This is a genomic window from Streptomyces sp. NPDC048514, assembly GCF_043199955.1.
Taxonomy (GTDB): Bacteria; Actinomycetota; Actinomycetes; order Streptomycetales; family Streptomycetaceae; genus Streptomyces.
In genome coordinates, this window is sequence record NZ_JBICWT010000005.1 from 115,343 (window position 1) to 226,096 (window position 110,754).

108 protein-coding genes, 1 tRNA gene, 1 pseudogene and 1 riboswitch (2 of these 111 only partly in view) are annotated in these 110,754 nt (G+C 71.1%); of the genes and pseudogenes, 62 read left to right on the forward strand and 48 right to left on the reverse strand.

What is annotated here, in order from left to right; all coding sequences use genetic code 11:
* A protein-coding gene (locus tag ACGFT2_RS12210; protein ID WP_393276582.1) for an SsgA family sporulation/cell division regulator crosses the window boundary here: on the reverse strand, window position 1 shows a 1-nt sliver of it. It extends 413 nt beyond the left edge of the window; just 1 of its 414 coding nucleotides falls inside the window; its start codon straddles the left edge of the window (only 1 of its three bases is visible, at window position 1); its stop codon lies off the left edge, out of view.
* 246 nt (window positions 2–247) lie between these two features.
* Here ACGFT2_RS12210 and ACGFT2_RS12215 point away from each other — a divergent pair, with 246 nt between their 5' ends.
* Window positions 248–1,981, forward strand: a complete 1,734-nt coding sequence (locus tag ACGFT2_RS12215) for an RDD family protein (RefSeq protein WP_393276586.1) — start codon at window positions 248–250, stop codon at window positions 1,979–1,981.
* Between the two features lie 72 nt (window positions 1,982–2,053).
* A complete protein-coding gene (locus ACGFT2_RS12220; RefSeq protein WP_393276589.1) occupies window positions 2,054–2,806 on the forward strand; it encodes an RDD family protein in 753 nt (250 codons plus the stop codon).
* On the opposite strand, the gene ACGFT2_RS12225 is transcribed toward ACGFT2_RS12220, so the two are convergent.
* A complete protein-coding gene (locus ACGFT2_RS12225) occupies window positions 2,793–3,038 on the reverse strand; it encodes a hypothetical protein (RefSeq protein ID WP_393276591.1) in 246 nt (81 codons plus the stop codon). The two genes, ACGFT2_RS12220 and ACGFT2_RS12225, sit on opposite strands and share 14 nt — an antisense overlap.
* Before the next feature lie 389 nt (window positions 3,039–3,427).
* Here ACGFT2_RS12225 and ACGFT2_RS12230 point away from each other — a divergent pair, with 389 nt between their 5' ends.
* Both ACGFT2_RS12230 and ACGFT2_RS12235 read left to right on the forward strand, forming a co-directional pair.
* On the forward strand, window positions 3,428–5,785 hold the full coding sequence (locus ACGFT2_RS12230) for an immune inhibitor A domain-containing protein (protein ID WP_393276593.1): 2,358 nt from the start codon (window positions 3,428–3,430) through the stop codon (window positions 5,783–5,785).
* A 122-nt stretch (window positions 5,786–5,907) separates the two neighbouring features.
* Window positions 5,908–6,243 (forward strand): hypothetical protein, encoded by a 336-nt coding sequence (locus tag ACGFT2_RS12235; protein WP_393276596.1) that lies wholly within the window; start codon window positions 5,908–5,910, stop codon window positions 6,241–6,243.
* Between the two features lie 122 nt (window positions 6,244–6,365).
* On the opposite strand, the gene ACGFT2_RS12240 is transcribed toward ACGFT2_RS12235, so the two are convergent.
* Together ACGFT2_RS12240 and ACGFT2_RS12245 are read right to left on the reverse strand one after the other, a co-directional pair.
* Window positions 6,366–6,959: an isochorismatase family protein gene (locus ACGFT2_RS12240; RefSeq protein ID WP_393276598.1), complete on the reverse strand. Its 594-nt coding sequence runs from the start codon at window positions 6,957–6,959 to the stop codon at window positions 6,366–6,368.
* 95 nt (window positions 6,960–7,054) lie between these two features.
* A complete protein-coding gene (locus ACGFT2_RS12245; protein WP_393276601.1) occupies window positions 7,055–8,401 on the reverse strand; it encodes a nicotinate phosphoribosyltransferase in 1,347 nt (448 codons plus the stop codon).
* Between the two features lie 56 nt (window positions 8,402–8,457).
* Here ACGFT2_RS12245 and clpS point away from each other — a divergent pair, with 56 nt between their 5' ends.
* From clpS to ACGFT2_RS12285, 8 genes are all read left to right on the forward strand, one after another.
* Window positions 8,458–8,775: an ATP-dependent Clp protease adapter ClpS gene (clpS, locus tag ACGFT2_RS12250; RefSeq protein ID WP_393276603.1), complete on the forward strand. Its 318-nt coding sequence runs from the start codon at window positions 8,458–8,460 to the stop codon at window positions 8,773–8,775.
* Window positions 8,776–8,787: 12 nt separating this feature from the next.
* Window positions 8,788–9,393, forward strand: a complete 606-nt coding sequence (locus tag ACGFT2_RS12255; protein ID WP_393276606.1) for a DUF2017 domain-containing protein — start codon at window positions 8,788–8,790, stop codon at window positions 9,391–9,393.
* A gap of 350 nt (window positions 9,394–9,743) precedes the next feature.
* A complete protein-coding gene (locus ACGFT2_RS12260) occupies window positions 9,744–11,171 on the forward strand; it encodes an amino acid permease (protein ID WP_393276609.1) in 1,428 nt (475 codons plus the stop codon).
* Between the two features lie 145 nt (window positions 11,172–11,316).
* Window positions 11,317–11,739 carry a Mov34/MPN/PAD-1 family protein gene (locus tag ACGFT2_RS12265; protein WP_393276612.1) on the forward strand — a complete coding sequence of 141 codons (423 nt, stop codon included), beginning with the start codon at window positions 11,317–11,319 and terminating at the stop codon, window positions 11,737–11,739.
* Window positions 11,740–11,826: 87 nt separating this feature from the next.
* Window positions 11,827–11,922: a putative leader peptide gene (locus ACGFT2_RS12270; protein ID WP_345053128.1), complete on the forward strand. Its 96-nt coding sequence runs from the start codon at window positions 11,827–11,829 to the stop codon at window positions 11,920–11,922.
* A 115-nt stretch (window positions 11,923–12,037) separates the two neighbouring features.
* Window positions 12,038–12,316 carry a MoaD/ThiS family protein gene (locus ACGFT2_RS12275; protein ID WP_393276616.1) on the forward strand — a complete coding sequence of 93 codons (279 nt, stop codon included), beginning with the start codon at window positions 12,038–12,040 and terminating at the stop codon, window positions 12,314–12,316.
* A 17-nt stretch (window positions 12,317–12,333) separates the two neighbouring features.
* Complete coding sequence (locus ACGFT2_RS12280) at window positions 12,334–13,284, forward strand: PLP-dependent cysteine synthase family protein (protein ID WP_393276619.1); 951 nt, start codon at window positions 12,334–12,336, stop codon at window positions 13,282–13,284.
* A 137-nt stretch (window positions 13,285–13,421) separates the two neighbouring features.
* Window positions 13,422–13,904 carry a hypothetical protein gene (locus tag ACGFT2_RS12285; RefSeq protein ID WP_393276621.1) on the forward strand — a complete coding sequence of 161 codons (483 nt, stop codon included), beginning with the start codon at window positions 13,422–13,424 and terminating at the stop codon, window positions 13,902–13,904.
* Here ACGFT2_RS12285 and ACGFT2_RS12290 read toward each other — a convergent pair.
* Window positions 13,901–14,359 (reverse strand): type II toxin-antitoxin system PemK/MazF family toxin, encoded by a 459-nt coding sequence (locus tag ACGFT2_RS12290; RefSeq protein WP_393276624.1) that lies wholly within the window; start codon window positions 14,357–14,359, stop codon window positions 13,901–13,903. The genes ACGFT2_RS12285 and ACGFT2_RS12290 overlap by 4 nt on opposite strands.
* A 247-nt stretch (window positions 14,360–14,606) precedes the next feature.
* Here ACGFT2_RS12290 and ACGFT2_RS12295 point away from each other — a divergent pair, with 247 nt between their 5' ends.
* Complete coding sequence (locus ACGFT2_RS12295) at window positions 14,607–15,359, forward strand: MBL fold metallo-hydrolase (RefSeq protein ID WP_393276627.1); 753 nt, start codon at window positions 14,607–14,609, stop codon at window positions 15,357–15,359.
* A gap of 67 nt (window positions 15,360–15,426) precedes the next feature.
* Here ACGFT2_RS12295 and ACGFT2_RS12300 read toward each other — a convergent pair whose 3' ends face one another.
* Together ACGFT2_RS12300 and ACGFT2_RS12305 are read right to left on the reverse strand one after the other, a co-directional pair.
* Complete coding sequence (locus ACGFT2_RS12300) at window positions 15,427–16,695, reverse strand: PTS transporter subunit EIIC (protein WP_393276630.1); 1,269 nt, start codon at window positions 16,693–16,695, stop codon at window positions 15,427–15,429.
* 300 nt (window positions 16,696–16,995) lie between these two features.
* Window positions 16,996–18,303: a PTS transporter subunit EIIC gene (locus ACGFT2_RS12305; protein WP_393276632.1), complete on the reverse strand. Its 1,308-nt coding sequence runs from the start codon at window positions 18,301–18,303 to the stop codon at window positions 16,996–16,998.
* Between the two features lie 184 nt (window positions 18,304–18,487).
* On the opposite strand from ACGFT2_RS12305, the gene ACGFT2_RS12310 reads away from it, so the two are divergent.
* The 3 genes from ACGFT2_RS12310 to ACGFT2_RS12320 all read left to right on the forward strand — a co-directional run bounded on the left by ACGFT2_RS12310 (window position 18,488) and on the right by ACGFT2_RS12320 (window position 20,098).
* A complete protein-coding gene (locus ACGFT2_RS12310) occupies window positions 18,488–18,721 on the forward strand; it encodes a PTS glucose/sucrose transporter subunit IIB (protein ID WP_353602427.1) in 234 nt (77 codons plus the stop codon).
* Between the two features lie 100 nt (window positions 18,722–18,821).
* Window positions 18,822–19,559, forward strand: coding sequence for a ribonuclease PH (gene rph / locus ACGFT2_RS12315; protein WP_393276636.1), 738 nt, complete (start codon window positions 18,822–18,824; stop codon window positions 19,557–19,559).
* 137 nt (window positions 19,560–19,696) lie between these two features.
* Window positions 19,697–20,098 carry a hypothetical protein gene (locus tag ACGFT2_RS12320; protein WP_393276639.1) on the forward strand — a complete coding sequence of 134 codons (402 nt, stop codon included), beginning with the start codon at window positions 19,697–19,699 and terminating at the stop codon, window positions 20,096–20,098.
* 215 nt (window positions 20,099–20,313) lie between these two features.
* On the opposite strand, the gene ACGFT2_RS12325 is transcribed toward ACGFT2_RS12320, so the two are convergent.
* Genes ACGFT2_RS12325 through ACGFT2_RS12340 form a run of 4 tightly spaced genes read right to left on the reverse strand, consistent with a single transcriptional unit; the run spans window position 20,314 to window position 23,659 of the window.
* Window positions 20,314–21,066, reverse strand: a complete 753-nt coding sequence (locus tag ACGFT2_RS12325; protein WP_393276642.1) for a DUF1707 domain-containing protein — start codon at window positions 21,064–21,066, stop codon at window positions 20,314–20,316.
* Window positions 21,067–21,075: 9 nt separating this feature from the next.
* On the reverse strand, window positions 21,076–22,044 hold the full coding sequence (locus tag ACGFT2_RS12330) for an ATP-binding cassette domain-containing protein (RefSeq protein WP_393276645.1): 969 nt from the start codon (window positions 22,042–22,044) through the stop codon (window positions 21,076–21,078).
* Between the two features lie 3 nt (window positions 22,045–22,047).
* Window positions 22,048–22,866 (reverse strand): ABC transporter permease, encoded by an 819-nt coding sequence (locus tag ACGFT2_RS12335; protein WP_393276648.1) that lies wholly within the window; start codon window positions 22,864–22,866, stop codon window positions 22,048–22,050.
* Entirely contained in the window at window positions 22,859–23,659 is an 801-nt protein-coding gene (locus ACGFT2_RS12340) for an ABC transporter permease (RefSeq protein ID WP_393276650.1), read from the reverse strand. Before ACGFT2_RS12340 ends, ACGFT2_RS12335 begins: the two co-directional genes overlap by 8 nt.
* 670 nt (window positions 23,660–24,329) lie before the next feature.
* Here ACGFT2_RS12340 and ACGFT2_RS12345 point away from each other — a divergent pair.
* Window positions 24,330–27,137, forward strand: coding sequence for a transglycosylase domain-containing protein (locus ACGFT2_RS12345; protein ID WP_393276653.1), 2,808 nt, complete (start codon window positions 24,330–24,332; stop codon window positions 27,135–27,137).
* Between the two features lie 54 nt (window positions 27,138–27,191).
* Here ACGFT2_RS12345 and ACGFT2_RS12350 read toward each other — a convergent pair whose 3' ends face one another.
* The 3 genes from ACGFT2_RS12350 to ACGFT2_RS12360 all read right to left on the reverse strand — a co-directional run bounded on the left by ACGFT2_RS12350 (window position 27,192) and on the right by ACGFT2_RS12360 (window position 28,513).
* Complete coding sequence (locus ACGFT2_RS12350) at window positions 27,192–27,512, reverse strand: DMT family transporter (RefSeq protein ID WP_393276656.1); 321 nt, start codon at window positions 27,510–27,512, stop codon at window positions 27,192–27,194.
* Window positions 27,513–27,544: 32 nt separating this feature from the next.
* Window positions 27,545–27,617: riboswitch (guanidine-III (ykkC-III) riboswitch) on the reverse strand.
* Window positions 27,618–27,780: 163 nt separating this feature from the next.
* Entirely contained in the window at window positions 27,781–28,140 is a 360-nt protein-coding gene (locus ACGFT2_RS12355; RefSeq protein WP_393276659.1) for a GroES family chaperonin, read from the reverse strand.
* A gap of 43 nt (window positions 28,141–28,183) precedes the next feature.
* Complete coding sequence (locus ACGFT2_RS12360; RefSeq protein WP_393276662.1) at window positions 28,184–28,513, reverse strand: DUF3618 domain-containing protein; 330 nt, start codon at window positions 28,511–28,513, stop codon at window positions 28,184–28,186.
* Window positions 28,514–28,606: 93 nt separating this feature from the next.
* Between ACGFT2_RS12360 and bcp the strand changes: the two genes are divergently transcribed.
* Window positions 28,607–29,074: a thioredoxin-dependent thiol peroxidase gene (bcp, locus tag ACGFT2_RS12365; RefSeq protein WP_393276665.1), complete on the forward strand. Its 468-nt coding sequence runs from the start codon at window positions 28,607–28,609 to the stop codon at window positions 29,072–29,074.
* Window positions 29,075–29,113: 39 nt separating this feature from the next.
* Window positions 29,114–29,200: transfer RNA gene (locus ACGFT2_RS12370), tRNA-Leu, on the forward strand.
* A gap of 4 nt (window positions 29,201–29,204) precedes the next feature.
* Here ACGFT2_RS12370 and rdgB read toward each other — a convergent pair.
* Entirely contained in the window at window positions 29,205–29,807 is a 603-nt protein-coding gene (gene rdgB, locus ACGFT2_RS12375; RefSeq protein WP_393276667.1) for an RdgB/HAM1 family non-canonical purine NTP pyrophosphatase, read from the reverse strand.
* 116 nt (window positions 29,808–29,923) lie between these two features.
* Window positions 29,924–31,288: an SGNH/GDSL hydrolase family protein gene (locus tag ACGFT2_RS12380; protein ID WP_393276670.1), complete on the reverse strand. Its 1,365-nt coding sequence runs from the start codon at window positions 31,286–31,288 to the stop codon at window positions 29,924–29,926.
* Between the two features lie 578 nt (window positions 31,289–31,866).
* Here ACGFT2_RS12380 and ACGFT2_RS12385 point away from each other — a divergent pair.
* From ACGFT2_RS12385 to ACGFT2_RS12395, 3 genes and pseudogenes are all read left to right on the forward strand, one after another.
* On the forward strand, window positions 31,867–33,129 hold the full coding sequence (locus ACGFT2_RS12385) for a DUF445 domain-containing protein (protein WP_393276672.1): 1,263 nt from the start codon (window positions 31,867–31,869) through the stop codon (window positions 33,127–33,129).
* A 158-nt stretch (window positions 33,130–33,287) separates the two neighbouring features.
* Window positions 33,288–34,850: an MFS transporter gene (locus tag ACGFT2_RS12390; protein WP_393276675.1), complete on the forward strand. Its 1,563-nt coding sequence runs from the start codon at window positions 33,288–33,290 to the stop codon at window positions 34,848–34,850.
* 32 nt (window positions 34,851–34,882) lie between these two features.
* Window positions 34,883–35,014 (forward strand): annotated as a pseudogene (locus tag ACGFT2_RS12395) (AraC family transcriptional regulator); the annotation flags it as partial.
* Between the two features lie 136 nt (window positions 35,015–35,150).
* Here the strand turns inward: ACGFT2_RS12395 and ACGFT2_RS12400 are convergent.
* Window positions 35,151–35,453 (reverse strand): hypothetical protein, encoded by a 303-nt coding sequence (locus tag ACGFT2_RS12400; protein WP_393276678.1) that lies wholly within the window; start codon window positions 35,451–35,453, stop codon window positions 35,151–35,153.
* 301 nt (window positions 35,454–35,754) lie between these two features.
* Between ACGFT2_RS12400 and ACGFT2_RS12405 the strand changes: the two genes are divergently transcribed.
* Window positions 35,755–36,249, forward strand: a complete 495-nt coding sequence (locus ACGFT2_RS12405; protein ID WP_393276681.1) for a DUF2267 domain-containing protein — start codon at window positions 35,755–35,757, stop codon at window positions 36,247–36,249.
* 93 nt (window positions 36,250–36,342) lie between these two features.
* Here the strand turns inward: ACGFT2_RS12405 and ACGFT2_RS12410 are convergent, their stop codons facing one another.
* Together ACGFT2_RS12410 and ACGFT2_RS12415 are read right to left on the reverse strand one after the other, a co-directional pair.
* Window positions 36,343–39,489 (reverse strand): DUF3427 domain-containing protein, encoded by a 3,147-nt coding sequence (locus ACGFT2_RS12410; RefSeq protein ID WP_393276683.1) that lies wholly within the window; start codon window positions 39,487–39,489, stop codon window positions 36,343–36,345.
* Between the two features lie 96 nt (window positions 39,490–39,585).
* On the reverse strand, window positions 39,586–40,614 hold the full coding sequence (locus ACGFT2_RS12415) for a hypothetical protein (RefSeq protein ID WP_393276686.1): 1,029 nt from the start codon (window positions 40,612–40,614) through the stop codon (window positions 39,586–39,588).
* Between the two features lie 357 nt (window positions 40,615–40,971).
* Here ACGFT2_RS12415 and ACGFT2_RS12420 point away from each other — a divergent pair, with 357 nt between their 5' ends.
* Window positions 40,972–41,790: a class E sortase gene (locus ACGFT2_RS12420; RefSeq protein ID WP_393276689.1), complete on the forward strand. Its 819-nt coding sequence runs from the start codon at window positions 40,972–40,974 to the stop codon at window positions 41,788–41,790.
* Between the two features lie 11 nt (window positions 41,791–41,801).
* Here the strand turns inward: ACGFT2_RS12420 and ACGFT2_RS12425 are convergent, their stop codons facing one another.
* Together ACGFT2_RS12425 and ACGFT2_RS12430 are read right to left on the reverse strand one after the other, a co-directional pair.
* Complete coding sequence (locus ACGFT2_RS12425) at window positions 41,802–42,395, reverse strand: DUF4291 domain-containing protein (RefSeq protein WP_393276692.1); 594 nt, start codon at window positions 42,393–42,395, stop codon at window positions 41,802–41,804.
* A gap of 61 nt (window positions 42,396–42,456) precedes the next feature.
* On the reverse strand, window positions 42,457–43,575 hold the full coding sequence (locus tag ACGFT2_RS12430) for a hypothetical protein (protein ID WP_393276695.1): 1,119 nt from the start codon (window positions 43,573–43,575) through the stop codon (window positions 42,457–42,459).
* 369 nt (window positions 43,576–43,944) lie between these two features.
* Here ACGFT2_RS12430 and ACGFT2_RS12435 point away from each other — a divergent pair, with 369 nt between their 5' ends.
* Window positions 43,945–45,099, forward strand: a complete 1,155-nt coding sequence (locus ACGFT2_RS12435) for a cystathionine gamma-synthase (RefSeq protein WP_393276698.1) — start codon at window positions 43,945–43,947, stop codon at window positions 45,097–45,099.
* 179 nt (window positions 45,100–45,278) lie between these two features.
* On the opposite strand, the gene ACGFT2_RS12440 is transcribed toward ACGFT2_RS12435, so the two are convergent.
* The 3 genes from ACGFT2_RS12440 to ACGFT2_RS12450 all read right to left on the reverse strand — a co-directional run bounded on the left by ACGFT2_RS12440 (window position 45,279) and on the right by ACGFT2_RS12450 (window position 46,871).
* Window positions 45,279–45,527 (reverse strand): hypothetical protein, encoded by a 249-nt coding sequence (locus ACGFT2_RS12440; RefSeq protein ID WP_393277664.1) that lies wholly within the window; start codon window positions 45,525–45,527, stop codon window positions 45,279–45,281.
* 184 nt (window positions 45,528–45,711) lie between these two features.
* Window positions 45,712–46,218, reverse strand: a complete 507-nt coding sequence (locus ACGFT2_RS12445) for a sigma factor-like helix-turn-helix DNA-binding protein (protein ID WP_393277666.1) — start codon at window positions 46,216–46,218, stop codon at window positions 45,712–45,714.
* Window positions 46,219–46,364: 146 nt separating this feature from the next.
* Window positions 46,365–46,871, reverse strand: a complete 507-nt coding sequence (locus tag ACGFT2_RS12450) for a MarR family winged helix-turn-helix transcriptional regulator (RefSeq protein WP_393276701.1) — start codon at window positions 46,869–46,871, stop codon at window positions 46,365–46,367.
* 162 nt (window positions 46,872–47,033) lie between these two features.
* On the opposite strand from ACGFT2_RS12450, the gene ilvA reads away from it, so the two are divergent.
* From ilvA to ACGFT2_RS12465, 3 genes are all read left to right on the forward strand, one after another.
* Window positions 47,034–48,263, forward strand: coding sequence for a threonine ammonia-lyase (ilvA, locus tag ACGFT2_RS12455; RefSeq protein ID WP_393276704.1), 1,230 nt, complete (start codon window positions 47,034–47,036; stop codon window positions 48,261–48,263).
* A gap of 420 nt (window positions 48,264–48,683) precedes the next feature.
* On the forward strand, window positions 48,684–49,715 hold the full coding sequence (locus ACGFT2_RS12460; protein ID WP_393276707.1) for an ATP-binding cassette domain-containing protein: 1,032 nt from the start codon (window positions 48,684–48,686) through the stop codon (window positions 49,713–49,715).
* A complete protein-coding gene (locus tag ACGFT2_RS12465) occupies window positions 49,712–50,569 on the forward strand; it encodes an ABC transporter permease (protein WP_393276711.1) in 858 nt (285 codons plus the stop codon). Before ACGFT2_RS12460 ends, ACGFT2_RS12465 begins: the two co-directional genes overlap by 4 nt.
* A gap of 175 nt (window positions 50,570–50,744) precedes the next feature.
* Here ACGFT2_RS12465 and greA read toward each other — a convergent pair whose 3' ends face one another.
* Window positions 50,745–51,245, reverse strand: coding sequence for a transcription elongation factor GreA (greA, locus tag ACGFT2_RS12470; RefSeq protein ID WP_393276714.1), 501 nt, complete (start codon window positions 51,243–51,245; stop codon window positions 50,745–50,747).
* A 191-nt stretch (window positions 51,246–51,436) separates the two neighbouring features.
* The gene (locus ACGFT2_RS12475) at window positions 51,437–51,835 is read right to left on the reverse strand and encodes a DUF4307 domain-containing protein (RefSeq protein WP_393276717.1); all 399 of its coding nucleotides are present in this window, start codon (window positions 51,833–51,835) and stop codon (window positions 51,437–51,439) included.
* Between the two features lie 168 nt (window positions 51,836–52,003).
* On the opposite strand from ACGFT2_RS12475, the gene mca reads away from it, so the two are divergent.
* On the forward strand, window positions 52,004–52,864 hold the full coding sequence (gene mca / locus ACGFT2_RS12480; RefSeq protein ID WP_393277668.1) for a mycothiol conjugate amidase Mca: 861 nt from the start codon (window positions 52,004–52,006) through the stop codon (window positions 52,862–52,864).
* 1 nt (window position 52,865) lies between these two features.
* Window positions 52,866–53,117 (forward strand): hypothetical protein, encoded by a 252-nt coding sequence (locus ACGFT2_RS12485; RefSeq protein ID WP_393276720.1) that lies wholly within the window; start codon window positions 52,866–52,868, stop codon window positions 53,115–53,117.
* Window positions 53,118–53,424: 307 nt separating this feature from the next.
* On the opposite strand, the gene ACGFT2_RS12490 is transcribed toward ACGFT2_RS12485, so the two are convergent.
* Window positions 53,425–56,628, reverse strand: coding sequence for a tetratricopeptide repeat protein (locus ACGFT2_RS12490; RefSeq protein ID WP_393276723.1), 3,204 nt, complete (start codon window positions 56,626–56,628; stop codon window positions 53,425–53,427).
* A 547-nt stretch (window positions 56,629–57,175) separates the two neighbouring features.
* Between ACGFT2_RS12490 and ACGFT2_RS12495 the strand changes: the two genes are divergently transcribed.
* On the forward strand, window positions 57,176–59,206 hold the full coding sequence (locus tag ACGFT2_RS12495; RefSeq protein WP_393276726.1) for a thioredoxin domain-containing protein: 2,031 nt from the start codon (window positions 57,176–57,178) through the stop codon (window positions 59,204–59,206).
* A 283-nt stretch (window positions 59,207–59,489) separates the two neighbouring features.
* On the opposite strand, the gene ACGFT2_RS12500 is transcribed toward ACGFT2_RS12495, so the two are convergent.
* The 3 genes from ACGFT2_RS12500 to ACGFT2_RS12510 all read right to left on the reverse strand — a co-directional run bounded on the left by ACGFT2_RS12500 (window position 59,490) and on the right by ACGFT2_RS12510 (window position 61,843).
* Window positions 59,490–60,221, reverse strand: coding sequence for a Mut7-C RNAse domain-containing protein (locus ACGFT2_RS12500; protein WP_393276729.1), 732 nt, complete (start codon window positions 60,219–60,221; stop codon window positions 59,490–59,492).
* Between the two features lie 33 nt (window positions 60,222–60,254).
* Window positions 60,255–60,893, reverse strand: a complete 639-nt coding sequence (locus ACGFT2_RS12505) for a TetR/AcrR family transcriptional regulator (protein ID WP_393276732.1) — start codon at window positions 60,891–60,893, stop codon at window positions 60,255–60,257.
* Window positions 60,894–61,129: 236 nt separating this feature from the next.
* Window positions 61,130–61,843, reverse strand: a complete 714-nt coding sequence (locus tag ACGFT2_RS12510; protein ID WP_393276735.1) for a hemolysin III family protein — start codon at window positions 61,841–61,843, stop codon at window positions 61,130–61,132.
* A gap of 291 nt (window positions 61,844–62,134) precedes the next feature.
* On the opposite strand from ACGFT2_RS12510, the gene ACGFT2_RS12515 reads away from it, so the two are divergent.
* A complete protein-coding gene (locus ACGFT2_RS12515; RefSeq protein ID WP_393276738.1) occupies window positions 62,135–63,958 on the forward strand; it encodes a phosphoenolpyruvate carboxykinase (GTP) in 1,824 nt (607 codons plus the stop codon).
* Window positions 63,959–64,222: 264 nt separating this feature from the next.
* Here the strand turns inward: ACGFT2_RS12515 and ACGFT2_RS12520 are convergent, their stop codons facing one another.
* Together ACGFT2_RS12520 and ACGFT2_RS12525 are read right to left on the reverse strand one after the other, a co-directional pair.
* Complete coding sequence (locus tag ACGFT2_RS12520) at window positions 64,223–64,642, reverse strand: hypothetical protein (RefSeq protein ID WP_393276741.1); 420 nt, start codon at window positions 64,640–64,642, stop codon at window positions 64,223–64,225.
* 99 nt (window positions 64,643–64,741) lie between these two features.
* Window positions 64,742–65,953 carry a pyridoxal phosphate-dependent aminotransferase gene (locus tag ACGFT2_RS12525; RefSeq protein WP_393276744.1) on the reverse strand — a complete coding sequence of 404 codons (1,212 nt, stop codon included), beginning with the start codon at window positions 65,951–65,953 and terminating at the stop codon, window positions 64,742–64,744.
* 536 nt (window positions 65,954–66,489) lie between these two features.
* On the opposite strand from ACGFT2_RS12525, the gene ACGFT2_RS12530 reads away from it, so the two are divergent.
* A complete protein-coding gene (locus tag ACGFT2_RS12530; RefSeq protein ID WP_393276747.1) occupies window positions 66,490–67,338 on the forward strand; it encodes a trypsin-like peptidase domain-containing protein in 849 nt (282 codons plus the stop codon).
* A gap of 174 nt (window positions 67,339–67,512) precedes the next feature.
* On the opposite strand, the gene ACGFT2_RS12535 is transcribed toward ACGFT2_RS12530, so the two are convergent.
* A complete protein-coding gene (locus ACGFT2_RS12535; protein ID WP_393276750.1) occupies window positions 67,513–69,138 on the reverse strand; it encodes an amidohydrolase family protein in 1,626 nt (541 codons plus the stop codon).
* 10 nt (window positions 69,139–69,148) lie between these two features.
* Entirely contained in the window at window positions 69,149–70,426 is a 1,278-nt protein-coding gene (locus ACGFT2_RS12540) for an amino acid deaminase (RefSeq protein ID WP_393276753.1), read from the reverse strand.
* Between the two features lie 269 nt (window positions 70,427–70,695).
* Between ACGFT2_RS12540 and ACGFT2_RS12545 the strand changes: the two genes are divergently transcribed.
* The 5 genes from ACGFT2_RS12545 (at window position 70,696) to ACGFT2_RS12565 (ending at window position 75,313) form a co-directional block, all read left to right on the forward strand.
* On the forward strand, window positions 70,696–71,766 hold the full coding sequence (locus tag ACGFT2_RS12545; RefSeq protein WP_393276756.1) for a sugar kinase: 1,071 nt from the start codon (window positions 70,696–70,698) through the stop codon (window positions 71,764–71,766).
* Entirely contained in the window at window positions 71,763–72,524 is a 762-nt protein-coding gene (locus ACGFT2_RS12550; RefSeq protein WP_393276759.1) for an IclR family transcriptional regulator, read from the forward strand. The genes ACGFT2_RS12545 and ACGFT2_RS12550 overlap by 4 nt, the downstream gene beginning before the upstream one ends.
* Window positions 72,521–72,931 carry a RidA family protein gene (locus tag ACGFT2_RS12555; protein WP_393276762.1) on the forward strand — a complete coding sequence of 137 codons (411 nt, stop codon included), beginning with the start codon at window positions 72,521–72,523 and terminating at the stop codon, window positions 72,929–72,931. The genes ACGFT2_RS12550 and ACGFT2_RS12555 overlap by 4 nt, the downstream gene beginning before the upstream one ends.
* Window positions 72,932–73,045: 114 nt before the next feature.
* Window positions 73,046–74,521 carry a GntP family permease gene (locus ACGFT2_RS12560; protein ID WP_393276765.1) on the forward strand — a complete coding sequence of 492 codons (1,476 nt, stop codon included), beginning with the start codon at window positions 73,046–73,048 and terminating at the stop codon, window positions 74,519–74,521.
* A gap of 75 nt (window positions 74,522–74,596) precedes the next feature.
* Window positions 74,597–75,313 carry a hypothetical protein gene (locus tag ACGFT2_RS12565; protein ID WP_393276768.1) on the forward strand — a complete coding sequence of 239 codons (717 nt, stop codon included), beginning with the start codon at window positions 74,597–74,599 and terminating at the stop codon, window positions 75,311–75,313.
* A gap of 45 nt (window positions 75,314–75,358) precedes the next feature.
* Here the strand turns inward: ACGFT2_RS12565 and ACGFT2_RS12570 are convergent, their stop codons facing one another.
* Entirely contained in the window at window positions 75,359–75,796 is a 438-nt protein-coding gene (locus ACGFT2_RS12570; protein WP_393276771.1) for a hypothetical protein, read from the reverse strand.
* Window positions 75,797–75,894: 98 nt separating this feature from the next.
* Window positions 75,895–77,238, reverse strand: a complete 1,344-nt coding sequence (locus ACGFT2_RS12575) for a M14 family metallopeptidase (protein ID WP_393276774.1) — start codon at window positions 77,236–77,238, stop codon at window positions 75,895–75,897.
* 368 nt (window positions 77,239–77,606) lie between these two features.
* On the opposite strand from ACGFT2_RS12575, the gene ACGFT2_RS12580 reads away from it, so the two are divergent.
* Window positions 77,607–78,281 (forward strand): hypothetical protein, encoded by a 675-nt coding sequence (locus ACGFT2_RS12580; protein WP_393276777.1) that lies wholly within the window; start codon window positions 77,607–77,609, stop codon window positions 78,279–78,281.
* Between the two features lie 94 nt (window positions 78,282–78,375).
* Here the strand turns inward: ACGFT2_RS12580 and ACGFT2_RS12585 are convergent, their stop codons facing one another.
* Window positions 78,376–78,567, reverse strand: coding sequence for a DUF397 domain-containing protein (locus ACGFT2_RS12585; RefSeq protein ID WP_393276780.1), 192 nt, complete (start codon window positions 78,565–78,567; stop codon window positions 78,376–78,378).
* An 8-nt stretch (window positions 78,568–78,575) separates the two neighbouring features.
* Complete coding sequence (locus ACGFT2_RS12590; protein WP_393276782.1) at window positions 78,576–79,427, reverse strand: helix-turn-helix domain-containing protein; 852 nt, start codon at window positions 79,425–79,427, stop codon at window positions 78,576–78,578.
* A 202-nt stretch (window positions 79,428–79,629) separates the two neighbouring features.
* On the opposite strand from ACGFT2_RS12590, the gene ACGFT2_RS12595 reads away from it, so the two are divergent.
* Window positions 79,630–80,073: an ATP-binding protein gene (locus ACGFT2_RS12595; RefSeq protein ID WP_393276784.1), complete on the forward strand. Its 444-nt coding sequence runs from the start codon at window positions 79,630–79,632 to the stop codon at window positions 80,071–80,073.
* 57 nt (window positions 80,074–80,130) lie between these two features.
* On the opposite strand, the gene ACGFT2_RS12600 is transcribed toward ACGFT2_RS12595, so the two are convergent.
* Entirely contained in the window at window positions 80,131–80,814 is a 684-nt protein-coding gene (locus ACGFT2_RS12600) for an NADPH-dependent F420 reductase (protein WP_393276787.1), read from the reverse strand.
* A 74-nt stretch (window positions 80,815–80,888) separates the two neighbouring features.
* Between ACGFT2_RS12600 and ACGFT2_RS12605 the strand changes: the two genes are divergently transcribed.
* Complete coding sequence (locus ACGFT2_RS12605; protein ID WP_393276789.1) at window positions 80,889–81,269, forward strand: winged helix-turn-helix transcriptional regulator; 381 nt, start codon at window positions 80,889–80,891, stop codon at window positions 81,267–81,269.
* 5 nt (window positions 81,270–81,274) lie between these two features.
* Here the strand turns inward: ACGFT2_RS12605 and ACGFT2_RS12610 are convergent, their stop codons facing one another.
* Window positions 81,275–81,550, reverse strand: a complete 276-nt coding sequence (locus tag ACGFT2_RS12610) for a DUF1266 domain-containing protein (protein WP_393276792.1) — start codon at window positions 81,548–81,550, stop codon at window positions 81,275–81,277.
* A 594-nt stretch (window positions 81,551–82,144) separates the two neighbouring features.
* Window positions 82,145–83,857, reverse strand: a complete 1,713-nt coding sequence (locus tag ACGFT2_RS12615) for a chitinase (protein WP_393276795.1) — start codon at window positions 83,855–83,857, stop codon at window positions 82,145–82,147.
* Window positions 83,858–84,181: 324 nt separating this feature from the next.
* Between ACGFT2_RS12615 and ACGFT2_RS12620 the strand changes: the two genes are divergently transcribed.
* The 14 genes from ACGFT2_RS12620 (at window position 84,182) to ACGFT2_RS12685 (ending at window position 95,998) form a co-directional block, all read left to right on the forward strand.
* The gene (locus ACGFT2_RS12620; RefSeq protein WP_393277670.1) at window positions 84,182–85,024 is read left to right on the forward strand and encodes a hypothetical protein; all 843 of its coding nucleotides are present in this window, start codon (window positions 84,182–84,184) and stop codon (window positions 85,022–85,024) included.
* A gap of 144 nt (window positions 85,025–85,168) precedes the next feature.
* A complete protein-coding gene (gene cpaB, locus ACGFT2_RS12625) occupies window positions 85,169–85,876 on the forward strand; it encodes a Flp pilus assembly protein CpaB (protein WP_393276798.1) in 708 nt (235 codons plus the stop codon).
* A gap of 12 nt (window positions 85,877–85,888) precedes the next feature.
* Complete coding sequence (locus ACGFT2_RS12630; protein ID WP_393276799.1) at window positions 85,889–87,121, forward strand: CpaE family protein; 1,233 nt, start codon at window positions 85,889–85,891, stop codon at window positions 87,119–87,121.
* An 18-nt stretch (window positions 87,122–87,139) separates the two neighbouring features.
* Window positions 87,140–87,565, forward strand: a complete 426-nt coding sequence (locus ACGFT2_RS12635) for a TadE/TadG family type IV pilus assembly protein (protein WP_393277672.1) — start codon at window positions 87,140–87,142, stop codon at window positions 87,563–87,565.
* 253 nt (window positions 87,566–87,818) lie between these two features.
* A complete protein-coding gene (locus tag ACGFT2_RS12640; protein WP_393276802.1) occupies window positions 87,819–88,154 on the forward strand; it encodes a TadE/TadG family type IV pilus assembly protein in 336 nt (111 codons plus the stop codon).
* Complete coding sequence (locus ACGFT2_RS12645) at window positions 88,151–89,488, forward strand: CpaF family protein (protein ID WP_393276804.1); 1,338 nt, start codon at window positions 88,151–88,153, stop codon at window positions 89,486–89,488. Before ACGFT2_RS12640 ends, ACGFT2_RS12645 begins: the two co-directional genes overlap by 4 nt.
* A gap of 8 nt (window positions 89,489–89,496) precedes the next feature.
* Window positions 89,497–90,441 carry a type II secretion system F family protein gene (locus ACGFT2_RS12650; RefSeq protein WP_393276807.1) on the forward strand — a complete coding sequence of 315 codons (945 nt, stop codon included), beginning with the start codon at window positions 89,497–89,499 and terminating at the stop codon, window positions 90,439–90,441.
* Window positions 90,442–90,457: 16 nt separating this feature from the next.
* Complete coding sequence (locus ACGFT2_RS12655; protein WP_393276810.1) at window positions 90,458–91,351, forward strand: DUF5936 domain-containing protein; 894 nt, start codon at window positions 90,458–90,460, stop codon at window positions 91,349–91,351.
* Between the two features lie 235 nt (window positions 91,352–91,586).
* The gene (locus tag ACGFT2_RS12660) at window positions 91,587–93,080 is read left to right on the forward strand and encodes a histidine kinase (protein ID WP_393276812.1); all 1,494 of its coding nucleotides are present in this window, start codon (window positions 91,587–91,589) and stop codon (window positions 93,078–93,080) included.
* A 12-nt stretch (window positions 93,081–93,092) separates the two neighbouring features.
* Window positions 93,093–93,851, forward strand: a complete 759-nt coding sequence (locus tag ACGFT2_RS12665) for a response regulator (RefSeq protein ID WP_393276814.1) — start codon at window positions 93,093–93,095, stop codon at window positions 93,849–93,851.
* A 125-nt stretch (window positions 93,852–93,976) separates the two neighbouring features.
* The gene (locus ACGFT2_RS12670) at window positions 93,977–94,174 is read left to right on the forward strand and encodes a hypothetical protein (RefSeq protein ID WP_333764989.1); all 198 of its coding nucleotides are present in this window, start codon (window positions 93,977–93,979) and stop codon (window positions 94,172–94,174) included.
* On the forward strand, window positions 94,174–94,749 hold the full coding sequence (locus ACGFT2_RS12675; RefSeq protein WP_393277674.1) for a pilus assembly protein TadG-related protein: 576 nt from the start codon (window positions 94,174–94,176) through the stop codon (window positions 94,747–94,749). The genes ACGFT2_RS12670 and ACGFT2_RS12675 overlap by 1 nt, the downstream gene beginning before the upstream one ends.
* 33 nt (window positions 94,750–94,782) lie before the next feature.
* A complete protein-coding gene (locus ACGFT2_RS12680; RefSeq protein WP_393276817.1) occupies window positions 94,783–95,358 on the forward strand; it encodes a hypothetical protein in 576 nt (191 codons plus the stop codon).
* A gap of 7 nt (window positions 95,359–95,365) precedes the next feature.
* Entirely contained in the window at window positions 95,366–95,998 is a 633-nt protein-coding gene (locus ACGFT2_RS12685; RefSeq protein ID WP_393276820.1) for an OmpA family protein, read from the forward strand.
* A 264-nt stretch (window positions 95,999–96,262) separates the two neighbouring features.
* On the opposite strand, the gene ACGFT2_RS12690 is transcribed toward ACGFT2_RS12685, so the two are convergent.
* Complete coding sequence (locus ACGFT2_RS12690) at window positions 96,263–96,670, reverse strand: DUF192 domain-containing protein (RefSeq protein WP_393276822.1); 408 nt, start codon at window positions 96,668–96,670, stop codon at window positions 96,263–96,265.
* Between the two features lie 315 nt (window positions 96,671–96,985).
* On the opposite strand from ACGFT2_RS12690, the gene ACGFT2_RS12695 reads away from it, so the two are divergent.
* On the forward strand, window positions 96,986–97,489 hold the full coding sequence (locus tag ACGFT2_RS12695; RefSeq protein WP_393276824.1) for a GNAT family N-acetyltransferase: 504 nt from the start codon (window positions 96,986–96,988) through the stop codon (window positions 97,487–97,489).
* A gap of 157 nt (window positions 97,490–97,646) precedes the next feature.
* Here ACGFT2_RS12695 and ACGFT2_RS12700 read toward each other — a convergent pair whose 3' ends face one another.
* Window positions 97,647–98,171 (reverse strand): DinB family protein, encoded by a 525-nt coding sequence (locus tag ACGFT2_RS12700; protein WP_393276827.1) that lies wholly within the window; start codon window positions 98,169–98,171, stop codon window positions 97,647–97,649.
* 52 nt (window positions 98,172–98,223) lie between these two features.
* Here ACGFT2_RS12700 and ACGFT2_RS12705 point away from each other — a divergent pair, with 52 nt between their 5' ends.
* From ACGFT2_RS12705 to ACGFT2_RS12725, 5 genes are all read left to right on the forward strand, one after another.
* On the forward strand, window positions 98,224–99,009 hold the full coding sequence (locus ACGFT2_RS12705; RefSeq protein ID WP_393276830.1) for a class I SAM-dependent methyltransferase: 786 nt from the start codon (window positions 98,224–98,226) through the stop codon (window positions 99,007–99,009).
* A 909-nt stretch (window positions 99,010–99,918) separates the two neighbouring features.
* Window positions 99,919–100,692 (forward strand): isoprenyl transferase, encoded by a 774-nt coding sequence (locus ACGFT2_RS12710; RefSeq protein ID WP_393276833.1) that lies wholly within the window; start codon window positions 99,919–99,921, stop codon window positions 100,690–100,692.
* A 387-nt stretch (window positions 100,693–101,079) separates the two neighbouring features.
* Window positions 101,080–102,405: a PhoH family protein gene (locus ACGFT2_RS12715; RefSeq protein ID WP_393276836.1), complete on the forward strand. Its 1,326-nt coding sequence runs from the start codon at window positions 101,080–101,082 to the stop codon at window positions 102,403–102,405.
* Between the two features lie 464 nt (window positions 102,406–102,869).
* Window positions 102,870–103,568 (forward strand): transglycosylase SLT domain-containing protein, encoded by a 699-nt coding sequence (locus tag ACGFT2_RS12720; protein WP_393276839.1) that lies wholly within the window; start codon window positions 102,870–102,872, stop codon window positions 103,566–103,568.
* 158 nt (window positions 103,569–103,726) lie between these two features.
* Complete coding sequence (locus tag ACGFT2_RS12725; RefSeq protein ID WP_393277676.1) at window positions 103,727–105,055, forward strand: AI-2E family transporter; 1,329 nt, start codon at window positions 103,727–103,729, stop codon at window positions 105,053–105,055.
* A 95-nt stretch (window positions 105,056–105,150) separates the two neighbouring features.
* On the opposite strand, the gene ACGFT2_RS12730 is transcribed toward ACGFT2_RS12725, so the two are convergent.
* Complete coding sequence (locus tag ACGFT2_RS12730; protein ID WP_353605237.1) at window positions 105,151–105,693, reverse strand: alkyl hydroperoxide reductase; 543 nt, start codon at window positions 105,691–105,693, stop codon at window positions 105,151–105,153.
* Window positions 105,694–105,696: 3 nt separating this feature from the next.
* Window positions 105,697–106,251, reverse strand: coding sequence for a peroxiredoxin (locus tag ACGFT2_RS12735; protein ID WP_393276842.1), 555 nt, complete (start codon window positions 106,249–106,251; stop codon window positions 105,697–105,699).
* Window positions 106,252–106,384: 133 nt separating this feature from the next.
* Here ACGFT2_RS12735 and ACGFT2_RS12740 point away from each other — a divergent pair, with 133 nt between their 5' ends.
* Complete coding sequence (locus ACGFT2_RS12740; RefSeq protein WP_393276845.1) at window positions 106,385–107,338, forward strand: LysR substrate-binding domain-containing protein; 954 nt, start codon at window positions 106,385–106,387, stop codon at window positions 107,336–107,338.
* Between the two features lie 86 nt (window positions 107,339–107,424).
* Here the strand turns inward: ACGFT2_RS12740 and ACGFT2_RS12745 are convergent, their stop codons facing one another.
* The 3 genes in view from ACGFT2_RS12745 to ACGFT2_RS12755 are tightly spaced (each overlapping or abutting the next) and all read right to left on the reverse strand, a layout consistent with a single transcriptional unit that may run on beyond the window.
* Window positions 107,425–109,758 (reverse strand): ABC transporter permease, encoded by a 2,334-nt coding sequence (locus ACGFT2_RS12745; protein ID WP_393276848.1) that lies wholly within the window; start codon window positions 109,756–109,758, stop codon window positions 107,425–107,427.
* Window positions 109,755–110,444, reverse strand: a complete 690-nt coding sequence (locus ACGFT2_RS12750) for an ABC transporter ATP-binding protein (protein ID WP_393276850.1) — start codon at window positions 110,442–110,444, stop codon at window positions 109,755–109,757. The genes ACGFT2_RS12745 and ACGFT2_RS12750 overlap by 4 nt, the downstream gene beginning before the upstream one ends.
* Window positions 110,441–110,754: the 3' portion of a PadR family transcriptional regulator gene (locus ACGFT2_RS12755; protein WP_393276853.1), read on the reverse strand. It continues 211 nt past the right edge of the window; the window shows 314 of its 525 coding nt (coding positions 212–525); the start codon falls outside the window, past its right edge; it ends in the stop codon at window positions 110,441–110,443. Before ACGFT2_RS12755 ends, ACGFT2_RS12750 begins: the two co-directional genes overlap by 4 nt.

The following is a 110,754-nucleotide window of genomic DNA, read 5'->3' on the forward strand; positions in this document are numbered from 1 at the left end:
TGACCTGCGTTTCCTTTCCTCGTCGGGTTGTACCCCGGGCCGCCCGGCAGGGGCCCGTGCCAGGGGAGAGGAGGCGGGGGGCCGGCCGTTACGCGGGTTCGGAGAAGTTTTTTCCGTGGATGCGGTGAGCCTGCTACGGCGTTGCCCGGAAAGGAGTGGGTACGGCGGGACTGGCGGTGGGCGGTGCCCGCGTCTGATAGATGTGGGGGCTCCCAACCCACCCCCGAGCAGATACGGGACGACGGACATGAGCGCCCCAACCCCGGCCCCAGGTGACGACAGGCCCCGCGAGGGCTACTACCCGGACCCGTCCATCCCCGGCTACGTCCGGTACTGGAACGGCGCCTCCTGGGTGCCCGGCACCAGCCGGCCGGCGCCGAAGGACGGCGAGCCGCTCAGTCCGCCGCCCGGCGTCCGCCCGGCGGCTCCGGCCGTGGAGGAGACGGGCCCCCACTTCTTCGACGAGGACCCCCGACCGCACTCCGCGTCCCCGCACTCCGCGACCCCGGGTCACGCCGCCGCGGGCCACGCGGCCCCGGGTCACGCCGGTCCCGGTCACGCCGCTCCGGGCAACGCCGGCTCCGATGAGGCCGGTTGGCCCGCCGACCCGAGGATTCCCGCGGACCGCCCGGCCGACCCGGCCGGCCACGCCGGCCACGCCGCCCGCGCCGGCGGCACGGCCTCGGTCCCGCAGTCACGGGAGGAGACGCCCGACCCCGGCGGCACGTTCATCTTCCGCCGCCCGGTCCCCGGTCCCGCGGCCGTCCAGGACGACGGCACGATGACGTTCCGCCCGGTACCCGGGCAGGGCCGGCCGAGCGGTCAGGAGGACCCGCGGGCCCAGGGCGGCGCGGCCGGCGGGTTCGGACCGGCCGGCCACGGCGAGGGCGGGTTCGGACCCGCCGGCCACGGCGCTGCCGCGGCGGGCCCTGGAGCGGCGGCCGGCACGGGCCCGGCCGGCGGTCCCGGCTTCGGCACGCAGGGGCCGGTCGGCGCGCCCCCGTCCGCCGCGGCTCCGTCGTCCGCCGGCTCGCCCCCCGGCACTTCTTCCGCCGCCGGACCCGGTTTCGGCGCCGGAAAGGCCGCCGTGGCCCGCGCCGCCCAGACACCGCAACCGGCACCACCCGGCCAGGCACCCCAGGCCGCGGCACCCGGACAGGCGGCGCAGCCAGCGCAGCCCGGCCCCGCGGCGCAGCCCGGCCAGGCGTCGCACACCGCACCGCCCGGTCAGGCGTCGCCGGTGCCCCGGCAGGGGCAGCCGTCCCCCGGCTTCCCGGCGTCCGCGGCCCGGCAGGCGCCGGCCGCCCCCGCCGCCGCGGCGCCCTCGGTGCCGCAGCAGGGCGGGGCCGGCACCCCGCTGACCCCGGGCCCCGGCGGCGGGCAGGCCTCCTGGGCGCAGCAGGTGCACCAGCTGGCCGGTGGCGCGGACGAGCAGCCCGTGGCGCCGTGGAAGCCGCCGGTGGAGGACCTCTTCCAGGCGGCCGCGCGCCGCCAGGCCGCGGCCCGGCCCGCCGGACTCGGCAGGCGGCTCGCCGCCCGGCTGATCGACACTCTGGTCATCGGCGCCGCGACGGCCGCGGCGGCCGTTCCCCTCGGCCTCCGGGCCGCCGACCACATCCAGCAGAAGATCGACGAGGCCCGGCTCTCCGGCCGTACCGTCACCGTCTGGCTGCTCGACGGCACGACCGGCACCAGCCTCGGCGTCGTCCTCGGCGTCCTCCTCCTGTTCGGCGTGGCGTACGAGGTGCTGCCCACCACCAAGTGGGGCCGCACCCTCGGCAAGAAGCTGTGCCGGATCGAGGTGCGCGACATCGAGGCGCACGAGCCTCCGTCGTTCGGCGCGGCGCTGCGCCGCTGGCTGGTCTACAGCGTGCCCGGACTGCTCGGCATCGGGATCCTGGGTGTGCTGTGGTGCCTGTTCGACCGGCCCTGGCGCCAGTGCTGGCACGACAAGGCGGCCCACACCTTCGTCGCCGGCTGACCGCGGCGCCCGCCTACTCCGTACGGCCGCCCGCCGGATGCAGAGCCGCGATCTTCGGGTTCCACTCGGGCCATGAGCAGCGAACCGCCCCCCGGCTCCGGAGAGCAGCCCCCCGAGGACGACCCGTTCAGGAAGCGGCCCCCGTCGGACCAGGGTTCGGGCTCGCCGTACGACACCCCGTACGGCGGCGCCCGGCAGCCCCCGCCGCCGGGCGGCGGGCAGCCACCGCCGTACGGGGAAGGGGAACCACCCCCCTACGGCGGTGGGCAACCGCCTCCCTACGGCGGTCAGCAGCCACCCCCCTACACCGGCAGCCCCTACGGCGGCGACCCGTACGGAGCCGGTGCCGGCGGGTATCCGGCCGACCCGCTGGCCGGTATGCCCCCGCTCGCGGACAGCGGCAAGCGGACCCTCGCGAGGATCATCGACATGATCCTCGTCGGTATCGTCGTCTGGCTGCTCACCTGGGCGTTCGGCGTGCGCGAGTACTCGGTCGACGGAGACCGCATCGAGGTCGGCAGGTCGATCGCACAGTCGGTGATCGCGGCCGTCCTCTACGTCGCCTACGACACCTTCATGATGAGCCGGTCGGGGCAGACCCTCGGCAAGAAGTGGCTCGGCCTGCGGCTGGCCAACCTGGACAACGGAGCCACCCCCTCCGTGCAGACCTCGCTGATCCGAGCCCTGGTGCTGTGGGTGCCGTTCGCCTTCTGCTGCGCCTGCATCTGGACGGCGATCTGCGGTGGCTGGAGCTTCTTCGACAAGCCCTACAAGCAGGGCCTGCACGACAAGGCGGCCAAGACGGTGGTGGTCAGCGCCCGTTGAGCACAGGCTCTTCCTCGTGCGCCGGCTGAGCGGACTCGGCCGGCGCCGGGGCCGTACGCGTCCTGGGCAGCGGCACCGTCATCGCCACGAGCAGCCCGAGGGCCAGCGCGGCGAGCGCGATGACGGTGATCCCGAGGCCCGAACTCGTCTGCGACAGCAGCAGCATGGCGAGCGTGGACAGGATCAGGGTGCAGGAACCGTAGGCGAGCTGTGCGGCGGTCGGACGAGGCATGGCAATCGTGTCCTCGGCAGTCTTCGGGGCTTCGGGAGGGTGCCGTTCGACTCTCTTCGCCTGCATGCCCGAGTCGAACGCCCGGTAAGCGTGACCTAACCCACGGTACCGGTGCACAGGGGGCGCACGGAGTCATGGGCCCGGCAACCAGGCGGTCCTCCGCGCCCGTCGAGGGGACTCCCGTCCTTCACGGACCGGTCTCGGGACGTTCGCAAAACGAACGTCCACTCCGCATAGTGCACTTGTCCTGCTCAAGTCAAGGTCTGTCTTTTCTCCTAAACCTCTAGTCAAATGTCGTCACTTGATTACACGCGTTGATCGTGCGCACATGGAATCCTCCATGACTCGGGACCCCCTGTCCGTGTGCGCGGCGCGGGGGAGGAACTCAAGTGACCAGTAGATCCTGGACGTTCAGAGCTGCCGCGATCGGCGTGACGCTCGCGGCGGCGTCCGCCACGTTCGCGACGTTCGCCGTCGCCGAGGCGAGCACGACCGCCCGGCCGGCCACCGCGAACCGCCATGACCCGGCCCCGGTGAAGCAGAAGTCGCACGACCTCGACGGCCCGATGAGCAAGACCCAGAAGGCTCAGCGCCAGGAGGCCCTGAACCAGCTCATATCGGGCAAGGCGAAGGCGACGGAGCGCAACGGCTCGAAGGTCGTCCAGCTCAAGGGCAAGAAGGGCGACAGCAAGTACGTCGAGCTGAGCCGCGAGAAGACCGACAAGATCTTCACCATCCTGGTGGAGTTCGGGGACCAGACGGACCCCAAGGCCGGCGGCACCGCGGGTCCCCGGCACAACCAGATCGCCGCGCCGGACCGCAAGAAGGACAACTCGACGGCCTGGCAGAAGGACTACAACCAGAAGCACTACCAGGACCTCTACTTCGGCACCGGCAAGAACAGCGAGTCGCTGAAGAAGTACTACGAGAAGCAGTCCTCGGGCCGCTACTCGGTCGACGGTGAGGTCACGGACTGGGTCAAGGTCCCGTACAACGAGGCCCGCTACGGCAACAACGCCTGCGGTCAGACCAACTGCTCGAGCGTGTGGAACGTCGTCAGCGACGGTCTGAGCGCCTGGGTCGCCCAGCAGAAGGCGGCCGGCAGGACCGACGCCGACATCCGGGCGGACCTGGCCAAGTACGACCAGTGGGACCGCTACGACTTCGACGGCGACGGCAACTTCAACGAGCCCGACGGCTACGTCGACCACTTCCAGATCGTGCACGCCGGTGAGGACGAGTCCGCGGGCGGCGGCGCCCAGGGCACCGACGCGATCTGGGCCCACCGCTGGTACGCCTTCGGCACCGACGCCGGCGCCACCGGCCCCTCCGGCAACAAGCTCGGCGGCGCCCAGGTCGGCGACACCGGTGTCTGGGTCGGCGACTACACCATCCAGCCGGAGAACGGCGGCCTCGGCGTCTTCGCCCACGAGTACGGCCACGACCTCGGTCTGCCGGACGAGTACGACACCGCCGGCGGCGACAACTCCACCGGCTTCTGGACCCTGATGTCCTCCGGTTCCTGGCTGGGCACCGGCAAGGAGGCCATCGGCGACCTGCCGGGCGACATGAACGCCTGGGACAAGCTGCAGCTGGGCTGGCTGACCTACGACAGCGGCAAGGCCGGTGTCTCCTCCTGGCACAAGCTGGGCCTCGCCGAGTACAACACCAAGTACCGCCAGGCGCTGGTGGTCTCGCTGCCGGACAAGGCGGTCAAGACCGAGATCGTCACCCCGGCCCAGGGCTCGGCCCAGTGGTGGAGCGGCAGCGGTGACAACCTCAAGAACACGCTGACCCGTTCGGTGGACCTCACCGGCAAGTCCTCGGCCGCGCTGAGCCTGGACGGCTGGTACGACATCGAGAACGGCTACGACTACCTCTACACCGAGGTGTCGACCGACGGCGGCGCCAACTGGACCGCGCTGGACGGCACGGTGGACGGTCAGGCCATCCCGCGCGACGGCTCCGGCAAGCCGGCCCTGACCGGCACGGTCGACGGCTACAAGAAGCTGTCGTACTCGCTGGACGCCTACGCGGGCAAGAAGATCGACCTCCGCTTCCGCTACCTGACCGACGGCGGTGTGGCGCAGAAGGGCTTCGCGGCCGACGAGATCGCGGTCACCGCGGACGGTTCCGCGGTGTTCTCGGACAACGCCGAGAGCGCCGACGCCGGCTGGACCGCCACCGGCTTCTCGCGGATCGGCGCGTCCTTCACCAAGGACTACAAGCAGTACTACATCGCCGAGAACCGGCAGTACGTGTCGTACGACAAGACGCTCAAGGTCGGCCCGTACAACTTCGGTTCGGCCAAGCGTCCCGACTGGGTCGAGCACTACCCGTACCAGAACGGCCTGCTGATCTGGAAGTGGGACACCTCCCAGGCGGACAACAACACGAACGCCGCCAACGGCCACCCGGGCACCGGCCAGATCCTTCCGGTCGACGCCCACTGGAAGGCGCTGAAGTACTCCGACGGCACGCTGCTGCGCAACCGCATCCAGGCCTACGACTCGCCGTTCAGCCTGGACCGCACGGACGGCTTCACGCTGCACAAGGCCGACAAGGCCACCAAGATCAAGTCGCAGAAGGGGGTGTCGGTCTTCAACGACCACACCGGCACCTACTACGACCCGTCGAACCCGACCGGTGGTGTCAAGATCACTGACACCAACACGAAGATCAAGATCACCAAGCAGGCCAAGGATGGCTCGACGATCGAGCTCGAAGTCGGCCCCGCGGTGAAGTAGCGGACATTTCCGCAGGTCAGAAGCGTATCGGCGGCAGCCCCCTTGGCGGGTTGCCGCCGATCGTGTTTAGGTGCGTCCTGTGACTCGCTTATTGACGCCGACCGGAACGGGGATGTGACCGCATGGCCGCAGGAGGCTTTTGCAAGCTGCCGAACGGCACGGTGGTGGTGGCGCTCAACCTGCCCAGCCCGGGTCCTGCCGGGGGTACCGTCGGGGTGCGGGTGCTGGTGCACGCCCAGAACCGCGCCCGGGCCCTGACCAGGCTGCGCAACCTGGGCCTGCGCGCGATCTACCTCCGCGGCAACGCCGCCCCGCCCAGCCCGGACGAGATCACGGCCGTGCTGCACCATCCCGACGGCCTGATATGGCGAACGGCCCCGGACAACGGTGTCACCGTGACCGAGCTGTGGCACCCGATACGAGCACTGCTGCGCGGCTCGGCGGTGGTGCGGGGCTGAACGCCGCCGCGCCGGACGGGGGGGCCGGTCCGGGTGGACCGCTGCGGGTCCGTGGTGGCTGGTCGCGCGGTTCCCCGCGCCCCTTCGGCCGGCCGCCGTGCCGTCCGCCTCCCGGTTCCGGGCTAGCCGCTGACGACCGGCTTGCCCGTGAGGGTGACGTCGGCCCGGTGGAGGTCCTCCAGGGCCCGGTCCGTGGTTTCCGGGGCGACGCCGGCCGTCAGGTCCAGGAGCACCTGGGTCCGGAAGCCCTCGCGGGCCGCGTCCAGTGCCGTGGCCCGTACGCAGTGGTCCGTGGCGATGCCCACGACGTCGACCTCGTCGATCTCCCGGGCCCGGAGCCAGTCGGCCAGCGGAACCCCGTTCTCGTCGGCGCCCTCGAAGCCGCTGTAGGCCGCCGAGTACGCCCCCTTGTCGAACACCGCGTCGACCGCGCCGGAGGCGACGGCGGGAGCGAAGTTCGGGTGGAAGCCCACCCCCTCCGTGCCCGCGACGCAGTGGGCCGGCCAGGAGTGGACGTAGTCGGGGTTGTCCGCGAAGTGGCCGCCGGGTGCGATGTGGTGGTCGCGGGTGGCCACCACGTGGCGGTATCCGGTGCCCGCCGCCTGGCCGATCAGCTCGGTGATGGCGGCGGCCACGTCGGCACCGCCGGCCACGGCGAGGGCGCCCCCCTCGCAGAAGTCGTTCTGCACGTCTACGACGATCAAGGCGCGGCGCATGGTGGGTGTCCTTCGACTGAGGGTTAAGTAACTGAGCCTAGAGACTTACGCGCCCGTACGGGAGGGGGCGTCGAGGGGCGGACGGCGGTCGCGCTCTAGCTACCCGAGCGTCCGGTGACGTACTCCGTCGGGATGACGGGTTCTCCCCGGGACAGCTGGGTCGCGGACAGGGGCAGCTGGGCCCGCGCGGCGATGTGGCGGTCCCGCGGCACGTCCAGCGGCTCCCGGGCGACCACCTCGCCGCCCTTCACCAGCTGCACCAGCAGCTGCCGGCCGGCCAGCCCGTCCGGGACCGGCCCGGTGCCGACGACCTCGGCCTCCGCGAACCCCTCCTCGTCCAGCCGTCGAGCCGCCCACTTGCGACCCCCGACCGACGTCTTGCCGCCGCTGGACTTCTTCGCGACCGGAACCAGCGGAGCCGTGGGCCCGGCGGTCTCGGCGCGGGCGACCAGCTTGTAGACCATGGAGGCGGTCGGATGCCCGGAGCCCGTCACCAGCTGGGTGCCGACGCCGTACGCGTCCACGGGCGCGGCGGCCAGCGAGGCGATGGCGTACTCGTCCAGGTCGGAGGTCACGACGATCCTGGTGTTCGTCGCGCCCAGGTCGTCCAGCTGCTGCCGCACCCGGTGTGCCACCAGCAGCAGGTCCCCGGAGTCGATGCGGACCGCGCCCAGGTCGGGGCCGGCCACCTCCACCGCCGTACGGACGGCCTCGGTGACGTCGTAGGTGTCCACCAGCAGGGTGGTGCCCCGGCCGAGCGTGTCCACCTGGGCCTGGAAGGCGTCCCGCTCCCGGTCGTGGAGCAGGGTGAAGGCGTGCGCGGAGGTGCCGACCGTCGGGATGCCGTAGCGGAAGCCGGCGGCCAGGTCCGAGGTGGTCGCGAAGCCGCCGACGTAGGCGGCCCGGGCGGCGGCCACGGCGGCCAGCTCGTGGGTGCGGCGGGCGCCCATCTCGATCAGCGGGCGGCCGGCGGCGGCGGAGGCCATCCGGGAGGCGGCGGCCGCGATCGCGGAGTCGTGGTTCAGGATGGACAGGACGACGGTCTCCAGCAGCACGCACTCGGCGAACGTGCCCTCGACCCGCATCACCGGCGAGCCCGGGAAGTACACCTCGCCCTCGGGGTAGCCCCAGATGTCGCCGCTGAAGCGGTAGCCGGCGAGCCACCGCAGGGTCTGCTCGTCGACGATCTTCTGCTCGCCCAGGAAGGCGAGGACGTCCGCGTCGAAGCGGAAGTTCTCCACCGCGTCCAGGACGCGCCCGGTGCCGGCCAGCACGCCGTAGCGGCGCCCGTCCGGCAGCCGCCGGGTGAAGACCTCGAACACGCTCCGCCGTTCGGCCGTACCGGCCTTCAGCGCGGCCTGCAACATCGTCAGCTCGTACTGGTCCGTGAAGAGCGCCGTCGAGGGAACGTCCACGGGCAGCCCAAGGTCCGCTGTGTTCATGGCAAGGATAGTAACCCCATCTCGTCAGTGTGACGATTTAAGGCGGCCGTGGCAGCATGGGCTGTGTGACGTCACCCGCGCCCGTAGAGATCGAACGCACCGAGCCGGCGGAGGAGGTCTTCGCCGTACCCGAGCCCGACGTCCCCTGGGTCACGATCGTGCACAACGACCCGGTCAACCTCATGAGCTATGTGACGTACGTCTTCCAGTCGTACTTCGGCTACCCCAAGGACAAGGCCACCAAGCTCATGCTCGACGTCCACCACAAGGGCCGGGCGGTCGTCTCCAGCGGATCCCGCGAGGAGATGGAACGCGACGTGCAGGCGATGCACGGTTACGGTCTGTGGGCCACCCTGCAGCAGGACCGGAAGTAGCGAACCCACTTGATGCCCGGACATTTCGAACCGCTCCCCGGCGGCGGCGCGGCCGTCGCGCTCGACGACGTCGAGATCTCCATCATCCGGTCGCTGGCCGTCCAGCTCCTGGAGCTCATCGGTCCCGGCCCCGGTGCCGACGCGCCCGACGACCCGCTCGCCGAGCTGTTCGCGGAGGGCCCGAGCGAGCCGCCCGCCGATCCCGTGCTGCGCCGCCTCTTCCCGGACGCCTACAGCGACCCGGAGAAGGCCCCGGACTCGCCGGGCCAGGCCGAGGAGCGGCGGGCGCACTCCGCCGAGTTCCGCCGCTACACCGAGAACGACCTGCGGGCCGGCAAGCGGGAGAACGCCCTCGCGGTGATCCGCACACTGGACGCGCTCGCGCCGGTGGACGACGGCGGGGCGGTGCTGAAACTGGCCCCGGGGGAGTCGCGGCAGTGGCTCGGCGCCCTCAACGACCTCCGGCTGGCGATCGGCGCCCGGCTGGAGATCGCCGCCGAGGACGACACCGATCTGCTCTACCGGCTGCCGGACGAGGACCCGCGCAAGCCGATGGTGATGGCCTATCTGTGGCTCGGCGGCCTCCAGGAGACGCTCGTCTCGACCCTTATGTCGTAACACGGGCGGTTTGGCAGTCCTTGATCGTCCGCTCAGAGGACGCTCAAATCCGGATAACGATCCCGTCACCGTTGCGGCCTGTTTTGCCGCATTTGGGCGCTCTTTGTCCGCTTTTACCTGTGTGATGCGCCACAACGCGCCTCTGTGATCAGTATTGCGGCCGTGATAAATCTTCACGACCGCCCGGCCAACACCACCCATGTTCGGCCGGGTGCGCCACCGAGCCGGCGACCGCCGGCCAGGCACGAGCGGGCTCGCTGGAGCCGCTCAGCTCCATCATCCGGGGGGATCGAAACCCGATCCGCGGCCGACGAAAGGCCCGGGTCGGCATGGAGAAAGGCGCACCACACATGACCTCAGCGCAGGTCGACCAGCATCGCGACGGCAACGAGGCCGTGGAGGCCGAGGGCGGCGAGGGGTATCAGCGCGGGCTCGGTGCCCGGCAGATCCAGATGATCGCCATCGGCGGTGCCATCGGCACCGGCCTGTTCCTCGGTGCCGGCAAGGGCATCTCCAAGGCCGGACCCAGCCTGATCCTGGCGTACGCCATCGCGGGCCTCGTCATCTTCTTCATCATGCGCGCGCTCGGCGAACTGCTGATGTACCGCCCGGTGTCGGGTTCCTTCTCGGAGTACGCGCGCGAGTTCATCGGTCCCTTCGCGGGGTTCGTGACCGGGTGGACGTACTGGCTGTTCTGGGTGGTCACGGGTATCACCGAGGTGACCGCCGCGGCCGCCTACATGACGTACTGGTTCGACATCCCGCAGTGGGTCTCGGCCCTGATCTTCACGTTCGTCCTCTACGGCGCCAACCTGATCTCCGTGAAGCTCTTCGGTGAGCTGGAGTTCTGGTTCTCCATGGTCAAGGTCACCGCGATCATCGGCATGATCCTGATCTGCGCCGGCATCCTGACGATCGGCTTCTCCGACGCCGGCGACACCGCCTCCGTGAGCCACCTGTGGAGCGACGGCGGATTCTTCCCGCACGGTGTCGGCAGCACGCTGATGACCCTGCAGATGGTGATGTTCGCCTTCCTCGCCGTCGAGCTGGTCGGTGTGACCGCCGGTGAGTCCAAGGACCCCAAGACCGTCCTGCCCAAGGCGATCAACACCGTGCCGTGGCGTATCGCCGTCTTCTACGTCGGCGCGCTGATCATGATTCTGTCGGTCGTGCCGTGGACCAACTTCCACCCGGGCGTGAGCCCCTTCGTGGCCGCGTTCCAGAAGATGGGCCTGGCCGCGGGCGCGGGCATCGTCAACTTCGTCGTCCTCACGGCCGCGCTGTCCTCCTGCAACTCCGGCATGTACTCCACCGGCCGCATGCTGCGTGACCTCGCGCTCAACAGCCAGGGGCCGAAGTTCTTCACCAAGCTGACGCGCAGCGGGACCCCGCTCGCCGGCACCACGGTCTCCGCCGCGCTCATGCTGGTCGGCGTCTGGATCAACTACCAGTGGCCGGGCAAGGCGTTCGACTACGTGGTGTCCTTCGCGACGATCTCCGGCATGTGGGCCTGGATCGTCATCCTGGTCTGCCAGATCCGCTACCGGAGGAAGGCCGACCGGGGCGAGCTGCCGCAGAGCGAGTTCCGTGCGCCGGGGGCTCCGTACACCAGCCTGTTCGCGCTCGCCTTCATCCTCATGGTGATCGTGCTGATGGGCATCGACAAGGACGCCCGCGTCTCGCTGTACTGTGCGCCGCTGTGGGCCGTGATCCTCGGCGTCGCCTACTGGGTGCTCAAGCGCCGCAACCCGGAGGCCGCGGCCTTCCGCAAGCGCTGACGCCTCGCCGGACACCCCCTCCGGACGTCCGGCCGCCGGGAGTACTCGTGGCACTCCCGGTGGCCGCCGCTCAGGACGTCCACCATGTGGGCCGTCCCGTACCACACCTCGGTACGGGACGGCCCCTCTGTCTATCCTGACCCCCATGCTGACCATCACCCAGGCCCTGTACGACCAGATCGTCGCCCACGCGCGCGAGGACCACCCCGACGAGGCGTGCGGCGTGGTCGCCGGTCCGGCGGGCACCGGCCGCCCGGAGCGCTTCATCCCGATGCTGAACGCGGCCCGCTCGCCCACCTTCTACGAGTTCGACTCGCAGGACCTGCTCAAGCTCTACCGGGAGATGGACGACCGCGACGAGGAGCCGGTGATCATCTACCACTCCCACACCGCGACCGAGGCCTACCCCTCCCGTACCGACATCGGCTACGCCAACGAGCCCGGCGCCCACTACGTCCTGGTCTCCACCGCGGACGGCGACGGCCTCGGCGACTTCCAGTTCCGCTCCTTCCGCATCCTCGACGGCGAGGTCAGCGAGGAGGAGGTCGACGTCGTGGGCGCGTACTGACCTGCCGTGACCACAGTTCGGTCAGAATCGGTCCAGCATGCGAGATCACACTCCGGAGGCCGCACCGGGAATCGTTACGATGAGCCCATGGTTCTGAACGACGTGAGCGACAAGGCGCCGGGCATGCTGCTCGTGGCGCGGCTGCACGTCGACCTGTGCAGGCTGAACAGCGCCATCTGTTGACGTCCCCAGCCGCCGTACGGCCGTGGGCCGCGGCGCTCCCTCGGTGCCACCGGCCCGGGGGGACCCCAGGCACGCACATCGAATCGACGAACCCTTCCGACAGGAGCCCTGAGCCATGGCCATCGAGGTCCGCATCCCCACCATCCTTCGCACCTACACCGACGGTCAGAAGGCGGTCGAAGGCACCGGGGCCACCCTCGCCGAGCTGTTCGCCGACCTCGAGGCCCGGCACTCGGGCATCCAGGCCCGCATCGTGGACGGTGAGCAGCTGCGCCGCTTCGTCAACGTGTACCTGAACGACGAGGACGTCCGCTTCCTGGACGGCATCAACACCAAGCTGACCGACGGCGACAGCGTGACGATCCTGCCGGCCGTCGCCGGCGGTATGCGCTGATCGGCCGCTGAGCAGCGATGCGCTACGACTCCCCGCTGGCCGCGGTGGGCAACACCCCCTTGGTGCGCCTGCCGCGGCTGTCGCCGTCCGCCGACGTCCGGATCTGGGCCAAGCTGGAGGACCGCAACCCCACGGGCTCGGTCAAGGACCGTCCCGCCCTGCACATGATCGAGCAGGCGGAGAAGGACGGCCGGCTGACCCCGGGCTGCACGATCCTGGAGCCCACCTCCGGCAACACCGGCATCTCCCTCGCCATGGCGGCCAAGCTCAAGGGCTACCGCATGGTGTGCGTGATGCCGGAGAACACCTCGCAGGAGCGCCGCGACCTGCTCGGCATGTGGGGTGCCGAGATCATCTCCTCGCCGGCCGCGGGCGGCTCCAACACCGCCGTTCGCGTGGCCAAGGAGCTGTCCGCCGAGCACCCCGACTGGGTGATGCTCTACCAGTACGGCAACCCGGACAACGCGGGCGCCCACTACGCCACGACCGGGCCGGAGATCCTCGCCGACCTGCCCTCCGTCACCCACTTCGTGGCGGGTCTCGGCACCACCGGCACGCTCATGGGCGTCGGCCGCTTCCTGCGCGAGCACAAGCCGGACGTCCGGATCGTCGCCGCCGAACCGCGCTACGACGACCTGGTCTACGGCCTGCGCAACCTCGACGAGGGCTTCGTCCCGGAGCTGTACGACGCCTCCGTCCTCACCACCCGCTTCTCCGTCGGCTCGGCCGACGCGGTCACCCGCACCCGTGAACTCCTGCAGCAGGAGGGCATCTTCGCGGGCGTGTCCACCGGCGCCGCCCTGCACGCGGCGATCGGCGTCGGCAGGAAGGCGGTCGCGGCGGGCGAGAGCGCCGACATCGTCTTCGTCGTGGCCGACGGCGGCTGGAAGTACCTGTCCACCGGCGTCTACACGGCGGCCACCACCGAGGAGGCCATCGAGACGCTGCAGGGCCAGCTCTGGGCCTGAGGCGTATCCGAGGGGCCAGACGGTCCGCGTGAATTCTCGGGTGGGGGGATCCGTTCACGCCGGTGGTACGTCACACCTGCACCAGGCGGCCGGCCGGCCGGGCCGAGTCGGAAGGACGGAAAGGCGGACCCCCCCCCATGCGCCGTACGACCCTCATCGCCCTCGCGGCCACGACGCTGCTCCTCGCCGGCTGCGGCTCCCAAAACGGCGAGGACGGCGGCAGCGAGGACACGGGCAGCAACGGCAAGGTCTCACCGGCGCCCGCCACAAGCTCGCCGGAGCCGACCACCGGAAAATGCGCGGACCACGTGGAGCTGAAGGCGGGCGACGACCGCCGTACCGTCTGCGTGACCAGCGGCGGAGAGGTCCGGCTCACCCTGGACGGCACCAAGTCCCGCCCGTGGAAGCCGGTCACCGCGAGCGGAGGCGGGCTCAAGGGCATCAACGCGGGCTTCGTCGTCCAGCCGGGTGACGCCACGGCCGCCTACCAGGCGGTGGCCGCCGGAACCGTCCGGCTGTCGTCGTCCCGCCCCCTGTGCGCCGAGCCCACCGCCGCCGGCCAGGTCTCCTGCAAGGGCATCCAGGAATGGACGGTCACCGTGCGGGTGCGCCAGGCCTAGCCGGCGAGATGCCGTACCTGGTCCCACAGGACCGGGTCGACCACGCCCACCCGGCGCCGGAAGTCGTTCACCGGGACCTCGCGCAGCTCGTCGGTCTGCACGAAGCTGGGGCGGCCACGGGCGTCGCCGACGGAGCCGGGCGGCAGCGGGATGACCCCGGCGCGCTCGTCGTGGTACTTGCTGGTGATCTTCGCGACCGTCGCCCGGTTCCCGCGCACGGCCAGCACGAGACAGGGCCGGTCCTTCGCCTCGGGCCGGTCCTCGTAGGGGACGTCGGCCCACCAGATGTCGCCCGGGGCCGGGCGTGCGGAGTGCGCGGCACGCGTGCCCGCCCGGCCCGGTGGCCGCAGCCGCCGTCCGCCGGGCCGGCGGCCCCGCCCCCAGCCGTCGACGAGCGTGGCGACGAGCGCGAGCAGTACCACCGCGGCGAGCGCCAGCCACCAGGACGTGTCCATACGACGACGTTACCGGCGCGCGCCGGACATCGCGCGCCCTCTTGCGATACGGATGCGCCCTAGGTCCAGCCGAACCGGTGACAGCACAGGTGAGTTCGCCCACAACAGCCCCTGGCGGAGGAGCGACCCGCCCTTTCGCGCCTTACGCTCGACGCACCGCACGACCCCCGTCAGCCCCACCACGAGGCCCCGTCCCGAGGCCCTCTTTCCGCCCACCGGCTTTTCCGCCAACGGAGGTTTCTGCTTCATGAAGCTCACCGTCGTCGGCTGCTCAGGGTCGTTCCCGTCCGCGGATTCGGCCTGCTCGAGCTATCTCGTCGAGGCCGACGGCTTCCGGCTGCTCCTCGACATGGGCAACGGCGCCCTCGGCGAGCTGCAGCGCCACTGCGGTCTCTACGACCTCGACGCGATCTTCCTGAGTCATCTGCACGCCGACCACTGCATCGACATGCTCGCCTATTTCGTGGCGCGCTACTACCGCCACGAGGGCGGCCGCTGCGCTCCGATACCCGTCTACGGGCCGGAGGGCACCGAGCACCGGCTGACCACGGCCTATGCGGACACCCCGTCGGCCTCCTCCATGAGCGAGGTCTTCGACTTCCACACGGTCAAGCCGTCCACGTTCGAGATCGGCCCGTTCACGGTGCACACCGACCGGGTCCGCCACCCCGTGGAGGCCTACGCCATCCGGGTCGAGCACGGCGGGAAGTCCCTCACCTACTCGGGCGACACGGGTGTCACCGGGGTGCTGGACGAGCTGGCCCGGGACACCGACCTGTTCCTGTGCGAGGCCGCGTTCACGCACGGCAAGGAGCGCATTCCCGACCTGCACCTCAACGGTCGTGAGGCGGGCGAGACCGCGGCCCGCGCGAGCGCCCGGCGCCTGGTCCTCACCCACATCCCGCCCTGGACCGAGCGCGAGGTCAACCTCCGCGACGCCCGCGAGGTCTTCACCGGCCCGGTCCACCTGGCGGCCCCGCGGCAGGTCTACGAGATCTGACGCCCCCGCGCACGGACGAGGCCCCCGGAGCGACGGCTCCGGGGGCCTCCTCGTGCCCTGCGGTGTCCTACTTGGCCTCGGCCTTCTGGAGTTCCGCGAGTTCCTCGTCCGACTCCCGGCCCGGGGTGGGCAGGTTGAACCTGGTGATCGCGAACCGGAAGACGGCGTAGTAGACGGCGCCGAAGCACAGGCCGACCAGGGCCAGTCCCCACGGGTTGCTCGCGATGCCCAGGTTCAGGGCGAAGTCGATGCCGCCGGCGGAGAAGCCGAAGCCGTCCTTCATGCCCAGCGCCCAGGTCAGCGCCAGGGAGACGCCGGTGAGCACCGCGTGGATGGCGTACAGGACCGGCGCGATGAACATGAACGTGAACTCGATCGGCTCGGTGACGCCGGTGACGAACGAGGTCAGCGCGAGCGAGAGCATCATGCCGCCGACCACCTTGCGGCGCTCCGGGCGGGCGCAGTGCACGATGGCGAGGCAGGCGGCCGGCAGGCCGAACATCATGATCGGGAAGAAGCCGGTCATGAACTGGCCCGCGGTCGGGTCGCCGGCCAGGAAGCGCGCGATGTCACCGCTCTTGCCGTGGTACTCACCGGCCTGCAGCCACGGGAAGGAGTTCAGCAGGTGGTGCATGCCGATCGGGATCAGCGCGCGGTTGGCGACACCGAAGATGCCGGCGCCGACGGCACCCGACTTGACCAGCCACTCACCGAAGTTGTGCAGACCGCTGCCGAGGACCGGCCAGATGTAGCCGAAGACGATGCCGAGGATCAGGCCGGCGAGGGCGGACAGGATCGGGACCAGCCGGCGGCCGCCGAAGAAGCCCGCCCAGTCGGGCAGCTTGGTGCGGTAGAACCGCTGGTAGAGCAGGGCGACGGCGAGGCCCATCACGACACCGCCGAGGACCTTGGCGTCCGCCGGGGCGTCGAGCATGACTATCTTGCCGTCGACGACGGTCGCCACCTTGGGCAGGTTCTTGTCGGTGAACGTGCCGAGGACGTTCTTGAAGACCAGGTAGCCGACGACCGCGGCGAGCGCGGTGGAGCCGTCCGACTTCTTCGCGAAGCCGATCGCGATGCCGACCGCGAACAGCAGCGGCATGTTGTCGAGGATCGCGTTGCCGCCGGCGGCCATGAAGGACGCGATCTTCGTGAGGAACGCCGGGAAGGAGGGGCGGCCCAGCATGTCGGTGTTGCCGAGGCGCACCAGGAGGGCGGCGGCCGGCAGCACGGCCACCGGCAGCATCAGACTGCGGCCGATACGCTGAAGGACGGCCATCGCGCCGGCGCCCTTCTTCTTCTGGTCGGCCGCGGGAGCGGCGCTGGCCGTGGTCACAAGGTCCTCCAATGGGCAAGGCGCCGCCCGGGAACCGAGGAAAGGGACGGCAGCGTCTCTGGTCTACACCACTCAGTGGTGTAGACCTGTTGTAGCACGATGAAGGCCGGATAAGGAACCACGAGATCCGCTACCGCGGCACTACGCGCAGTGCCCGCCCGAAGTGCCCCGTGCGCACCTGGCGAAGGCCCCGGCGAGAACGCGGCGAAGGTCCCGGCGGGAACGCGGCGAAGGTCCCGCCGAGAACGCGGCGAAGGCCCCCGGACCCGGTGGTCCGAGGGCCTCGACCGCCCGGTGGCGTCAGACCTTTGTGACGTCCTCGACTTCCTCCGCCGGCTCCCGTCCCGGTGTCTTCAGGTCGAACTTGGTGATCGCGAACCGGAAGACGGCGTAATAGACGGCCGCGAAGCACAGCCCGATCGGGATGATCGCCCAGGGCTTCGTCGCCAGGTGCCAGTTGATGACGTAGTCGATCAGGCCCGCCGAGAAGCCGAAGCCGTCGTGCACCCCGAGCGCCCAGGTCACCGCCATCGACACGCCCGTGAGCACCGCGTGGATCGCGTAGAGGAACGGGGCGATGAACAGGAACGAGTACTCCAGCGGCTCGGTGATGCCGGTCACGAACGAGGTCAGCGCCACCGACAGCATCAGGCCGCCGACCTCCTTGCGGCGCTCCGGCCGCGCGCAGTGCGTGATCGCCAGCGCCGCCGCCGGCAGCGCGAACATCATGATCGGGAAGAAGCCCGAGGTGAACTGCCCGGCGTTCGGATCGCCCGCGAGGAACATGTTGATGTCGCCGTGCACGGGCTTGCCGCCCGGCGGTGTGTAGGTGCCGAACTGGAACCAGATGGGCACGTTCAGGAACTGGTGCAGGCCGATGACGAGCAGGGCCCGGTTGGCGACGCCGAAGATGCCGGCACCCCAGGACCCCGTGTCGCGCAGCCAGTGGCTGAAGCTCTCCAGCGCGCTGCCGATGGGGGGCCAGATCCACAGGCACAGCGCCGCGAAGAGGATGGCGACGAACGACATGATGATCGGGACCAGCCGGCGGCCGTTGAAGAAGCCGAGCCAGTCCACCAGCCTGGTGCGATGGAAGCGGGCCCAGAAGAACGCGGTCAGCAAACCCATCACGATGCCGCCGAAGACGCCGGGGTTCTGGAAGGTGAACGCCGTCACCGTCCCGTCCGTCACCTGGCAGCCGACGTTCGCCACCGCCTTCGAGCCGCCGGGGCAGTCCTCCGGGAACTGGTGCAGTACGCCGTAGTAGACGAGGAAGCCCGCCACCGCCGCGAGCGCCGTGGAGCCGTCGGACTTCTTGGCCATGCCGATCGCGACACCCACGCAGAACAGCAGCGGCAGTCCGAGGGAGCCGTCGAGCAGGGCGCCGCCCGCGCCCAGCATCACCTTGGACACGGTGGTCCAGCCCAGGCCGTCCTGCCCGATCACCCCCGGCTGGGCCAGCCCGATCAGCAGGCCCGCCGCCGGCAGCACCGCGATCGGCAGCTGGAGGCTCCGGCCCATCTTCTGCAGACCCTGGAACAACCGGTTCCAGCGCTCGCGGGCCGGGCCGGCCGTGTTCTCGGCGCTGCCTGCGCTCTCGGCGCTCATGGGCATCCTCCGGCGACTCGGCGCGCACGCGGTTTGGCGACCGTCCCCACGGTGGTGTAGACCAGTTGGCGGACGGTTCCGCTGTCGTGATCGCCATCATTCGGCAAGGACGGCATGACCGCTCGCGAAGATGGGCCAACTGTGGGTTACTGCGACAAAGCGGTTCGGATCAGGGAGAAGGAACATGGCCACCAAGGCTGAGAAGATCGTCGCCGGGCTCGGCGGCATCGACAACATCGAGGAGATCGAGGGCTGCATCACCCGGCTCCGCACCGAGGTGTCCGACCCCTCGCTGGTCGACGAGGCCGCCCTGAAGGCCGCCGGTGCCCACGGTGTCGTCAAGATGGGAACCGCGATCCAGGTCGTCATCGGCACCGACGCGGACCCGATCGCCGCGGAGATCGAAGACCTCATGTGAGACCGCCGGGCCACCCGCCGTGGCTCGCGTGGTTCACCTGTAAGGGGCTCTTCCCGCCGCGGGAGGAGCCCCTTCCGCTACTCCGGATAGGCTCGTCGCCATGTCTCGCATCGACGGCCGTACCCCCGAACAGCTCCGCCCGGTCACCATCGAACGGGGATGGAGCAAGCACGCCGAGGGCTCCGTCCTCGTCTCCTTCGGCGACACCAAGGTCTTCTGCACCGCCTCCGTCACCGAGGGCGTCCCGCGCTGGCGCAAGGGCAGCGGCGAGGGCTGGGTCACCGCGGAGTACGCCATGCTGCCCCGCGCCACCAACACCCGCGGCGACCGCGAGTCCGTCAAGGGCAGGATCGGCGGCCGCACGCACGAGATCTCCCGGCTGATCGGCCGCTCGCTGCGCGCCGTCATCGACTACAAGGCGCTCGGCGAGAACACCATCGTCCTCGACTGCGACGTCCTGCAGGCCGACGGCGGCACCCGCACCGCGGCGATCACCGGCGCCTACGTGGCTCTGGCCGACGCCGTCGCCTGGGCGCAGGGCAAGAAGCTGATCAAGGCCGGCCGGCAGCCGCTCACCGGCACCGTGTCCGCCGTCTCGGTCGGCATCGTGGGCGGCGTGCCCCTGCTCGACCTCTGCTACGAGGAGGACGTGCGCGCCGAGACCGACATGAACGTCGTCTGCACCGGCGACGGCCGCTTCGTCGAGGTCCAGGGCACCGCCGAGGCCGAGCCCTTCGCCCGCGAGGAACTCAACGCCCTGCTCGACCTGGCCGTCACCGGCTGCACCGAGCTGGCCGCCTTCCAGCGCGCGGCCCTGGAAGCCGCTGCCGGGAAGTGACGGGAGGTAAAGGGACGGCCAAACCTCTTGGCACGCGCGGGCAACCCACCCGCCCTTCTCCGGCGTCCTAGGGGTACGGGTGCACGGATCATCGCCGTGCGCCCGGCCAGCCGTACCAGGGGAGGGGACCCACCATCATGGCCGCCAGCCGACGCCGACGCCGTGTCACCACCATCGCCGCCGCCGTGGCCGCCGCCGCGCTCACCGTCGGCCTCACCTCGGGCTGCGACGCCGTGACCAAGGCGCTGGACTGCGTCCAGACCGCCGACGCCATCGCCGACAGCGTCACCGACCTCCAGCAGGCCGTGGAGAACGCCACGAACGACCCCTCCCAGACCGACGCCTCGCTCGACTCGATCGAGAAGAACCTGCAGAAGATCGGCGACAAGACCGACGACGCCGACGTCAACAAGGCGGTCGACGACCTGGGCGACGCGGTCGACGAGATCCGTACGGCGGTCAAGAACGGAGACCGGACCCCGGACGTCAGCCCCGTCACGGACGCGGCCGGCGAACTCACCAAGGTCTGCACGTCCTAGCGCCCCACACACCTCTGACGCCGCCGACGAAAGCGCCCCGAAGGGGCGCGGGGAACTGCGCACCCGGCCACAGGCGTCCCGCGGCCGGCGGACGGGTGTGTGACGGGTTGTTCGCCCGCCCTGTCGAAGCCGACGCGGTCAGCGCCCGAAGGGGCGCGGGGAACTGCGCGCCCGGCCACAGGCGACCCGTAGCCGGTGAACGGCCCCAGGCCCCCTCAGTACTCCTCGCCCCGCCGCCGCTCCCACTCCTCATGCCGCTCCCCGCGGCGCGAGCGGTGCAGTTCGTGGCGGGACTCCCTGCGCTCCAGCCTCTCCTCGCGGCGCTGCTCCTTCAGCCGCTGCCGCTCCGCCCGGGTCACCTTCCGTTCGACCCCGACCCCGCCCCAGAAGGCGAAACCGCTGATGATCACCCGCGGAGCACCCGGCTCGGGCGGCCCGTCGTCCCGGGGGTGCTCGAAGCCGCCCATCACGCCGATGCCACGCACGACGACCTCGACCCCCGGCGGCACGACGACCTGGAACCCGCCCATGATCGCCACGCAGTTGATCTCGACGTCACGGTCGGCGAAGTTCGCCTCCCGCAGATCGATGTCGCCGCCGCCCATGAAGGCGAGGCAGCTGAACCGCTTCGGCACCGTCCAGCGGCCCTTGCGCTCGAACCCCGACAGGACCGCGATCCCGCCGGACGAGGACCCCTCGCCCCCGACGATCCGGTCCGCCCAACCGCCGCCGTCCACCGGGCCCTTGACGAAGGACACGGGAGCCGGCGGCACCGCACCGGCCGCCGGCAGATCGCGGGTGATCGGCGCCAGCTCGCCGTACGTACGCGCCTTGTACGCGGCCTCCAGCCGCTCCTCGAACTCCTCCATGTCCAGCCGGCCCTCGGCCACGGCGTCCCGCAGGACTTCGGCCACCCGCTCGCGGTCGGCGTCGGACGCCCGGAGATCCGGGACTGCGTCGTCGGTCATGACAGCAGACTACGAGACCGGCTTCTCCGCGTACATCGTGGCGATGACGGCCTCGATGTCCGGCTCCCGCACCGACAGATCCACCAGCGGATACCGGGCCGCCAGCTGAGCGACGAGCGGTGCCGCCGACTGCCCCGCCGGGAACGCCAGCCACTGCCGCGGCCCCTCCACCCTCACCACCCGCGCCGCCGGCACCTCCACCGGCGGCAGCTCCCGCTCCAGGTCCACGACCAGCGTCCGTTCGCTCTCCCCGACCTCGTGCAGCCCCGCGAGCGGGCCGTCGTACATCAGCCGCCCGTGGTCGATCACCATCACCCGTGAGCACAACTGCTCGATGTCCTGCAGATCGTGCGTGGTCAACAGGACGGTGGTGCGCCGCTCGACGTTCAACTCCCGCAGGAAGCCCCGCACCTTCGCCTTCGACACGACGTCCAGACCGATCGTCGGCTCGTCCAGGTAGAGCACCTCCGGATCGTGCAGCAACGCCGCCGCGACGTCCCCCCGCATCCGCTGCCCCAGCGACAGCTGCCGCACCGGCACGTCCAGCAGAGAGCCCAGATCCAGCAGTTCCACCAGCCGGTCCAGGTTCTCCCGGTAACGGGCGTCCGGAATGCGGTACATGCGGTGCGCCAGCCGGTACGAATCGATCAGGGGCAGGTCCCACCACAGGGTGGTCCGCTGCCCGAACACCACCCCGATCCGGTGCGCCAGCCGCCTGCGCTCCCGCGACGGGTCGATCCCCGCCACCCTCACTCGCCCCGCGCTCGGCGTCAGGATGCCGGTCAGCATCTTGATCGTCGTCGACTTGCCGGCCCCGTTCGGCCCGATGTAGCCGACCATCTCCCCGCGCGCCACGCTGAACGAGAGCGAGTCCACCGCCCGCACCGCACGCCGCTCCCGTTTGAGGAAGCCGGTTTTCCTGCGCACCTCGAAGACCTTCTCGACACCTTCCAGCGCGATGAAGTCGCCGTCCGCCATCCGTCAGCTCCCTGTGCTCCGATACGAACGAAGTCCCGCCCGCCAGGCCAGCCCCGCCAGCGCGCAGCACACCACCGCCACCAGCGGAGGCGCGAACGCCACCCACTCGGGCAGCCCCAGCGGATACGACCGCCCCAGCACGTAGGTCGCGGGCAGCCAGTTGACGAAGGCCAGCGGCAGCACGAACGTCACCCCGCGCACCAGCTCCGTCGCGAACAACGACGGCGGATACTGCAGCAGCGTCGTACCGCCGTAGGTGAAGGCGTTCTGCACCTCCGACGCGTCCTGCGCCAGGAACTGGAAGGCCGCCCCCGCCACGAAGACCGCGCAGAAGATCCCGCAGCCGCTCACCACCGTCACCGGCATCAGCAGCAGCTTCGGCGGCGTCCAGTCGACGTCGAGCCGGGTGACCGCCCAGCCCAGCACCAGCACGCCCTGCGTCACCCGGCCCAGCCGCCGCAGCGCGAACTGGTCGGCCGCCACCTGCGCCAGCACCGGCGCCGGACGCACCAGCAGCGTGTCCAGGGTGCCGTCCCGCACCCGCCGGCCCAGCCGTTCCATCGACCCGATCACCAGGTCTGCCAGCCCGAACGCGGTACCGGACAGGCCGTACAGAAAGGCCACCTCGGGCAGCGACCAGCCGCCGAGGGCGTCCACCCGCGAGAACATCAGCATGATCGCGACGAAGTCGAAGAAGGTCGCCGCGAAATTCCCCAGCGTGGTCATCGCGAACGAGGTCCGGTAGGCCATCGTGGACCGGATCCACATCGCGGCGATCATCCGGTACGCGCGCACGCCCTCCGCCCGGCCGGGCTCACCCACCCTGGACCACCACCCGCCGCGTCGCCGCCGACTGCAGCAGCCGCCCGGCCCCCAGCAGCACCACCGCCCACGCCCCCTGGAACAGGTACGTGCCGAGCGGATCAGCGTGCCCCAGCAGGATCTCCGCCGGCGCCTGCAGCAGCGAGGACCACGGCAGCGCCCGCACGACCTCTCCGAGCACGCCGGGGAAGACGTTCAGCGGAAGCAGCATGCCCGAGCAGAAGTAGCCGGCCAGCCATGAGATCTGCGACACACCCGTGCCGTCCAGCAGCCAGAACGCGCTGAGCGCCAGCAGGAACCGGATCCCGAAGCCGACGAGCATCGCCAGCAGCACGGCGACGCCGAAGGCGAGCCAGGTCCCCGCGTCCGTGGGCAGGTACACCGGGAAGCACAGGGCGCCGAAGACGAAGGGGACCAGCCCCCGCCCCAGCAACTGGAAGAACGCCCGCCCCAGATCCGCCGCGAGCCACCACAGCTGCAGATCGGCGGGCCGGTACAGGTCGATCGCCACGTCCCCCGTACGGATGCGTTCCATCAACTCGCCCTCGACGCCCCCGCCCCCGATCGCGAGCGTCGACAGGAACGCCTGCCCGAGCCACACGTAGGTCACGACCTGCGACTGGTCCCACCCGCCCAGGTGCGGCTTCTCGTCCCACAGCGCGCGATAGGTGTAGACGAGGATCAGCCCGAAAACGGTGTTCGTGAACACCCCTGCCGCAGTGGCTGCCCGATAGGTCGCGTACCGTCTGAATCCCCCTACCGCGACGGCCGTGTACAACCGTCCCGCGCCCACGACAGTCGACCTCCTCGAGACCGCTCGACACCGAAGCGCAGGAGCCTAGTCCGGAGGCCCGGCAGCCGGCCACGCATTTTCCGTGGCGGAAGCGTGCCGGAATCCGGGAACGGAACGCCGGGTGCGAGAGTCTTCAATCAGGGGCGTAGAAGGCGTACGAGGCGTACGGGAAACGTACGACGCGAAACAGGAGTCCGTGCACGACATGAGCGACGAGCCGCAGCCGCAGCAGCCGAAGGATGGCGCTGCGCCGGAAAAGCCGCTGCCGGCTGAAGGGCCCGGGACCCCGGGGGGCCGTGCGGAGAGGTCCGCCGAGAGGGACGAGGGGACGAGCAGGGACGAGGGGGGAGAACGCCGGGCGACGGCCGGACGCCCGGACGCCGCGAACGCCCGCGAGGGTGACATCGGGCCCGCACGCGGGTCTGACACCGGGCCCACGGGCGCCAAGGACTCCGGTGCCGGTGCCAGGCCCCCTGCCGGTGCCCGGCCCCCTGCCGGTGGCAAGCCGCAGGGCTCCGCAGGCGCGGGGAAGCCGCAGGGCTCCCCAGGCGACGGGAAGCCGCAGGGTCCGGCCGGTTCCAGCGAGCCGCGGGGCCCCGTCGGAGCCGAGAAGCCGGAGTCGGCCGAGAGCACCCAGGTTCTGCGGCGCGTCAGGCCGGAGGACGGCCCGGTGGGCACGGGCTCCGCGGGCGCCGGCAAGACGAGCGCGCCGGAGACCACGCAGGTCCTCCGGCGGGTCGGCGCCCCGCGCGCCGGCGAGCCGGCCGGCCCCGCCAAGGCCGCCCCGGCCTCCTCCTCCTCGCCCACGGAACCGAACGCCACCGGCCGCACGCCTGCGCCGGGGAAGACCGCCCCCCGTCAGGGCGGCCCCCACCGCACCGCCCAGGCGGCCGGCGCCGCCGGTGCCGGAGCGGCCGCTGCCGCCGGCGCGTCCCGTGCCGCCGGCGGAGCTTCGGCATCCGCCGCGGGCTCCGCCGGTGCCGGTGCCGGCGGCCGTGGCGGCGGTTCCGGCCCCGGGGCCAAGGTGCCCCGGCAGGCCTCCGAGCCGGGGCGGTCCCCGCAGGACGAGACCGCCGCCCTCGCCGCCGCCCCGAACGACGCGGCCGGCCCGGCCCCCGCGGCCGGCGGAAAGGGCAAGAAGCCCAAGCGCCCCAAGCGCAAGGGCTGGCGACGGCTCTTCCCCACCTGGCGCATGGTGCTCGGCACCTTCGTGATCGGCATACTTCTGCTCATCGGCCTGTTCTTCGTCGGCTACTCGATGGTCAAGATCCCGCCGGCCAACGCCCTCGCGATGAAGCAGGGCAACGTCTTCCTCTACGCCGACGGCTCCCAGCTGGCCCGCGACGGCGACATCAACCGCGAGAGCGTGGACCTCGCCCAGATCTCGAAGCCCGCCCAGCACGCCGTGCTGGCCGCCGAGGACCGTGACTTCTACACCGAGTCCGCCGTCGACCTCAAGGCGATGATGCGCGCCGGCTGGAACACGGCGACCGGCAAGGGCAAGCAGTCCGGCTCCACGATCACCCAGCAGTACGTGAAGAACTACTACCTGGCCCAGGAGCAGACGGTCACCCGTAAGGCCAAGGAGTTCTTCATCTCGATCAAGCTGGACCGGCAGAAGACCAAGGACGAGATCCTCGAGGGCTACCTCAACACCAGCTTCTTCGGCCGCAACGCCTACGGCATCCAGGCCGCCGCCCAGGCCTACTACGGCAGGGACGCCGCCGACCTCGACCCGGCCCGCGCCGCCTACCTCGCCGCGCTCGTCAACGCGCCCAGCGAGTACGACGTCGTCGCCCACCCCGAGAACAGGAAGGCGGCCCTCGCCCGCTGGAACTACGTCCTGGACGGCATGGTCAAGAAGGGCTGGCTCGCCGAGTCCGAGCGCAGCGGACTGAAGTTCCCCATGCCCAAGGAGCAGACGACCTCCACCGGCCTGTCCGGGCAGCGCGGCTACCTCGTCAACGCGGTCAAGCAGTACCTGACCGGCAACCACATCGTCGACAGCGACCAGCTCGAGGCGGGTGGTTACCGCATCACCACCACCATCCAGAAGAAGCGGCAGGACGCCTTCGTCAAGGCCGTCGACGACCAGCTGATCTCCAAGCTGGACAAGAAGAACCGCAAGGCCGACACCTACGTCCGGGCCGGCGGCGCCTCCGTCGACCCCAAGACCGGCAAGATCGTCGCCATGTACGGCGGCATCGACTACGTGAAGCAGTACACCAACGGCGCGACCCGCGGTGACTACCAGGTCGGCTCCACGTTCAAGCCGTTCGTGTTCACCTCCGCCGTGGAGAACGGCTCGACCACCCAGGACGGCCGGACGATCACCCCGAACACCGTCTACGACGGCACCAACAAGCGGGTCGTCCAGGGCTGGAGCGGGACGCCGTACAACCCGGAGAACGAGGACCAGCGCTCGTACGGCCCGATCACCGTGCGCAAGGCCACCGACCTGTCGGTGAACTCCGTCTACGCGCAGATGGCCGCCGACGTGGGCCCGGCCAAGGTCAAGCAGACCGCGGTGAACCTGGGCATCCCCTCCGGCACCCCGGACCTCTACCCCTCCCCGTCCATGGCCCTCGGCACCGCCACCGCCAGTGTGCTGGACATGGCCGAGTCGTACGCCACGCTCGCCAACCACGGCAAGCACGGCACGTACACGATGATCGAGAGGATCGCCAAGGGCGGCTCGGACCTGAAGCTGCCCGACGAGCCGGCCGAGCAGGCCGTCAGCCGGGAGGCCGCCGACACCACCACGTCCATGCTGAAGAGCGTGGTCGACAACGGCACGGCCACGGCCGCGCAGGCCGCGGGCCGTCCGGCGGCCGGCAAGACCGGTACCGCCGAGAGCGACAAGGCCGCCTGGTTCGCGGGCTACACCCCCGACCTCGCCACGGTGGTCGCCGTCATGGGCCAGGACCCGGTGACGGCCGCGCAGAAGCCGCTGTACAACACCCTCGGCCAGGTCCGTATGAACGGTGGCGGGCCGCCCACCCAGATCTGGGCCCAGTACACGCGCGCGGCGCTGGAGGGCAAGCCGGTCAGCGACTTCGACCTGGAGCTGCAACCGGGCGCCGACCGGGTCCAGGAGCCGCCCGCCACGAGCACGGCGACGCCCGGCACCGATGGCGGTCAGGCGACCGACGGATCGACCGAAGGCGGCCAGGACGACGGGGGTACGACCGCGAGCCCGACCGACGGCGGCACCACCGGCACCCCCACCGACGGCGGTGCGGCCACCGACGGCGGCACCGGCACCGCCGACGGCGGCACCGCGACCGACGGTGGCACCGCGACCGACGGTGGCGCGACGGGCGGGGACCCGGCGACCGGCGGTGCCGACACGGGTGCCGACGCGGGCGGCGCCGCCACGGACGGCGGGGGCACGGACCCCGCGGGCGGCGCCGACGGCGGCCCCGCGGGAACGGCCGCGGGCGCAGGTGGCCCGCAGTTCACGCCGCGCAGACAGTGACCGGCCGGCGGGCGGGGTGTCACCTCGCCCGCCGGCCGTGATCTCGTCGGCTCCTCAGTGACCCGAGGTCGCCTTCAGGCCCACCACGGCGATCAGCAGCAGGCAGACGAAGAAGATACGGGCGGCGGTCACCGGCTCGCCCAGCACCAGCATGCCGAGCACGGCCGCGCCGGCCGCCCCGATGCCCACCCACACGCCGTAGGCGGTGCCGATGGGCAGTGACTTCGCGGCGTACGACAGCAGCACCATGCTCGCGACGATTCCGGCCCCGGTGAACAGACTGGGCACCGGCCGGGTGAAGCCCTCGCTGTATTTCATCCCGATCGACCAGCCGACTTCCAGCAGACCGGCGACGACGAGCAGAACCCAGGCCATGAGGAGCACCTCCGAGACTTCCTGCGGACGGGGGTGCGTCGTCTTTGCCTTCTACCCGGTACGGCGCGTCTCGTCGGGCTCCTTTCGAACATAGCAAAGGAACGGCCGAGAGGGCCGGTGACGACGGTCACCGGCCCTCTCGGCCATCGAATCAGCGGCCCCTGATCAGCACGGCGGCCCCTGACGCGGCGACCCGTCCCTGATGCAGAGGCACGGCCCCGAGCCAGGCCGCGGCACCGGGTCGGAGATCCAGGGCCGCGGTACCGGGTCAGAGATACAGCCCCGTGGAGTCCTCCGACCCCTCGAAACGGTCCGCTGCCACCGCGTGCAGATCCCGCTCGCGCATCAGTACGTACGCCACACCCCGCACCTCGACCTCGGCCCGGTCCTCCGGGTCGAACAGGACCCGGTCGCCGGGCTCCACCGTCCGCACGTTCTGGCCGACGGCTACGACCTCGGCCCAGGCCAGCCGCCGCCCCACCGCCGCGGTGGCGGGAATCAGGATGCCGCCCCCCGACCGCCGCTCGCCCTCACCGGTCTCCTGCTTGACCAGAACCCGGTCGTGCAGCATCCGGATGGGGAGCTTGTCGTGCTGAGGGGTGCTGTGCTGGTTTCTGTTGGCGCTCACGCCTCGAACCTACCTGTCCTCGCGCCGCCCGTCCGTGTCCGGGTCAGCCCTTGCGCCGCCGGCTGCCCACGGCGAGCAGCCCGAGGACGCCGACGGCGAGCAGCGCGACCGGTACGACCCGTTCCATCCGCAGCGCCCCCTCTTCGTCGACGAACTGCGCGCGGACCTCGCTCACCGCCCGGTTGACCTGTACATACGCCCGTCCGACCGTGTGATCGACATTGGCGACGACCTTTGCCTTGGCGTCTCCGACGATCGTCTTCGGGTGCACCCGCACCCCGATCTCGTCGAGCGTCTCGGCCAGCACTTCACGGCGGCGCCTGATGTCCGCCTCGATCTGCGCCGGGGTTCTCGTGTCCGACGTGTCCGCCACCGTTCGGCCTCCGAAGTCTGCTGATGCTGTTCCGGACAGTCTGTCAGCTCATGGCCGCACCGCACCGCAAGGGCCCCCGGTTACGCTGGCCCGATGAGCGAGCGACTTCAGCCGGGGGACGTGGCCCCCGCCTTCACACTCCCCGACGCCGACGGCAACGAGGTCTCCCTGGCGGACCACAAGGGCCGCAAGGTCATCGTCTACTTCTACCCCGCCGCCCTCACCCCGGGCTGCACCAAGCAGGCCTGCGACTTCACGGACAACCTCACCCTCCTGTCCGGCGCCGGTTACGACGTCATCGGCATCTCCCCGGACGCCCCGGAGAAGCTGGCGAAGTTCCGTGAGCAGGAGTCCCTGAAGATCACGCTGCTCGCCGACCCGGACAAGAAGGTCACGGAGGCGTACGCCGCGTACGGCGAGAAGAAGAACTACGGCAAGACGTATCTGGGCGTCATCCGCTCCACGGTCGTCGTGGACGAGGAGGGCAAGGTCGAACGGGCTCTGTACAACGTCCGCGCCACCGGTCACGTGGCCAAGATCATCAAGGATCTGGGCATCTGAACCCGCTGCCCGGCCGCTAGCATGGCCGGGCAGCATCAGGCGGCCGTGGTGGAATTGGCAGTCACGCTGGGTTTAGGTCCCAGTGGGGTAACTCCCGTGAGGGTTCGAGTCCCTCCGGCCGCACCAGAGTTCAGCCGATCAGTTCCCGCACCACCGGTACCAGCGCCCGGAACGCCTTGCCCCGGTGGCTGATCGCGTTCTTCTCCTCGGGCGTCAGCTCGGCGCAGGTCCGGCTCTCGCCCTCCGGCTGCAGGACCGGGTCGTAGCCGAAGCCGTTCGTGCCGGCAGGAGTGTGCCGCAGGAGACCCGGCAGCCGGCCCTCGACCACCCGTTCCGTGCCGTCCGGCAGGGCCAGGGCGGCCGCGCAGGCGAAGTGGGCGCCGCGGTGTTCGTCCGCGATGTCGGAGAGCTGGGCGAGCAGCAGGTCGAGGTTCGCCTTGTCGTCACCGTGGCGGCCCGCCCAGCGGGCGGAGAAGATGCCGGGGGCGCCGTTCAGGACGTCGACGCAGAGGCCGGAGTCGTCGGCGACCGCCGGGAGGCCCGTCGCCCGGGCGAGCGCGTGGGCCTTCAGGAGCGCGTTCTCGGCGAAGGTGACGCCGGTTTCCCTGACGTCGGGGATGTCCGGGTAGGCGTCGGCACCGATCAGCTCGTGCGGCAGGCCTGCTTCGGCGAGGATCGCCCTCAGCTCGGTGATCTTTCCGGCGTTGCGGGTGGCGAGGATCAAGCGCGTCATGCGCCCAGTATTCCTGCCCGCGCACCCCCGCCGGCCCCGCCCCGCCTCCCCGCATCGGGCCGGGCCGGTTGGGTCACAGCTGTGCCCGGGCCGCCCCGCGCTTCCGGCCGGTTGGGTCACAGCTGTGCCTGGCCCGCGCCCTTCAGCAGGTTCAGGTCGAAGATCTCGGCCATCTTGGCGAAGCCCAGGTCGCTGGGGTGCAGATGGTCCCCGGAGTCGTACTCGGGGCGCAGCCGGCGGGGGTCGTAGGGGTCGCGCAGCGCCTTGTCGAAGTCGACGACCGCGTCGTACACCCCGCCCGCCCTGATCTGCGCGTTGACCTCCTGCCGTACGGCCTCCCGGGCCGGGGTGTAGCCGCGGCGCCCCTCGAAGGGCATCAGGGTGGCGCCGACGGCGGTCAGGCCGCGGGCGTGCGCCTGGCGGACGAGGGTGCGCAGACCGGCGGTGATCCGGTCGGGGTCGGCGAGCTTCGGGTTGCGCAGGATGTCGTTGATGCCGAGGTCGATGACGACGGCCCTGACGTCGGTGCGGGACAGCGCGTCGCGGCCGAAGCGGCCGAGGCCGCTCTGGTTCTCCGCGGGCCGGCCGAGACCGTCCGCGAGGAGCTGGTTGCCGCTGATGCCCTCGTTCACGACGCTGTAGCGCGGCAGTTGCCGGCCGTCTTCGAGCGCGGTGCGCAGCCGCCCGGCGAGGACGTCGGGCCAGCGGCGGTTGGCGCCGACGGTGGAGGTGACGCCGTCGGTGAGGGAGTCGCCGAAGGCCACCACGGTGCCGTCGGCCTCGTTGCTGAGGACGTCCAGGGCCGTCAGATAGCGCCAGTACGGGGTCTGCCGGGTGTACGGCTCGCCGGTGGCGTCCTCCGTGCGGTCGCCGTCGGCGACGTAGGAGATCTGCCGCGCGCGCGGGTGGTAGGTGACCGGCCCGGACGGGGTGGGGGAGTAGGTGGTGACCAGTATGTCGCCGCCGCGCGGCACGTTCACGCGCACCGCGTCGCTGACGGCCTGCCCCCCGGCGGGTATGACCACCCGGGCGCTGCCGTCGAAGCTGAGGCGCCGCATCGATTCCGCGTCGGCCGCGGGGGTGCCGTCCCCCGCCGCGAGGGCGAGGGAGGCGTGCGCGATGATCAGCGGGGACTGGCCGTAGAGATTGGACAGCGTGATCCGGGCACTCGTACCACCGACGGCCGCGTGGACGACGTTGCGGACCGACCGGCCCGCCAGGCCCTCCGTCTCGGTGCCCGGTTCACCGCCGACGGGGGCGGTGGCCCAGGCGCCGACCCAGCTGCCGGTGGAGGCGGGGGCGGCGGAGGAGTTGCGATGGGGGCGGTTGTCGGAGAGGGCCCCGCGAGGGAGGCCGTCACCGGCGGCCACGGTGACGTAGATGGTGGCGGACAGTGCGATCACGAGTGCGACGAGCGCGCCCAGCACCACACCGTGTCCTGCGGGGGACACCCCCGCGCCTGCGTCATGACGCCTGGTCACGCTTTTGTTGTTCTCCTCGGCAGATGGGAGCCCGGGGCTCCGATCAGATGAGCCCATGATGCGTCATGGGCCGGGCGGGCCTGACAGGGCCCTGCCCAAAATCCCCCGTCCAGACAGACGCCGGGAACTCCTGATCCGTTCCGGGAGTCGGTCGGGAAGGGACAATTGTGTGCGGGATCACCGAACGGGTGGAGCTGATGGAACCTACCGAGACGGGAACACCGGAGCCCGGGGCGCGGGAGACCGCGGCACGGGACTCCGGGGCACGGGACTCCGAAGCGCCGAGGACGGGTGCCCGGGGGCCGGGTGCGCCGGAGACGGGTGCCCCGGGGGGCGCGGGCGCGGACACCTCGCCGGGTGCCGCGGACACCTCCGGGGCGGCCGGTGCCGGTGCCTCCGGGGTAGCGGGTGCTTCGGGGGCGGCGGGTGCCGGTGCCTCCGGGGTAGCGGGTGCTTCGGGGGCGGCGGGTGCCGGTGCCTCCGGGGTAGCGGGTGCTTCGGGGGCGGCCGGTGCTTCCGGGGCCGCGGCCGACGCCGGGGGAGCGGGCGCACCGGCGCGGGCGACGTCGTACCGGACCATGACGGCCTTCACCCCGGCGGACGAGGAGCGCCAGGCGGGCGTGCGGCGCATGAAGCTCACGGCGACCGGGATGCTGCTGTTCGTGGCGGTGGTCTACGCCCTGGCCGAGCTGGCGGCCCACGAGGGCGCCGGAACCTGGGCGGGCTATGTGGCCGCGGCCGCTGAGGCGGGCATGGTCGGCGCGCTCGCGGACTGGTTCGCGGTGACGGCCCTCTTCCGGCACCCGCTCGGACTGCCCATCCCGCACACCGCGATCATCCCCACCAAGAAGGATCAGCTGGGGGTCTCCCTGGGCGAGTTCGTCGGGGAGAACTTCCTGTCCGAGGACGTCGTACGGGAGCGGCTGCGCTCGGTCGGCATCGGCAGCCGGCTGGGTGCCTGGCTGGCGGAACCGGAGCACGCCGACCGGGTGACGGCGGAACTGGCGACCGCCCTGCGGGGCGCGCTGACGGTCCTGCGGGACTCCGACGTGCAGGCGGTCGTGGGTGAGGCGATCACGCGCCGCGCCGACGCGCAGGAGATCGCCCCGGGCATCGGCAAGATGCTGGACAAGGTCGTGGCGAACGGCGGGCACCGGCGCGTGGTCGATCTGGTGGTGGGCCGCGCGCACGACTGGCTCGTGCTGCACCGGGACGACGTGATGGTCGCCGTGGAGGGTGGCGCGCCCGGCTGGACCCCCCGGTTCGTCGACAAGAAGGTCGGTGAGCGGGTCTACCGGGAGCTGCTGCGGTTCGTCACCGAGATGCGGGACATGCCGTCCCATCCGGCGCGCGGCGCGCTGGACCGGTTCCTCTCCGACTTCGCCACCGATCTGCAGTCCGACACGGACACCCGGGCGCGGGTGGAGCGGCTCAAGGGCGAGGTGCTGGGCCGGGGCGAGGTGCAGGACCTGATCGCGTCCGCGTGGACGTCCGTACGGTCCATGATCGTGGCGGCGGCCGACGACGAGCGCAGCGAGCTGCGGCTGCGGGTGCGGGCAGCGCTGCTGTCCCTGGGTTCGCGGATGGCCACCGAGCCCAAGGTGCAGGAGAAGGTCGACAGCTGGGTGGAGGGCGTGGCGGTGCACGTCGTGACGACCTACCGCAAGGAGATCACCTCCCTGATCACGGACACGGTGGCGGGCTGGGACGCCGAGCACACGACACGCAAGATCGAGGCGCACATCGGCCGCGACCTGCAGTTCATCCGGATCAACGGCACGGTGGTCGGATCCCTGGCGGGGCTGCTGATCTACACCGTCTCGCGCAGCCTGGGCGGCTGACCGGGACTGTTCGGCGCGGTGCGGGGCGGCTGACCGGGACTGTTCGGCGCGGTGCGGGGCGCCTGACCGGGAGCGTTTCGCGAGGGCTGGGAGGTCGGCCGGCCTATTCCGGTGAGGCCCGGGCACCCGATAGCGGTCCTTCGCGGAGGAGGGAGCCCATGAGCACAGCAGCCGAAGCGCCGTCGCCGGAGACCGGCCGAACCATCACCACCAACATTCCCGCCCGACTCGATCGTCTGCCCTGGTCCCACTGGCACTGGACGATCGTGATCGGTCTCGGCACCGTGTGGATCCTCGACGGCCTGGAGGTCACGGTCGTCGGCAACATCGCCAGCCGGCTGTCCGAGCCCGGCAGCGGCCTGTCCATCTCCTCAGGCCAGGTCACCGGGGTGGCCGCCGCCCTGTACGTCGCGGGCGCCTGCGTCGGTGCCCTGTTCTGGGGACGGCTGACCGACCGGTACGGCCGCAAGAAGCTCTTCATGATCACCCTGGCGGTGTACCTGGCGGCGACCGCCATGACGGCCGTCTCATGGGAAGCCTGGTGGTTCTTCCTGTTCCGCTTCCTGACGGGCTTCGGCATCGGCGGCGAGTACGCGGCGATCAACTCCGCGATCGACGAGCTGATCCCGGCGAACTACCGCGGCCGGGTCGACCTGATCATCAACGGCAGCTTCTGGCTGGGCGCGGTCGGCGGTTCCCTGCTGTCGATCGTCGCGCTCGACACCGACCTGCTGGCCGCCAACGTCGGCTGGCGCCTCACCTTCGCCCTGGGCACCGTACTGGCCCTGGTCATCCTGCTGGTGCGCCGGCACGTCCCCGAGAGCCCACGCTGGCTGCTGATCCACGGCAGGGACCGAGAGGCGGAGGAGATCGTCCGCGGCATCGAACGGCAGATCGAGGAGGAGAGGCGCGAACCGCTCCCCGAGCCGCAGGGCGAACTGGAGATCCACCAGCGCAAGAGCGTGAGCTTCAGGGAGATCGCCGGCACCGTCTTCGGTCAGTACCGCAGGCGCGCGGTACTCGGTTTCTCCCTCTTCATCGGCCAGGCGTTCCTGTACAACGCGATCACCTTCGGCTTCGGCGCGATCCTGACCAAGTTCTACGACGTGCCGTCCGACCACACCGGCTACTACTTCGCGGTGATCGCGGTCGGCAACTTCTGCGGTCCGCTGCTGCTGGGCAAGCTGTTCGACACGGTCGGCCGGCGGGTGATGATCTCCTCGACGTACCTGCTCTCCGGCCTGCTGCTGTTCGGCACGGCCTGGCTGTTCGGCCAGGGCTCGCTGAGCGCGAGCACACTCACGGCCTGCTGGTGCGTGGTGCTGTTCTTCGCCTCGGCAGGTGCCTCCAGCGCGTATCTGACGGTGTCGGAGATCTTCCCGATGGAGACGCGGGCGATGTCCATCGCCTTCTTCTACGCCCTCGGCACCGCGGCCGGCGGCATCAGCGGCCCGCTGCTGTTCGCCGACCTCACGGGCACGGGCAAGGTTCGCGACACGGTCCTCGCCTTCTCCATCGGCGCGGCCCTGATGTGCGCGGCGGGCCTGGTCGCGGCCTTCCTCGCGGTGAACGCCGAGCGCCGCTCCCTGGAGGACATCGCGCGCCCGCTCACCGCGGCGGCGAGCCGGGCCAAGGCGGCGACGAAGAACGCCCGTCCGCCCCGCCCGTCGACGGGCAAGGGCCAGGGCCCGACGATTCCGCCGGCGGCGAGCACGCCGTGAGGACGGGACGGCGGCGAGAGCCGCCGTCCGCCTCGGCGGTCGCCGCGCACGCGGCCCGGATGTCGGTGATGCCGCTGGAACGGGAGAGCGGTCAGGCACGGCTCATCGTCCACGACCCGCCCCCGCCCCCGGCCGGTGCGCCCGTGGAGCCGCTGCTGCACTGGCCGGCGTGTCAGCCGCCCCGGTTGCGTCGGCCCTGTCTCGTCGGCAGGCCCGGTTGCGTCGGCCCTGTCTCGTCGGCAGGCCCGGTTGCGTCGGCCCTGTCTCGTCGGCAGGCCCGGTCGCGTCAGCCTGGTTGCGTCAGCCCTGCCGGTCGGCGACGGCCCAGGAGGCGAGGGCGACGGCGCCGGCGACGCCCAGGACCGCCGGCCAGGCGCCGACCTTCTTGGCCAGCGGATGGGACCCGGCGAACGCGGTTACGTACGCGGCGGTCAGTGCGCCCGCGGCTTTCCCGCCGGCCCGAGAACGCCACTGCTGCGCCGCGGCGGCCCCGGCGACGGCCAGTACCGCCCCGCCGAGCGGCCGCTTCTTCGTCCAGCGGGCGACGCCGTAACCACCGACGAGTCCGCTCGCGGCGACGACCGCGCTGGGAACCCTGGCCATGACTGCCTCCTATGTCCCTGTATCGACCCCGAGGTATGCCCTGAGGCTAACGCGCAGGCGAGGAGGCCGGTCGAACCTGAGTCGAGGCTTGTCAGGTTGCCGACGGGCGGATTTCCGACGGACGGGCGCACGGACGCAGGGGGCGGGTCGGGCGTCGCACACCGCGCACCGGCACGGGTCACCCCACACGCGTCATGACGCCACATGCCGCACATTGGCCGAACTACCGCTCATGCACGCCGCATTACGGGGTACTGGGCTTCTCGGTGTCCCGAAGTGTTCTGGAGGAGGAGCCAGCGCGATGACCGTGACGACCCCGCAGCCGAGAAGGACCATCCCCGCTTCGTCCACGCCCCTGCGGCCCGTGGTCCCCGGTGTTCAGGGGGCGGCCGAGGACGCCGGCTGGCTGAAGCTGACGGACGCGGTGCGCGAGGCGGGCCGGTACGCGACGAGCGCCGAGGCCGAGCGGGTCGCCCGCATCGTCCTCTCGGCCCTGGGCGGCCACGTGACCGGCGACGAACGGGTGGCCCTGGCCCAGGCCCTCCCCCGGGAGGCGGGACGGATGATCGCGTCCCAGATCCCGGCGCCCCAGCCGCTGCCGGCCCGTGAGTTCGTCGAGTCGGTGGCGGCCCGCATCGAGGGTTCGACCCCGGCGACGGCCCGCTGGGACGTCAGCTCGGTACTGAGCGTGCTGTCCGACCAGCTGGGCGAGCCCCTGACGACCCGAGTCCTCGCCCAACTCCCCCCGGGCTACGCCCTGCTGTTCGGCCGCGCAGAACTCTCCCGAGCAGCCTGACCCCGCCCCACCGGGCGCCGCACACCCTGCGGCGCCCGTCTTGCCGGGGCAGTGGGGCAGGGCGCACCTTGGTCGGCGTCGGTCCTTGCCCGGTTAGCTCGCAGTGATCGCGGAGTACGTCCACACGTCGGCCGGTAGGGCGTGTTTCAGGCGCCAGGTGATCGCCATCGGCTTGCTGCCGGTGTGGGTTTCGTAGGTCGCGGGGCCAAGGAGCATCCACGGCTGAGACTTACCTATGTCCGTGTTCTTGTAACGTCGAACGAACAACAGCACCTCACTGTCGCGTTGGACATGCTCCCGGTAGCGTAGGCCGGTGCGGGAGTCGGCGGCCGTCGCGTTCTGGGACTCCCAGTGGAAGAGTGTTGGGCTCAGCGCGTAATCCTTGTAGCGAATTGTGGGCGAGAAGTCTTTCTCGTTCTTCTCCAAGGTGATGAGTAGAGCATCCGTCTGCAGATCCTCCACCCACTGAACGCCCTGTGCGAAGGAGCGAGGCATCTGACCGCCGAACCGTGCCACGCCGAGAGCGGCGAGGATCTCAGAGCGGTTGTATGAACTGTGGACCTTCAATGGAACATTCCGGAGGCGACCCGTGAGAGGAACGGGAAAGTGGTCTGCCTGTTCGACGACATGCGACAACACCTGCCTCAGTTCGTCTCGAAACGCTCTTTGAGGGGCCAGTGAATCCAGGCCCTCCCGGAATTCCGGGAAGCCACCGGCATTATCCCAGACATTGAAGAACAGCATGCGGGCGTACGGTTGATCGGTGGGACTGAGTTCCTCGTATGGTGGGGCGTCGTCTCCCAGGATCCGCAGGTAGGCTTCGGCGCGCTCCACGTCGTCTACGTGGAGAAAGGAATGGATCCGCTTCAACAGCGATGCTTCACCTGCCGGTGCGTCCCCCACGAGCAGCCCGGCTCGGCGCAGGACGGTCGTCCAGGAGTTATCGCTCTTGTACAGCTCCTTGATCTCCCGGCGACTCTCGCGCAGGTAGTCCGCGAGGCGGAGAGTGCCGTACCCCCGGACTTCGTTCGCCAGCGTTTTGATCGTCGCACCCAGTTGGGTCCGGATGTTGTCGAGTACGAGCTCCTTGGACTTGCCTTCCAGAAGGATCTGGCAGCCGGAAGGCAGCTGGGGGAAGTCATGCTCGATGTGGTCGACAAGCCGGTTGCGCGACAGGTTCGTCAGCGCGCGGAACCGTTCCTCGAAGCGGAACTCCGCGCGGTGCTGTCCGATGAAGTCGAGGACCGTGAGTACGGGCTTCTTCTCGGTGCGCCTCAGGCCGCGGCCCAACTGCTGAAGGAAGACGGTCGCACTGCTGGTGGGGCGGAGGAGTAGCAAGGTGTCGACATCGGGGATGTCGAGTCCTTCGTTGAACAGGTCGACGGAGAAGATCACCTGAAGCCTGCCATGACGCAGATCATCCAGCGCCTGGGCCCGCACACGGCTGGGCGAACTGCTGTCGAGCGCCTTCGCCCGGAACCCGGCCTTGGTGAAGAAGCCCGCCATGAAGTGAGCGTGCTTCTTGCTCACGCAGAAGCCCAGAGCCCGCATCGCGCCAGGGTGGGAGATCTTGTCCTGGACCTGCTTCACCACGATCCGGGCCCGGGCGTCGTTCCCGGTGTAGAGGGTGTCAAGGTCTTGATCGGCGTATGCGCCCTTCTGCCAGCCCACGTTCCGCAGGTCGGTACCATCCGGAATGCCGAAGTAGTGGAACGGGCACAACAAGTCGTTCTCCAGGGCTTCCCACAGTCGCATCTCGGCAGCGATGCGCCCCTCGAAGAACTCGTCCTGGACGTTGAGCCCATCCATCCGCTCGGGGGTCGCCGTCAGGCCCAGCAGCTCCTCTGGAGCGAAGTGGCCGACTATCCGGCGATACGTCGCGGCGGTGGCGTGATGGAACTCATCGATGACGATGATGTCGAAATGGCCGGGGGAGAGCTGCTCCAGCCGCCGCACGTTGAGCGACTGAACGCTGGCGAAGACGTGGTTCCACTCGCGGGGATCCTGCCCCGCGTGCAGCAGCTCACCGAACGAGGCGTCGTCCAACACCTCTCGGTACGTACGCAGAGACTGGTTGAGGATTTCCTTCCGGTGGGCCACGAACAGCAAAGTGGGCCGCCGGTCGGCCGATTTATGGCACAGGCTGCGGTAGTCCAGCGCAGCCATCACGGTCTTCCCGGTGCCAGTGGCCGCAACGAGCAGATTCCGGTGCCGTCCGCGAATCTCCCGCTCGACGTCGAGTCGCTCCAGCATGTCCCGCTGGTGCGGGAACGGGCGCACTTCGAGACCCGAAAGATTGATCTTGAGATCGGCAGTCGCGGTAGTGCCGCCGGCCTGGGCGAGAGCTGTATCGAGGCGCTCACCGTGGAGACCGGGATCGTACGTCTCGAAGGCGCTGTCGTTCCAGTACGCCTCGAAGGTCGCCTCGAATTTGTTCAGGACAGCCGGTGTGGCGACGGACGACAGCCGTACGTTCCACTCCAGGCCGTCGAGCAGGGCGGCCTTCGAAAGGTTCGAACTACCGACGTAAGCGGTGTCGAAGCCGGTTTCGCGGCGGAACAACCAGGCCTTGGCGTGGAGACGCGTCGAACGGGTCTCGTAGTTGACCTTGACGGTGGCACCGAAGTCGCGAACGAGACGGTCAAGGGCGTGGCGGTCGGTGGCACCCATGTAGGTGGTGGTGATGACGCGGATCTCCACACCCCGGTCTTTCGCGGCGCGGAGCGCGTCCTCCAAAACCCGTATGCCGTACCACTTCACGAATGCGCAGAGCAGGTCGACGCGGTCTGAGGTCGCCAGTTCGGCACGCAACTCCGCCCCCAGGCTGACGTCCTCCGGTGAGTTCGTGAGCAGGGCTGTCTCGGAGAGCGGAGTAAGCGGTCGGACGGCGTAGGCCCCCGGTGCCTCCTGCTTGGCCAGGGCAAGCAGCTGTCGCGGGCCCTCGACGACGGTACCCGGGGGGTCGGCGGCGTCCTGCCCGGTCGCACCAGTCGTCAGGGACTCGAGTACCCGATTGACGAACGGTACGTGCTGGTCGGGTGGGAGCTGCTGGAGCCTGCGGGTGACGACCTCACTGACGTGTCGGGCCAGGACATGGGGTGAGGACTCGACGCTGATCTCTGCGTCGATCGCCTTCCACCCCATGGCCTCGAGCTGGCCCAAGTCATCGCGCACGCGCTGAGTGATCAGCTTCTCGTACACCCCGGCGACCGGCTGTGGCGGACCCCCCGCTCCCGTCACTACGACCCCCTCGTAGGTACATCAATGTGCCTCTGTTCTAACAGCAAGCACTGACACCCGAGCGAAGCGGAGGGCTTTCGCTACCAGCGCGTGACGTCAGACAGTCGCGCCATGGCACTCCTCATAACCCAGGCCGGTCCCGCACCAGCACCCCACGCCCCGCTGCGGCGGCCAGGCCGTGGCGCGGCCTCGGGCTGCCAGCGTCGTCGCGTACTGGGGCAGCAGGGCCGGGTCGGCCGGGGAGGAGCCCTCCGATGCCGCGAAGGCCTCGTAGGAGGGGACCGTGCCGGTGACGATGCCGAGGTTGGGGGTGCCCGAGGAGGACAGTTCGCGCAGCGAGGACTCTATGGTCGACAGGTGCTCCTCGTGGGAGGGGTACTCGGTCGACAGCGCGGGGTACGCCGACAGGAGCTCCGCCAGCTCAGGCGCCGGCCAGTGGAGGATCGCCACCGGGAAGGGGCGGGAGAGGGCCTCGCGGTAGGCACCCAGCTCCGCTCGGAGGCGGGTGATCTCCGCCTCGAGTTCCGCCGGGTTCTCCGAGCCGAGGGACCACACGCGATTCGGGTCGTGGAGTTCGTCGAGGGAGACCGAGGACGCGGACGCGGACGTGTGGAGGGCGTCCGCCAGGGCGTCCCAGTCGTCGTGCGGCAGGCCCTGCATACGGCGGACGCGGTGGCGGCCGTAGAGGAGCGGGTGCGTGCCGGAAGGGGGCTCGGTCTCGTCCGCCAGCAGCAGACGCGCTCCCTCCGTGAACGTCTCCGCCGCCGCCTCCAGTTCGTCGTGGGACTCGAGGGCCTCGGCCACGATCACCCAGGGGGCCGGGTCATGGGGCGCGGCGGCGCGGACGCCGTCGATGATCGCCCGCGCCTCGGCCTCATGGCCGTACTCCCAGAGATTCGATGCCTTCAGGGCGCGGATCAGGGCCGGGTCGTCCAGTTCCCCGGCCGACGAGAGCAGGCGGTCGTAGAGCGTGGTGGCCGCGGGGCGGTCGCCGGACAGTTCCAGGTGGGCCGCCGCTCGCAGCAGCAGGGCCTCGGCGTCCTCCGGATACAGTCCGGCGGTCCGCTCCAGGCGTGCGGCCTCGGCGGTGTGGTCGACGTTCTCGGCAGGCGTGTCGGGGCGCATGGGGGACACCGTACTGCCGGTCGATGACAAACGTGAGGGAGAGGCACTCCCGTGCCGTCCCCGGGCGGCGGACGCGGGCCGCCGTACGGATGCCTTCTGTGCGGACGTCGGCATACGGACTCGGCATGCGCAGGACAGGTCAGCCGGTCACCGAGGACCGCGCGGGCCACCGCAAGGGCCACACGGCCCGGTCACCAAGGTCGCCCGGCCTTCGAACGGCTACCAGGACGCCCTGCCCCCGGGGTGAGAGCCGGGCCTCGCCCTGCCGCTATGGCCAGTTGAAGCCGGTGCGCCTATCTTGCGTCCGGCTTCGGCTTCGGCTTCGGCTGCGGGTGCGCGCCGGGGAGGTGGGTTCGGATGCGGACTTCGTCGCGCGTGCGGGTCGTGGGGCACGCGGATCGGCGCAGACGCGCACGGCGACGGCGGGTGCTGTGGGGTGGCGGCGAGGTGCTCGTCACCGTGGGGGTGCTGCTCATGCTGCTGGTGGTGCACCAGCTGTGGTGGACCAACCGGGAGGCGCGGCGCGGAGCCGAGCGGAAGGTGGCGGCGCTGGAACGGGAGTGGCGGAGCGACCGCGCCGGCAGCGACGGCAGCCGTGACACCGAGGGTGACGGCCCCGGCCGTGGCGGCACCGGAGGCGACCCGGGTACGGCACCCGCGCCGACGGCCGGCTCAGGCGCCTCGACACGGCAGCGGTCGCACACCCCGGTGACGCTGCCGCGACGGTCCCAGGCGTACGCCGTGCTCACCGTGCCGCGGCTGCACCTGCGCGTCCCCGTCGCCGAGGGCGTGAGCAGGGCGGGCGTCCTCGACAAGGGGTATGTGGGGCATTACCGCGGCACTCAACAGCCCGGGCAGGCCGGGAACTTCGCGCTCGCGGGGCACCGGAACACGCACGGGGAGCCCTTCCGGTACCTTCCCCGGCTGCGGCCGGGGGACGACATCGAGGTGGAGACACGGACCGCGACCTACACGTACGACGTCGACAAGGTGCTGCCGCGGACCTCGGCGGCGGACTCGGGTGTTCTCCGGGCCGTGCCGCGCTCCCTCGTCCGCCCCGGCCACGGATACGACGAGCCCGGCTACTACATCACCCTGACCACCTGCACCCCCGAATTCACCTCGCGCTACCGGATGGTGGTGTGGGGGAGGCTCGTCTCCACGCGGCCCCGGTGACGCCCACCCCGTCACCCCTCCAGATGGGCGAGGGGCTCGCCGGTGACGGTGTACGGGCGTTCCGGCGGCAGCAACCGCGCCGCCGAGTCCAGGTCACCGGAACTGACTAGGCCGTGGATCTCGTGGGCCAACGGGGTCGTGTCACGGATGGCGACGGTCCACTCGTCTGCGTAGCGTCGTGCGGCCTCGCCGGAGAGGCCGAGTTGCAGAGACCGGTGCGGCAGGGGTCGCAGACGCAGGTCACGCTCGGGGTCCCACTGCACGCGCGTGGGCGCACGCTTCACGTCGCGCTGCCAGGTGGCCCGGTCGGGGTGCACTTCCCGGGCATAGCTCGACAGACACGCCTGACGCAGCGCCCAGTCGAACCCGGCACGGCTGATCTCGACGGCGAGGACGATTTCCTGCCCCGCCTTCGCCCCCCAGCCGCAGCGATACATCATCCACAGGAACGACGGCTTGATCCACGTCATCCTGTCCCGCTTCCACGTGGAGGGGAAGCGGCCTTCGCGGACGGCGGGCAGGCCTATGTCCGGGGAGTAGGCCTGATAGACGGTGACGGTTGATTCCGTGTGGACCGCACGGATCTCGCGCCGTGGTTCTTCCATGGTGTACAGCCTGGGGCCGGCCGGTCGGACGGCCAACTGGTTTTCGGGCGGGTGGGGGCGGTCAGCCGGGGAGGGTTGCCGGGTTGCCGCCGTTGGCCTCGTAGCCGGCCACGGCCAGTGCGCGGTAGACGGCGAACTCGGCGGCCGGGTCGGCGGACAGAGTCCAGGGCAGCGCGCCCACGTGACCGTCGACGTGGATCAGCTGCTGCATGGCCTCCGCCCAGCGCTCGGCACGGACCAGGAAGAAGATCAGCAGATGGCGGACGTGCGCCAGCATCGGGTCGTCGGGCCGGGCCGCGTGCACCGCGTGCAGCGCGCCGTGCATCGCCTTGGTGACGACCTCGCTCCGGTAGAAGCCGGCGACCAGGTTCACCTCCGGGAGGTGCTCGAAGACCGCGAAGAGCGGCAGCGCGGCGAGCAGCGAGCCCTGCGGGGCGCGGGCGGCCGCCGCCTCGGCGAAGGAGTACGCCTGCGCGCGCGAGCCGTGCCACTTCTCGCACCAGTAGTGCAGCGCGGCCAGATGCGCGCCCATGTGGTGCGGGGCGCGGTCGAGGATCTTCAGCCACAGCTGCTCGAACTCGGCCTGCGGATAACCGAGTCCACGGCCGATGGACAGCTCGATGATGTACGGCACCGGGTCGCCGGGGGCCAGCAGGGCCGCCTGTGCGCAGGCGTCCCGGGCCTCCTCCATGATGATCCGGAAGTCGTCGGTGCCCGGTGTCGACGTACGCCAGGCCTGCTGTACCAGGAACTCCGCGTGCACGGCGGCACCGCCCGCGTCCTTGGGCTGCTCGGCACGCCAGACCCGCAGCCACTGGCCGCCCGGCGTCTCGTGCACCCCGCCGGGCCGCTGCTGCAGCTCCAGCGCGGCGGCGCCCGCGAAGGCCTGCACCCGCTGCCAGCGGGTCTCGCCCCCGGCCTCGGTGCCGGCCAGCAACTGTGCGGCGGCCCGGTAGTCCTGGGTGCGCTGCACCAGCTCCAGGACGTCCAGCAGATCCTGGTCCGGGCCCGGCATGCGTATGTCCAGCTCCTCCTGGAGCACGAAGCCGTAGTCCGCCGGGTCGGCGGCGTCCGGGTGACCCGGGTGCACCTGCTCGATCGCCCCGCGCCTACGTCGCATGACCGTGAGCAGGGCGAAGCTCATCAGGAGCAGTGCCATCAGCAGCCAGAGAATCGCCATGCCCCAAGCGAACCAGACGCCGCCGACAATTGGCCAACCCCGCCGTCCGGCTCATGACAGGTCAGCCGGTCCCCGGGGCGGGTGTGGCAGAGAGCGGCAGAAAGTGAGAGCCGGGGCCGGTGTGGTCCGCCCCCGCCCCGCCTCGACGCCGCTCGCGCACCCCGCCCCGCCGTCCCGCCCCGCCTCGACGCCGCTCGCGCACCCCCGCCGTCCCGCCCCGCCTCGACGCCGCTCGCGCACCCCAGCCGTCCCGCCCCGCCTCGCACCCCGTGCCCCGTCCCCCCGTGCGCCTAGGGAAAACCCTTCGGTCGGCGCTCCGTGAGCCGGGCGGGCGTCAGCATCCGGCCGAGCGCACTACGCTCGGTGCACATGAGCGACAGGCACATCAGTCAGCACTTCGAGACCCTCGCGATCCACGCGGGCAACACCGCGGATCCCCTCACCGGCGCGGTCGTCCCGCCGATCTACCAGGTCTCGACCTACAAGCAGGACGGCGTCGGCGGGCTGCGCGGCGGCTACGAGTACAGCCGTAGCGCCAACCCGACCCGGACCGCCCTGGAGGAGAACCTCGCCGCGCTGGAGGGTGGCCGCCGCGGCCTCGCCTTCGCGTCCGGCCTGGCGGCCGAGGACACCCTGCTGCGCACGCTGCTCAGGCCCGGCGACCACGTGGTCATCCCGAACGACGCCTACGGCGGCACCTTCCGCCTCTTCGCCAAGGTCGCCACCCGCTGGGGCGTGGAGTGGTCCGTCGCCGACAGCAGCGACCCGGCCGCGGTCCGCGCCGCGATCACCTCGAAGACCAAGGCCGTCTGGGTGGAGACCCCCTCCAACCCGCTGCTCGGCATCACCGACATCGCCGCCGTCGCTCAGGTCGCCCACGACGCGGGCGCGAAGCTCGTCGTCGACAACACCTTCGCCACGCCCTACCTCCAGCAGCCGCTGGCGCTCGGGGCGGACGTCGTCGTGCACTCCCTGACCAAGTACATGGGCGGGCACTCGGACGTGGTCGGCGGCGCGCTGATCGTCTCCGACCAGGCGCTGGGCGAGGAGCTGACCTACCACCAGAACGCGATGGGCGGGGTCGCCGGCCCGTTCGACTCCTGGCTGGTGCTGCGCGGTGCCAAGACCCTCGCGGTGCGCATGGACCGGCACAGCGAGAACGCCACGAAGATCGCCGACATGCTGACCCGGCACGCGCGCGTGACGAGCGTGCTCTACCCGGGCCTGCCCGAGCACCCCGGCCACGAGGTCGCCGCCAAGCAGATGAAGGCGTTCGGCGGCATGGTGTCCTTCCGGGTCGAGGGCGGCGAGGAGGCCGCCGTCGAGGTGTGCAATCGCGCCAAGATCTTCACCCTTGGCGAGTCGCTCGGCGGCGTGGAGTCCCTGATCGAGCACCCCGGCCGGATGACGCACGCCTCGGCGGCCGGTTCCGCCCTCGAGGTCCCCGCCGACCTGGTGCGCCTGTCCGTGGGCATCGAGAACGTCGACGACCTGCTGGCGGACCTGCAGCAGGCCCTCGGCTAGCGGCCGGTCCGGGGCGTGCGGACGGCGGCCGGCGAGTGCGCCGGCCGCCGTGTGCGGGCGCTCCGGCATCCATTACCGGCTGTTGATCGTCTCCACCCGGTCACCAGCCGGTGATCGGTGGGGACGGTCGTCGCGGGTGTCGGTGGGGACGGGCACCAGGAGGCGATCGGTGGGGACGGTCACCAGCCGGTGACCGGTGGAGTCGTCTGCGAGGGCGGCTCCACCCACGGGTGCGCGCGCGAGGCCCACACGGTGAACGCCACGGCCGCGGCGCAGGCCAGCAGCCACAGCACGCGGCGGGCCACTCGCCGGCGCCGCAGCAGCCGCTCGCCGCGGTGCACCGCCTCCGCGTGCACGTCCACCGGCACCGGCGGCGGAGTCCGCTCCATGATCCGCCGCACGGCCGCCTCCCGCTCGGCCCGGTTCACCGCGGAAGCCCCGTCCGCCGTGGCCGCCACTCCGTCAGCCGTCGGCCAAGGCCGGAGCCAGCGCCGGAGCCAGAGCCGAAGCTGGAGCCGAAGTGGAATCCGGAGCTGAAGCCGCATCCGGAGCTGAGGCCGAATCCGGAGCCGGGGCCGGCGTCGCACGGTGCCAGGAATGGGCCCCGTCGCCTCATGACGGGGCCACCTTCGTGTTCATCGCGCGCGTGGCGGGCGGTCGTACCGGGTGCAGCAGGGTGGCCGCCGCTCGGTCGCAGATGGTCCGGACGCGTTCCGCGGGCAGGCCCAGCAGGGCAGCCGTCTGCTCCTCGGCGACACCTTCGTAGAGCCGGAGCACCAGGACCAGCCGCTCCTGCGGCGTGAGCGTGGCGAGCGGACTGCGCGGATCCGGGCGCCGGGCACGGGCGAGGACGCCGTGCTGGTGCCACGTCGCACGCGCGAAGCGCGTGGCGAGGTACTGGCGCGCGCTGTCGTACGGATCCTCCGCGAGCAGCCGGTCCCAGCGCGCGTAGGTGTGGGCCAGTGACAGGGTCAGCAGGCGGCGCGCGCGCGGATTGGCGGCCGGCGCCTCCGCGGTGAGCAGCGTGGCGGTGTGCAGCAGGCGCCCGGCCGCGCCCGCGACGAACGCCTCGAACTCGCGGGCCCGGCGGGCACCGCGGGACAGCTGACGATCACGCACCACGCCTCCCCCCTTGACGGGGCACCCTCCGGTACGGGACAGGCGGCACCGCGTACGACACAGGGCCCGGTCTCATATGAGGCCAGCGGCGGCCCGGGGTCAAGGGGCCGGAGCCCACCGTTACCGGCCGAGGCGGTGAGCAGGCCTCAGGAGGCCGGCGACTGCTCCCCCGGCGCCACTCCCGGCACCGCCATGCGTGCGGAGAGCGCGCTGTTGAAGCGGGTCAGCAGCGTGCAGAACTCCTCGCGCTCCTCCGGCGCCCAGTCCTGGGTCAGCTCGGCCATGAGCTGACGCCGAGACGAGCGCACCTCCTCCAGGCGGGCGGCCCCGCGCGGGGACAGCTGGAGCACCACCGCGCGGCCGTCCTCCGGGTGCGAGGTGCGCTTGACGAGCCCGGTGTCGACCAGGGGGGCCACCTGCCGGGTGACCGTGGAGGAGTCGATGCCCATGCTCGCGGCGAGTGCCTTGACGCCCATCGGCCCTTCGTTGTCCAGACGGTTGAGCAGCAGATAGGCGGCGCGGTCCATGGAGTTGCGCACCTGCCCGACACCGCCGAGGCGGGTCTGTTCGGCACGCCGGGCGAACACCGCCACCTCGTGCTGGAGGGTGTCGAGGAGGCCGGTGTCACCGACGGTCGTCATGTCCATCGACATTTCAGGTGTTGTGGGCATGGCCGGAGGCTCGCTTCATGGAGGGCTGCTGGGTTGGGGGACAGGGTACGCGGCCGGGCGCCGGGCCGTACCGGCGCTGCGCAAACCGGTCTCGGAGCTTGGTCACACCCGTCGTACGCGACTGTGAACTGCGATGCTGGAGTCATGAGCTACGGTACGGCTGACTCCTTGCGTTCCGTCACCCTCGACGATGTGCGCGGAGCGCAGAAGATGCTCTCGGGCGTCGCACGGGTGACCGCGATGGAAGGCAGCCGGCACCTGTCCCAGCTGGTCGGCGCACCGGTGCACCTGAAGTGCGAGAACCTCCAGCGGACCGGCTCGTTCAAGCTGCGCGGCGCCTACATCCGGATCGCCGGGCTGCTGCCGGAGGAGCGGGCCGCCGGTGTGGTGGCGGCGAGCGCCGGGAACCACGCGCAGGGTGTGGCCCTGGCCTCCTCCCTGCTGGGCGTGCACGCCACGGTGTTCATGCCGAAGGGCGCCCCGCTGCCGAAGATCAGCGCGACCCGGGAGTACGGCGCCGAGGTGCGCCTGCACGGGCAGGTGGTCGACGAGACGCTGGCGGCCGCCGAGGAGTACGCGGCCGAGACGGGCGCGGTGTTCATCCATCCCTTCGACCACCCGGACATCATCTCCGGGCAGGGCACGGTCGGCCTGGAGATCCTGGAGCAGTGCCCGGAGGTGCGCACGATCGTCGTCGGCATGGGCGGTGGCGGGCTCGCGGCCGGCATCGCGGTGGGGGTGAAGACGCTCCGGCCGGACGTCAGGATCGTCGGCGTGCAGGCCGAGGGTGCCGCCTGCTATCCGCCCTCGCTCTCGGCCGGCCGCCCGGTGTCGCTGAAGAACCCGGCGACGATGGCCGACGGCATCAAGGTGGGGCGGCCGGGCGTGGTGCCGTTCGGGATCGTCGGCGAGCTGGTCGACGAGGTGCGCACGGTCAGCGAGGACCGGCTGTCGGCCGCGCTGCTGCTGTGCCTGGAGCGGGCCAAGCTGGTCGTGGAACCGGCCGGGGCGAGCCCGGTCGCGGCGCTGCTGTCGGCACCGGACGCCTTCGAGGGCCCGGTCGTCGCGGTGCTGTCCGGCGGCAACGTCGACCCGGTGCTGATGCAGCGCGTGCTGCGCCACGGCATGGCCGCGCAGGGCCGCTATCTGGCGGTCCGGCTGCGCCTGACGGACCGGCCGGGCGCTCTGGCCACGCTGCTCGGGGTGATGTCGACGGTGGACGCCAACGTGCTGGACGTGAGTCACGTACGAACCGCCCCCCGGCTCGGCTTCACGGAGGCGGAGGTGGAGCTGCACCTCGAGACCAAGGGTCCGGAGCACTGCGTCGAGGTCGAGCAGGCCCTGCGGGACGCGGGTTACACGGTCATGGACTGACGCGTCCGGGCGGTCGCAGGCCGTCCACTGAGGCGGTTGCGCGTTGCGCGGTGATCGGTTGAGCTGCTCGCGAGGTCCTGAGGTCGCGCGGCCACAGGCTCGTCGAGCGGCGCGGGGCATCGGCCGAAGCCGGGTCCGGCCGGTTCGCGGGCATCGCCGAGCCTGGGCCCGTCGGTCGCCGGCCCTGGCTGAACCCGGCCCCGGTCGGTTCGCGGGCACCGGCTCGGGCCACGTGCCACCGGGGGGCCGGGGGATCACTCGTTCGTGTCCATTCGGTCCGGACCCTCTTGAGGAGACGCGATACAACGCGTTATGTTCGATCGCGTGGCCGTCGAACGTCTGTCCTCGCGAAAAGAACAGGCGGATTCGGGCGCGTAAATCTAGCCTTTCCGCAGCATCCCCGACGACGTGGAGACAGACATGCCAGGTGCCATCTATGCCGAAGGCTTGGTGAAGACCTTCGGCGACGTAAGGGCACTGGACGGCGTCGACCTGGACGTGCCCGAGGGCACGGTCCTCGGCCTGCTCGGGCCGAACGGCGCCGGCAAGACGACCGCAGTCCGCTGCCTCACGACACTGCTGCGCCCCGACAGCGGCAAGGCCGTCGTCGCCGGCGTGGACGTGCTGAAGCATCCCGACGCCGTACGCCGCTCGATAGGCCTGTCCGGCCAGTTCGCCGCGGTCGACGAGTACCTGACCGGGCGGGAGAACCTGCAGATGGTCGGGCAGCTCTACCAGATGAGGGCCAAGGCGGCCAAGACACGCGCGGGGGAGCTGCTGGAGCAGTTCCACCTCGCCGACGCCGCCGACCGCCCCGCGAAGACCTACTCCGGCGGCATGCGCCGGCGCCTCGACCTGGCCGCGGCCCTGGTGGTCTCACCGCCGGTGATGTTCATGGACGAGCCGACGACGGGACTCGACCCACGCAACCGCCAGCAGCTGTGGGAAGTCATCAAGCAGCTCGTCTCCGGTGGTACGACCCTGCTGCTGACCACGCAGTATCTGGAGGAGGCCGACCATCTCGCGCACGACATCGCGGTGGTCGACCAGGGCCGGGTCATCGCCAAGGGCACCTCCGACCAGCTCAAGGGCCGCACCGGTGGTGAGCGCGTGGAGGTCGTGGTGCACGCGCGGGAGCACATCGCGAGCGCCGCGGAGGTGCTGCGCGGCTTCGGCAAGGGTGACACCGCGGTCGAGGAGCACACCCGCAAGCTCACGGTGCCTGTCACCGGCGGCGCCAAGCTGCTCGCCGAGGTCATCAGGGAGCTGGACTCCCGTGGGATCGAGATCGACGACATCGGCCTGCGCCGCCCCACCCTCGACGACGTCTTCCTGTCCCTGACGGGACACGTGGCCGAGGCCGAGGCCGGCGGCTCGGACGGGGACGCCGACAGGGACGGGAAGCACGTTCAGCGGGGCCGCAAGGACAGCCGCAAGGAGGCCGTGAAGTGAGTACCGTCACCGACACCGTGCGCGTGGCACCGCAGGGCAACGCCGTCAGCCGGTCGGTCCGCGACTCCATGGTGGTCGCGAAACGCAATCTGATCCGCATGTCCAGAATTCCGGAGATGATCATCTACGGCCTCGTCCAGCCGATCATGTTCGTGGTGCTGTTCACCTACGTCTTCGGCGGCTCCATGCAGATCGGGGGAAGCACCAGCGCGGGCGACTACAAGAACTTCCTGATGGCGGGGATCTTCGCGCAGACCGTCACGTTCGCGACCGCGAGTTCCGGTGCCGGCATCGCCGACGACATGCACAAGGGCCTCATCGATCGTTTCCGCTCCCTGCCGATGGCGCGCGGCGCGGTGCTGACCGGGCGCACGCTCGCCGACCTCGTGCAGACGGCGGTGACCCTGGTCGTGCTCGCCGTGGTCGCCGTGCTGGTCGGCTGGCGCGTCGGCTCGGACGGTGAGACGAACGCCGGCAAGGTCCTCGGCGCCTTCGGACTGCTGCTCCTGCTCGGCTACGCGTTCACCTGGATCGGCGCTCTGATCGGCATGTCCGTCCGCACCCCCGAGGCGGCCACCTCCAGCGGACTGATCTGGCTGTTCCCGGTCACGTTCATCTCCAACGCCTTCGTGGACCCCAGCCACATGACCCCGTGGCTGCGTCACATCGCCGAGTGGAACCCCTTCAGCGCCACCGCGCAGGCCTGTCGCGTGCTGTTCGCCAACCCGGGCCAGTCCACCTCCGCGGCCTGGCCGATGCAGCATCCGGTCTGGGCCTCGCTGATCTACTCCGTCCTGATCACCGCGATATTCCGCACCCTGGCGGTCCGCAAGTACCGCTCGGCCACCGCGTGACGGCGTGACGGAGCCCCATCCATGACGGAGCCCCCGCCATGACGGAGCCCCCGCCATGACGGAGCCCCCGCCATGACGGAGCCGTCGGAGTGACGGAGCCCCCGGCGTCACGGGGGACGCCGGGGGCTCGATGTCACAAGGGACCGGGGCGGCCGGAGTACGGCTCGCCTTCAGCTCAGTCGGAGTACGGCTCAGCCTTCAGGATCTTCACCACGGCTTTCTTGCCGTTCGGCAGCTCGTACTCCGCGTCCTCGCCGACCTTGTGGCCGATCACGCCCGAGCCGAGCGGGGACTGCGGGGAGTACGTCTCGATGTCGGCGCTCGCGTACTCGCGGGAGGCGAGCAGGAACGTCATGGTGTCGTCCTCGTCACCGTCGAAGGCGATCGTGACGACCATGCCGGGCGCGACCGCACCGTCAGCGGACGCCAGGGCCTCACCGACCTTGGCGTTCTCGAGGAGCTGGGTCAGCTGGCGCACACGAAGCTCCTGCTTGCCCTGCTCCTCCTTGGCCGCGTGGTACCCGCCGTTCTCGCGCAGGTCGCCCTCCTCGCGCGCGGCCGCGATCTTGGCGGCGATCTCCGTGCGCGCAGGACCAGTAAGGTACTCAAGCTCGTCCCTGAGCTTGTTGTACGCCTCCTGGGTCAGCCAGGTGACGTTCTCGCTGGTCTGGGTCACAGGGTGCTCCTCGTCGGTACTGGGAATAACAAAGCATCGCCCTACCCAGAAGAATGTTCCCTCTTGGATGGGCGAAACCACGAGCCTAACAATTCAACGGCGTAAGGGGGAGGACATAAGCCGTCAGAATCACATCAACGCAGGTCAGCGTCTACACGCTCCGGGTGAGACCGGGGAGTGTTCGACGGGAGTCAGGCCCCGTGACAGCCGAGCAGCTCGGCCGTCGTCCCCTTGGCCGTCGTACGGAGCGTGACGACCTGATCGATCCGGGTGGCCGAGCCGGTGAAGCGGAAGTCCGCCCGGCCGACCTCGGAGCCGTCCGCGGCCTGGGAGCGCAGGGTGCAGTAGCCCTCGGCGCCGGCGTCCTTGTGGACCTCCAGATGCACCTTGACCGCCTCGCCGGAGGACTCGAAGGTGATCACCTGGGCGCTGATCTCGGTCTGCGCGATGTAGTGATAGGCGAAGTAGCCCACCAGGGCGAGCAGGGCCGCGCCGAGTACGGTGCCGGCGATCTTGAGCCTGCGGTCGGCGCGCTCGTCCGAGGAGCGGCCGTAGCGGCCCTCGGGCAGCCGCGTGCTAGCCGTACTCATGATCGTCCTCTCGGCAAAGGGGGACGTATGTCCCGAAAGGGGCCTTGAGGCAGGTCCCTGGAATTATTCGTGCCCCGATTCGGTCACTATAGAAGCCGCCGATCGCACCCGAAGACACCGGGGCGCCGACTTACCGAGGATTGAGTCTTGACTGACCAGCTGCGACTGATGGCCGTTCACGCGCACCCCGACGACGAGTCGAGCAAGGGCGCGGCCACCATGGCGAAGTACGTGTCCGAGGGGGTGGACGTGCTGGTGGTGACCTGCACCGGCGGAGAGCGCGGGTCCATCCTCAATCCCAAGCTGCAGGGCGACAAGTACATCGAGGAGCACATCCACGAGGTACGCAAGAAGGAGATGGACGAGGCCCGGGAGATCCTCGGCGTCAAGCAGGAGTGGCTCGGCTTCGTCGACTCGGGTCTGCCCGAGGGCGATCCGCTGCCTCCGCTGCCCGACGGCTGCTTCGCCCTCGAGGACGTCGACAAGGCGGCCGGTGAGCTGGTGAAGCAGATCCGCTCCTTCCGTCCCCAGGTGATCACCACCTATGACGAGAACGGCGGCTACCCGCACCCCGACCACATCATGACCCACAAGATCTCCATGGTGGCGTTCGAGGGGGCGGCGGACACCGAGAAATACCCCGAGAGCGAGTTCGGGCCCGCCTACCAGCCGCAGAAGCTCTACTACAACCAGGGCTTCAACCGCCCCCGCACCGAGGCGCTGCACCACGCGATGCTCGACCGCGGCCTGGAGTCGCCGTACGGGGACTGGCTCAAGCGCTGGAGCGAGTTCGAGCGCAAGGAGCGGACCCTGACCACGCACGTGCCGTGCGCGGACTTCTACGAGATCCGCGACAAGGCGCTGATCGCCCACGCCACGCAGATCGACCCCGACGGCGGCTGGTTCAGGGTCCCGATGGAGCTGCAGAAGGAGGTCTGGCCGACGGAGGAGTACGAGCTGGCGAAGTCCCTCGTCGATACTTCCCTCCCCGAGGACGACCTCTTCGCGGGCATCCGGGACAATGCCTGACATGAGCGCAAGCCTGGCAACGACGCATCTTGTCTCCCTGGCCGACCAGTACGACAAGAACAAGGTCACCCCCGGTGTCCTCGGCTTCATCGTGTTCGCGGTGATGGCCCTGGCGGTGTGGGGGCTGATGAAGTCGATGAGCAAGCACATGCAGAAGGTCGACTTCAAGGAGGCGGACGCCCCCGGCGAGGAGACGGCCGAGCACAGCGGCAAGGCCGAGACCGTCGGCGGGACCAAGCCAGGACGCGGCTGAGGCGGCGGGCAGGGCCGAGGCGCGGCCCAGGCCGAGGCGGCGGCCAGGCCCGGCGGCGGGGCGGCCGGTCCGCCCCGGCCCCGGCAATCGGCCCCCCGCACCTGGCCCCCAGCCCCGGCGATCGGCCCCGGGCAACCGGCCCCCCGACACCGGGCTCACGGCCCGGGGATCCGCTCTCGGGCCCGGCATCCGGCCGGCCACCGGCTCGCCGGTTCCGGAAGTCTGCCCTCCGCCGTCGCCCCGCCCTCTGCCCCGGCTCCGACACGCCCTCTGCCCCCGGCTCCGGCACGCCCTCGCCCCACCCCCCTCACGGTGTCACCGCGACCTGTACGCCCATGACCTCCCGGGCCTGGCGGGCCGGGGTGAGGCCGAGCTGCCAGGCCTGCCAGCCCGATTCGAGCTGGATGCCGCGTTCCAGCAGTAGCGCGTATGCCGCGGTGTAGTCGGTCAGTTTCCCGTCGCGCAGCGGATGCGTGGCGCGGGCCAGCTCGGCCAGCTCCTCCTGGGCGACCGCCGTGCCCACCTCCACCCCGCCCGGCGCCGCGTACGGCAGCAGCGTGCAGCGCAGGAAACGCGCCCAGTCCTCGCCGCGCCGGTCGCCGTAGGACGTGAACAGGGCCAGCGCCTCGTCGCACAGGGCCAGCGCCTGCTGGGTGCGGGCGTTGCCCGCGTCGACCACCGCCAGCTCCAGGCAGGTCCAGGCCTCGCCGTCGGCGACACCGATGCGCTGGAAGTCGGCGCGGGCGTCCACGAGCAGCTGGCGGGCGAAGCCGGAGTTGCGCAGCGAGCCGGTCTGCGCGGCCCGCTGGTCCCGGGTGACCCGCGCCGAGTGGTGCCGGGCGCAGGCCAGGCCGTAGACGTCCCGCATCCGGGAGAACATCGTGCGGGACCGCTCCAGGTCGCGCACCGCCTGATCCAGGTCCCCGGCCTCCTCCAGCGCCTGCCCGAGGTAGTACAGCGTCCACGCCTCGCCGCGCGCGTCCTCGTTCTCCCGGTGCCGGACGGCCGCCTGCCGCAGCCCCTGGACGGCGGCCGAGGTGTCGCCGTCCACCAGCCGGGCCCGGGCCAGCTGGGTCAGCGCCCAGGCCTCCCCGCGGGCGTCGCGGGTACGGCCGTACCGCTCCAGGGCGGCCCGCAGCTCCGTCTCGGCGCGCGGTACGTCACCGAGGCGCAGCACCACCTGGCCGAGCTGGAAGTGGGCCCACGCCTCGCCGTGCAGTGAGCCGCCCTCGCGGTGCAGGACCAGGGACCGGGTGAGCAGGTCCAGAGCCTGGGCCGGCCGGGCCCGGTCCCGCTGGACCGCCGCCAGCGCGTGCATCGTCCAGGCCCGGTCCGTCGCCAGCTCCGGCGCCTCCTGGAGATCCAGCGCCTCCTGGAGCTTGGCAGCAGCCTCCGTGAGGTTGCCCTGGTGGTGCAGCGTGATCCCCAGCGAGCACAGCGCGCGGGCCGCGCCGGCGTCGTGGTGGGCCTCCCGGTACAGGTCCACGACCGAGGCCAGCGTGGTGCGGGCCTTGTCCAGCTCGCCCAGTTGCCGGGCCGCGATACCGGTGCGCCACTGCACCGAGCGCACCAGCAGCCCCTGGTCCACCGACTGGGCCAGCTCGCTGATCTCACCGAGGCGGTACAGGTCGCCGCGCAGCAGGCAGTAGTCGCACAGCGCGCCGAGCAGGTTGAGCACGGGCGCCTGGTTCACCCCCTCCGCGTGCCGCAGGGCCGCGGTGATGAAGCTGGACTCGTCGTCCAGCCAGCGCAGCGCCTCGTCGAGGGAGGTGAAGCCGTGCGAGCCGAACCGGTTCGAGCGGGTCGACATGTTGCCGTCGACCAGGCGGAGCACCGAGTCGGCCAGTTCGGCGTAGTTCACGATCAGCCGCTCCTGCGCCGCCGTGCGCTCGGCCGGATCCTCCTCGTCCGCCAGCCGGGCCTGGGCGAAGGCGCGCACCAGGTCGTGCAGCCGGTACCGGCTGCCGCGCACGTGGTCGATGAGTCCGGCCCGCGCGAGCGCCGCCAGCTGCCGGCCGGCCTCGGCCTCGTCCGTGGCGAGCAGCGCGGCGGCGGCCGCCCCGCCGAGCGAGGCGCGGCCCGCGAGGGAGAGCCTCCGCAGCAGTCGGCGGGCGGGCTCCGGCTGGTCGGTGTAGCGCAGCCACAGCACGCGCTCCACCGGCTCCACCGGGCCGTACGCGTCCAGGTCGGTGGCCAGCTGCCGGGGTGAGCGCGGGCCGAGCGCGGAGCCCGCGATCCGAAGCGCCAGCGGCAGGCCCCCGCACAGCGCGTGGACCCGGTCGGCGGAGTCGGCGTCGTACGGGCCCGACGCGTCCTCGGCGGCCGCGCTCAGCAGCTCCTCGGCGCCCGCCGCGTCCAGCGGTTGCACCGGCAGGTGGTGCACCCATGCCGGCAGGTCCGCCGGCAGGTCCAGGGCCGCACGGGCGGTGACCAGGACGAGGCTGTCGGAGCGTTCCGGCACCAGGGCCCGCACCTGCTCCGGGTCGGACGCGTCGTCCAGCACGATCGTCACCGGCAGTCCCGTCAGCTGCTGGTGGTACAGCTCGCCGAGCCGCTTCACCTGCTGGTCGGGGGAGGAGCGCTCCCGGAACAGCAGTTGCTCGCGGGGCGCGCCCAGGCGGTTGAGCAGGTGCAGCAGCGCGTCCCGGGTGGACAGGGGGGCCTCCTCACGGCTGCCGCCGCGCAGGTCGACCACCACCGCGCCCCGGAAGTGGTCCCGCAGCTCGTGCGCCGCGCGCACCGCGAGCGTGGTCCGGCCCGAGCCGGGCTCGCCGTGCAGGACGACCACCGTCGGCCGGGTCTCGGTGGCCGCCCGGGCCGCCTGTGCCCACTGCCGGATCCGCCCCAGCTCCTGCCGCCGCCCGGCGAACGGGCCCTCCGAATCCGGCAGTTGGCCGAACGACTGCTCCAGCACGGTGCGCCTGCGGGCCGCCGCGCTCTTGTCCGTGCCGCGCAGGGCCGGCCCACCCGCCTTCTTCGGGCCGGTGGAGGCGGTGAGCACCCGCTGCTGGTCCAGGAACGGGCGGATACCCCGCACCTCCAGCGCGGTCAGCCACTGCAGCCGCAGCTGCTCCGGACCGCCGGGCTGACCGGCCCGGCCCGCGCGGTGGTGGGCGGCCGGCAGATGCGACCCGGTCACCCTCACCACCGTGGCGGCGGCGCCCGCCGCGCCCGCGACGGCACCGGCACCGACGGCCGTGCCGGCCCCGGTGCCGAGGGACACGTCGGCCACCGCGGCGGCGAGCGCGGCGACGGCCGCCGCGAGCAGGGCGGTTCCGGCGCCCTGGCGGGCGAAGCGCCGGCCGAAGGTCAGCCGGCCCGCCTCGGCTTCGTCCAGTGCGCGCGTGTAGGCCTCGTACTCCTCGCCGGCCGGGCCCGCGATCACGTCCAGCGCGCCGCGTGCCCGCGACAGCAGCAGCTGACCGTCGATCCGGCCGCCCGAGCGCCGTACCTCCTCCTCCACGGCCCGCGCCAGCAGCCGCTCGGCTTCCGCCCGATGGTTGTCCCGCATGTCCCGTCCCCCTCCGGCGGCAACTCCCTTGCCCACGAGTGTCCTTCGCGGACGGCGGGAGCGCGAGGGGTGGTGATCGGAAGGTAATGCGAGAAGCCGCACCCCGGGCGGGTGGAGAAGCCGCACCCCGGGCGGGCGGAGAGGGCGCACCCCGGGTGGGTGGAGAGGCCGCACCCCGGGTGGGTGGAGAGGCCGCGCGGGTGGGCGGAGAGGCCGCACCCCCCCCGGGTGAGTGGAGACGCCTCACGGGTGGGTGGAGAGGCCGCACCCCGGGCGTGGCACCGGTGTGCCGTCGTGCGCGGAGAAGCCGTTCCCCCCGCTTGTGCGGAGAAGCCGTACCCCAGGCTTGTGCGGAGAAGCCGTAGCCCGGGCGTGGCACCGGTGTGCCGCCGTGCCGGAGAAGCCGTACTCCCCGCTTGTGCGGAAGGAGCCGCCGACCGGCCGCCCCGCCGCCCCGGCGCCCTCGGATCCGCCGGGCCCGTACGGCGGCACGCCCGGTGCCCGGCGTCCCTCTCCGTGGTACCGGAGCCCGTGGGAGAGTGGAACGGTGAACCGACTGGCCCATGAGACGTCCCCGTATCTGCTCCAGCACGCCGACAACCCCGTCGACTGGTGGCCCTGGTCGGCCGAGGCCTTCACCGCGGCCCGCGAGGCCGGCAGACCCGTACTGCTGAGCGTCGGCTACAGCAGCTGCCACTGGTGTCACGTGATGGCTCACGAATCGTTCGAGGACCAGGCCACCGCCGACTACCTCAACGAGCACTTCGTCAACATCAAGGTGGACCGCGAGGAGCGCCCCGACGTCGACGCCGTCTACATGGAGGCCGTGCAGGCGGCCACCGGGCAGGGCGGCTGGCCGATGACCGTCTTCCTCACCCCGGACGCCGAGCCCTTCTACTTCGGCACCTACTTCCCGCCCGCCCCGCGACACGGCATGCCCTCCTTCCGGCAGGTGCTGGAGGGCGTCCAGCAGGCCTGGAGCACCCGGCGCGACGAGGTCGGCGAGGTCGCCGGGAAGATCGTGCGGGATCTCTCCCAGCGGGAGATCAGCCACCAGGGCACCCGGCCGCCCGGCGAGCAGGAACTCGCCCAGGCCCTGCTCGGACTCACCCGTGAGTACGATCCGCAGCGCGGCGGGTTCGGCGGCGCGCCCAAGTTCCCGCCGTCCATGGTCCTGGAGTTCCTGCTGCGCCACCACGCCCGCACCGGTGCCGAGGGCGCTCTGCAGATGGCCCGGGACACCTGCGAGCGTATGGCCCGGGGCGGCATGTACGACCAGCTCGGCGGCGGTTTCGCCCGCTACTCCGTCGACCGTGACTGGGTGGTGCCGCACTTCGAGAAGATGCTCTACGACAACGCCCTGCTCTGCCGCGTCTACGCGCACCTGTGGCGGGCCACCGGCTCCGGCCTCGCCCGCCGGGTCGCCCTGGAGACCGCCGACTTCCTGGTGCGCGAACTGCACACGGACGAGGGCGGGTTCGCCTCGGCGCTCGACGCCGACAGCGACGACGGCACGGGCAGGAACGTCGAGGGCGCGTACTACGTCTGGACGTCCGAGCAGCTCGGCACCGTCCTCGGCGAGGACGACGGCCGGCTCGCGGCGCGGTACTTCGGGGTGACCGACGAGGGCACCTTCGAGCACGGGCAGTCGGTCCTGCAACTCCCGCACACCGACGAGGTGTTCGACACCGAGAGGATCGCGTCCGTACGGAGCCGGCTGCTGCGCGAGCGGGCCGGGCGTCCCGCGCCCGGCCGGGACGACAAGGTCGTCGCCGCCTGGAACGGCCTCGCGATCGCCGCGCTCGCCGAGACCGGCGCCTACTTCGACCGGCCCGACCTGACCGAGGCCGCTCTCGGCGCGGCCGACCTCCTCGTCCGTGTGCATCTTGACGAACACGGCCGCCTCGCCCGGACCAGCAAGGACGGCAGGGTCGGGCCCAACGCGGGCGTCCTGGAGGACTACGCCGACGTCGCCGAGGGCTTCCTCGCACTCGCGTCCGTGACCGGGGAGGGCGTCTGGCTGGACTTCGCCGGGCTCCTCCTCGACCACGTGCTGGCCCGCTTCACCGACCCGGAGAGCGGCGCCCTGTACGACACCGCCTCCGACGCCGAGGCGCTCATCCGCCGGCCCCAGGACCCCACCGACAACGCCACCCCCTCCGGCTGGAGCGCGGCGGCCGGTGCCCTGCTGAGCTATGCGGCGCACACCGGCTCCGAGCCCCACCGGACCGCCGCGGAGCGGGCGTTGGGCGTCGTCCAGGCCCTCGGGCCGCGCGTGCCGCGGTTCGTCGGCTGGGGGCTGGCCGTCGCGGAGGCGCTGCTCGACGGGCCGCGGGAGGTGGCGATCGTCGGCGCGGATCCGACCGGTGAGGCGTCGGTCGCCCTGCACCGCACGGCCCTGCTGGCGACCGCGCCGGGCGCCGTCGTGGCCTACGGGGTCCCGGGCGGCGACGAGTTTCCGCTCCTGGCCGGCCGGCCGCTCGTGGGCGGTGAACCGACGGCGTACGTCTGCCGCGATTTCACGTGTGACGCCCCGACGACCGACCCGGACCGCCTGCGCACGGCACTGAACGGCTGAGCCGCGGTCCGCCGCCGTCCCGCGGGCGGACCGCCGTCCCGCCTTCCCGCGGTCCGCCCGCGGGACGGCGGATGCCGGATCGGACCGGCGGAGCGCGCGGGAGTGGCCCGGCGTGCCGAGCGGCCGGCCCGGACCCCGCCTCGCCGGCCTGTGGGCCGCCTGGGGCCGGGGCGGTGTGGCACGCGCCGACGCAGGCGTCAGGCGCCGCCGAGGATCAGCGCCGCCAGCGTGAGCTGGGCGCCCCACTGCACGCCGCCCGGCCCCGGGCGATCGGCTCCCGTACTCAATCCCGCTGGGTACGCATGCTCAACGCCCGCTCCACGACCGCCTCCAACTGCTCGTGGTGGGCGCCCTTCCAGTAGGCGCGCCCGCAGGACGTGCACCGGGCGAAGACGTCGTAGCCGCGCTGGGTGCCGCCCTTGAGCTGGTCGGCGACCTCCTCCTTGGTCGCCGCCGCGAGCAGGCCGTTGCAGGCGGTGCAGCGGGTCCACGGGTGCAGGTCGGGGGCGAAGCGTTCGAGGACGTCGTGCAGCTGGTCCTCGGGGCGGGTGCTGTAGACGAAGGCGCCGGCCCACAGCTCGCGGCGGTGCAGCAGGCCCCGGTCGCGGCTGAGCATCACCCGCTTCTCGGCGGCCGAGCGGGCGGCCAGCGCCGGATCGCCGATGTCGGTCGACTCGTAGGCGGTGTCGACGCCGAGGAGGCGCAGCCGGCGCGCGAGGGTGCCGAGGTGGACGTCGAGGAGGAAGCGGAGGGGGGCGCCGGGTACCCGCTGGGGGCGCCGGACCGGGCGGACGCCGACGCGTTCGCCGGCCCGCGGGACGTGCGAGGGCGGTACCTCGTGGCCGTTCACCACCAGTGCGCCGACCTCGGTGAGCGGGACGCCGAGGGACTCGACGACGTGGCCGAGGGTCGAGACGCCGTCCGTGGTGAGCGCGGTGGCGGCCGAGCGCCGGGCGGGCGGCACGAACACGTGCAGGGCGGGGGCGACTTCGACGTGGATCTCGGGTCCGTTCACCCCGTCAGGATGCCACGGGGGCCGCCGTCGGTCTCAGGGGTTCTCGGCGGGCAGGCCGTGCTCCATGACGTCCAGGGCCCGGCCCATGAGCTCCCGCAGATCGCCCTCGAAACCGTTCTCCGCCCAGTACATGGAGACTTCCATCATCGAGCCGATGAGCCCCATCGCGTGGACGCGCACTTCGAGGCTCTCCGGATTGCGGCCCGTGCGGTCCGCGATGGCCTGGCGGAGCAGGCGCCCGGTCTCCGACATGCTCTCGAACATCCGGGAGCGGACGGCGGGGACCTGGACCCCGAGCCGCGCCCGTAGCCGGAGCACCTCCGGCTCCTCCTCGCTCAGCTCCAGGGCCTTGCCCATCACGTACCGCAGCGAGTCCATCCACGGCTCGCCCGCCGGCCGCGCGCGCAACTCACCCAGCATCAGGGGGTCGTACTCGTCGGTGAGGACGATGTCCTCCTTGGTCGGGAAGTAGCGGAAGACGGTGGACGGCGACACCTCGGCCCGGTCGGCGATCTGCTCGATCGTCGTCGCGTCGTACCCCTGTTCCTCGATCAGTGAGTACGTCGCGGCGCGGATCGCCTCCCGGGTCTTGATCTTCTTGCGCTCCCGCAGTCCGGGGCGGGTGGCGTCGGCGGGGGAGTAGGGGGGTCGTGCGGCCGTCATGCGGGTCATTGTCCGCCATCGGTCGCGGAGGCGGCCAGCTCCGGGGCGCGCTTCGGCGCGTGGGCCGGTCCCGCGGGGCATCAGGGCCGCGGGCACGACGATGTCGGGACCCGCGTTCCGGACCTCGGTGGGAGCGAATATCAAAGGAAAGCAGCTTTCGAAGCCGTGTGACCGTCAGTAGACACCGGCCCCAGGGCATGAAGAAGGCCACGGCGGGGAGCCGTGGCCGGTGGGGGCGGGGGGGGTCACGCGTGCTGGTAGGCCACCAGTGAGATGCCGACGTAGTGGACGACGAACGCGGCGAGGGTGAGGGAGTGGAAGACCTCGTGGAAGCCGAACCAGCGCGGTGACGGGTTCGGCCGCTTGATGCCGTAGACGACGCCTCCGGCGCTGTAGAGCAGGCCGCCGACGACGACCAGGACCAGGACGGCGACGCCGCCGGCGCGCATGAAGTCGGGCAGGAAGAAGACGGCGGCCCAGCCCATCGCGATGTAGCACGGCGTGTAGAGCCAGCGCGGGGCGCCGACCCAGAAGACGCGGAAGACGATGCCGGCCGCGGCGGCGCCCCAGATCCCCCACAGCAGCCAGCGGCCCTTGCCGCCGGGCAGGAGCAGCGCGGTCAGCGGGGTGTAGGTGCCCGCGATGATCAGGAAGATGTTGGCGTGGTCGAGGCGACGCAGGACGCCGTCCATGCGGGGGCTCCAGTTGCCCCGGTGGTACAGCGCGCTGACGCCGAAGAGCAGACAGGCCGTCAGGACGTAGACGCCGCAGGCGATGCGGCCTCTGGAGGAGTCGGCGAGGGCGGTGAGCACGAGTCCCGCGATGAGTACGGCCGGGAACATGCCGAGATGCAGCCAGCCCCGGAGCCTGGGCTTCACCGGATGCGGCAAGGAGAGCGCGACGGGACCGCGGCCGGCGGCCGGCGGGTCCGTGGGCGCGTCGGAGGCGGACGCAGTCATGGGCCGCATCGTACCTACGCCACCGTAGGCCGGTCGTCAATGAGGGGTCATGAAAGGCCCCGGAGCGCCGCCTGGCAAAAAGTCCTTCAGCTGAACCCAACGTGGACGCAAAGAATCACGGAAACCGTGGGATTCCTCACGCTGCTCACCTGTGATGCCCTCTGGACAGATGGGCACTAAACTCGGATGATCAAATGAGTGCGGTCGGCACCGGATGAGCGGCTACGAAGCATCCGGGCCGCGGCCCCCACGGGGCGAACAAAGACATAAACCCCTCTTTTAGGAGCGATCGTGGCGCGCGACAACGCGGCTCCCACCGGCGTCCCCACCAACCACCAGGAACTGATCTCGTGGGTCGACGAGATCGTCGAACTGACCCAGCCGGACAGTGTGGTCTGGTGCGACGGTTCCGAGGCCGAGTACGAGCGGCTGTGCGAGGAGCTGGTGGCCAAGGGCACCTTCAAGAAGCTCGACCCGGTCAAGCGCCCGCACTCCTACTACGCCGCCTCCGACCCGACCGACGTCGCGCGCGTCGAGGACCGGACCTTCATCTGCTCCGAGAAGGAGGAGGACGCGGGTCCCACCAACCACTGGAAGGCCCCCGCCGAGATGCGGGAGATCTTCTCCGGTGACAAGGGCCTGTTCCGCGGCTCCATGCGCGGCCGCACGATGTACGTCGTGCCCTTCTGCATGGGCCCCCTCGGCTCCCCGCTGTCCGCGCTCGGCGTGGAGATCACCGACTCCGCCTACGTCGCCGTCTCCATGCGCACCATGACGCGCATGGGCCAGGCCGTCCTGGACGAGCTGGGCGACGAGGGCTTCTTCGTCAAGGCCGTCCACACCCTCGGCGCCCCGCTGGAGCAGGGCCAGGACGACGTGCCGTGGCCCTGCAACTCCACCAAGTACATCTCGCACTTCCCGGAGGACCGCGAGATCTGGTCCTACGGCTCCGGCTACGGCGGCAACGCCCTGCTGGGCAAGAAGTGCTACGCCCTGCGCATCGCCTCCGTCATGGCCCGCGACGAGGGCTGGCTGGCCGAGCACATGCTGATCCTCAAGCTCACCCCGCCGCACGGCGAGTCGAAGTACGTGGCCGCCGCCTTCCCGAGCGCCTGCGGCAAGACCAACCTCGCCATGCTGGAGCCCACGATCTCCGGCTGGACCGTGGAGACCATCGGCGACGACATCGCCTGGATGCGCTTCGGCGAGGACGGCCGCCTCTACGCGATCAACCCCGAGGCCGGCTTCTTCGGCGTCGCGCCCGGCACCGGTGAGCACACCAACGCCAACGCGATGAAGACGCTGTGGGGCAACGCGGTCTTCACGAACGTGGCGCTCACCGACGACGGCGACGTCTGGTGGGAGGGCATGACCGAGGAGTCGCCCGCCCACCTGACGGACTGGAAGGGCAACGACTGGACGCCGGCCTCCGAGACCCCGGCCGCGCACCCCAACGCCCGCTTCACCGTGCCCGCGTCGCAGTGCCCGATCATCGCGCCGGAGTGGGAGGACCCCAGGGGCGTGCCGATCTCGGCGATCCTCTTCGGCGGCCGCCGCGCCACCGCGGTGCCGCTGGTGACCGAGTCCTTCGACTGGAACCACGGCGTCTTCCTCGGCGCCAACGTGGCCTCCGAGAAGACCGCCGCCGCCGAGGGCAAGGTCGGCGAGCTGCGCCGCGACCCCTTCGCGATGCTGCCCTTCTGCGGCTACAACATGGGTGACTACATGGCCCACTGGGTCGACGTCGCCAAGGACAAGGACCAGGCCAAGCTGCCGAAGATCTACTACGTCAACTGGTTCCGCAAGAACGACGCCGGCAAGTTCGTCTGGCCCGGCTTCGGCGAGAACAGCCGCGTGCTGAAGTGGATCGTGGAGCGTCTGAACGGCGAGGCCGAGGGCGTCGAGACCCCGATCGGCGTCCTGCCGACGCGGGACGCGCTGGACACGAACGGCCTCGAACTGGCCGACTCCGACCTGGACTTCCTGCTCACGGTCGACAAGGAGATCTGGCGCGAGGAGGCGGCCCTCGTCCCCGAGCATCTCGACACCTTCGGCGACCACACCCCCAAGGAGCTGTGGGACCAGTACCGCGCGCTGGTGGAACGCCTGGGCTGAACAGCCGCTGAAGACCCCACGGCCGGCCAGGATGTGCCCTGACCAGCGATCGTCACGACCGGCCGTGGCACAACCCGAGGGGCCCCGCACAGGGATGTGCGGGGCCCCTGGCTTTCCCGGCCCGGCCGGGTCCGGGATGCCCGCCGGAGCCGGAGCCGGAGCCGGAGCCGGAGCAGGAGCAGGAGCCGGTGCGGTGTGTGGCGCCCGGTCCGCGCGTCGCTTCGGGTGCACGCGGACCGGGGCCGATCGAGGGACCCCGGAGGGTCAGTGGGCGGTGCTGAGTTCCTTGGGGTCGGCCAGGGCGGCCGTGTGCGCGTCCATCCGTTCGGCCGCGAGGATCGCCGCCGAGGTGTCCGCGCGCGAGGCGGCGACCACGAGCGCGCGGCCGGCGAGGGTGTGTGCGCGCCGGTGCAGGGCGACAGGGTCTCCGGCCGCGGCCGGTGTGGCGCGCAACGGCGCGCGCCCTCCCCGCAGTCGGCCGATCTCGCCGGCGAGGCGTTCCGCGGCCGTGTCCAGGCCGGGCAAGGGCGTCAGGGCGCGCAGCTCGTCGGTGACCGCGAGCAGGGCGGCGAGGTGGCCGGCGAGCTGGATGTCCAGTTCCTCCTCGCGCGTCCGGTGGGGGAAGTCCGAGGGGGTGCCGGCCATCGTGCTGTGGATCGACTTGGTGCGGATCGGCTCGTACATGGGGGATGGCCTCCTGTGCGCTGACAGGAAACCATCCTAGCTTGGATTTCGTCTAAAGTTGAGTCGGGTCACGGACTGCGGTCCGGCGGTCTCCGTCCGCTACGACTGGCCGTATCCGTCCAGGAAGTTCCCGATGCGGGTCACCGCGTCCCGGAGGTCCCCGACCGACGGCAGGGTCACCACCCGGAAGTGGTCCGGCTCGGGCCAGTTGAAGCCCGTGCCCTGGACGACCATGATCTTTTCCTGGCGCAGCAGGTCCAGAACCATCCGCCGGTCGTCCTTGATCTTGAACACCTGCGGGTCCAGGCGCGGGAAGAGGTACAGCGCGCCCTTGGGCCGTACGCAGCTCACGCCGGGAATCTGCGTCAGCAGCTCGTAGGCGGTGTCGACCTGTTCCTTCAGGCGGCCGCCCGGCAGTACCAGTTCGTTGATCGTCTGGCGCCCGCTGAGCGCGGCGACCACTCCGTGCTGGCCGGGCATGTTGGCGCACAGCCGCATGTTCGCCAGGATCGTCAGGCCCTCGATGTAGGAGTCGGCGTGGGCGCGCGGGCCGGAGATCGCCATCCAGCCGACCCGGTATCCGGCCACCCGGTACGCCTTCGACATGCCGTTGAAGGTGAGGGTGAGCAGGTCCGGGGCGATCTTCGCGGTCGGGGTGTGCGTGGCGCCGTCGTAGAGGATCTTGTCGTAGATCTCGTCGGAGCAGACGAGCAGGTTGTGCCGGCGGGCGATGTCCGTCAGGCCCTTCAGCATCGCCTCGTCGTAGACCGCGCCCGTGGGGTTGTTCGGGTTGATGACGACGATGGCCTTGGTGCGGTCGGTGACCTTGCGCTCGACGTCGGCGAGGTCGGGCATCCAGTCCGACTGCTCGTCGCAGCGGTAGTGCACCGCCGTGCCGCCGGAGAGGGAGACGGCCGCCGTCCACAGCGGGTAGTCCGGTGCGGGGACGAGGACCTCGTCGCCGTCGTCCAGCAGGCCCTGCATGGCCATCACGATCAGCTCGGAGACGCCGTTGCCGATGAAGACGTGCTCGACGTCCGTCTCGATGCCGAGGGTCTGGTTGTGCATGACGACCGCGCGACGCGCGGCCAGCAGGCCCTTGGCGTCGCCGTAGCCGTGTGCGGAGGAGACGTTGCGAAGGATGTCTTCCAGGATCTCCGGCGGGCACTCGAAGCCGAAGGCGGCGGGGTTGCCGGTGTTCAGCTTCAGGATGCGGTGGCCGGCCGCCTCCAGCCGCATCGCCTCCTCGAGCACCGGGCCCCGGATCTCGTAACAGACGTTGGCGAGCTTGGTCGACTGGATCACCTGCATGCTCGTGAGCTTACGGGCCGGCCGTGCCCGCCGGCCCGTGTTTTCCGACACGTGAGACCAGGAAGTTCGCCCGGATATCACCGCGTACCGTCCCGGGAGTCGCTTGACTCCCGGAATCCGCTGTCATGTCCACCGAACGTGAGTGCGGCACGGGGGGTGGGCGGCGCCGGGTGGCGATCGTCGCCGGGGCCTCGGGGTGGCCCGGACCGCCGCGGTGATCGCCGGCGCGGCCCGGCGGGGGGCACGGCCGCGGCCGAGGCGCGGGACGGCCCCGCCGGCCGGTGAGCGCCGGCAGGGCCGCCGCCACCCGCATCCGTGCCGGCGTGGGAGAGCCGCGCCGGGGGAGTCCCGGCCGGACATGTCGTCAAGTAAGCGGTGTGGCGGGTGAGATGGCCGCCGTTCCGCACAGGGAAACCCCTATGACCTGACCCGCCGTCTTGTTCGCACCCCTCTCAGCATTGAGAATGCGCATGACAAACGATGCAAGGGCGGCCGGAAGATGTCCGGTCGCCCAAGTCGTAAGAGGGGACCCCCACATGAACAAGCCTCTCCTTGCCGCGTTGTCCTCCCTGGCGATAGCCGGGCTGGGCGCGACCCCGGCGGTCGCCGCGTCGCACACCGCCGCCCCGCAATCCGCCAAGGCGGTCAAGGCCACGGTGAGCTTCGCCGGTACCGTCTCGCTCAGCAACTGCTCCGGCTCCGTCATCCGCTTCCCCAACTCCGCGGACAGCGACCCGGCGCTCGTGCTGACCAACGGCCACTGCCTGGAGACCGGCTTCCCCGAGCCGGGCGAGGTCATCACCGGCCAGTCCTCCAGCCGTACCTTCGGCCTGCTGAACTCCGCCGGCAGCAAGGTCGCCACGCTCCGCGCCAACCAGGTCGTCTACTCGACCATGACGGACACGGACGTCACGATCTACCGCACCACCACGACGTACGCGGCGATCAAGAGCTCGTACGGCATCAGCCCGCTCACCGTGCAGGACACGCACCCGACCGCCGGCACGGCCATCAAGGTGGTCTCCGGTTACTGGAAGCGGATCTACAGCTGCAACGTCGACGGCTTCGTGTACCGGCTGAAGGAGGGCGACTGGACCTGGAAGGACTCGCTCCGCTACACCTCCTCCTGCAACACCATCGGCGGCACCTCGGGCTCGCCCGTCGTCGACACCACGACCGGCAAGGTCGTCGCCGTCAACAACACCGGCAACGAGGACGGTGAGCGCTGCACCGAGAACAACCCCTGCGAGGTGGACGCCAACGGGACGGTGACCGTCCGGCAGGGCATCAACTACGCCGAGGAGACCTACAACATCCCGGCCTGCTTCACCACCGGCAACAAGCTCAACCTGAGCGCCACCGGCTGCACCCTGCCCAAGCCGTAGCCGTAGCCGTAACCGAAGTCCGGGCTGGAGTTGCAGCCGGAGCCGGAGCCGGAGCCGGAGCCGGAGCCGGAGCCGGAGCCGGAGCCGGAGCCGGAGCCGGAGCCGGAGCCGGAGCCGGAGCCGTAGCCTCGGCCGTGGCTCCGGCCCTGGTCGCGGGTGCCGGTGGCCGGGCGGTCATGCCGGAGTCCGGCGGACCGCCCGGCCCGCCAGCACGTCCGTCCGCTTGCCGTCCTCGATGACGAACCGGCCGTCGATCAGGACGTGCGGGATGCCGGTCGGCAGGGTGCGGGGCTCGGCGAAGGTGGCGCCGGCCGACACCGTCTCCGGGTCGAAGAGCACAAGGTCGGCCCGGTAGCCCTCGCGCACCAGTCCGCGGTCCGGCAGTCGCAGCCGGGCCGCGGGCCGGCCGGTGAGATGTGCGACGCACTCCTCCAGCGTCAGCACTCCCGACTCCCGTACGTACCGGCCGAGGTAGCGCGGAAAGGTGCCGTAGGCGCGCGGGTGCGGCTTCGCGCCCCGCAGAATGCCGTCGGAGCCGCCGGTGTGGGTCCGGTGCCGCATGATCGTGCGGACGTTCTCCTCGTGGCCGACGTGCTGCAGGATCGTCGTACCGAGCCGGTCGTCGACCAGCAGACGGCGGGCCGTCGTCCAGGGGCTCTCGCCGCGCAGCGCCGCCGACTCGCGGACGGTACGGCCGACGAGGTCGCCGAGTGCCGGATCGCCGACGCCGGAGATCTCGATCGTCTCCCACTCCACGGGCACACCGTGGCAGCCGTCGGAACCGGTCACCTCCAGGTCGTGCCGGATGCGCTCGGCCGTCACCGGGTCGGAGAGCCGCGCCAGGATCGCCTCCGGGCCGCCCTCGCTCGCCCAGCTCGGCAGCAGCGCGGCCAGGGTGGTGCAGCCGGGGGTGTAGGGATAGGTGTCCAGCGTGATGTCCGCGCCCGCGTCCAGGGCCTGGTCGAGCAGCGCGAGCAGCTCGGGCGATCGGCCCTCGTTCACGCCGAAGTTCATCGTGGCGTGGGCCAGGTGCAGCGGGCAGCCGGCCTCGCGGGTCAGGGCGACCATCTCGGCGTAGGCCTCCAGGGCGCCGGCGCCGTAGGAGCGGTGGTGCGGGCAGTAGTAGCCGCCGTACCGGGCCACCACCCGGCACAGTTCGGCCAGTTCGGCGTCCTCGGCGTACATGCCCGGGGTGTAGGTGAGCCCGGAGGACAGGCCGACCGCTCCCTGTTCCATCCCCTCCGCGACCAGCCGCCGCATCCGGTCGACCTCCTCGGGCGTGGCCTCGCGGTCCTCCCAGCCCACGGCGAGGGCGCGGACGGTGCCCTGCGGGACGAGGTAGGCGGCGTTCACGGCGATGCCGCGGCCGTCGAACCCGTGGTCCAGCCGGTCCAGGTACTCGCCGACGGTCCGCCAGCCGAAGTCGATGTCGTCGCCGTACCCGTTCCAGCCGGTGATCGCCCGCCGCACCTCCTCCAGGGTGCGGTCGTCCACCGGGGCGTACGACAACCCGTCCTGGCCGAGCACCTCCAGCGTGACCCCCTGCGCGGCCTTCGCGCTGTGGTCCGGGTCGCGCAGCAGGGCGAGGTCGGAGTGGGCGTGCATGTCGATGAAGCCGGGGGAGAGGACCAGGCCCTCCGCGTCCAGCTCCCGCACGGCGCGCGGCCGCTGGCAGCCCGCGCCGGCGGCTTCCTTGACGATCGAGACGATCCGGCCGCCGTCGAGCACGACGTCGGCGCGGTAGGAGTCCGCGCCGCTGCCGTCGACGACGTCGGCGTCCCGGATGACCAGGTCCTCCACGCGGGGCCTCCTAGAAGAACGTGCGGATGTAGTCGACGACCGTGCCGTCCGCCTCGGCCACCGGGATCAGCTGCCACTTGTCGAAGGACGTGCACGGGTGGGACAGGCCGAGACCGATCCAGTCGCCCACCTCCAGGTCCGCCTCGGCCGTCGTGCCCAGCCAGGCGTGCTGGTCGGACAGGCCGGTCACGGTGACGCCGGTGGCCGGCCGCTCGACGCCGTCCCTGCGGATCACCTGGGCGTCGGGCAGGTCCAGGTCGTAGGCCGCGTCACGCTTGCCCGCGTTGGCGAAGGCCTGGTCGGGCGAGGGTCGGGAGATCACCTGCGTCCACAGCCGGAAGGCGGGTTCCAGGGCGCCCTCCTCGGGGACGCGGGCGAACGGGGTGAGGCGGCGGTAGTGCCCGTCGTCGTGCGAGACGTACGCGCCCGAGCGCAGCAGCTTCAGCACGGGCAGGGACAGTCCGGGGATCTCCGCGAACACGTCGGCCACCGTGTCGAACCAGGCGCTGCCGCCCGCGCTCACCACGATCTCCTCCGCCGCATCGAACCGGCCGTTCTCGTCGAGGTCGGCGGCCAGCGCCACCAGCCGCCGCAGATACGACCGCACGCGCTCCGGATCGGGCTGCGGCACCTCGCCCTCGTATCCCGCGACCCCGACGAGCCGCAGCGTCGGTACGGCGGCCACGGCGCCGGCGACGGCGGCGCACTCGGCCTCGGTGCGCACCCCGGTACGGGCTCCGTCGCCCGCCGCGAGCTCCACGACCACGTCCACCGGACGGCTCGCGCCGCGCAGGGCCGCGTCCATCAGCTCGACGCCACGCACCGAGTCGACGTAACAGACGAAGCGGAACTCCGGATCGGCGGCCAGCTCGCCGGCGATCCAGCGCAGCGCGGAGGCGTCCACCAGCTCGTTCGCGAGGAAGACCCGCTGGACGCCGAAGGCCCGGGCGACGCGCACCTGATGGGGCACCGCCAGGGTGATGCCCCAGGCGCCGTGCTCCATCTGGCGCCGGAAGAGCTGCGGGGCCATGGAGGTCTTGCCGTGCGGGGCGAAGGCGAGGCCGTGCCGGACGGTGTACGTCTCCATCAGCGCCAGATTGTGCTCCAGGCGCTCGGCGGACAGGGCGAGGACGGGGGTGGTGAAGCCGTCCGTGAACAGGTTGCGGCGCAGCCCGGCCAGCTCGGCGACGGTCAGGCCCCAGGAGTCCGGCGGGAGGCCCTTGAAGCGGTGGTCGACCCGTTCCTCGGCGAGGCGGTCAAGCGCCTCGGTGCCGGTGTCCAGAGCCATCTCAGCCTCCTGATCAGGTGCGTTGCAAATATTGCAACACCCATTGCGTATGTCGCTCACAGCTGTCTAACATCTCGGCCAACACGGGGTCAATGAAACCGCCGCCCGGCGGGACCCCACCCCGCACAGGGTCAATGAAACCGCCGCCCGGCGGGATCCCACCCGACACGGGGTCGACGAAACCGCCGCCCGGCGGGACCCCACCCGACACGGGGTCGACGAAACCGCCGGGGACCCCATCCCGGAACCGACGAGGAGCCCCCGCCATCGTGACCGCCGAAGGCCATCCGAGCGCCGCCCCCGAGGTCGTCGACGTCGTCGCGCTCGGCGAGTCCATGGTCACCTTCCTGCCCAGCCGCCCCGGACGCCTCGCCGATGTGCCCTCCTTCGACCGGGCCATCGGCGGAGCCGAGTCGAACGTGGCCTGCGTGCTGGCGGCGGCCGGACACACGGCCCGCTGGGTGAGCCGGGTGGGCGCCGACGGGTTCGGACAGCACCTGGTGGAGCGGATCGCCGGGTACGGAGTCGACACGGGCGCGGTACGCACCGACCCGGACCGGCCCACCGGCATCTACTTCCGCACGGCGGCCGACCGGGCCACCGACGCCCACGAGGTGGCCTACTACCGGTCCGGCTCCGCGGCCTCCGCGATGGCCGTGGACACCGTGGACCTGGCCGCGGCACGGGCGGGACGCGTCCTGCACCTGTCCGGCATCACGGCGGCGCTGTCGGCGCCCTGCCTGGAGCTGATGGGCGAACTGACCGCACCCAGGCCCGGCCGTCCGCTGGTCTCCTTCGACGTCAACCACCGGCCCGCGCTGTGGCGCGACGCCGACGGACCCCGTGTCCTGCTGGAACTGGCGCGGCGCGCCGACATCGTGTTCGTCGGCGACGACGAGGCGCGCGACGCCTGGGGTTTGCACGGCCCACGCGCCATCGTGGAAGCACTGCCCGAGCCGGGGATCGTCGTCGTCAAGCAGGGCGGGGACGGAGCGACCGTCTTCACCCGGGACGCCCGGCCGACGGAGGACTCCGGCGGCGACGCGACGTTCGTCCGTCCCCCGCGGGTGGACGTCGTCGCCCACATCGGCGCCGGGGACGCCTTCGCCGCCGGATTCCTCTCCGCAACACTGCGCGGCCTGCCCGCCCGGGACCGCCTCCGGCACGGCCACCTCTTCGCCGCCGCCGCGCTCACCACCCCCGGAGACCTGGCCGCACCCCCCACCCGCGGCCACGCCGACCGCCTGGCCGCCCTGGACGACACGGCATGGGGGAGACTTCGACTCGGCCCCGGCTGGACGCAAGCCGAGCGGGCCACCGAGGAGGCGAACACCCCATGAGTCAGACCGTCGACCGCGCCCTGAGCATCCTGCCGCTGCTCGCCGAGGGCCCCGCCGACCTCGGGCAGGTCGCCGACCGCCTGGGCGTGCACAAGTCCACGGCGCTGCGCCTCCTGCGCACCCTGCACGAGCACGGCCTGGTCTACCGCCAGTCCGACCAGCGCTACCGCCTCGGCGCCCGTCTCTTCGCCCTCGCCCAGGAGGCGATGGAGAACCTCGACATCCGCGAGATCGCCCACCCGCACCTGGTCCGCCTGAACGAGCAGTGCGGACACACCGTGCACCTCGCGGTGTACGAGGAGGGCGAGGTGCTCTACATCGACAAGGTGGAGAGCCGCTACCCCGTGCGCATGTACTCGCGCATCGGCAAGCCGGTGGCGATCACCGTCGCCGCCGTGGCCAAGCTCCTCCTCGCCGACCTGCCCGAAGCCGAGCGCCGCGCCCTCGCGGACAAGCTCGACTACCCCCTCTACACGGCCCGTTCCACCGCCGGCGCCCCCGCCTTCCTGCGGGAGCTCGAGCAGGTGCGCGAACAGGGCTGGGCCACCGACCTCGGTGGCCACGAGGAGTCCATCAACTGCGTCGCGGCCCCCATCCGCGGCGCCGACGGCCGGGTGGTCGCCGCGATGTCGGTGTCCGCGCCCAACGTCGTCGTCACCACCGAGGAACTCCTCACCCTGCTCCCGCTGGTGCGCCGTACGGCGGACGCGATCAGCGGCGAGTACTCCGGCAGAACACCAGTAAGGGACCCCGCATGACGGACAAGACCGCGCTCACCCCGAAGACCCACACCACTCCGCCCGCGAGGTTCTCCCACGGGGTGCGCAAGGGCAACATCCTCCAGGTCGCCGGCCAGGTCGGCTTCCTGCCCGCCGAGGAGGGCAAGCCCCCGACGCCGGCCGGACCCACCCTGCGCGAGCAGACCCTGCAGACCCTCGCCAACGTCAAGGCGATCCTCGAAGAGGGCGGCGCCGGCTGGGACGACGTGATGATGATCCGCGTCTACCTGACCGACGTGGACCACTTCGCCGAGATGAACGACGTCTACAACACCTACTTCGAGGAGCAGGGCCTCACCCAGCCCCCCGCCGCCCGCACGACGGTCTACGTCGGACTGCCGGCCGGCCTCCTCATCGAGATCGACGCGCTCGCCGTACTCGGCTGAGCCGCCGGCCCCTCTCTCCACCCGTACCACGCACACGGCACGGCACCCTCCGGGGCGCCGTGCCGCGCTCCCCCCTGCCCGAAAGCACGATGCACTTACAAAGAGGCCCCCCGTATGTCCCTCCCGCTCGCCGCGGCCGCCCCCGCCGCCCCGCCCCACACCGGCGGTCTGCTCCTCCTGATCGACGGCACACCCGGACTGCTCACCGTCGCCGGGCTCGGCATGGCCCTGCTGCTCTTCCTGATCATCAAGGTCAGACTCCAGCCCTTCGTGGCCCTGCTCACCGTCTCCATAGCCGTCGGCCTGCTGGCCGGCCTGTCGGTCACCGAACTCTTCGGCACCGTCCAGCGCTCCGACGCCGTCTCCACCATCGAGTCCGGCATGGGCGGCATCCTCGGCCACGTCGCGATCATCATCGGCCTTGGCACCATGCTCGGCGCGATCCTCGAGGTCAGCGGCGGCGCGGAGGTCCTCGCCTCACGCCTGCTGAACCTCTTCGGCGAACGCCGCGCCCCCCTCGCCATGGGCCTGACCGGTCTGATCTTCGGCATCCCGGTCTTCTTCGACGTGGGCATCTTCGTCCTCGCCCCGATCGTCTACGCGGCCGCCAAGCGCGGCGGAAAGTCGATCCTCCTCTACTGCCTGCCGCTCCTCGCGGGCCTGTCCATGACCCACGCCTTCCTGCCGCCGCATCCCGGCCCGGTCGCCGCCGCCGGACTGCTGCACGTCCAGCTCGGCTGGGTCATCCTCATGGGCATCGTCTGCGGCATCCCGGCCGTGCTGGCCGCGTGGGCGTACGCCGCCTGGATCGGCAAGCGGATCTTCGTCGCCGTACCGCAGGACATGGTCGAGGCCGCGGAGGAGGCCAGGCGGGCGGTGGTGGAGGAACAGCGCGCCCAGGGCGTGGCACCGCAGGAGAAGCCGGTACCGCTCGGCACGGTGCTCACGATCATCGGTACGCCCCTGATCCTGATCCTCGCCGCGACCTTCTCCTCGATCGCCCTGGACCCGTCCCCCGGCCGCTCGGTGCTGGAGTTCTTCGGCCACCCCTTCGTCGCCCTCACCATCGCCCTGCTCCTCGCCTACTACCTGCTCGGCATCCGGCGGGGCTGGTCGCGCAAGTCCCTGGAGGCGGTGTCCACTTCCTCCCTCAAGCCGGTCGGCAACATCCTGCTGGTGGTGGGCGCGGGCGGCATCTTCGGCGCCGTACTGAAGGCGAGCGGGGTGGCCCAGGCGCTCTCGGACACCTTCGACGGCGTGGGCCTGCCGGTGATCGTCCTCTCGTACCTGATCTCCCTGGTCCTGCGGATCGCCCAGGGCTCGGCGACGGTCGCGATCGTGACGACGGCGGGCATCGTCGCCCCGCTCCTGGCCGAGGGCCACCACTCCCAGGCCTTCGTCGCCCTCGTCATCATGGCGATCTCGGCCGGCTCCATCTTCGCCTCGCACGTCAACGACGGCGGCTTCTGGATGGTGGCGAAGTACTTCGGCATCAGTGAACGGGACACCCTGAAGACGTGGACGGTCCTGGAGTCGGTGCTGTCGGTGGCGGGGTTCGCGGTGGCGGCGGTGGTGAGCCTGTTCGTGTAGGCGGCGGGCCGGTGTTGCCGAAGTGATGGGCGGGCTGACTGGTTCCGGCACAGGGAAGTCGTCCATACTGCCGCCGTGGAGCAGCGCATAGGATCGAACAGCAAGCCGTCCGAGGGCGAGCCGACGGAGGCTGGTCCGGCGAACGCCGAGTCGGCTGAGCCTGGTTCGGCGAGGGCCGAGCCGGTGAAGGCCGAGCCCGCGAAGGCCGGTTCGGTGAAGGCCGAGCCGGTCCCCGCCGGTGCCGAGGCCGGTTCGGTGAAGACCGGGTCCGTGAAGGCCGAGCCCGTGACGGGGGCCGGCTTCGACCCGGCCTTCATCCCCGGCATCACGGCTCCGGTCGCGGCGGCCGCGGTTCCGGCGCAGGCCGAGCCGCAGGACGCGGTGCGGGAAGCAGCGCCGGACGCGGACGCGGACACGGCGACCGAGCCGGCGGATGCCGGGGCACCGGAAGACGCCGAACCGGCGGAGCGGGAGGGACCGGCGGCCGACGAGGAGGCGGCCGGCGGACCCGTCTTCGAGGCCGCCGACCGCCGCGCGAGGATTGTGGCCGACCGCAAGGGCGTCCGCCTCAGCCTCGACGAGGAGTCCTGCGAGTTCCGCTGGGACGAGATCGCCGCGGTCGAAACGGAGTCGCCCCGCTTCGGCAAGCGCTTCACGATCACCGTGTACACGCCTGAGCGGCGCTGGTACCCGATCGAGATCGAGGCGCCGGCCAGGGCGCGCTTCGCGGACTGGGAGTCGGAGCTGGACGCCGTGCTGGACGCCTACTTCGAGGACGGCGACGCCGCCTAGACGGGCGGGGAGCCACACACCGTCGCTCCCCGCCTTCGTCCCTTGCTACTTGAGCGTCTTGCAGAGCTGCGTCGAGTAGCCCTTGAACTGGATGCAGATCTTGGTGTTCCTGGGGAACACGGGGCCCTTGTGCTTGGCGGCGTTCCAGTCGGCCTCCATGAAGTAGCCGAAGTCCTTGGCCTTCTTCCAGCTCTTGCCGACGTGCTGCCTGCCGCCGGGCTTCTGGTACAGCCAGCGGGCGTAGAAGGCCTTGTTCGACTTGGTCTCCTTGGTCGCGTCGACCCACGAGACGCCTCGGCTGTTGGAGCCCTTCTTGTACCAGTAGTGGATCGCGATGCCGTACGCACAACCGTGCGTGGTGGAGCAGCCCCGCGTGTCCTTGTCGACGTAGGAGGCCGCCGATGCGGAGCCCGTGGCCGTGGTGACGGCCAGGGCGGCGGCACCCGTCGCGACCGCGATGCGTGTAGCCAGTCGTGTCGTCACGTTGATCCCCGTTCAGATGTGAAGTTGCCTGCGGCGTGATCTTCGCAGAACCGGGGGCTCCCGTTCCAACCGGCCTGGCCCACAGGCCGGAGCAGCCGTCAACCGCAGTACTGGCCGGCCTTGCCGATCGACCGGTACATGCAGTCCGCGTTCTCCAGCAGCTGCAGCACGGCGTCCCTGTCACGGGAGGTCTCCCGCTCGATGACCTCGTCGGGCGGGTAGAACCCTCCGTTCCAGGCGGACGTCGGATACATCTCGAAGGTGTAGTCGAAGATCTTCTGCGTACCCCACAGGTAGTCGTCGATGGACCCGTCGGTGATGTACAGGTCGCTGGACTGCTCCGCCGTGTACCCGTTGCTGGCGGCCATCTTCTGCCCCACGGCCTTGAACGCGGCCGCGTCGTCCGCGGTCATCCCGGGGGCGGTGTCGTCGTACGTCCACCCGAACGGCCACAGCACCAGCTCGCTGTAGGTGTGGAAGTCGATGCCCGCCTTGATCTGCTGCTTGCCCCCGACGACCCGGCCGCGGACGAAGTCGGCGACGACCTTCACCTCGGGCGCGGACTCGGGGGAGGCACCGCGGTAGGTCTCGGACGACTTGCTGCCCGAGGACCCGCCGCAGCAGCCCCACTTGTAGTCCCAGTTCCGGTTCAGGTCGGTCCCGACGTACGAGGAACCGGAGTTGGGCTGCCGGTTCTTCCGCCACGACCGGTAGGACCCGGTGGCGATGTCGTACTCGCCGCCGTCCGGGTTCAGATCCGGCACGATCCATATCTCGCGGCTGTTGACGACGTTCGTGATCCGGGAGTCGGTGCCGTATCCCGCGCCGAGCTCGCGCAGCAGATACAGCGCCATCTCCACGGTCAGGTGCTCACGGGCGTGCTGGTGGGCGGTGAACAGCACCTCGGGCTCGTCCTCGTCGGTGCCGACGTTGTCACTGACCTTGATGGCGACGATGTCCCGCCCCTGGTACGACTTCCCGATCACCCGCTTGTTCATGATGCCCGGGTAGGCGGCGATCCGCTGGTCGATCTCGGCGTTCATCTCGGCGTAGTTGTGGTACTTCGCGTCGGAGGACGGGAAGTCGAGCAGCCGCTGCCCGGGCCGCTGCGGGGTGGCCCCCAGCGGGCTGACCTCGTAGCCGAGCCGCCGCAGCTCCCGGATCTGCCCGGGCCGCCCGGACACGACGACGGTCTCCTCGTCGGCCTCGTCCACGGTGACGCCGGTCGCCTGGATGGCCGTACGGGTCACGGGGGTGGTGCTCTGGTGGATCTCGTACTGCCGGATGTCGTCCCCGGAGGGCGCGACCCTGCGGGAACTGTCGGCGCTGGCCTGTCCGACGGTGGCCGAGACGGGGGCGGCGAGGGCGAGGGCCAGCAGCGCACCGAGGGCGGCGGTACGTCTGCCGCCGCGCGCGCCTGAGCCGCGGATGCGAAGTCGCATGAACGCTCCTTGTGGGTGGAGGTGGGGGTGTTCCAGTGCGACGTGCGGGGTGCGGACCCGCCGGGACCGTTTCGTGGGGCTCCCTGTGGGCCCGCTGTGCGGGGTTGGCGTCATGGTGGGCCGCTGGCATGAACGGGTCAACACCGGAGGCGACTGTTGGCGCGAACCGTTCGCCGCCCGCGCACACCGGCGGCCCGCGGTCACCGCCCGTTCTCCCCCCGACCGCGTCACATGATCCGTGCCTCGTGACGGCCGTGTCCGCAGTCGGTGACGAGGAACGTTCCAGTAGTGCGGTGCCGGCGGGCCGTTGCTACGGTCCCGTCCGACGCGGCCGTCCGGGCCGCACACGACCAGGGGGGACGACCCACATGAACGCCAACCGCCTCAGACCTGCCGTCATCGCCTGTGCGGCCGTCGCACTGGCCGCGGCGCTCACCGCATGCCAGGGCGAAGACTCCACCACCGGTGCCGGCGCCGCGCAGAGCGCCTCGGCGAAGGCCGGCTCGACGGCGGGCACGTCCGGCGGCGGCAAGGGCGGGTCCACGGCGACGGCGGCGCCGGGCACGCGGAGCCCGGGCTCGGGGAGCTCGGGCTCGGGGGGCGCCGGAACGTCTACGGCGAAGCCCGCGCCGAAGACCACCGGGCCGGCCGGTACCACGGCCCCGGCCGCCGACTGTGCCACGAAGGCGCCGGACCCGGACCACGCCGACCCCGACGAGATCGTCGTCAACCGCGTCGAGGAACTCCCAGCCGGCACCGGCAAGGTGAATCTCGTCATCCAGCACGGGGCCTGGGGCTGCCCCGGCAAGGAGACCGACGGCAGGCCCTTCCTCACCGACGGCGAGGACAGCCGCTGGGCCCTCGACCAGGCCGCGTACGTCACCGCCACCAACCCCATCACCAGCGGCAGCAAGAATCAGCACATCGGCGTCCAGGAACTGATCGACTGGCTCGACGCCCACCCCGACGCGGGCCTGGTGTTCAAGTACGAGACGGGCGACGACGGCGCGATCCACAGCCTGCGGCAGGTGTACGCGCCCTGACCGCGGCATGGCCGGCGGCTGCCCGGGGTCGTCCGGCCGGCGCCTGGCGCGAGCAGGGAAACGGCCTGACCGCGTCGCCGGCCGGCCGCAGGCCCTACCGGTCCGCTTCCTTGAGGGCTTCGACGAAGCGGGTGAAGGAGACGGCCGGGAAGGTGAGGGTGGCTCGGGCGGGGGCCTTCGAGTCGCGGACGGCTATGTGCGTGTCCAGGTGGGCGACTTCGACGCAGTCGTTGCCCTCACCTCCGCCGGAGAAGGACGACTTCTTCCATGAGGTGGGGGTGGTCATGCCGGTCCTCACGACTCCTTCGCCAGCCGGTGGATGAGGTCGCGCGATTGTTCGGGCGACAGCGCCTCTGCTCTCACCTTACGGAAGAGCCTTCGAAAGTGCTCCAGCTGGGCTTCGGAATCGACGAAGGCGGTGCCGTGCGGAGCGTCCCGCACGACGGTGTCCAGCCGAGGGACGGCTCCGCCCAGGTGCACCATGGTGCTTCCGGCCCCTGCGAAGTCGTCCAGTGCGAAGGGGATGACCCGCACGGTGACATGGTCGGCCTCGGACGCCTCCAGGATGGTGCTGAGCTGGGCCCGGGAAGCGGCGCGCCCAGCCACCCGGATTCGAAGCGCCGCCTCGTGGATGAGTGTCTCGTAGGGGGTGGGGTCGGGGCTGTCGATGACGACCCTCCGCCGCATTCGGTGCTCCACTCGCAGGTTGACCTCGTTGGCGGGGAACTCCGGGTTCATGTAGGCGAAGAGGGCGCGGGCGTAATCCTCCGTCTGTAGCAGCCCCGGTACGTGGATGACCGCCACGTCCTTGCGGAACCTCGCATGATGATCCAGCTCGGCGAGGTCCTGGTAGGCGGCAGGGAGGGCGCCCCGGTACTCCTCCCACCAGCCACGCGTGCGGTCCGCTGCCATGGCCGCCAGGGCGTCGATCAGGTCGGCGTCCGAACAGGCGTAGTTGGCGGCGAGCCGACGCACGCGCTGCTCACTGACTCCCGCGATCCCAGACTCCATCTGACTCATCTGTACGGAGTTCGTACCGAGCAGGGCCGCCGCCTCGGTCGCCTTCAGCCCTGCGGCCTCGCGCAGTCTCCGCAGCTCTCTTCCCAGGCGAACTTGGCGTGCAGTCGGGTTCCGTCGTGCTGGCACGGCGTCCTCTTTCCTCAACGGCCCTGGTGAGTCAGCTCGTTCGGGGCAAGGTTATGCGATCCACTTGCTGTGAATGAAATTTATGCCCTACTTTCAGTTACGTCGCACACACAGCGGAAGTGCACCGCACCGTCGTGCCATGACGGCCGCGGCAATGCCACCGCGTGCGGAATCCCCACTCACTCACGGGAGTCGATGACGCATGCCCGAAATCGAGACCTGGGACTACACCCTCTACATCCCCAACGACCTCAGAGCCGTCACCGTCTGCCGCCGCACCCTGCGCCTGATCCTGACGATGCACGGGCTGATCGGGCTGGTGGACACCGCCGAGCTGCTGGCGACCGAGCTGGTCTCGAACGCCGTACGGCACACCAAGGGCCCGGCGGCGCTGAGGGTGCGCCGCACTCCGGAGGGGGTGGTGTGGATCGGGGCGTGGGACACGGATCCGGCGCCCCCCGAGCCACCACGAGCGTTGGACCAGGTCACCGAGCTGGAGGACGGGCGGGGCCTCGCGCTGGTCCGGGCCTGCACCGAGGTGTGGGGCTGGCGCCCCTCGGCCAGGTTCGGCGATCGAGGCAAGTACGTGTGGTGCGAACTTCCTCCGGTCCAGCTCGTTGATCACGTCCTGCGAAAGGAGAGCTGATGGTCGGCTCGTCGCACGAGGCGTTGCACCGAATCTTCCAGAAGGGACTAAGAACCCCTAACGGAAGGTCGTCGTGCCACCCTCCGCTTCCTGGCGGCTCGGTCCGGCCGCGTATGCCAGCGGAGGGGCGATTGCCTGGGCATCCGCTCCCTCGCCGACCCACAGCGCGATGAACAGCGCGGCGGTCGCTTCCAGCAGTCCCGCACGTTCGAGACCGCCGCCAGCCACGGGTTCACAGCCCGCGTCCCGCACCAACTCGCGTACACGCACGAGAGCCGTCTCGTCGTCCCCGCAGACCGGAACGGCCAGTGGTCGCCCATCGAAGACAGGCGGCCGCATCCGCCACACGCCCTCGTGGCAGAGGTTGAAAGCTTTGACCACGTGGGCTCCCGGTGCTGCCGCAGCCAGTTGCTGCGCGGCTGAGGGGCCTCCTTCCGTCAGCAGCCGGAAGCCCGGCCCGACCGGGTTGGAGCAGTCGAGCAGCACCTTGCCCTCCAGGGCCGCGTGCAGGTCCCGTGCCACTCCTACTCCGGCCCCGAAGGGCAGCGCGGCCAAAACCACCTGGCCGGACTCGGCCGCCGCGCGCAGACTGCCAGGCTTCGCGCTGCCTCCGATGCGCGTCGCGAGCCGCTCCGTCTTGTGTGCGTCCCGCCCCCCGATGGTCACGTCGTGCCCGGCCCGCACCCAGTGGGTGGCGAGCGCGTCGGCCATGTTGCCCGTGCCCAGTACGCCGATTCTCATCACGTGGTCCCTCTCCGTGCCTGCTTCGACCGTTCACACCGACGCTAGAAGGCCGTTCGGGCACCATTTGGTACGTGACGACCGACGCTTTCCTCGCCGACTGCCGCGCCCGCCTCGCCTTCGACCTGCTCTCCAACACCTGGAACGCCGTGGTGCTCTGGGCACTGCGCGACGGTCCCATGCGACCGGTTGAATTACGCGAGCGGATCGGGGGCATCAGTTCCAAGGTCCTCACCGAGACTCTGCGCCGGCTGCAGTTCAACGGACTGGTCGACCGGCAGGCAGACCCCGACGCGCCATCACGGGTCGAGTACCAACTCACCGATCTGGGAAGGACCTTGCTGGCGCCCATCGACGCCGTCGGCGCATGGGCCTTCGAGTACGGCGATGAGGTTATGGCCGCCCAGGAAGCAGCATGCACTCCTGACCCGCAGTCCCCACGTCCAACTTGCTAGACGGGTCAACAGCGTGAGCGCATGCGTCGCCGGCAGATGGACTCGGCTTCCTTGAGTGTGCCGAACCGGGCGCCGAGTCCCCACCGGGCCATCTTCGAGGCGCGGCCGAGGTCCCAGGCGTCGACGGACGAGACGTATCGGTTCTCATCGAGCACCCCGTCGGCCCGCATCCGGGCCTCGTAGCGGGTGATACGTCCGATGAGCCGGTGTACCCCTTCGACACGGGCCTCGGCCTCGGACTCGGGCCGGGGCTCGGTCTTGGTGACACCGTACTCGGACATGAGGATCGAACCGTCGGAGTTGGCGCGGATGACCAGTGGTGGCAGCCTGCCGCCAGTACCCCGTGTCGACGTGCCCGCCGAAGTCCCGGGCGATGGTGCGACGCAGACGGAGGGCGAAATCCCAGACGGAACTGTGCTGCTCGCAGACAATGACGTCATGCAGGTAGTACTGCCACTCCTCACGGCTGGTGATCCCCCACCATTCCCGGAGCCGCTTCCGCTCGCCCGGACATCCCGTTCCGTGCCAGGCCATGGCGTTCCAGAAGGAGCCGATGTGGACGCACAGGAGCGCGCCGCAGGCGAGGCCGTGGGCGACGGAACCGTGCAGGGGCCCACCGATGCGGAGGGTGCGCAGCCGCATCGACGGCTTCCTGGCTGGAGCCTGCTGTCCGTACTGCGCTCAGATGGCGGACTGCGGCGGTGCCGAGGGCAGGAACGCGGTACAGGAACCGCTGACCGGATATCGCCGCCCGGCGTCCCGGGGCCCCGAGGTCCCGCACAGCGGCGTCCCCCCTTACCGGCTCCCCGCGTCCCCGTACACGGCAGCGCCCGGACCGGTGAGGTCCGGGCGCCGGTGTTCAGGGGGCGCTCACGCTACGGCAGCGCATGCACGTGCGCTCCCACCGAGTTCGACCACGCGTTGCCCGCGGACGCGTCCCAGTTCGTGGACCAGGTCATCGCGCCGCGCAGGTCGGGGTAGGTCCTGGAGGGCTTGAAGGTGCCGCAGCCCGTGCCCTTGGCCAGGCAGTCGAGGGCGTTGTTGACCACGGTGGGGGAGACGTAGCCGCTGCCCGCCCCGCTCGTGGAGGCCGGGAGGCCGAGGCCCACCTGGGACGGGGCGAGACCGCCCTCCAGCTGGATGCAGGCGAGCGCGGTGAGGAAGTCCACCGATCCCTGACTGTAGACCTTGCCGTCGCAGCCGAGCATCGAACCGCTGTTGTAGTACTGCATGTTGACGACCGTGAGGATGTCCTTGATGTTCAGGGCCGTCTGGAAGTAGGAGTTCGACGTCGACTGCATGTCGATCGTCTGCGGGGCCATCGTGATGATCAGGGACGAGCCGGCCTTCGCGGAGAGCGAGCGCAGCGCCTGCGTCATGTAGGTGGCGTTGAGGCCGTTCTCCAGGTCGATGTCGACTCCGTCGAAGCCGTACGTCTGCATCAGCGAGTACACGGAGTTCGCGAAGTTCGCCGCCGAGGCCGAGTCGCTGATCGACACCGTGCCGTTCTGGCCGCCGATGGAGACGATGACCTTCTTGCCGGCCGCCTGCTTCGCCCGGATGTCCGCCTTGAACTGGTCGGCCGTGTAGCCGCCGAGGCCGGCCGAGTCGAGGTTGAAGGTCACCGCGCCCGGCGTCGGGGTGGCGTCCGCGAAGGCCACCGCGATGATGTCGTAGGCGGAGGGGACGTCCGAGATCTTCTGGACCTTGGCGCCGTTGTTGAAGTTCTGCCAGTAGCCCGTCACCGCGTGCCTGGGGAGGGTGCCGCCGCCCCCGCTCCCGGAGGCCGTCGTGCCCGTCACCGCCGCCGACTTCGCCGACTCGCCCGCCGCGTTGGCCGCGGTGACCTGGAAGGTGTACGAGGTGGCGGCGCTCAGGCCGGTCACGGTCGCCGAGGTGCCGGTCACCGCCGTCACCTTCGTACCGTTGCGATAGACGTTGTAGCCGGTCGCGCCCGACACCGGTGACCAGGACAGGGAGACCGACGAGGAGGTCGTGCCCGAGACCGACAAGCCGGCCGGAGCGGCGGGGACGGTGGGGGCCGGGTCGCCGCCCCCGCCGCCGTCGGGGCCGTAGACCGAGACGTCGTCGGCGTAGTAGGCGGCCTGGCCGTACCAGCCGTGGGTGTAGAGGGTGACGGACGTGGTGGAGGCACCGGTGGTGAAGGTCGTCGACAGCTGCTTCCAGGACGCCGAGTCGGGCGTCCAGGTCGAGACGTCCGTCGTGCCCGTGCCGGTCACACCCAGGTAGGCGTAGCCGCCCTGGACCCAGGCGCCCAGCGTGTACGTCGAGTTGGGCTTGACGGCCACCGTCTGGGTGCACTTGGCGTTGTCCTGGCCGGCCGGCGTCGCCTTCAGGGCGGAGGAGCCGCCGTGCACCGGGGAGGAGACGGTCGCGCCGCTGCCCGCCGAACAGGTCCAGTTGGCCAGGCCCGACTCGAAACCGGCGTTCCTGGCGTTGTTGACGTCCGCCGCGAACGCGGGGGAGGCGGCGGCGAGGCCGGCGACGGAGAGGGCGAGGGCGGTGGCGGCGGACCACGTCGCGAGCCGCCGTCTGCGGGATCTGGGTATGCCTGGTACGCGGTCCACTGGAGCCTCCGGTGGGGAGTTCGGCGGGGAGAGGGGGTGAGGGACGGTGGCCACCGCTGGCCTACAAGTTGGTCCAGACCAATCGGGGTGTCAAGAGGTCCAGACCGAAACCGCCCCGGCTCGCCGACGCAACCTGTCCGGATTTGGCCTGAGTTGCGTCCAGAGAGTTACCCGCGAGCTTCACAAACGCTGTTCTCCGGTCATACAGGCGTGGATACAGTGCTCAGGTAGTCACGCAATGAAGTCGTTCTGGCGCATTGGAGTTACCCCGGTGGGCCGGCGGGTGTGAAGAGCGGGGAGCTGCGCGTGCCAACTGCCATTGCCGTGACCAGCGCCGACATGGCGCTGCCGGCGCAGGACGAACGGACCGTGCCCGCCGTCGTGCTGCACGACATCGATCAGCGGCCGCTCGACCACGTCCTGACCGAACTCCACACCCACACCGAGCAGTACGGGTATCTGCTCGTCGTCTGCTCCCCGGTCGCCCCGGAACCCGTCCTACGAAGGCTGCAGACGCTGCGCTCGCTGCTGGAGAGCGACCGGATCGCCTTCTTCCGGCCGGAGCTGCCGCCGCTCGGCGTCGCCGTCCTGGCCCGGCAGCTGCGGCAGCTCGCCTCCTGCGACCTGAGCCCGGGCGTGCTCGCCTCCGCGGGCCGTCTGCTCACCCACTACGTCCACGCCGGCGCCGTCCTCGGCTCCGTCGCGAAACTGGACCGCGTTCCGGTGGGGCTCAAGGCGCACGCCAAGTCCTGGATGCCCGGCAGCCAGTTCGCGGTCCTCGCCCACCCCGAACCGCAACTCGTGCGGATCGGGCCCGGCGCCACGCTCAAAGGGCCCGAGTTCAGTACCTGGATGATCGTCGCCAAGGGGCAGTTGCCGAGCGACTGGGCCGCCGCCCTCGGCACGGAGTGGAACGTGCACGGCCTGCGGGAGACCCCGCTGCCCGCCGAATCCCCGGTGTGGTGGGGCACCGGCCGGATGGTCGAGTTCTGCAGCTACCTCGCCGACCTCTCCGTGCTGTACCAACTCGTCACCTCGGTACGCCGGACGAGCTGCCACTGGTGCGGCCTCGACGTCATCGGCGACCACTGCGTCTTCTGTTCGGCCACCCTGCCCGCCCTCGAACCGCCCGTACCCCGCGCCCTGGAACGGCGCACGCCCGCCTGACCGGCGGCACCCAACCCGACCCGCCAACCCGACCCGCCAACCCGACCCGCCAGACCGACCCGCCCGCCGGCCCGGCCGGATCGGCCCGACCCGGACACCTTCACATCCCGCTCGACCGATTCCCCCAATGAGGTTGCACGGTTCATGAACTCCCGTCAGCGCCGCGGCGTGATACTCCTGATCCTGTCGGCCCTGTGCGCTCTGGGCGCGTTCGCCGGCGTGCTCTCCGTCGTCCATGACGTGAATTCCAAGGTCGGTCCCGAGGTCACCGCCTACCGGGTGAAATCCAAGGTCGAGCCGTACACCACGCTGGAAACGGGCCAGTTCGAGAAGATCGAGATGCCGAAGCGGTGGCTGTCCGGCAACGCCGTCACCGATCTCCGCCAGATCCGCGGCAAGATCGCCGTGACCACCCTGCAGGCCGGCTCCCTCCTCCAGACCGACATGGTCGTCGACCAGCCGGCCCTCCAGCCCGGCCAGCAGGAGGTCGCCATCATGATCGACGCGGCGACGGGCGTGGCGGGGAAGATCACCCCGGGTTCGCGCGTCAACGTCTACGCCACCTTCGAGGGACGGAAGGAGGGCGACCCCGAGCAGTCGAAGATCATCGTCACCAACGCGCGCGTCCTCGACGTCGGGCACATCACCGCCCTCGACCCGGACCGCAGCAAGAACCAGCAGCAGCCCACCGAGGCCGTCCCCATCACCTTCGCGCTGTCCACCCTCGACGCGCAGCGGATCACCTACGCCGAGTCCTTCGCCCAGCGCGTCCGGCTCGCGCTCGTCGCCCCCGGCAGCGAGACCAGCGTCCCCGACAAGGACCGCACCTACGAACTCGCGACGGACAAGTGAGAGGCGGCCCGCATGCCCACCAGGATCCTCCCGGCCGGCGCGGACCCGGACGCCGTCCGCTCCCTCGTCACCCTGCTCAGCCAGCTCCCCGACGCCGAACCGCAGCCACCGGCGACCGACTCCACCCAGTTGCTCGACACCCTCGCCCGGCTCGCCGCCGAATCGATCGACGAACTGCCGGAAGTGGTCGTCGTCCATGAACGCATCGGCCCCGTCCCGGCCCTGGAGCTGATCCGCGAGGTCGCCCTGCGCTTCCCGGCCGTCGGCGTCGTCCTCGTCACCACCGACGCGAGCCCCGGCCTGTTCGCCGCCGCCATGGACTCCGGCGCCCGCGGCCTGGTCGCGCTCCCGCTGTCGTACGAGGAACTCGCCGGCCGCGTCCAGGCCGTCGCCCAGTGGTCCACCGGCGTACGACGGCACCTCGGGCACGGCGCCGACGTCCTCGGCGGCGCCGGCGGTACGGTCGTCACGGTCAGCGGCGCCAAGGGCGGCACCGGCGCCACTCTGACCGCCGTCCAGCTGGCCCTCGCCGCGCAGGCCTCCGGCCGGGCCACCGCCCTGGTCGACCTCGACCTGCAGACCGGTGACATCGCCTCCTACCTGGACATCCAGTTCCGTCGCTCCGTGGTCGACCTGGCCACCATCACCGACATCTCGCCCCGCGTCCTCGCCGACGCCGTCTTCCGCCACGACACCGGGCTCGCCCTGCTCCTCGCGCCCGGCGAGGGCGAACGCGGCGAGGAGGTCACCGACCGCGCCGCCCGGCAGGTCCTCGGCGCCCTGCGGTCCCGCTACGAGGTGGTCGTGGTGGACTGCGGCGCCCAGCTGAGCGGCGCGAGCGCGGCAGCCGTGGAGATGGCGGACACCGCCCTGCTGGTCACCACCCCGGACGTGATCGCCGTACGCGCCGCCAAGCGGACCGTACGGATGTGGGACCGGCTGCAGATCCGCAAGGCCGAGGAGACGACCGTGGTCGTCAACCGGCACACCCGGCACACGGAGATCCAGCCGGCCCTGGTGCAGCGCATCACCGGTACGGCCGTCGCACGCACCGCGATCCCCGCGAACTTCAAGGAGCTGCAGGGGGTCGTGGACGCCGGACGGGTGCACGAACTCGACGGCCGGAGCGCGGTGAAGCAGGCGCTGTGGGCGCTCGCCGCGGAGCTGGGGCTGGCGAACGCGGGCGAGGGCTCGCACCGGGGCGCGGGCCGGCCCGCGGTGGGCTTCCGCCGGCGGAAGGAGTGAGCGTCCATGAAGCAGCCCATGAAGCGGCCCGTGGAGCACCCAAAGAAGCGGCCCGTGAAGCGGCTCGGGCGACGGGGTGGGGACCGCGGGCAGGTCAGCATCGAGTTCCTGGGGATGACACCGGTGATCGTCCTGACGCTGGTGCTCGTGTGGCAGGCCGTGCTCGTGGGGTACACCTTCACGCTCGCCGGGAACGCCGCGGACGAGGCGGCGCGGGCCGGTACGGCGGTGCCGCCGGGGGGTGCGCGGCAGGCCGCCTGCTCGGCGGCGGGGCTGAGGCATCTGTCGGCGGCCTGGAGAGGTAGTGCCGAAGTGAACTGCAGCCAGAGCGGTTACGTGACGGCCGAGGTGACGCTGCACGTGCCCGTTCTCTTCCCCGGTCTGATCGACTTCCCGGCCCGGGTGACCGGCCACGCCGGCGCCGTCGAGGAGGTGAAGCGCTGAGATGCCGTACCGGCGCACACAGCGCGTACAGCGCACACGGCGGACGCTGCGCACACGACGCCTACGACGTCTGCCACGCCTACGACGTCTGCAACGCCTACGAGGACTGCAACGCCTACGAGGACTGCAATGTCTGCGAGGACTGCAACGTCTGCGAGGACTGCGATGTCCACGAGGCTCCCGGTGCTTACGAGGCCCACAACGCCTACGAGGCTCCCGGCGCGTACGGCCGGTGCGGCGCGACGCCGGGCAAGTGGCCATCGAGTACCTCGGGTTCGTCCCGATCCTGCTGATCGTGGCCATGGCGGGCATCCAGATCGGCGCGGTGGCCTACGCCGCCGAGCAGGCCGGTACGGCCGCCCGGGCCGGGGCGCGGGCGGCGTCCCTGGGGCAGGGGGCCCAGCAGGCGTGTGCACAGGCGGTCAGCGGAGCCCTCAGCGTGTCCTGCGCGGAGAGCGGCGGCGGCGACTCGGTCACCGTCACCGCCACCGTGACCATCCCGCAGATCGTCCCCGGCTGGTCCTTCGACCCCGCCCGGAAGACCGCCACCATGCCGCGCGACGACCGAGCGAGGAGCAGCGCACCATGAGCCTGCGGGCACGTATCAACGCTCCGGAGGAGCACGCCGGCCGCGGCGAGGACGGGCTTCTGGTCGCCTCCTACCGGGCCAAGCTGCTGGAGGAGATCGACCTCGCGGAGATGAGTTCGCTCGCCGCCGCCGAGCGCCGGGCCCGGCTGGAGCGGGTGCTCGGGCACATCATCAGCCGCGAGGGCCCGGTGCTGTCGACGGCGGAGCGCTCCCAGCTGATCCGCCGGGTGGTGGACGAGGCACTCGGCCTCGGCATCCTGGAACCTCTCCTGGAGGACGCGTCGATCACCGAGATCATGGTGAACGGCGCCGACGCGATCTTCGTGGAACGCGGCGGCCGGGTCGAGCAGCTGCCGCTCCGCTTCGCCTCCGCCGACCAGCTGATGCAGACCATCGAGCGGATCGTCTCCACGGTGAACCGCAGGGTCGACGAGTCGAACCCGATGGTGGACGCCCGCCTCCCGTCCGGTGAGCGTGTCAACGTCATCATCCCGCCGCTGTCCCTGACCGGCCCCATCCTGACCATCCGCCGCTTCCCGCGCTCCTTCACGCTCCAGGAGCTGATCGGCTTCGGCTCGCTCGACGAGCACATGGTGTATCTGCTGGCAGGCCTGGTGCAGGCGAAGTTCAACATCATCGTCTCCGGCGCGACCGGCACCGGCAAGACGACCCTGCTGAACGCCCTGTCCGGGCTGATCCCGTCGCACGAGCGCATCATCACCATCGAGGACTCCGCCGAACTCCAGCTCCAGCAGACCCACGTGGTCCGCCTGGAGTCGCGCCCGCCGAACGTGGAGGGCAAGGGGCAGGTCACCATCCGGGACCTCGTCCGCAACTCCCTGCGGATGCGACCCGACCGGATCGTGGTCGGCGAGGTCCGCGGCGGCGAGTCCCTCGACATGCTCCAGGCCATGTCCACCGGTCACGACGGCTCCCTCGCCACCGTGCACGCCAACAGCGCGGAGGACGCCCTCACCCGGTTGCAGACCCTCGCCTCCATGTCCGACGTCGAGGTGCCCTTCGTGGCGCTGCACGACCAGATCAACAGCGCGGTCGACGTCATCGTCCAGCTGACCCGGTTCGCCGACGGCGCCCGCCGCATCACCGAGATCGCGCTGCTCGACAGCCACGGGGGCGAGCCGTACCGGCTGGCGACCGTGGCCCGCTTCGACGCGCGGCCCATGACGGCGGACGGCCGGGTGTACGGCGCCTTCCAGTACTTTCCGTTGCCCCGCCGTACCGCCGACCGCCTCTACATGGCGAGCCAGCCCATTCCGCAGGCCTTCGGCGTCGCCCACTCCGCGGACCAGCTCGCCACCCGAGAAGCCAGGTAGGCCACCCCATGGAACTGCACACCCTCGTCCAGCTCACCACCGGTGTGACGCTGCTGACCTGCGTCCTGGCGGTGACCGGCGTGCACGCCTACGCCTCGGGCCGGGCCCAGCGCGCCGCCCTGGTCGACCGCCTCGCACTGACCGGCGCGGCGCCGGTGACCGGCCGCCGGCGCCGCTTCCGCGACCTCGACCGGCGACTGCGCCGCACCCGCTTCGGCCGCTGGCTCGAACTCCGGCTGGCGACGACCGGCCTGGACGTCACGCCGGGCGAGTTCTTCGTCTACATGCTCGCCGCGGTCGCCGCGCTCTGGCTGATCGGCCAGGCCGCCCTCGCGCCCTTCTTCGGGCCCATCGCGGGGCTGCTCGGTGTCTGGGCGGCGATGCAGTTCCTCAACTGGCAGCGGCAGAAACGCATCGAGCGCTTCATCAACCAGCTCCCCGAACTCGCCCGCATCCTGGCCAACGCCACCCAGGCCGGCCTCGCCCTGCGCACCGCGATCGGCATGGCGGCCGAGGAGCTGGAGGCGCCGGCCGGTGAGGAACTCAGCCGGGTCGCGGACCGGTTGGCGATCGGTCACTCACTGGACGACGCACTCGGTGAACTCGCCGACCGCCTCCCCTCCCGCGAACTGGTCGTGCTGGTGACCACCCTCGTCCTCTCCAACCGGGCGGGCGGCCAGGTGGTGTCCGCGCTGCGGAACCTGACCGAGACCCTGGAGGAGCGCAAGGAGACCCGGCGCGAGATCCGCACCCAGCTCTCCCAGGTGACCATGACGTCGTACGCCGTGCCCGTCCTCGGTATCGGCGCCCTGTTCCTGATGAACGGCGTCAAGGACGGCGCCCTGGCCCGGATGACCGGCTCGCCGGTCGGCCAGGCCTGCGTGGTCATCGCCTTCGCCCTGTACGCCGTCGGCTTCGTCCTCATCCGGCGCATGAGCCGGATCGACGTGTGAGGAGGGCGCGTACCCCATGGGACTCGGATTCCTGCTCGCACTGCTGATGGGCGCCGGTGGATGGGGCGTCTTCGCCGGCGTCCGCATGTACCGCGCGGACGCCAGGCTCCCCGGCGATCTCGCGGTCGCCCTGGAGGTCGGCGCCTCCCGAACCGGCGCGGTCGGCTCGCTCGTCGACCGCATGGGCATGCGCTACGCCCCGGCCGTCCTGCGGCTGATGGGCCCGCGGCTGGTCGCCAAGTACCGGCGCAGGATCGACCTGGCGGGCAACCCCGGCGGCCTGACCATCGACCGCTACGCGGCCCGGCGCGCGGTCTACGGCGCCCTGGGCGGCGTGGGCGCTCTCGTCTTCCTGCTGCGTGGCCAGTGGTTCGTGGCGCTGATCCTGCTGCTCTTCGGCGCGTTCTGGACGGAGGTCGGCATCTGGTCGGCGATCCGCGTCCGCAAGGACGTCATCGAGCGCACCCTGCCCGACTTCCTGGACGTGCTGGCGGTGGTGGTCAGCGCGGGCCTCGGCTTCCGCCAGGCCCTGGACCGGGTCGCCTCCCGCTACGAGGGACCCTGGGCCGACGAACTGCGCATCACGCTGCGCCAGATGGACCTGGGCATGAGCCGTCGCGAGGCCTTCGCGGAACTGCGCCGGCGCAACGACTCCGAGCAGGTGGCCATGTTCGTGACGGCACTGCAGCAGGGCGAGGAACTGGGCGCCCCGATCGTGGACACCCTGGTCTCCCTGGCCAAGGACATGCGTCGCACGGACGCCCAGAACGCCCGCCGCAAGGCGGCGCGCGCGGTGCCCAAGGCCACGCTGATGATCACCACGTTCATGGTCCCGGCGACGATGCTCCTCCTGGGCGCGGGCCTGCTGCTGGGCTCCGGGGTGGACTTCGGCTCACTCACGGGGGAGTGAGGCGGGTATGACGGTGACAGGGCTGACGGGCCGTGGGGCTCGCGTCACGGGCGTGTCCCCGGGGGCACGCCTGCTGAGAACGGCCACGGCGTGGCTGCTACGCCTCTCCGGCGCCGGGGTCGAGGGGGGCGGGGCGGGGAAGGACCGGCGGGGGGCGCCGGCGGACGGGAGCGGAACCGGGGCCGGGGTGCAGCGGGCGGCGGGGAGCGGGGCCGGGCCCGAGGGGCAGCGGGCGGTGTGCCACGCCGAGGGCGCAGCGGGCGGGGAGGTGGCCCCGGACGAGCCCTCGGAGAAGATCCAGGTCCGTGCGCTGCAGGCGATGTGCCGGCAGGTCTTCGGTTTCCGGCTCGCCATGATCGCCGTTGCCGCCCCCGCCGCCCTGCTCAACGCCGCTCCCGGCCTCGGCGCCCGCCTGGTCGGCGGTGCCGTGGTCGTCACCTTCATGGCGTCCTACGTCCTGTTCCGCGACTGGGAACGCTTCGGCCCGCTGCTCCTGCGCCACCCCAGCCTGCTCGCCGCCGACACCCTCTTCGGATCCTTCCTGCTGGTCTCGGCGGGCCCGGACACCACCCTCGCCTACGTCAGCGTCTGCACCCCGCTCCTGGCCGGCCTGGTCTACAGCTGGCGCGGCGCGGCCTGCTTCGCCTCCCTGCAGTCCCTGATCCTGCTCCTCGTCCACACCACCCTGAAGGCAGACCGGCACGCGCCGGTCGCCGAGGCCCTGCTGCTGCCCGGCCTGTGCGTCGTCGCCGGCGCCATGGGGTCGACCCTGCGCAACCTGATGCTCCGGTTCGGCGCCGCGACCCAGGCCCTGACGGCGGTCCAGGCGCGCCTCGCGGCCGCGGAGGCGGTGAGCGCGGAACGGGCCAGGCTGGCCCGCGAGATGCACGACTCGGTGGCCAAGACGCTGTACGGCGTGGCCCTCGCGGCGGACGGCCTGGCGGCGACCGCGTCCACCGACGATCCGGACCCCCACCGCATAAGGCGGCAGGCGGAACTGGTGTCCCGTTCGGCCCGCAGAGCGGCGGCGGAGTCCCGGGAACTGCTGACGGACCTGCGGCAGGAGCGGACCGCCACGACGGAGGAAACGCAACCGTGGCGCCGACTGCCGCTTCTTGCGGGAGAATTCACCGCCCGCACCGGCCTGCCGGTCACCTGCCACTGGCCGGACCCCGCCGACCTCCCACCGCTGCCCGCACCCGTGACCCGGCACGTCCTGGCCATCGCCGCGGAGGCGCTGGAGAACGCCCACCGTCACGCGTCCGCGACCCGCGTGGACGTACGCGCCGCGGTCCACGACGGCCTGCTCCGCCTCACGATCCGCGACGACGGCACCGGCCTTCCACCGGCCACCACGCTCGAACAGCTCCGCTCGTCGGGCCACTTCGGCCTCCTCGGCATGGTCGAACGAGCCGCACAGGCCGGCGCCCGCATCCGGGTGGGCCGGGGCGGCCACGCCCGGGGGACGGAGGTGCGGCTGGAACTCCCACCGGCCACCCCGCACACCCCGGGCACCATGCCGCCCGCAGCCCCCACGAACCCACGTTTCGGCCCCCCGAACCCGCGCACCGGCGCCCCGAACTCACGCACCGACTCCCCGAACTCACGTACCGGCACCCCGAGCCCGCGCACCGGCGCCCCGAACTCACGTACCGGCTCCCCGAACCCGCGTACGGGGCCGACGAACTCGCCCACCGGACCCACGGACTCGCTTGTCCGGGAAGCCTGAGAGGAGGCAACCATGCGGCACACCCGATCCCGGCCGGACTTCCCGCCGCCCACGCCCGCCGCCCCGCCCCTGCGGCTGCTCGTCGCCGACGACAACCCCGTGGTCCGGGCGGGCCTGACCGCCCTGCTCTCGGACCGCGCCGACACCACGGTGGTGGCCGAGGCGGCGGATGGCCGCGAGGCCTACGAAGCGGCACTCGCACACCGGCCCGACGTCATCCTCCTCGACGTCCGCATGCCCGGCGTCGACGGAATCTCGGCATTGCCGCACCTGGTGCGGCTCGCCCCGGTCATGATGCTCACCTACAGCCATGAGACGGAGACGGTGCGGGAGGCACTGCGGCTGGGGGCGGGGGGATACCTGGTGCACGGCGAGTTCACGACGGAACAGCTGGTACGGGCGGTACGGGACGTCCGGGAGGGCCGGCCGCACGTGACACCGGGTGCGGCGAAGGCACTACTGCCTGAACCGGAGATCGCTGCACCTGCACACGCGAGCCCCGAACTCCCTTTATCTGCAACGGAAAGTGCCGTCCAGTCCCTTTCGCAATTGCAATCTCCTGTGCGAGAATCACTCCGTTCACGGTTCCGGCTGAGTGCGAGGGAGGCGGAGATCATGGACCTCATCGCATCCGGCATGACCAACCGGCAGATCGCCGCCACCTGCTTCATCAGCGAGAAGACGGTCAAGAACCACATCAACCGCATCTTCGCCAAGCTCCACAGCACGACGAGATCCCAGGCGACCGCGAAGTGGTTGGGGGTGGCCTGAGATGACGACCGGGACACGCACCGACACCCGCGTATGGGTCCGGAGTTGGGCCCTTGGGCCCTTGGGCGGGCAGCGCCCGGCGCCGTACATTTCCCGGATCCGAGGCGAAGCTGGAGGGGAAGACCATGAGCAAGTGGTTCAACACCACCGTGGCGTATCTGCAGGCCCGTGCCGCCCGGAGCGACCGGGGGCAGACCGCGGTGGAGTACCTCGGCATCATCGCGGTGGTCGTGGCGATCGTGCTGGCGATCACAGGTACGAGTATCGGCCAGACGATCTTCGATGCGATCAGGACGAAGATCACCGAGGTTACGGGCGGCTGATAGCTCCACCGCGCGACGCGGGGCAGGCCTTCCCCATCTACATCACCGTGGTGGCGGGCCTGCTCTTCCTTGCGTTGGCCTACCTGGCCGTCGGCCAGGCTGCGGTGAACAGGGGTGGAGCCCAGACAGCTGCAGATGCGGCGGCGCTAGCGGCGGCTCAGGACACCCGGGATCAACTGGCGGGGATGTGGGTGGCAGTCGTACGCGACCCGGCCAGATGGCGAGCCATATTCGACGGAGCCGGGGCCGGTAGCTTCTGCTGGCGCGCCGATGAGCTAGCCGCCCAGAACGATGCTGAAGTTCGTAGGTGCAGCCCGGACATGCTCGCTTACAGCGTCGATGTCAGGACCAACAAGACGGTCGGAGACTCCGTTGTCCCCGGTACCGAGGGCGTCCGGTCGACGGCCCATGCCCGTGCCGTGATCGAGCCGCTCTGCAAGCCTCCTGCCGAAGGCATTGCGGACGACTCGCTGCCGCGCCTCCATTGCCGAGACAAGGTGTGGGACCTTGAGCCGGACGATCCGTCGGAGCTCCCGACACCCAGTGACCTCTTCGACGTCCATCTGGCCGACTGACAAGCGAACGCCATGGAAAAGGGAAGCAGAGCAATGAGCATTCGGATCACTGCGAAGGCCCGCGGGGGGATGGTCGCTTTGACCGTTGCGGTTGGTCTGGCCATCGGTGTGGCTGGCTGTGGCGGAGGTGCCGGCGACGACAAGAAGCCGCACGGTTCCGCTTCCACGGTCGGCCACTCGGAGCCCAGTGCGCAGGAGGGCCAGTCGGACGCACCTCTGGCCGAACTGAAGGGTTCCGAGGGCCTACTCCTCCAGATCACCTCTGTACAACGTGATTCCGGTGGCTTCCTCACCGTGAACGGCGCCCTGAAGAACGATGGAGCCAAGAGTCTCCTCATCCCGTCGGCCTTGAGCGGTAACGAGACCGAGATCATCAGGAACGGAACGTCCCTGGGCGGAGCCACACTGGTCGATCCGCAAGGCAAGAAGCGGTACTACGTGCTGCGGGACACAGAGGGCCGCCCCTTGACCACCACCGGCTTCTCGACACTCAAGGCCGGTGACAGCCTGGCCGTCTTCATGCAGTTCCCGGCGCCCCTCGCCAGCACGAGCGAGGTGGAGTTCCAGTTGCCGACATTCGCCTCCGCCGGCATCAAGATCTCCGGGTGAGGCCGACGTGACCACCACCCCGCGCCTCGCTCTCATCCTCTCGGCGGCCGCCCTGCTGCTCGCGGCGAATATCCAGGCCGCCGCCCCGGCGCGCGCCGACGACACCGATCCCAGCGAACCCCCCGGTACCGAACCCTCCGCCACGGCCCCGGTGCGGGTCGACCCCACCGACCCGGACCTGAAGCTGCCCGAGGGCGCCACCCTCGCGGAGCCCAAGGTGCTCGACATCAAGTCGGTCGTGGAGGACCAGAGCGGGGACGAGCGCCGGGAGGACACCAACGCCGACGTCACCTTCGCGCTCCAGGCCGAGGTGCTGTTCGGCAAGGACAGTGCCGAACTCGGCGCGGCGGCGAAGGCCCGTATCGAGGTCATCGCCCAGGAGATCAAGAAGCAGAACTCGGCCCGGGTCCGCGTCTTCGGCTTCACCGACGACCTCGGCTCCTCCGCCCACGGCGACGTGCTGTCCAGACAGCGCGCCAATGCCGTCCAGGCCGTCCTCGACCAGGACCTGAACGACCCCGACATCACCTTCGACGTCCGCGGCTACGGCGAGCAGTACCCGATCGCCGACAACTCCACCGAGGCGGGCCGGAAGAAGAACCGCCGGGTGGAGGTCTCCTTCCCCCGGACCCAGGGCTGAGCCGTGACCCGCGAGTCATCCGTCCCGCGGACCCAGGGCTGAGCCGTGACCCGCGAGTGATCCGTCCCCCGGACCCAGGGCTGAGCCGTGACCCGCGAGTGATCCGTCCCCCCCCCCGGAGACCGCCCCCGTGAGTCGTCCCCCGGAGACCGCCCCGTGAGTCGTCCCCCCGGGGACAGTCCCCGGGGCCGTCCCACGGAGGCCATGCTCAGCCCCACACCACAACGCCCCACGTGCACCGGCCCGGTCCCGCCATCCGAGCCCCTACTTCCCCCCACCTCCCTCCACCCGTTCCTGCACCAGTACCTCCACCCGCATCCCCACCCGCATCCCCCACTCCTCCATCGCCCCGGCCTCCGCCTCCAGCACATGGCGGGCGCGGGGGCGGGGCAGACCCAGTCGGCCCGGCTTCATCGTGCGGACGGCGACGACGGTCAGCCGCCGGTCCAGATAGGCGACATCGATCGGAATCCGCATCCGGAACGTATGCACCCCGCTCGCCGGCGACAGCAGCATCGCCCCCTCGACCGAGTCACGGCCCAGCAGCCCCCGGGTCCGGGCCCGATAGGACGTCGCGACCTCCAGGGGGACGGTCACGACCGCCGCGTCCCCCTCGGCCTCCCGCACGATCAGCTTTCCGTGTCCGTCCCGCCAGCGCCCTCGCCGTCCCATGACCCGGCCTCCCTCTTCGCCCCACCGCCAACGCGGCGCATCCGTGGACACGTTGTCCTCATCCCGTCCTCCCCGCCGGGAGAGGAGGAAATGACGCGACTCGGTGCAGTGTTCCGCCCCCAGCTTCCTCCCGAACGGCTGCGGGCCCTCGTCCGGACCGCGGACTCGCAGGACTCGAAGGACCGCCGGCAGATCCGGGGACGAGCCGGGCCCGGAGGCCGTCGTGCGGTTCACCGCGGAGGAAGCGCGGCCTCTGGTGCCGTAGTAGCCGACGACGCCCAGCCGTTGTCAGTGGCCGCTGCCACACTTCTGCGTATGACCGAACAGGCGCGGAGCGGGGACGGCGACCGAGGCGGGCGCCATGACGTGCGGCTGCGGGCCGTGGTCGAGGCGGACCTCGAACTGTTTCTCGCCTACGAGCACGATCCGGAGGCCGTCCGGCGGTCGAGGTTCCCTCCCCGGCCGCGGGAGGCCTTCCTCGCGCACTGGCGGGGGCGAGTGCTCGGCGAGCCCGACAACCTCGTGCGGACCGTCACCGTGGCGGGGGCAGTGGCGGGGAGCATCGTCTCCTGGACCCAGGACGGCCGGCGGTTCCTCGGGTACTGGCTCGGCAGGCCGTACTGGGGCCGGGGCATCGGCACCGCCGCCCTGGCCCTCTTCCTCCGTGAGGAGCACGCCCGGCCCCTCCACGCCGACCCCTTCGCCGGCAACACCGCCTCCGTCCGCCTCCTGGAGAGACACGGCTTCCGACGCGCGGGCACCGTCCGGTACGGGGAGAACGAACACCTCCTGCTCGTCCTGGACGAGGCGAACGGGTGAAGGGGCGAACGGGCGACGAGATGAACGGGTGACGAGACGAACGGGTGACCTGACGAACGGGTGACCTGGCGAACGGGGCCGGGGTCAGGGGGCGGGAGCCGCCACATCCGCCGCGGCCCCTGATTCCGTCAGCCGCCCTCTCCCGCCCCTGACTCCATCAGCCGCCCTCTCTCGCCCGTGGGTCGCCGTCGCCCTCTCCCGCCGGTGGGCCGTCGCCTGTCGTTCCGTCGATCAGTTCGCGGAGGATGTCCATGTGCCCGGCGTGCCGGGCGGTCTCCTCGACCATGTGGACCAGCGTCCAGCGCAGCGAGACCTTGCCGTCCCGCCAGGACGGGCGGCCCGCCGTGTCCAGGGGCAGCGCGGCGATCGTACGGTCGGCGGCGGCGCGGGCGCGCCCGTAGAACGCGACGATCCGCTGCGTCGTCTCGTCGGCGGCCACCCGCATGTCGTCGTACGGGTCGAACCAGAGCGGCTCGGCCGTGCCGCCGAACGCCTCCACGAACCAGCCGTACTCGACGGCGGCCAGGTGCTTGACGAGGCCCAGCAGGTTCGTGCCGGTCGGCGTCATCGGGCGGCGCAACTGCTCGTCGTCGAGGCCCTGGAGCTTGCGGAGCACGGCGTCCCGGTGCCGGTCCAGGCCGGCGTGCAGTGTGTCCTTCTCTCCGGCGAAGTAGGTCGTCATGCAGGCGGAAAGTAGCAGGACCCGCCGCCGTCGGCCTGCGATCATGGCCGCCATGACAGCGAACCGGTCCTTCGAAGACCTCGTGGCCGAGGGTGCCGCCGAGCCCACCGAAGGGTGGGACTTCTCCTGGTTCGAGGGGCGGGCCACCGAGGCGCGGCCCTCGTGGGGGTACGCCCGGTCGGCGGGGGAGCGGCTGGTCCAGGCGCAGGCCGCCCTGGACATCCAGACCGGCGGTGGCGAGGTGCTCGACTTCGCGCTGAGCGGCGCGGAGCCCGCCCGGCCGCCGGCGGTCGCCGCCACGGAGGGCTGGCCGCCGAACGTCGCCAAGGCCACGTCACTGCTGCGGCCCCGCGGTGTGGTGGTCGTCGCCGCCCCGGACGACGCACCGCTGCCGTTCGCCGACGAGGCGTTCGACCTGGTGCTCAGCCGGCACCCGGTGCGCCCGTACTGGGACGAGATCGCCCGGGTGCTGCGGCCAGGCGGCACGTACTTCGCGCAGCACGTCGGGCCGGCCAGCGTCTTCGAGCTGGTCGAGTACTTCCTTGGACCGCAGCCGGACGAGGTGCGCGCGGGCCGTGACCCCGGGCGGGAGCGGGCCGACGCCGAGGCGGCGGGCCTCGAGGTGGCCGACCTGCGGGCCGAGCGCCTGCGGATGGAGTTCCACGACGTCGGCGCGGTGGTCCACTTCCTGCGCAAGGTCGTCTGGATGGTCCCCGGCTTCACGGTCGAGTCGTACGAGCCGCAACTCCGGGCGCTCCACGAGCGCATCCGGCGGGAGGGCTCTTTCGTCGCCCACAGCAGCCGGCACCTCTTCGACGCCCGTAAGCCGGCCCGCTGACGCGCAAGGCCGTGCGTCCGTAGCCGGCCCGCTGACGCGCAAGGGCGTTTCGGGAGAAAGCGGGTGTCGTTCACGCCTGGTTCTCCCGGGGTTTCCACATCGTTATCGAGCCGGGTTCACATCCGCCACACGCGTCACGTAGGTTCAGACCAAGGAAATTCGCGCCAGCAAAGCTGCGTGGGCGGTACCGCGCAGCGGAGGGGGCTGCGCGGTGCCGAAAAGTCGGGCGACGCACCCTGTCTGGCGTAGCGGAATGGTCAAGTCACCATTCGCGACGGGGTAGCCCATCGGAGGGACCTCGGGACAACTCGCATAAGTGTCCTCAAGGCGACGGAAAACCTCGGAATGTGTTCGCAACCGCCCGAATTCCCCTGTGATTCCGCTGTGAATCGGCCGTGAAACACCCTCGATTCCAGTGCCCCGCCCCCACCGTGGCGTCGCCGGGCGATTTCGGAGAGTAGTTGTGGCCCGTCGATGCACCCGCCATCCCTCACAAAGGGTTATGGTGGAAACCCCCCCTCGGGCCGGTCCGTCTCCCCCCCACGGACCGGCCCGTTTTTTGTGGGGAACCGCCGGGCGCCGGGAAGGCGTCCTCCATGAGAGGCAAGCCCCTCGCGCCGCGGAAGTGGCGCGGTGACGGACGCGCGGGCCACGGCACGCGGCCGGACGTGCGGGCAGGCGGAGGCGGCGGGCCCGGCCCGGCGCAGACCCGCGGCGAGCCCGGCGCCGACACGCACCCGCGGCGAGCCCCGCGTGGACCCGCGACCAGCCCCGGCGGACCCGCGCAGGACGGCGCGGCCGCACCCGCCCACAACCGAAAACCCCGAACCGGAATCAGGCCCTCAGCAGAGGTAGGCTCAACGGCTCCGGCACCCCGTACGCACCCCGCACCAAACCCCGGAGGGCCACGTGAACCTGCGCGACAAGCTGCGCGGCCTGCTCGTCAGGCTCTACGCGCACCGGGTGGAAGGCCACCTGGACCACGCTCAGGTGCCCAAGCACATCGGCGTCATCATGGACGGCAACCGCCGCTGGGCGAAGGCGTCCGGCTCCAGTGCCGTGCACGGCCACCGGGCCGGTGCCGAGAAGATCGAGGAGTTCCTCGGCTGGTGCAGCGAGACCGAGGTCGAGGTCGTCACCCTGTGGCTGCTGTCCACGGACAACTTCGAGCGTCCGCAGGAGGAGCTGGTCCCGCTGCTGGGCATCATCGAGGACGTCGTCCGCGCCCTCGGCGCCGACGGCCGCTGGCGGGTGCGCCACGCCGGCAACCGCGACCTGCTGCCCGCGCAGATGCAGACGGCGCTGAAGGAGGCCGAGGACGCCACCGCCCACGTGGACGGGATAGTGGTCAACGTGGCCATCGGTTACGGCGGGCGGCAGGAGATCGCCGACGCCGTGCGCTCCATGCTGCTCGACGCCCACGACAAGGGCGTACCGATGCTCCGGCTCGCCGAGACCGTGGACATCGACATGATCGGCCGTCACCTCTACACGGGTGACCAGCCCGACCCGGACCTGGTGATCCGCACCAGCGGCGAACAGCGGTTGTCCGGATTCATGCTCTGGCAGACCGCGCACTCGGAGTACTACTTCTGCGAGGTCTTCTGGCCGGCCTTCCGCAAGGTCGACTTCCTGCGCGCCCTGCGCGACTACGCCGCACGTCATCGCCGCTACGGCGGCTGAGCACCCGCCACGCCGCACCGGGCCGCCGCACCCCTCGCCGACGCTGACGGGATTCACCCGTATACCCCAGTTCGGCAGGAAGTAACAAGGTATTCACCGTCGCGCTGTTGGCTGTATCTGCATGGCAGCGCATGTTCGAGGGCATAAGCCAAGCAGGTCGACACCCGAACCACGGGCGTCGTATCTCAGCGGACGGCACGGGGCCGTCCGCCCGGGAGGCCCTTTGCACCAGCCCGATCGTGTGGTCACTGCACGGAAGCAGCCGCGGAGGGCCGGTATCCGGCCCGCCCTGCGCGGGGGCCGGAAACCGGCCGCACTGATCCCATCCTCCCGGCCCGGCTTCCACTTCGTCGCTCCCCGACCTCATCCGAGGGGGTACGTCCTTCCGTGGTGACCAGCACAAAGCGCCACAAGCCAGACCGGCGCACCTATGTTCTCGACACCAGCGTCCTGCTGGCCGACCCGAACGCCCTGACCCGATTCGACGAGCACGAGGTCGTGCTCCCCATCGTCGTGGTCACGGAACTGGAGGCCAAGAGGCACCATCCGGAGCTCGGCTACTTCGCCCGTCAGGCCCTGCGCCTGCTGGACGACTACCGGGTGAAGTTCGGTCGCCTCGACGCGCCCATCCCGATCGGGGAACTCGGCGGCACCATCCGTGTCGAGCTCAATCACTCGGACCCCAGCGTGCTGCCCACCGGCTATCGCCTGGGGGACAACGACTCCCGCATCCTCGCGGTGGCCCGCAACCTGCAGGCCGAGGGGTTCGACGTCACCGTCGTGTCGAAGGATCTGCCGCTGCGGATCAAGGCCTCGTCCGTCGGCCTGCTGGCCGAGGAGTACCGGGCCGAACTCGCCATCACGGAGAATTCCGGCTGGACCGGGATGTCGGAACTGACACTCTCCGGCGAACAGGTGGACATCCTCTTCGAGGAAGGGCATGTGTACGTCCCGGAGGCCGCCGGCCTCCCCGTGCACACCGGCCTGACCATCCAGTCCGAGCGCGGCAAGGCGCTCGGCAGGGTATCCGCCGAGGGCAACGTCCGCCTGGTGCGCGGTGACCGGGAGGCGTTCGGCATCAAGGGCCGCAGTGCCGAGCAGCGCATCGCGCTCGACCTGCTGCTCGACCCGGACGTCGGCATCCTCTCGATGGGCGGCCGGGCCGGCACCGGCAAGTCGGCACTGGCGCTGTGCGCGGGCCTGGAAGCGGTCCTGGAGCGCCGTCAGCACCAGAAGGTGATGGTCTTCCGCCCGCTGTACGCGGTCGGCGGGCAGGAACTGGGCTATCTGCCGGGCTCCGAGGCGGAGAAGATGAGCCCGTGGGCCCAGGCCGTCTTCGACACGCTCTCGGCGGTCACCAGCCGCGAGGTCATCGAGGAGGTCACCGCGCGCGGGATGCTGGAGGTCCTGCCGCTGACCCACATCCGCGGCCGCTCGCTGCACGACGCGTTCGTGATCGTGGACGAGGCGCAGTCCCTCGAACGGAACGTCCTGCTGACCGTCCTCTCCCGGATCGGCGCCAACTCGCGGGTCGTTCTGACCCACGACGTGGCACAGCGGGACAATCTGCGCGTCGGTCGCTACGACGGCGTCGTGGCCGTCGTGGAGAAGCTGAAGGGGCATCCGCTCTTCGCGCACGTCACGCTCACCCGATCGGAGAGGTCCCAGATCGCCGCCCTGGTGACCGAAATGCTCGAAGAAGGCCATATCTAAGGGCATCCGGGGGTATCCAGGCGCATCCGAGCGGATCCGAGACCATCCGCGGGTGTCCAAGGGGATATCGGAGCAGGTCAGTTGGCGCCGTCCGGCAAAGGCACAGGAGCCTAGCCGGGCGGCGCCTTCGCGTGTGGCGGTTTCCTGAAACCGCCGGGCCGAAACGGGATGTGAGCTTTCACACGCAACTCGGAATTGCGGGCCGGCGTCGGGTTACGGCAGAGTCTCAGTCCTGTCAGGCCTCGCATACGGCACACGTGTACCCCCAGCGGTACGGCACCACAGCAACACCACCAACTCCATAGCGCCGCCGTATGCCGCCCGAGCACCACGCGGCGCTCCCCTCCGGGGAGTTGCCCACCGGGCCCGTGCCTCCCGTGACCCCGCAGTTGGGAGGCCAGTGTTCAGGGGCACGATTGCGTCCGCCAGGGTCACCGAAGCGGGCGATGCTGGAAGGAAACCGTGTGAGCCGGATTTCGGTCCGGGGATTCGCAGTGGCCTCGGCCACCGCGGTCACCGCCGTCGGAAGCGTCGTCGGAGTTGCCTCGGGCAGCGTCGCGCAGAACAACGACGCCGAGCCGACGGCTTCCGACGCCACGCTCCTCGCGGACATACCCGCGGGTCAGCAGGCGCAGGTGCAGACCGCGTCCCTGACGCACCAGGCCGACGTCCAGGCCATCGCCGCGGACGCGAGCGCCAAGAAGGACGCCGAGGAATCGGCTCGCAAGGCCGCGGCCGAGACCGCCATCGCGAAGAAGGCGGACGCGGAGAAGGCGGCCAAGGAGGCCAAGGAGCGCGCCGAGGCGAAGTCCGAGGCCACCACCCGCTCGACCCGCGACTCCTCCAGCTTCCCGGTACAGGGCAGCTACACCGTCGCGCAGATCCAGGCGATGGCGCGTCAGATGGTGCCCGCCGACCAGTTCCAGTGCTTCAGCAACATCGTGGACCACGAGTCCAGCTGGAACTACCGCGCGGTCAACGCCGGCTCCGGCGCCTACGGTCTCTTCCAGGCGCTGCCCGGGTCCAAGATGTCGTCGGTCGGCGCCGACTGGCAGACCAACCCGGCCACCCAGATCAAGTGGGGCCTCGGCTACATGAACAGCGCCCGGTACGGCAGTCCGTGTGCCGCCTGGTCGTTCTGGCAGGCCAACCACTGGTACTAGACCGGCCACCGGTACGGAACACGACCGGTCCCACTCAACCCCAGCGCAGCCCCTCCCCGTCATAGGGGGAGGGGCTTTCGCCCTGTACGGTCGTACTCGAACGACTCCAGGGGGGAGTGGTGGCAAGTACCCGGGGACGCGGGGAAAGAGGACGGATGATGTCGCGAGTGCCAGGGTGGCTGGGCCGGCTGGGAGCCGGCCTCACCGAAATGAGCGAGCGCCTCAACGAGCGCCGCGCGGAGGTGGAGAAGGAGAGCGCCGAGCCCGAACGGGCCGAGCAGCCTGCCACCGGCGAGCCGGCCCCGCCCGTCCGCCGGCCCGCGCCGCCGGCCGGCCCCCGTCCCGACCCCGCCGAGGCGGTGCCCTGGGGCGTCCGGGTCGCGGCCGAGGCGGGGTGGCGTCTGCTCGTCCTGGCCGGCACCCTCTGGGTGCTGATGCGGGTCATCAGCGCCGTCCAGCTGGTGGTGTTCGCCTTCGTCATCGCCCTGCTGGTCACCGCGCTGCTGCAGCCGACCGTCGCCCGGCTCACCCGGCGCGGGGTGCCACGCGGACCGGCCACGGCGCTCACCGCCATCAGCGGCTTCGTCGTCATCGGCCTGATGGGCTGGTTCGTGACCTGGCAGGTCATGGAGAACATCGACACGCTCTCCAACCAGATCCAGAACGGCATCGACGACCTGCGCAACTGGCTGCTGAAGAGCCCCTTCCACGTCACCGACAAGCAGATCAACCAGATAGCCAAGAACCTGCGCGAGGCGATCGGCGCCAACACCGATCAGATAACGTCCGCGGGCCTCGAGGGCGTTCAGGTCATCGTCGAGGCGTTCACCGGCCTCCTGCTGGTGTTCTTCTCGACGCTGTTCCTGCTCTACGACGGCGTGCGCATCTGGCAGTGGTTCCTGAAGCTGGTGCCCTCCGCCGCCCGGCCGGGCGTGGCCGGTGCCGGCCCGCGCGCCTGGCGCACGCTGACCGCCTACGTGCGCGGCACGGTCCTGGTCGCCCTCATCGACGCGATCTTCATCGGTATCGGCATCTACTTCCTCGACGTGCCGATGGCCGTCCCGCTGGCCGTGTTCATCTTCCTGTTCTCCTTCATCCCCCTGGTCGGCGCGGTCGCCTCCGGAGCGCTCGCGGTGATCGTGGCGCTCGTCACCCAGGGCGTGTTCACGGCGCTCATGACCCTCGTGGTCGTCCTCGCCGTCCAGCAGATCGAGGGCCACGTCCTGCAGCCGTTCATCCTCGGCCGCGCGGTGCGGGTCCACCCGCTGGCGGTCGTACTGACGGTCGCGGCCGGCGGCATGGTGGCCGGCATCGGCGGCGCGGTGGTGGCCGTACCGCTGGTGGCGGTGACGAACACGGTGGTGGGGTATCTGCGCGTGTACTCCGAGGAGATGGCCGCGAAGCAGAGCGTGCCCCCGGCGGAGCCCGAGACCCCGCCCGCGAGCACTGAGGAACCGGCCCCGGCGGTTACGCAGCCGGAAGCCTGACCGGCCCCGCCCGGCACGCAACCGGACGAGCGGCGGCATACGACGGCCCCCGCCCACCAGCAGGTGGGCGGGGGCCGTCGTATGCCGGGGGCGGGTTACTCGGCCGACTCGGCCAGGACCGCCTCGGTGTCGAGGGTGACGCCGACCGCCTGGACCACGGACGCGATCTTGAACGCCTCCTGGATCACCTCGCGCTCCACGCCGGCCTTGCGCAGCACCTGCTCGTGCGAGTCCAGGCACATGCCGCAGCCGTTGATCGCGGAGACCGCGAACGACCACAGTTCGAAGTCGACCTTCTCCACGCCCGGGTTGCCGATGACGTTCATCCGCAGACCCGCGCGCAGGGTGCCGTACTCGTGGTCGGACAGCAGGTGGCGGGTGCGGTAGAAGACGTTGTTCATCGCCATCACCGCGGCGGCGGCCTTGGCGGCCGTGTACGCCTCCGGCGTCAGGTTCGCCTTCGCCTCGGGCTCCAGCTCACGCAGCACGATCGGGGAACGGGAGGCGATGGCGGTCGCCAGCACCGTGCCCCACAGCTGCTGGGCCGGAAGGTCCGAGTTGCCGATGACCGAGCCCAGGTTGAGCTTCAGGTCCTTGGCGTAGTCCGGGACGCGGGACTTCAGGGAGTCGAGCGACATGGGTCACTCACCAGCCAGCAGCGCGACCGGGTCCAGGGTCTCGTCGCCCTTGCTCCAGTTGCACGGGCACAGCTCGTCGGTCTGCAGGGCGTCCAGGACCCGCAGGACCTCCTTGGGGTTACGGCCCACGGAACCGGCGGTGACCATGGTGAACTGGATCTCGCGGTTCGGGTCCACGACGAAGACGGCGCGCTGCGCGAAGCCGTCCTCGCCCTCGATGCCGAGGTCGCGCATCAGCTCGTGCTTGGAGTCCGCCAGCATCGGGAACGGCAGGTCGGTCAGGTCCGGGTGGTCCTTGCGCCAGGCGTGGTGGACGAACTCGGAGTCACCGGAGAAGCCGAGGATCTGGGCGTCGCGGTCGGCGAACTCGTCGTTCAGCTTCCCGAACGCGGCGATCTCGGTCGGGCACACGAACGTGAAGTCCTTGGGCCAGGCGAACACCACGAGCCACTTGCCCTCGTAGGACTTGTGGTGGATCTGCTCGAACTCCGAGCCCTTCTCCAGCGAGACACAGGCGGTCAGTTCGAACTCGGGGAACTTGTCACCGACAGTGAGCACAAACTCTCCTTGTAGCTAGGAAACACCCCTTTTGAGGATCTTTCCCGTGGGTTGGACGTTATCGATGTTGGCACAGGGTGCATTGATTAGTGAAATAGCTACACTCGGTCGTGTTGATCGGAGGTAGCTATCAGTGACCATCAGTAACGGCAAACGACGGCAGCCCAGCCTCGCCCAGCTCCGGGCCTTCGCCGCCGTGGCCGAGCATCTGCACTTCCGGGACGCGGCGGCCGCCATCGGGATGAGCCAGCCCGCCCTGTCCGGCGCGGTCTCGGCGCTGGAGGAGACCCTCGGCGTGACCCTCGTCGAGCGTACGACGCGCAAGGTGCTGCTCTCTCCCGCGGGGGAGCGGCTGGCCGTGCGGGCCAAGGCGGTGCTCGACGCGGTCGGGGCGCTGCTGGAGGAGGCCGAGGCGGTCCGGGCGCCCTTCACCGGGGCCCTGCGCCTCGGCGTGATCCCCACGGTCGCGCCGTACCTGCTGCCCACCGTGCTGCGGCTCGTCCACGAGCGCTACCCGCAGCTCGACCTCCAGGTGCACGAGGAGCAGACGGCGAGTCTGCTCGACGGCCTGCACTCCGGCCGCCTCGACCTGTTGTTGCTGGCCGTCCCGCTCGGCGTCCCCGGGGTCGCCGAACTCCCGCTTTTCGACGAGGACTTCGTGCTCGTCACCCCGCTCGACCACTGGCTCGGCGGCCGCGAGGGGATTCCGCGCGAGGCGCTGAAGGAGCTGAACCTGCTGCTCCTGGACGAGGGCCACTGTCTGCGCGACCAGGCCCTGGACATCTGCCGGGAGGCCGGCCGCGAGGACGCGCCGGTCACCACGACGGCCGCCGGGCTGTCCACGCTCGTGCAGCTGGTCGCCGGCGGCCTCGGGTGCACCCTGCTCCCGCGCACCGCGCTCAAACTGGAGACGACCCGCAGCAGTCAGCTCCTCACCGGCTACTTCGCCGAACCCGCCCCCAGCCGCCGGGTCGCCCTGGCGATGCGGGCCGGTGCGGCCCGCGGCGCGGAGTACGAGGAACTGGCGGCCGCCCTGCGGGAGGCACTGGGCACGCTGCCCGTGCGGCTCCTGGACGCGCGGGCGTGACGTCACGCGGGCCGGGACCCGGAACGCGGCGCGGGCTACCCCTCGGCATCGGGGGAAGCCCGCGCGGGACGGCCTGACAGCCGGACCTACTCGGTCCGCAGGCCGTCCGGGCGCATCAGCCGCAGCAACGGCGGCAGGCTGAGCAGGGTGACCACGAGGACCACGACCGCACCGGCGCCGGTCATCGCCAGCACGCCCGGCCAGTCCACACCGACCGTCGCGCCCGCCATCTTCAGCAGCACCGCGCCGAGCGTCAGCCCCACACCCATGGCGAGCAGCAGGCCCAGCACGATCGGGATCGCCGTCTGCCACAGCACCGACATGCTCAGGGTGCGCCGGCGGGTGCCGAAGGCGAGCAGCGCCGACAACAGCTTCCGGCGCTCGCGCAACTGCTCCAGCTGGGACACCAGCAGGCTCGCGCCGATCAGGGCCAGGACGGCGATGGCCCCGACGAACAGACCGGTGCGGATGGAGGTGAACTGCGACGACCTCTCGGTCGACGCCCACACCATCGTGTCCGCCAGCGGGTCGATCCGCGCCGCCGTGTTGCGCACGTACTCCTGCTCGTCCGTCGCCGACTCGTCGAGCGAGAGGTACACCGATCCGCTGAGCAGACGGCCCAAGTCGCCCGGCAGGGCGCCCGGCGTCATCAGCACGCCGCTCATCCTGCCCATGATCGGGCTGTCCAGCGTGCGCACCTGCTTCAGTCCGCTCGGCACGGTCCAGACGACGTCCGGCCCCCGGCCGCCGGGGCTCGCCGTGTCGGCGTGGAGGGCGCGGCCCGGCCGGAGGAGCTTGTGCAGGTCGGCGTCGTCGCCACCGCCCGTGGCCACGAACGTGTCCCCGTCGTGGCAGGACGTCAGCCGGGCCACCTCACGCAGGGAGTCGCAGGTGCCGACGGTGAGGCTCGCCGTGCTGTCGGATCCGTCGCCGGTGCGGGCGGCCAGATCGGTGCCGCCCAGCGCGGTGGCCTTCCGTACGCCCCTGGTCGAGGCGAACTTCTCGGCGGCCGGGACGAAGGGGATGCCGTGCGACAGGCTGACCTGCATCTGGATGCGGCTGGGATCCTGCTCGGTGACCTTGGTGTAGTCGCCCTCGACACCCGCGAAGAGCATCTGCATCGCGATCGCCCCGGCCACCGCGACCGCGATGCCGTTCACCATCCGGGCTGCCGAACCACTGCTCAACTGCAGCCGTCGTACGGCGAGTTGCCAGGCCACACCGCCGTTCCCGAGCCGGGCCACCACGGCCTCGACGACCCACGGCAGCAGCGCGGTCACGCCGGCGAGCAGCAGCAGGACTCCGCCGATCACCAGGTACTCGTTGAAGGCGCCGTTGTCGCGGCCCTGCCCGATCATCGGCGCGAGGCAGGCCAGTCCGCCCAGCGGCAGCAGCAGTCGCCACCACAGCCGGCGGCGCCGGGCCCTGGCCGTCCGCACCACGCCGAGCGGCTCGATGACCACCGCACGCAGCGCGAACAGGGTGACCAGCACCGCGGCCGCCGGAACGGCGACCGCGACCAGGGCGGCCAGCGCGGGCGAGGGGTCGAGGTAGCTGGGGAACACACTCACGCCCAGGGCCTCGACCGACCCGACGAGCTGCCGGCCCAGCAGAAAGAACACCGTGCCGAAGAGCAGACCGACCAGGGACCCGGCGAGCGCCTCGCCCGCCGCTATCCGCCGGGTCATCCGGCTGTCGGAGCCCACCAGCCGCAGCGCCGCCAGCCTGCGGTCGCGCCGCTCACCGCCGAACCGCACGGCCGTGGCGATGAACACGGCGACCGGCATCAGCAGCACCACGAAGATGACCACCACCAGCAGGATCAGGACCGGGTCCATCGTCTCCGACGACGAGTCCGCCGGGCGCCCGAACTCGCTGATGCGTGCCGTCCGGGAGCCGTCGATGCGCTGGGCCAGGTTCTTCGCACCGGCGTAGTAGGCCAGCTCCTGGGAGCCGACCAGTCCGGTCTCCCCGATCGTCCCGACGATCCGGTACGGCAACCGCTCGCGCAGCAGCTTCCCGGAAGCGGAATCCAGCAGCTCCTTCAGGGCGGGGGACACGACCATGTCGCCCGGCGCCGGGTACTTCGCCAGGCCCGGTGCGACCGGGGCACGCGGTCCCTCGGGCTCCACCATCCGGCCGCGGACGTCCTCGCCGTGGTACTGCGTGTCGGTGTCGGAGATCAGCAGGGTGTCGGCGGCCTTCGGCCGCGTGGCGCCGTAGGTGTAGTCCAGGCGTGCCGCGTCACGGTCGTGCCGTACCGACAGCGCGTTCGGGATCGCGGTCGTCAGCAGCAGCAGCGCGACGCCGAGCCCGACGCCGACCGCCGTCAGCAGTACGCGGATCCAGCCCTCGCGCCCGCCGGTGAAGGCGAACCGGACGCCCATGCCCAGATCCCTGGACCACTGCCTGACGTTCATACGGCCCGCTCCATGTCCCGGGACCTGCCGTCGCGTACGACGATCTCCCGGTCGGAGTAGGCGGCCACCCGGGCCTCGTGCGTGACCAGCACGACGGCGGCGTTGGTCGAGCGGGCCGCGTCGGTCAGCAGCTCCATCACGCGTTCGCCGTTGAGGGAGTCCAGCGCGCCGGTCGGCTCGTCGGCGAACAGCACCCGCGGTCCGGTGACCAGCGCCCGCGCCACCGCGACGCGTTGCCCCTGGCCGCCGGAGACCTCGCCGGGCCGCTTGCCCCTGAGGTCGTCCACCTCCAGGCGCTGCATCCAGGTGAGCGCGGCCCGCTCGGCCTCCTTGCGGGGGCTGCCGTTCAGCCGGAGCGGCAGGGCCACGTTCTCCACGCAGGTCAGCTCGGGGACGAGCTGGCCGAACTGGAAGACGAAGCCGAACTCGCTGCGGCGCAGCGCGCTGCGTTCGGTGTCGCTCATCGTCGCCAGCTCGCGGCCGGCGTAGGTGATCGAGCCGGAGTCGGGCGGCACGATGCCGGCGAGGCAGTGCAGCAGCGTCGACTTGCCGGAGCCGGAGGGGCCCATCACGGCGACGACCTCGCCGGGGTGGATGGAGAACTCGGCGCCGTCGAGGGCGACGGTCGGGCCGTAGGCCTTGCGCAGGTCGGCGGCGGCGAGCAGCGAGCCGGGGGGAGGAGTCATTCGGCCACCACCGCACGGAGCTTGTCCAGGCGTGCCGCGGTCAGCTCCAGCCAGCGCAGGTCGGCCTCCAGGTGGAACAGCGCGTGGTCGCAGATGAGCTGGTCGGCGAGGTCGCCCTTGCGCTTGCGGTCGGTCAGGATCCGCATGCTGCGCAGGTGCTCGGCACGCTGGGTGTCGAGGATGTCGGCCGCGTTCCGGTCGGTGAGGAGCGCGAGGACGACCTTGGTGTAGAGGGTCGACTGGAGGTACTCCTCCGGCTTCTCCGGAGTGGCGAGCCACTGGTCGACGTCGGTGACGCCGGCGTCGGTGA

What these genes read in the sequence shown, in the direction of transcription:
- ACGFT2_RS12215 (WP_393276586.1), top strand. Translation starts at nt 248, where the DNA reads ATGAGCGCCCCAACCCCGGCCCCAGGTGACGACAGGCCCCGCGAGGGC.
- ACGFT2_RS12220 (WP_393276589.1), top strand. Translation starts at nt 2,054, where the DNA reads ATGAGCAGCGAACCGCCCCCCGGCTCCGGAGAGCAGCCCCCCGAGGAC.
- ACGFT2_RS12225 (WP_393276591.1), bottom strand. Translation starts at nt 3,038, where the DNA reads ATGCCTCGTCCGACCGCCGCACAGCTCGCCTACGGTTCCTGCACCCTG.
- ACGFT2_RS12235 (WP_393276596.1), top strand. Translation starts at nt 5,908, where the DNA reads ATGGCCGCAGGAGGCTTTTGCAAGCTGCCGAACGGCACGGTGGTGGTG.
- ACGFT2_RS12240 (WP_393276598.1), bottom strand. Translation starts at nt 6,959, where the DNA reads ATGCGCCGCGCCTTGATCGTCGTAGACGTGCAGAACGACTTCTGCGAG.
- ACGFT2_RS12245 (WP_393276601.1), bottom strand. Translation starts at nt 8,401, where the DNA reads ATGAACACAGCGGACCTTGGGCTGCCCGTGGACGTTCCCTCGACGGCG.
- clpS (WP_393276603.1), top strand. Translation starts at nt 8,458, where the DNA reads ATGGGCTGTGTGACGTCACCCGCGCCCGTAGAGATCGAACGCACCGAG.
- ACGFT2_RS12255 (WP_393276606.1), top strand. Translation starts at nt 8,788, where the DNA reads ATGCCCGGACATTTCGAACCGCTCCCCGGCGGCGGCGCGGCCGTCGCG.
- ACGFT2_RS12260 (WP_393276609.1), top strand. Translation starts at nt 9,744, where the DNA reads ATGACCTCAGCGCAGGTCGACCAGCATCGCGACGGCAACGAGGCCGTG.
- ACGFT2_RS12265 (WP_393276612.1), top strand. Translation starts at nt 11,317, where the DNA reads ATGCTGACCATCACCCAGGCCCTGTACGACCAGATCGTCGCCCACGCG.
- ACGFT2_RS12270 (WP_345053128.1), top strand. Translation starts at nt 11,827, where the DNA reads ATGGTTCTGAACGACGTGAGCGACAAGGCGCCGGGCATGCTGCTCGTG.
- ACGFT2_RS12275 (WP_393276616.1), top strand. Translation starts at nt 12,038, where the DNA reads ATGGCCATCGAGGTCCGCATCCCCACCATCCTTCGCACCTACACCGAC.
- ACGFT2_RS12280 (WP_393276619.1), top strand. Translation starts at nt 12,334, where the DNA reads ATGCGCTACGACTCCCCGCTGGCCGCGGTGGGCAACACCCCCTTGGTG.
- ACGFT2_RS12285 (WP_393276621.1), top strand. Translation starts at nt 13,422, where the DNA reads ATGCGCCGTACGACCCTCATCGCCCTCGCGGCCACGACGCTGCTCCTC.
- ACGFT2_RS12290 (WP_393276624.1), bottom strand. Translation starts at nt 14,359, where the DNA reads ATGGACACGTCCTGGTGGCTGGCGCTCGCCGCGGTGGTACTGCTCGCG.
- ACGFT2_RS12295 (WP_393276627.1), top strand. Translation starts at nt 14,607, where the DNA reads ATGAAGCTCACCGTCGTCGGCTGCTCAGGGTCGTTCCCGTCCGCGGAT.
- ACGFT2_RS12305 (WP_393276632.1), bottom strand. Translation starts at nt 18,303, where the DNA reads ATGAGCGCCGAGAGCGCAGGCAGCGCCGAGAACACGGCCGGCCCGGCC.
- ACGFT2_RS12310 (WP_353602427.1), top strand. Translation starts at nt 18,488, where the DNA reads ATGGCCACCAAGGCTGAGAAGATCGTCGCCGGGCTCGGCGGCATCGAC.
- rph (WP_393276636.1), top strand. Translation starts at nt 18,822, where the DNA reads ATGTCTCGCATCGACGGCCGTACCCCCGAACAGCTCCGCCCGGTCACC.
- ACGFT2_RS12320 (WP_393276639.1), top strand. Translation starts at nt 19,697, where the DNA reads ATGGCCGCCAGCCGACGCCGACGCCGTGTCACCACCATCGCCGCCGCC.
- ACGFT2_RS12325 (WP_393276642.1), bottom strand. Translation starts at nt 21,066, where the DNA reads ATGACCGACGACGCAGTCCCGGATCTCCGGGCGTCCGACGCCGACCGC.
- ACGFT2_RS12330 (WP_393276645.1), bottom strand. Translation starts at nt 22,044, where the DNA reads ATGGCGGACGGCGACTTCATCGCGCTGGAAGGTGTCGAGAAGGTCTTC.
- ACGFT2_RS12350 (WP_393276656.1), bottom strand. Translation starts at nt 27,512, where the DNA reads ATGGCCTGGGTTCTGCTCGTCGTCGCCGGTCTGCTGGAAGTCGGCTGG.
- bcp (WP_393276665.1), top strand. Translation starts at nt 28,607, where the DNA reads ATGAGCGAGCGACTTCAGCCGGGGGACGTGGCCCCCGCCTTCACACTC.
- rdgB (WP_393276667.1), bottom strand. Translation starts at nt 29,807, where the DNA reads ATGACGCGCTTGATCCTCGCCACCCGCAACGCCGGAAAGATCACCGAG.
- ACGFT2_RS12385 (WP_393276672.1), top strand. Translation starts at nt 31,867, where the DNA reads ATGACGGCCTTCACCCCGGCGGACGAGGAGCGCCAGGCGGGCGTGCGG.
- ACGFT2_RS12390 (WP_393276675.1), top strand. Translation starts at nt 33,288, where the DNA reads ATGAGCACAGCAGCCGAAGCGCCGTCGCCGGAGACCGGCCGAACCATC.
- ACGFT2_RS12400 (WP_393276678.1), bottom strand. Translation starts at nt 35,453, where the DNA reads ATGGCCAGGGTTCCCAGCGCGGTCGTCGCCGCGAGCGGACTCGTCGGT.
- ACGFT2_RS12405 (WP_393276681.1), top strand. Translation starts at nt 35,755, where the DNA reads ATGACCGTGACGACCCCGCAGCCGAGAAGGACCATCCCCGCTTCGTCC.
- ACGFT2_RS12415 (WP_393276686.1), bottom strand. Translation starts at nt 40,614, where the DNA reads ATGCGCCCCGACACGCCTGCCGAGAACGTCGACCACACCGCCGAGGCC.
- ACGFT2_RS12420 (WP_393276689.1), top strand. Translation starts at nt 40,972, where the DNA reads ATGCGGACTTCGTCGCGCGTGCGGGTCGTGGGGCACGCGGATCGGCGC.
- ACGFT2_RS12425 (WP_393276692.1), bottom strand. Translation starts at nt 42,395, where the DNA reads ATGGAAGAACCACGGCGCGAGATCCGTGCGGTCCACACGGAATCAACC.
- ACGFT2_RS12430 (WP_393276695.1), bottom strand. Translation starts at nt 43,575, where the DNA reads ATGGCGATTCTCTGGCTGCTGATGGCACTGCTCCTGATGAGCTTCGCC.
- ACGFT2_RS12435 (WP_393276698.1), top strand. Translation starts at nt 43,945, where the DNA reads ATGAGCGACAGGCACATCAGTCAGCACTTCGAGACCCTCGCGATCCAC.
- ACGFT2_RS12450 (WP_393276701.1), bottom strand. Translation starts at nt 46,871, where the DNA reads ATGTCGATGGACATGACGACCGTCGGTGACACCGGCCTCCTCGACACC.
- ilvA (WP_393276704.1), top strand. Translation starts at nt 47,034, where the DNA reads ATGAGCTACGGTACGGCTGACTCCTTGCGTTCCGTCACCCTCGACGAT.
- ACGFT2_RS12460 (WP_393276707.1), top strand. Translation starts at nt 48,684, where the DNA reads ATGCCAGGTGCCATCTATGCCGAAGGCTTGGTGAAGACCTTCGGCGAC.
- ACGFT2_RS12475 (WP_393276717.1), bottom strand. Translation starts at nt 51,835, where the DNA reads ATGAGTACGGCTAGCACGCGGCTGCCCGAGGGCCGCTACGGCCGCTCC.
- mca (WP_393277668.1), top strand. Translation starts at nt 52,004, where the DNA reads ATGGCCGTTCACGCGCACCCCGACGACGAGTCGAGCAAGGGCGCGGCC.
- ACGFT2_RS12485 (WP_393276720.1), top strand. Translation starts at nt 52,866, where the DNA reads ATGAGCGCAAGCCTGGCAACGACGCATCTTGTCTCCCTGGCCGACCAG.
- ACGFT2_RS12490 (WP_393276723.1), bottom strand. Translation starts at nt 56,628, where the DNA reads ATGCGGGACAACCATCGGGCGGAAGCCGAGCGGCTGCTGGCGCGGGCC.
- ACGFT2_RS12505 (WP_393276732.1), bottom strand. Translation starts at nt 60,893, where the DNA reads ATGACCCGCATGACGGCCGCACGACCCCCCTACTCCCCCGCCGACGCC.
- ACGFT2_RS12510 (WP_393276735.1), bottom strand. Translation starts at nt 61,843, where the DNA reads ATGACTGCGTCCGCCTCCGACGCGCCCACGGACCCGCCGGCCGCCGGC.
- ACGFT2_RS12520 (WP_393276741.1), bottom strand. Translation starts at nt 64,642, where the DNA reads ATGTACGAGCCGATCCGCACCAAGTCGATCCACAGCACGATGGCCGGC.
- ACGFT2_RS12525 (WP_393276744.1), bottom strand. Translation starts at nt 65,953, where the DNA reads ATGCAGGTGATCCAGTCGACCAAGCTCGCCAACGTCTGTTACGAGATC.
- ACGFT2_RS12530 (WP_393276747.1), top strand. Translation starts at nt 66,490, where the DNA reads ATGAACAAGCCTCTCCTTGCCGCGTTGTCCTCCCTGGCGATAGCCGGG.
- ACGFT2_RS12540 (WP_393276753.1), bottom strand. Translation starts at nt 70,426, where the DNA reads ATGGCTCTGGACACCGGCACCGAGGCGCTTGACCGCCTCGCCGAGGAA.
- ACGFT2_RS12550 (WP_393276759.1), top strand. Translation starts at nt 71,763, where the DNA reads ATGAGTCAGACCGTCGACCGCGCCCTGAGCATCCTGCCGCTGCTCGCC.
- ACGFT2_RS12555 (WP_393276762.1), top strand. Translation starts at nt 72,521, where the DNA reads ATGACGGACAAGACCGCGCTCACCCCGAAGACCCACACCACTCCGCCC.
- ACGFT2_RS12560 (WP_393276765.1), top strand. Translation starts at nt 73,046, where the DNA reads ATGTCCCTCCCGCTCGCCGCGGCCGCCCCCGCCGCCCCGCCCCACACC.
- ACGFT2_RS12575 (WP_393276774.1), bottom strand. Translation starts at nt 77,238, where the DNA reads ATGCGACTTCGCATCCGCGGCTCAGGCGCGCGCGGCGGCAGACGTACC.
- ACGFT2_RS12580 (WP_393276777.1), top strand. Translation starts at nt 77,607, where the DNA reads ATGAACGCCAACCGCCTCAGACCTGCCGTCATCGCCTGTGCGGCCGTC.
- ACGFT2_RS12585 (WP_393276780.1), bottom strand. Translation starts at nt 78,567, where the DNA reads ATGACCACCCCCACCTCATGGAAGAAGTCGTCCTTCTCCGGCGGAGGT.
- ACGFT2_RS12595 (WP_393276784.1), top strand. Translation starts at nt 79,630, where the DNA reads ATGCCCGAAATCGAGACCTGGGACTACACCCTCTACATCCCCAACGAC.
- ACGFT2_RS12600 (WP_393276787.1), bottom strand. Translation starts at nt 80,814, where the DNA reads ATGAGAATCGGCGTACTGGGCACGGGCAACATGGCCGACGCGCTCGCC.
- ACGFT2_RS12610 (WP_393276792.1), bottom strand. Translation starts at nt 81,550, where the DNA reads ATGTCCGAGTACGGTGTCACCAAGACCGAGCCCCGGCCCGAGTCCGAG.
- cpaB (WP_393276798.1), top strand. Translation starts at nt 85,169, where the DNA reads ATGAACTCCCGTCAGCGCCGCGGCGTGATACTCCTGATCCTGTCGGCC.
- ACGFT2_RS12630 (WP_393276799.1), top strand. Translation starts at nt 85,889, where the DNA reads ATGCCCACCAGGATCCTCCCGGCCGGCGCGGACCCGGACGCCGTCCGC.
- ACGFT2_RS12635 (WP_393277672.1), top strand. Translation starts at nt 87,140, where the DNA reads ATGAAGCGGCCCGTGGAGCACCCAAAGAAGCGGCCCGTGAAGCGGCTC.
- ACGFT2_RS12645 (WP_393276804.1), top strand. Translation starts at nt 88,151, where the DNA reads ATGAGCCTGCGGGCACGTATCAACGCTCCGGAGGAGCACGCCGGCCGC.
- ACGFT2_RS12650 (WP_393276807.1), top strand. Translation starts at nt 89,497, where the DNA reads ATGGAACTGCACACCCTCGTCCAGCTCACCACCGGTGTGACGCTGCTG.
- ACGFT2_RS12655 (WP_393276810.1), top strand. Translation starts at nt 90,458, where the DNA reads ATGGGACTCGGATTCCTGCTCGCACTGCTGATGGGCGCCGGTGGATGG.
- ACGFT2_RS12665 (WP_393276814.1), top strand. Translation starts at nt 93,093, where the DNA reads ATGCGGCACACCCGATCCCGGCCGGACTTCCCGCCGCCCACGCCCGCC.
- ACGFT2_RS12670 (WP_333764989.1), top strand. Translation starts at nt 93,977, where the DNA reads ATGAGCAAGTGGTTCAACACCACCGTGGCGTATCTGCAGGCCCGTGCC.
- ACGFT2_RS12680 (WP_393276817.1), top strand. Translation starts at nt 94,783, where the DNA reads ATGAGCATTCGGATCACTGCGAAGGCCCGCGGGGGGATGGTCGCTTTG.
- ACGFT2_RS12690 (WP_393276822.1), bottom strand. Translation starts at nt 96,670, where the DNA reads ATGGGACGGCGAGGGCGCTGGCGGGACGGACACGGAAAGCTGATCGTG.
- ACGFT2_RS12695 (WP_393276824.1), top strand. Translation starts at nt 96,986, where the DNA reads ATGACCGAACAGGCGCGGAGCGGGGACGGCGACCGAGGCGGGCGCCAT.
- ACGFT2_RS12700 (WP_393276827.1), bottom strand. Translation starts at nt 98,171, where the DNA reads ATGACGACCTACTTCGCCGGAGAGAAGGACACACTGCACGCCGGCCTG.
- ACGFT2_RS12705 (WP_393276830.1), top strand. Translation starts at nt 98,224, where the DNA reads ATGACAGCGAACCGGTCCTTCGAAGACCTCGTGGCCGAGGGTGCCGCC.
- ACGFT2_RS12725 (WP_393277676.1), top strand. Translation starts at nt 103,727, where the DNA reads ATGTCGCGAGTGCCAGGGTGGCTGGGCCGGCTGGGAGCCGGCCTCACC.
- ACGFT2_RS12730 (WP_353605237.1), bottom strand. Translation starts at nt 105,693, where the DNA reads ATGTCGCTCGACTCCCTGAAGTCCCGCGTCCCGGACTACGCCAAGGAC.
- ACGFT2_RS12745 (WP_393276848.1), bottom strand. Translation starts at nt 109,758, where the DNA reads ATGAACGTCAGGCAGTGGTCCAGGGATCTGGGCATGGGCGTCCGGTTC.
- ACGFT2_RS12750 (WP_393276850.1), bottom strand. Translation starts at nt 110,444, where the DNA reads ATGACTCCTCCCCCCGGCTCGCTGCTCGCCGCCGCCGACCTGCGCAAG.